Genomic DNA, 115,343 nt, shown 5'->3' with positions numbered 1-115,343 from the left:
ACCGCTGTCACCGCCCTGGCCGTCCAGCGCCTCCGCTCCGCGGACATCGACTGGGCCGGCGAGGAGGACGACCTGGAGACCGCCGCCGCCGAGCTCGGTGCCGACCTGCTGACCAGCATCGCCGGCCTGGCCGACCCGAACCGGCTGCTGGCGGACGTGCCCGGCGCCGAGGTGACGGGCGCCCACGTCTGGACCGAACCTACCCGGGAGGTCCGGTCACCGTAGTTTCCGGAAGAATGTCCGGACGTCGTCGGTCAGCACCTCGGGTGCCTCCATGGCGAGGAAGTGACCGCCCGTGCCTAGCTCGGTCCAGTGCACGATGTGGTGGTCGCGCTCGGCCCACGGCCGGATCGTGACGTCGTGCGCGGACACGAGGACGCCGGTGGGCACCGTGCCGCGCCGGCCGGCGGTCCAGAGGTCGGCGGAGCCCGCGGAGAACTCCTCGTAGTAGATCTGCGCGGCGGAGGCGGCGGTGCCGGTCAGCCAGTAGATCGACACGTCGGTGAGGATGCGGTCGCGGTCGATGCTGTCCTCCGGCAGCCCCTCATCCGGATGGGTGTGCTCCTTGAAGATCTCCACGATCCAGGCGAGCTGGCCGGCCGGGGAGTCGGTCAGGGCGTACCCGACGGTCTGCGGGCGTTTGCTGTTGCACCCCAGGTAGGCGTCGTTGACGTTCTGCATGCGCTGCCAGCGCCGCTGGTCGGCCGCACTGAGGCCGTCCATCTCGCCGTCGGCCCCGGACGGGAGGGTGACCAGCGCGGTGAGGTGGACGCCGATGGCCCGTTCCTGGTCCTGCTCGCCCAGCTTCGAGCCGATCCAGGCACCCCAGTCGTAGCCCTGTACGCCGTACCGCTCGTACCCGAGCCGGCCCATCAGCGCCGCGAGGACCCCGGCCATCCGGTCGGCGTTCATCCCCGGCCCGGCCAGTGGGGTGGAGAACCCGAACCCGGGCAGTGACGGGATGACCAGGTGGAAGGCGTCGGCGGGGTCGCCGCCGTGGTTACGGGGATCGGACAGCGGCCCGATGACGTCGAGGAAGTCGACGACTCCACCGGGCCAGCCGTGCAGCAGGATCAGCGGCGTGGCGTCCGGCTCCGGCGAGCTCACGTGCAGGAAGTGCAGGTTCTGCCCGTCGATGGTGGTCAGGTACTGCGGGTACCGGTTGAGGGCCGCCTCCTGGGCCCGCCAGTCGTAGCCGGTGCGCCAGTGATCGGCGAGGTCTCGCAGATATCCGGCGGGAACGCCGCGGCTCCACCCGACGCCGGGCAGCTCGTCCGGCCACCGGGTGTTGGCCAGGCGGGTCTTCAGGTCGTCGAGCTGCGACTGCGGGATGTCGATCCGGAACGGGCGGAGGTCCGGCTGGCTGTTCGTCATGCGGCCCACGCTAGGGACAGATCAGGACAGTTCCTGTCCTGATGCCGGTGCCGGAGGCTCAGGCGGAACGGGCGCCCTCCAGCCGGGCCTGTTCCAGCAGGGACTCGAGGCGACGGCGGCGGAGTCGCGCGTGCCCCCGCAAGCCGGCGAGGACCAGTGCGACGGCCGCCACGAGCAGCAGCTGCGGCCACGGCACGAGCCACGTCGTGACGGTCACCGAGGTGGGCGCGGCCGGTCCGAGCGCGACGGTGGTCCGCACCGGGCCGAGACCCCACACCCCGTCGATGCGGGCGCGCAGCGGCCGGCGGTCGCCGGGCAGGATCTCGCCCGCGGCGACAGCTGACGCGGACCTCAGCGCGAACACTTCTGAGGTGGTGGCCTCGCCGGTCAGGTCCAGGCGTACGTTGCCGGTGTTCACTGCCGTCCAGTCGACGGTCAGGGTGCCGGGGCGCAGCGGGTTCCACGACCGCTGGTACGTGGTGGTGATGTCGTCGGCGGCCATCGCGGGCGCGAGGTCGCCGGACGCGCGGAGCAGCACCCGGAAACCGACCCGGCTCTCCACCTGGACGGACCCTTTCTGCCCGGCCACCGAGGCGGCGATGCCGGCCGGGTGGTCGCCGGGGGTGGCGTCGGCGGGCACGGTGATGGTGAACGGGACGACGGCGGTCTTCCCGGCGCCGACGGTGACCGAGTCCTGCACGGTGATCCAGGTGCCGCCGTCGACGGATTCGCGGTCCGAGGGCAGCATGTTGAACCGGCCCTTGCCGGTCAGGTACCCGTCGGCGGCGGTGAGGCGGAAGGCGGCGGACGCGTCGCTGAAGTTGCGCACGGCCAGGTGTTCGGTGACGACCTGGCCGGGGTCGAGGGTCCGTTCCACCCAGCGGCGGCCGTCGGGGCCGGCGGCGGTCGCGGGCTGGACGGTCCACGTCAGGGAGGCGGGCGCGGCCGCGGCGGGGCTCGCGGGCACGACGAGGGCGGCGGCGATGAGCAGGGCGGCGACACGGCGCACGGCGACTCCAGGGCGACGGCTCGACCGGTGGGGGCCGCGGACGGCGACCCCCACCGGGGGCGGACTATTCGAAGAGGGACAGCGTCAGGGTCGCCTTGTAGGAACCGGCGGCGACCTCGGCGGGGGTGTGCAGGTTGAGGTCGGCGTCGACGGTGTACGCGCCACCGGTCACCGCCTCCGAGTCGTACGTGGACACCAGCAGTTCCTGGTCGACCAGGCCGACGTTGTTGCCGGGCTGGGTCGGCTCGTCCAGCGACGGCACGACTTCTTCACCCTCGGCGACCAGGCCGGTGTCACCGCCGTCGATGAGGCGCGGCTTCCAGCCCAGGTGGTCGGCGGTGATCGGGTCGCGGCCCGGCGCGGTGAAGTCGCTGGAGCTGCCGAGCACGGCCCAGCCGGCACCGTCGGGCACCTCCTCCAGGGTGCGGGTGTCGGTCACGGTGACCGTCGGCAGGGTGCCGGTGAACCGGCGGACCAGCAGGTCGGAACCCTCCTCGGTCAGGGCGACCGCATTGCCGGCGACGGTCAGGGCCAGCACGCCGGGTTCCCGGATCTCGGTGATGTCGACGGTGACCTCGACCTCGGCCTCGCCGGGGTCGGCGAGCGCGGCCGCCGGCAGCGCCGCCGCCCCGGTCAGGGCGACGATCAACGCCAGGGGGACTCGTGCTTTCATGCGGTTCTCCTTCACGGACGTGTCAGCAGGCATGAGCGGAACAGGCCGATGTGTCAGCAGGCATGAGCGGGACAGGCCGATGTGTCAGCAGGTGAGGGCGGGATAGGCGGCGGTGACGCCGGCGGCGGAGGCGGTGCCGGCGGGCACCGCGGCGGCCCGGGAGGCGAAGGCCTGGTAGGCATGGGCGCCGGGTGCGACGGCGGTGACGAGTTTCGTGCCGTACGGGCTGACGAGCTCGACATCCATCGCGGCCCGGCCGTCGTTGCGGGCGGTGACGGCGACGTAGGCCTTGCCGGCGACGCAGCGGGACTGTGCCGTGACGGTGACCGGTGCCGCGGCGGTCTCGTCGGCGGTGACCCGCCATTCGGTGACGGCGACGGCGGAGTACGTGGTTCCGTTGCCGTTCGCGCGGATCGTGGCCCGCAGCCGGGACGTGGTGACCGGGTCGAAGCTCACCGTGTTGAACGCGGTCGTGCTGGTGCCGTACCCGGATGCGCCCGTCACGTCCTGCCAGGCGGTGCCGTCCCAGTACTGCAGACCCCAGCCGTCCGGCGCGGCCACGCCGTCACCGGTGCCCGGGCCGGCGTCGCGCCAGAACTTGACGGCGGCGCCGGTCAGCCGGATCGGGCGGGACCAGTCGTACTGCACCCACTGGATCGCCGGCCGGGTCCCGGACCAGGTGCCCCAGAGCTGGCCCTGCGCCGGGGCGGCCGGGTCGGCGTCGTCGTTGAGCGCGGTGACGCTGTTCCAGCCGGCGGTGTAGGACGCGGTCGGTGTCGCGATCGGGCCGACATTGCCGGTCAGCGGCGCGGACAGGTCGGCCGGGATCACCACGATCCGTGCGGTCTCGGCGTTGCCGGCCTTGTCGACGGCCCGGTAGGCGACCGTGTGCCGGGCCGCGTCGGGTGCCGCGACCGGGCCGTCGTACGTCGTCCACGGGCCGGTGCCGATCGCGTACTCGATCCGGTCGACGCCGGCGGTGGCGTCGGTGGCCGTGACCGCGACGCGCCGGCCGGTGAGTGCGGCCGTGCTCGCCGGGTTGGTGGCGTCGACGGCGATCCGCTCGGTGACGGCGGGTGAGACGTTGCCGGCCCGGTCGGTCGCGGTAGCGGTGACCGTGTGCCGCCCGTCGCCGGTGACGGTGACCTCGGCGGAACGGGTGTTCTCGGTGGTCACGGCATCGGCGTTGCCCACCGCCACGCGGATCGTCAGCCGGCCTCCCCGGTCGTCGGCGGCGGTGGCCCGTACCCGCACCGCGGACCGGAACCACCCGGCGGCGCCCGCCGAACCGCTCGGGGTGAGCACGACGGAGGGTGGTGTCCCGTCGCCCTCGGTGTCGCCGGGTGAGATCACCGTGACCGTCGCGGTGATCCGGCCGGCGGCGTACCCGAGGACGCTGCCGCCGACGGTGAACGTGCCGGGCCGGGCCACGTCGGCGGCGGTCACGGTGTCCCAGAGGACCGGCAGCCGCAGGGTCTCGTCACCGAACGCGACCGGGACCGTGCCGGGCAGGTCGGTCTCCCCCACCTCGACCGTGATCGCCGGCGCGGTGACGGAGGCCGGCTGCGCGGCGAGAACCTTCCATTCCTCGACGGCGACCGCGGAGTACGTGCTGCCGTTGGTGGACGCGTCGAACACGGCCCGGACCTGCGTGGTCGTCACCGCGTCGAAGCTGGTGTCCTGGAAGCCCCGGGTGCCGGTCGGGTACCCGGTGGCGTTCGGGACGTCCGTCCAGGCGCCGTCCCAGTACTGGATCTTCCACTTCGCCGGTGCGGCGACGCCGGTGCCGGTCCCCTGGGGCTGGTCGTTCCAGAACTCGATCTGCGACCCGGAGATCCGCATCGGCTGATCCCAGGTGTACTGCACCCACTGCTGTGGCGGGTTGCTGCCGGTCCAGGTGCCCCACATGTCCGGCGGCAGCGGGTTCTCGCGCACGATTTCGTCGTTGAGCGCCTTCACCCAGTACTGCGTCGGCACCGGGTCGTTGGAGACGGTGACCGTGGCGGCGTGCGCGATGGTGGCGCGCGGGGCGCGGTCGGCCTGTTTCGCCGGGGTCGGCACGATCGGCTTGATCCGCGGCGGGCTCTGGGTGTCGTCCCACTCCACCCGGTCGATCGCGACGGACCGGCGGAAGTGACCGCCGCCGGCGGCGTCCGCGGTGTGGTAGACGAGGTGCCAGGCGCCGCCGAACTCGACGATGCCAGGGTGGCTGGTGGTCGACGAGACGGGCGGCAGGATGGTGCCGCGGTACGTCCACGGGCCCTCGGGAGAGCTCGCGGTCGCGTACGCGATGCAGGCGTGGTAGTTCGCCGGGGTGCAGGCCGAGGTGGGCCCGGCGTTGTTGCCGGCGTAGGCCAGGTAGTAGGTGCCGTTGCGCTTGAACAGCCACGGCGCCTCGAAGTAGCCGGTCAGGCCGGTGACGGTCTGCTGGGTGCCGACTGGTGTTCTCATGTCGGCCTGGAACTCCAGGCGGCGCAGCTGACCGAACGTTCCCCAGTGGACGAAGACCCGGTCGCCCTCGACCAGGACCGTCGGGTCGATGTTCTCGATGGTGTTCGCGGCCGGGGTGCGCTGCGAGATCAGTGGCCCGCCGATGTGGTCGGTCCACGGGCCGGTCGGTGTGGTGGAGACGGCCACGCCGATCGCGAACTTGTTGGCCGCCGGTGACTCGCGCTCGCTGACCGGGACGTACCAGTAGTAGCGGCCGTCCGGGCCCTTCACGACCTGACCGGCGTACGCACGACCGGGTGTCGCCCAGCTGAACACCTTCTCCGGGCGCATCAGCGACGGGTGGTGGGTCCACCGTCCCGAGCCCGGGTCGTCGGTGACGAAGGCGCCCCACTCGTTCATGATGAAGTCGTTGACGGCCGGGCCGGCCTCGTCGTGTCCGGTGTAGACGTACAGCTTGCCGTCGTCGACCAGCGGCGCCGGGTCGGCGGAGTAGTAACTGCCGTCGGAGAGGATCGGGTTCACGGTGTTCGTGAACGTGTAGGAGTCGGCCGCCTGGGCGGGCCCGGCGGGCGCCGCTGCCACCAGGCCCGCCGCGACAAGTGCCGCGACCGCCGCGGAGCGCAGTCTCACAGGGTGCTCCTCGCGTCTGGGAGGGGGTTGCCGGCGGCGCTGGCTCTCAACAGCGCCGCCGGCAACCGGTCGGGGGTCAGCTACAGGTGATCGCGGCGTACGGGGCCGTCGACTCGGCGCCGCCCGCCTTGACCGTGGCGGTCCCGGCGGGGATCGACGCGGCCCGACTGGTGAAGCTCTGGTACGCCGACTTGCCCGCGGCCACGTTCGTGACCGTCTTCGATCCGTAGGGTGTGATCAGCTCGACCGTCACCGGCTCGGCCCCGGTGTTCCTGGCCGTGACCGCCACGTAGGCGTTCTTCCCGATGCACTGCGACCGGGCCGTCACCTCGACGGCCACGGCCGGCGCCGGGACGTCGTACACCTCCCATTCCTGCACACCGGGAGCGCCCTTGCCCTCCTCGGTCCCGCTCGCGGTGAGCAGGGCCCGCAGCCGCGTGGTGGTCACCTTGTCGAAGGTCACCGTGTTCCACGCGGTCGCCGACGTGCCGTACGCGGAGGCTCCGGTGACGTCCTTGAACGCCGCGCCGTCCCAGTACTGGACCTTCCAGGCCCGGGGCGGGGCCACTCCGGCGCCGGTCTCGTCGAGGTCCTCGGCGAACCAGATCCGGGAGCGGTCGACCGCCACCGGCGCCGCCCAGTCGAGCTGGATCCACTGCTCGCCGACCTGCGGCCAGGTGTTCCAGACGTCGGTGTTCGGGCCGACCGGCCCGGTCGGCGTGACACCGTCGGCGATGTTGTCGGCGGTCAGCCAGCCCGGGGTGTACGACGCGGAGGCCGTACCGGTGCGTGCCACGTTCACCGGGGCCTGACCGGCCTCGACGTCGAGGGAACCGACCGCCGAGGTGTTACCGGCCCGGTCCACCGCGCGGTATTCGACGGTCGCGGCCGCCGAGCCCACCGTCACCGGGCCGGTCGCCGTGGTCCAGGCGCCACCGGCCAGGCGGTACTCCAGCGATCCGATCCCCGACAGCGCGTCGGTGCCGGTGATCGTCACCTCGCGGGTGCCCTTGTCGAACGCCGCCGTGGCCGCCGGGGCGGTGCGGTCGATGCCGACGGTCCGCTCGGTGACCGCGGAGACGTTGCCCGCGGCGTCGGTGGCCCGTGCCTGGATCTTCAGCTCCCCCTCGGCCGTGATCGTGATCGGCCCGGCGTAGGCGACCCAGTCGCCACCGCCGCGTTTGATGGTTATTTTGGGCGCGTCGTCCCGGTTGTCGGTCGCCGAAGCCGTGACTGTCACGTCCGCGTTCGCCCACGGCGCGTCCGGCTGTGCGGTAAGCGTCGTCACCGGCGCGACCGTGTCCTGCGGGCCGCCCGCGCCGACCGTGACGGTGGCGACGGCGAGCTTGTCGGTGCCGGCGACCTGCCCGGTGACCTCGAAGGTGCCTTCCGCGGCGTACGCGGCCGGGTCGATCGGTGCCCAGGTCACCCCGATGCCGCTCTGCCGCGACCCGTCGTTGTAGCCGACCGTGACACCGCTCGGCAGGACGGGCGCCACCCCGGCCCGGGTGCTGACCGCCACCGGGTCGATCGTGTTGATCTGCACCGGCGCGCTGCCCCGCACCCAGACGTGGGCCCGGGCGCTGATCGAGGTGCCGGCCACGAACCCGGTGACCGTGAAGTCGCCGACCTCGGCCACCCGTGCCGGGTCGATCGCGCTCCAGGCAACCGCGGCCGGCAGCGTCGCACCGTCGGCGTAGGTCACGTCCACGGTGTCCGGCAGCGCCGGCACCACGCCGGTCCGGGTCCGCACGTCCGCGGTCCGGATCGAACTGGCCGGTGCCGCGAAGACCCGCCACTCGGTGACACCGATCGCCGACCAGCGGTTGCCGGCCGCGTTGGGCAGGGCGTTGAACACCGCGCGCAGGCGGGTGGTGGTGACCGGGTCGAAGGTGACCACGTTGGTGCGGCCCCGCACGGCCGGGTCGAACCCGGTGCCGCCGGTGGTGTCCTGCCAGGCCGCGCCGTCCCAGTACTGGATCTTCCAGTTCTGCGGGACCGCGACGCCGCTGCCGCCGGTGGTGCTGTCCGACCAGAAGTCGATCGACGCCCGGTTGACCCGGACCGACGACGGGAAGTCGTACTGCAGCCAGCGGGTGGCGGGCTCGTTGCCGGTCCAGGTGGCCCAGATGTCCGGGTTGGCGCCGCCGGTGAAGAACGGCGCCTTGTCGTCGTTCACGGCGTTGACGTTGTTCCACCCGGCCGTGAAGCTCGCCGACGCGGTGCCCGAGGTGGCGATGTTGATCTCGCCTTCGACAAGCGCGGACGCGTTCACCACGACGTCCTTCGTGGCGGTGGCGCCGCCGCTGCGGACGGTCAGCCGCAGGGTGTGCCGGCCGGACTCGGTGAACCGGGCGATCGTGGTCGGCGTGTTCGCCGGGTCGAACGCGACGGTGCCGCCGTTCGGCGCGTCGACGACCGACCAGGACGCGGTGATCGCGGTGCCCGGGTCGCCGTCGTCCTGCGCCAGGCCGAGGAGCCGCACCGAGCCGTCCTGCTGGTACGTCGAGTCCACCCAGGCGTCGGCCAGTGGCGGCGCGTTCGTGGCCTGTGGTGCGCCCGTGCCGCTGTCGTACGCCTGGATCTCCTTGATGCCGGTCCGCGCACCGGGCGTGTGGTGCACCGTGATCCGCAGCTTCTCGGCGGTGACCTCGGGGAACCGGACCTGGTTGAGGTTGCCCTGCGGGTAGACCGGCGTGCGGCTCTGATCCGGAACGGTCGTCCAGCCGGCACCGTTGTCGTACTCCACGGTGAACTGGGCGGGCGGCGCGTACCCCTGGACCGTCGCCGTCGAGGACGTCTTGTAGAAGTGCACCCGTACGTCGTCGATCGTCTTCTGGCCCCCGAGGTCCACAGTGATCGCGTCGGTGGCGTCCGGCGAACCGGCGGTCCCCCAGAACGGCTCGTTCACGGTGGTCCCGTCGACCGCGCCCGCCGGCGCCCGGCCCGTGGCCGAGAAGGTGGCGGTGACCGGACGGCCCTCGGCGACGTCGACCGGGGTGTTTATGCCCGCCTTGGCCATCACGTCGGAGACCCGGTCGCCGGCCGCGAACGTGACGTCCTGCGGCGCCTTGACGCTCTTCGCCGCGGTGGTGGTCACCGTGATGCCGGCGGCCGCCTCGACCTTGCCGGTGGCCGGGTCGTAGACGAGTTTGCCCAGCTTGTCGGCGGTGAGGGCCAGCTCGCCGTCCAGGTAGACCGAGTAACCCTCGGGCGTACCCGTGCCGTAGTGCCGCTCCCCGCCCGGCGCGTCCCAGACCACCGTCAGGTCCCTGTCGCGGTACTTGATGTTGTTGGCGGTGAAGTGGTCCCAGCCGATGTCGATCGGGTCCAGTTCGATCTTCGCGTCGGAGCGCGGGCGCAGGCCCATCGCGTCCTCGATGACGGTGAAGTTGGTGGCGCCCAGGATCGTGTGGTGGATCCACGAGCGGTAGCCGATGCTCTGGTTCGCCGCCGACCCGTCCGCCCAGAACTCGTTCTGGTCCGGGTACCGGTTGTCGCCGTTGTTCTGGTAGTGCGCCCAGGCGTTCCAGTACAGCAGCTTCTTGTACCACTCGGCGTCGATGTGCTGCGTCGGATAGTTGCGCAGCACGGACGACAGCATCCGGAACGTCACCGTCGAGTTGATCACCGAGAAGTTGTTGCTGCCCGGGTCGCCCTGCGCCGCGGCGGCGGCCTTGTCGGCCTGGTTCGCCGTGGTGAACGGGAAGATCGGGTACTGGGTGTCGTCGCCGAACAGACGCAGCGCGTCGACGTAGGGCTGGTCGTAGTCGGGGTCGCCCGGCTTCGGCATCAGCCCGACCGCGAACGGGTAATAGTTGTTGATCTCTTTCCACGGCACCAGGGCGTCGGAGGCAACGTGCCGGTGCTTGAGCAGGTTGCCGGTGTGGCCCATCTCGTCGGGCGTGCTGCGGGCCGGCTCCCAGAGGTGTTCCAGCACCGCGGCCTTGACCCGCGCGGCGAACGCCTCCATCTCCGCGGCCTTCGCGGTGTTGCCCGCCGTGCGGTACGCGGCCGCCGCGGCCTTCGCGTTGGAGTAGAGGTACGCGTTCTCGGTGCGGTCCATGTTGCCGTCGCGCCAGTCGAACGACACCGCGTCGGCGTCGTTGCCGGTCATCGCGCCCCAGCTGTACTCGATCAAGCCGTTGCCGTCGAAGTCGTACGCGTCGAGCAGGCCCTTGACGTCGTTCTCCGCGTACTCGGCGAGGTTCTCGGCGATCGCCGCCGGGCCGCCGTGCAGCTGGTAGGAACGCCACGCCGCCTCGGAGATGTACTCGGTGTAGCTGTTCGACCAGTTCGCCGGGTCGCCCGGGTTGTCCACGTACTTCGAGCTCTTCGCGACCTCACCGGCCGACACCCACGAGCCGTACGACCACGCCGGGTCCCGGAAGTACTTCAGGTCGTCCACGAACATGCCGGTGGTCAGCACGATCGCGTTGTTGTAGCCGAGGACGCCCTCCATCGCGGTCGGGAACTGGTAGTCGTTGCCCGGGATGTTCGCGTCGAGGAAGTTGAAGCGCATCAGCCACCAGCGGTAGAACAACGTCTTGTCGATGTTGTTCTCCGGCGTGTCCAGGTAGGGCACGTTCTCCGCCCACCACCGGTTGTACGCGGTGACGTGCTTCTGGTAGGCGGCCGCCGGTGCGAGGTCACGGAACGTCGTGTACTCGCTCGCCGACGCCGGGATCTCCTTGGCCGTGAAGCCCAGTTGCACCTTGGTGCGCACCGAGCCGCTCGCCGGGACCGCGACGGTCCGCCGCAGCGTGCCCTCGACGGGGGCGAACCCGTCGCCGGAGAACCGCGGGAAGAGGTCGGTCAGCTTGTTGAACGACCGCACCGCACCGGTCAACTCGCCGTTGTCCGATTCGGACGTGCGCGCGAACGGCGAGCTCGCGGTGAGCGTGACGTCCTTCGCCGCCCCGTCGGTGCTCACCACCTCGAGGTCGGTGACGGCCACGTTCTGGTCGGTGATGTACTTCGTCTGCACGACCCGCAGCCCCGCGCCCGTGAACACGCTGCGCCAATAGCTCGGCGTCTGCTTGCGCTGGGCGGGGTCCTCGCCGAGGGTGATGTCGGCTCCGCCGACGGAGAGCGTGACGGTGTACGCGCCCTGCCCGCCCGCGATCGACTCGATGTAGGCGACCTCGCCGCCGAATCCGAGCGTGCCGGGCTGGTGGGTCTTCATGAAGACCGTGCGTCCCCGGCTGAACAGGTACTGGTTGGCGTCGCCGTTGGACCCGCCGGGCGTGTTGCCGGTGCGGACCAGCATCCGGTCGATCCAGAAGTCCTTGTCGGTGCTGCTCCCGGCGCCGGCCGCGACGTCGGCGTCGAAGATCGCCTGGAGCTGGTTGCGGGCGTGGTACCCGGTGCGCTCGTCGGGCACCGGGTTCGCGTCGCCCTTGAACGCGGGGTACGGGGTGGCCGCGTTCGGTGCCGCGAGGGCGGACGCGGCGGGAACACTTACCAGGCCGGCCAGGAGGAGCCCGGCGACCACTGCTGCTCTGCGGGATATCGGTATCGCTGGCGTTGTCACGTGGCGGACGCCTTCCTTCAGGGGTCGTTCGGCACAGCGGACGGTGTGACGGGTCGCCTCAGGGCACGGGGGATTTGCCCGTTGCGGTGGCTGCTCCGGGCGATTAACGAAAACCTTTTCGGGAATGGTTGCAGTAGGTTGCGGCCATGTCAACGGGTGGTTTCCGCAGCTCTACGGCACGTCTACAGTGATCGTCGGGCAGACCCGGACAACGCTCCCGAAAACGCAAAAGCGCCGCCCGGCGTCTGCCGGGCGGCGCTCTTCGTACTGCTTATGCGGTGTGTCAGCCGATCTTCACGTTGAAGACGGGGTGGGCGGCCAGCTTCTTGAACGCGGCCAGGCTCGCCGGGGTGCTGTTGATGCTGATGTCGCGGTCACCCTGGTCGTCCTTCTTCGTGTCGAAGTGGACGATCGCCTTGATGGCGGGGCGCTTGGCGAGCTCGGGCAGCACGTCGTTGTAGACGGCGTCCTTGTCGGCGTACTTGCCGACCCGGTGGTAACCGCCCCACTCGGCGACCATGAACGGCTTGCCCGGCGCCTTCTTGACGGCCCAGTCGTAGAACCCGAGGCCACCGCCGGTGGGCTCACGGTCCAGGATGTCGCCGAAGTCGCCGAAGTGGTAGTAGCCCTTCTCGACCGAGACGTAGGAGTCCAGGCCCACCCAGTCAACGACGTCGTTGCCCGGGTAGAGGTCCTTCCACCAGCTCTGCGCCATCCACTTCTCGTTGCCCATGTAGGCCATCACGTTGACGACGTTCGTCACGCCCTGCGCACGCAGGCGCAGGATGGTGTGGCGGTACATCGCGGCGAAGTCCTTCGCCTCCCAGCCGGAACCAGCCTTCGCGACGACGTCGTTCTCCGGCTCGTGGTTCAGCACGATGAAGAACTTCTTGCCGTACGCCTTGGCGCGCTTCGCGAACGCGTCGATCCGCTTGTCCTGCTGTCCCGCGGCAACCTTCGCCCAGGTCGAGCCGTACGCGACCTTCCAGTTCTCCAGCAGCACGCGCGGGTTCGCCGGGTCGTTCGTCATCGCGATCTCAGCCTTGGTCGGGAAGACCTCGTCACCCTTGTGGTACTGGTGGAACAGCGTCGCGGTGCGGCCGCTCAGCTTCTCCCAGTCCTTCAGCGCGATGTCACGCGGCGTGTTGGTGAAACCGCCGGCCGCGCCGCCCCAGAGCACGCCGCAGGACGGCACGAGCTTCGCGTCGGTCTTGCAGCCGGTGCCCACCGCCGGGGCGGCCGAACCGGCACCCGGGGTCGCGACCGGCGCCGATACCGTGGCGGTCGTGGCGAAGACCAGCTCCGGGCCGCCCTTCGCGGCGTTCTCCGCCGACTGGAAACGGACCGTCTCGGTGGCGCTGACAGCGAACGAGTACGTGCCCGGGCCGTACACCTCGGCGCTCAGGTCGAACGCGAGGCGGGTGTCGGTGGACTTCGGCGACACACCGGCGATCGCGAGACCCAGCTTGGGCGCGTTCGACGAGGTCAGCTTGCCCTCGTTCCAGGAGTTGTCGACGATGCGGGTGACGGTGACCCGGCCGGACGGCTTGCCCAGCGGGCTGAGGAAGAGCTTCGCGGCCTGCACATCGGTGCCGGCCGGGATGGTGAACTTCAGGAAGGACGTCTTGACGTCGCTGCCGACCTTGCCGGCAACCAGCTTGTCCTCGGTGCCGAAGTTGGCGGACTTGCGGGACGACGAGGTGTAGCTGTCGTCACCGGCCGGAACCGCCATCTCCTTGGTGCCCTTGCTAACCTTGATCACGACGGCCTGAGCGGCCGCACCCGGTGCCAGCGCGGCGGTGGCGCCCGCGAAGACGGCGGTCAGAGCTGTGAGGTGCCTCGGCAGCTTGGCGCGTCGCATTCTTGAATCCCCCCCGTTTGTCCGGCGCATGTCCGCCGGGCATGTGAAAGAGATTCCAGGTCGCCGGTTGCGGGTCCAGTACCGGAACGGGTGCGACAAGGTTGCGGCTCTTCTTTCTCCGGAACCCTCAACCCACCCCCCGCCCAGCCGACCCTTCTGGCCGCCGCCGGCAGTCCTCCCCCGGGCTTCCGGCGGCCCCCTTGCCCCTCCGCTCCCTCGCCCCTGCTCTCCTCGCGCTCCGCCCGCCTGTTTCGTTCCCGAAGCACGTCCTCGCCCATCTGCCGCTTGCGCACGGCACCCGCCAGCCGGTAGCCAAGGGGGATGACGCTGATCATTGACGGCCACAACGACCTGCCGATGCGGTTACGCGGCTGGCACGGTTCGAGCGTCGCCGGCCTCGACCACCCGCGCCCACCGCTGCACACGGACCTGCCACGGCTGCGGGCCGGCGGGGTGGGCGGCCAGTTCTGGTCCGTCTACGTCCCGTCCGACCTGCCCGAACCGGTGGCCCTGGCCGCCACGCTGGAGCAGATCGACCTGGTGCACCGCATGATCGCCGCTTACCCGGGCGACCTGGAGCTGGCCCACACCGCCGCCGACGTGGAGCGGATCATGGCGGCCGGCCGGGTGGCGTCCCTGATCGGCGTCGAGGGCGGCCACTGCCTCGCCGGGTCGGCCGGCGTGCTGCGGTCGCTCGCCCGACTGGGCGTACGTTATGTGACTCTGACCCACAACCACCACACCGCCTGGGCGGACTCGGCGGCTCAGGAACCCACGGTGGGCGGCCTGTCGGCCGAAGGGCGAGCGATCGTACGGGAGATGCAGCGCATCGGCGTCCTCGTGGACCTGTCGCACGTCGCGCCGGTGACCATGCACGCCGCCCTGGACGAGGCCGCCGCGCCGGTGATCTTCTCGCACTCCGGCGCCCGGGCGGTCACCGACCACCCCCGCAACGTCCCCGACGACGTGCTCACCCGGCTCCCCGGCAACGGCGGCGTGATCCAGCTGACCTTCGTGTCCCTCTTCGTCTCGGCCGCCGCCCGCGACTGGGCCGCCGCGGCCGAAACCGAGTGGCGACGGCGCGGCCTGCCTCCGATGACCGACGCATGGCCCCGCGCGCCGCGGCCCGGCGAGGATCCCGCAGCCGTACCGGTGACGCCCCTGCCCGACCTCACCGCCGAACCCGCGTTCCGCGCCTGGCTCGCCGCCCATCCCCAGCCCGTCGCCACGATCGCGCAGGTGGCGGACCATGTCGATCACGCGCGGGCGGTGGCGGGCGTCGACCACGTCGGCCTGGGTGGCGACTTCGACGGCACGACGGACGTCCCCGCAGGGCTGTCGGACGTCTCCGGCTATCCCCGCCTGTTCGACGAGCTCCGGGCCCGCGGCTGGTCCGAGCCCGACCTGTCGAAGCTTGCCGCGGGAAACATGCTCAGAGCCATGCGAGACGCCGAGGCGTACGCTGCCGAGCCGCTGTGGCCGTCCCGCCCCTGATCCCCGGCCGGTTGATTCGCCGGCGGCCTGACCCACGGGGTTCGGCAGGTCAGGCCGGCCAGCGAATCCGCCGGCACACACCACGGAGCCTGGTGGGCCGCGCGGTGAATGCCGGGCACGAGCGGTGATCGCCGCCGACGCGAAAACATACGGCTTTCGCATGGCGGGACAGCGGGAGGCCCTACGACCCCCGGCAGCACGCTCATGCTCCCGCGCTGTGCCGCCACCTCCGGCCGGCCGCGCCCCAGCATCCATCGGTCACTGCAGGACGAAGTCCTCGCCCAGCAGTTCCCGCAACCGGCCCAGCGCTCGCATGCTCCGCATCTTCACCACCGAGGCCGAGACCCCCAGAATCTCGGCAACAGTGTCGACGCTGTGGTCCTCCCAGTGCCGCAGCACCACGATGGCCTGGTCCCGTACCGGCAGCGTGGACAGCGCGCGCATCAGCGTGACGTGCAGTTCCGCGGTGGGTCCTGCCGGGTCGCCGGGACGGTCCGGCAGGTCGGCGAGCACCACTTCGGCACCGCTGCGCCGTTTGCGCTGGTCGAAGACGGCGTTCATCAGCACCCGCCGGCTGTAGGCCGCCAGGTTGGCGTTGCGTCCGATCCGGCCCCAGGACGCGTACATCCGGGCCAGGGTCAGCTGGGTGAGATCCTGAGCGAGGTGCCAATCCCGGCACATCAGATACGCGGTACGCCGCAACCGGGGCGTCGCGGCCGCCACGAACGCGGTGAACTCCTCGTCCCGGGCGGCCCGTTCGTGCCGCCGGGTGAAACCCCAGCCCGTATCGGACGACACCACGTTCGCCACGCGTTCGTTCACGGGCACATCCCGCCGATCAGGTCCTCGACCCCGGCGCGGCCGGCGAATCTCGCGGCAAACGCCGGGTACTGCGCCGGCGTGGTCAGCTCCAGCCGGAACGACTCGGGCAACTGCGACGCATCCACGGCGGCAACCAAGTCAGGGCTGTCGCGCCACAACACCTTGAATTTCTCGTACGCCTCCTGCCGGGTCTCGAAGACCAGGTTCCGGACCAGCGGATCGCCGTCCAGAGCGTCCCGCAGCCCGGTGCGTTGCCGCTCGGTGACGTCCTGCCGCAGAAAAATCGAGACATCGGTCGCGTCGTCGGGCACCGGCCAGGTGCACTGCGGCTCCGCCTGCGCCAGCCGCGCCGCGGCGGCCGACACCTGCGGCGGGGGCCCGGCAGGCGCCGGCGTGAGGTTGAGCGCCACGACGACCGCGACGATGGCCGACGCCACAGACCCGCCGACGATCAGGCCACGGCGCCGGCGGATACCCCGGCCCTGAGCCATCGCCTGCCCCGCAAGATCTCCGTCCGGGGGCACCGGCTCATCGTCGAGCACTCGGTCGAACAAATCCTTCAAGTGGTCCGGCACGGCCAGCTCCTGGTGTCGTCGGCTCCCTTTCTGCCTGAAGGACTGGCTGGACATGCCGTTCGGTCACACCGCCGGCCAAAATCCCCACACGGCGTCGCGTCCGGCCGGACCCATCAGGTCGGCCACAGCGCCGAGCGAACGACATCGACCGGCCTCGCGATCACAGGAGTGCCTTCCGGATCGACCGCGGGCGGGTCCGCCACAGCAACCGCGGGCGGCGGCCATGTCGGCTCCCTGGGCAGCACCTGCCACGTCGGCCGCGGACAGCACCTTCCACATCAACTGCGGGCGGTGCCTGCGACATCGGCCGCGCTGAGATCGGACACCTCTGCGGTGCTCCGCGTCCAACCTGCTCCCCTCAGTCATCCGGTCGGTCGACCCTGCTCCCCTGAGTCATCCGGGCGGTCGACCCTGCTCCCCTGAGTCATCCGGGCGGTCGACGTCCGCCGGGTTCGGGTTCTCCGGGCGCCGGCCGCGCGGGGATCGCTGCCGTGGCATCCGCGTGCGCCCCTGTCCCGGCGTCGCGGGGCCGGCCGGATCAGCCGGCTTCGCCCCGGTCTGTCCGGCCTCACCGGCAGGCGCGGGCTCGGCCGCCGACGCGCCGCCCTCTTCCTGCCGATCCCCGGACACACCACCCCCCGCACTGCCGGACGCGGACCGGCCACCACCCCCCGCACTGCCGGACGCGGACCGGTCACCACCCCCCGCATTGCCGGACGCGGACCGGCCACCGCCCTCCACCGGGTCCGGCGATCGCCGTGCTCGCGGCACCCTGCGCTGCGGTGCGCTCCGCGCCGGCGTACCCGAAGTGCCGTTCTCCGTGGACGCCTCGCCGGCCTCCGCGATCACCCGGGAGGTGTCGCCGGCATCGACCGGCGGCACCGGAGCCTCGACCGGCGGCACCGGACGCTGAGGCGCCGACGCACGCCTGCGAGCAGCCGGCGGCGACTGATCGCTTGCCGCGCCGACGGCCCCGATGACACCGTCGGCAGCGGCGCGCGCCGAACCGGATGCGGGCGCGGCGTCGTGGCCGGCTTCGCGGTCAGTGTCGTGGCCGGCTTCGCGGTCAGTGTCGTGGCCGGCTTCGCGGTCAGTGTCGCGGCCGACATCCCACCCTGCGTCGCGGCCGGTTCCGGGAATCGGCTCATCGGCCGGCGGACTGGTCTTCTCCGCCGGTCTGGCTGCCACGCTCCCCGCGCCCGATCTCTCACCCTCACCCACCGCTCTCCCCTCACGAGGAGACACACCGGCATCCGATCCGGGCCCACCGGCGTCCGCGCCAGTCGCACCGGCTGCTCCTCCGGCCCCACCGGCATCCGCGCCGGCCCCACCGGCTGCTGGGTCTGGCGCACCGGCTGCGGCATCGGGCCGCGACGGCACCTCTTCCGGAGGTTGTCCGGTACCGATCACCGCGTACACCTCCGGGTGCTCCCGCCGCAACTTTCTCCCCCAGCGCACGCCCGCCAGGTAGAGCAGGAGGAACGCCAGCGGCGGTGACCAGACTTTCGCCAGGTTGTCCGAATCCAGCAGGATGCCGAACGACGCGACCGTGAGCAGCAGGATGATCACCAGGAAGACAGTGGCGATCCACGGTGCGACAGCGCGGCGCCAGCGCGTTTCGCCGTGGTCACCGCGCCGGAAGTACCGGACGACAGCGATCGACGCGATCACCATGAGGATCAGGACGCCGAGGCCGCCGGAAACGGTGCCGAAGAAGAACAGGTCGGTGGTCGGGTTCCAGCCGGCCAGGGCGAACACCAGCAGCACGCCGAGGGCCAGGCCGGACTGGGCGACGGACGCGGTCACCGGAACGTCGTCGCGGGTGCGGGCCAGCGACGACGGCAGGACGCCCTCACGGGCGACGGTCAGCGCGTACCGGGCGACGGTGTGGTGGAAGGCCAGCATCGCGGCGAACAGGCTGGTCGCGAAGAAGACGCGGGCCAGGTCGATGACGACTGCCGGCAGGTACGGTTCGGGCAGGAAGAAGAACAGGTCGTCGAGGTGGTCGCCGGCGATCGCGACGATCTGGTCGGGGCCGGCGACGACCGACATCACCCACGCGGTGCCGCCGTAAAGCACGGCCGCCACGAGCAGGGTCAGCGCGATCGCCCGGGACACGGTGCGGCGGGGGTCGCGAGCCTCGGCGGCGTACACCAGGGGGGCCTCGAAGCCGACCATGCCGGCCACCGCGGCGACCAGCAACGCCACCCCGCCCGCGCTGGCGATCAAGCCGGGGTTGAGTGTCTCGAAAGAGATCGTGCCGCCCGCCGGATGGGTGACCATGGCGGCGTCGAGGATCAGCACGATCAGCACTTCGGCGCAGACCAGGACGGTCAGGATACGAGCGTTCAAATCGATGTTGAGGCGACCCAGGAGGGCGATCAGCGCCCAGCCGACCAGCGCCCACACCACCCAGGAGATCTCCACACCCAAGATCGCCATCGCATTGTGCGCGGCCACGCCGAAGGCGCCGTACAGGCCGATCTGCATGGCGTTGTAGGCGAGCAGCGCGACGAAGGCGGTGCCGACGCCGGCGGGACGGGACAGACCCGCTGCGGCGTACGCGTAGAAGGCGCCCCTGTTCGGAACGTGCCGTGCCATCGCGGCAAGCCCCACCGCGAAGACGCCGAGCACCGCCGCGACCAGCATGTACGCGACCGGGATGCCTTTCTCCTCCACCTGCCCGTACCCGAGGGGCAGGGCCCCCGCGACGACGGTCAGCGGTGTCATGGCGGAGACCGCGATGACGAAGATCGGCCACGTACCGAGGCGGCGCTCGGCGACCGGCTGTGGCATGGGGCCTCCTATCAACGGTATGACCGCCTCCCATCATTACGTCCACAACGGATCGGCGATATAGAAAGTTCTCGATCATGACGGGTCGGGTTTCGGCACTCACACCTCCGGGTAGCCTGCCCGCATGCCGATCGGACCTCAGCCGCAAGGACGCCGCGGAACGGTCGAGGAGCCGTACAGCCCGCTCAATCTGCGCCTCGTCCTCGCCGCGTTCGGCCTGGTCGTCTGCACGGTGCTGTCGATCCTGCTGTTCCGGGCGGGGTGGACCGTGCCCGGCTGGCTGCTGGCCGCCTGGGCGGTCGCCGCCGCGGTCGACATCGTGGTCGTGCAGATGCGCCGCCGGGCCCGCAAGCGGGCCGAGGGCAACCGGGATCACTCGCTCTTCGAGTGACGGCCCGGTCCGGCCAGTCCGGCATCGTGCACGAGCAGCGCCACCTGCACCCGGTTGTTCAGGTCCAGTTTCGTGAGCACCCGTGACACATGCGCCTTCACCGTCGCCACCGACATGTAGAGCTCGGTGGAGATCTCCGCGTTCGATCTACCCCGCGCGATCAGCAGCGCCACCTCCGTCTCCCGGGCGCTGAGCCGCCCGAGCAGTTCCGTCGCCCGCCCCGGTTCGGGCCGCGAGCCGGCCGCCACGTGGGCGATCAGTTGCCGGGTCACACTCGGCGAGAGGGCGGCCTCGCCGTGCGCCACCCGTAGCACCGCGGCCTTGATCTGACCGGGTGGCGTGTCCTTGAGCAGGAAGCCGCTGGCACCGACCCGCAACGCCCGCAACACGAACTCGTCCGCGTCGAACGTGGTGAGCACCAGGACCTCGGGCGCCTCGGGCCGCTGGCGCAGCAGTTCGGTCGCGGTCAGCCCGTCCACACCGGGCATGCGGATGTCCATGAGCACCACGTCCGGCCGGTGCTCCGCCACCGCCGCGGGCACCTCCGAGCCGTCGCCGGCCTGCCCCACGACCCGTACCTCGTCGTCGCCCGACAAGATCATCGACAGCCCGGCGCGCACCAGCGGATCGTCGTCGACGATGAGGACCCGCACCGGGCTCATGACGCCCACGGCAGCCACGCGGAGAGGACGAACTCGTTGCCGTGCCGTCCGTGGGCGAGGCGGCCACCCGCGAGTGCGGCCCGCTCGGTGAGACCGATCAGGCCCAGCCCGGTGCCCGGGATAGACGCCTCCGGCACGGTCACCGGAATCAGATTGCGGATCTCGATGGTCAGTCCCTCGGCCCCCGACCCGCGGACGGCCACGGACACCGCAACCCCGGGAGCATGCTTGCGCGCGTTCGTCAGGCCCTCCTGAATGATCCGGTACGCGGCCCGGCCGGTCGCGATCGGCACCGCGTCGGGTTCGGCGGTCACGTTCATCCGCACCTTGATGCCCGCCGACCGGGACTCGTCCGCGAGCGCCGGCAGCGCGCTCAACGTGGGCTGCGGCCGTTCCGGCGCGTCGCCCTCGCTGGAATCGGTGGTGCGCAGCACCCCGATCACCGCCCGCAGGTCCTGCAGCGCCTGATGGGCGTTGGATCGCACCACCGCCGCCGCACCGGCGATCTCCGCGGCCGGCGCGTCCGGACGGAACTCCAGCGCCCCGGCATGCAGGCTGAGCAGCGAAATGCGGTGGGCGAGGACGTCGTGCATCTCGCGGGCTATCCGGGTGCGCTCCAGCGCCCGGGCCTGGGCCACACGGAGCTGCTGCTCGGTTTCGGCCCGCTCGGCGCGCTCCCGCCAGCTCACGATCAATTGGCGCCGGGACCGGATCAGCATCCCCCAGAGCGCCACGATCACCACCATCACGTTCCCCCAGCCGAACGTCTCCCAGTAGCCGTCGCCCGTCTCCGCCCGGAAGGCGGAGAAGACGGCGTTGGCACCGGTCACCGCAGCGATGTACGCGGCCAGGACGCTGAACCGCTGGTGGACGGCGATGGTGAACACGACGATCAGCAGCGTCACCCCACTGGCGAGGGAGAAGAAGCTCAGGGCCAGCAGGTAGAGCGCCAGGGGGGCCAGGAACCGGCGGCGCCACCACAGGCCGATTCCGGCGATGCCGCTGAGCACCCCGTCGAGCCCGATCAGCCAGGGTGGCGTACCCGCCCAGCCCTGCATGATGCTCGGATCGGCCTGGAGCATGTCGGCCGTGACGAACAACGTGAACCCGAAGCCGAGGACGAAACAGAGCGTGTCCACCAGCCAGTCCCGGGTGGAACGGCGGACCGGCACGGGTCCGGACGGATCCGCGACCAGCGCGGACGGCCACAGCCAGCGGTACTCGGTCAGCGACGCCCCCACGGAATCGACTTTACGGACCCGTGGCGAACCCCGATACCGACCAAAGTTGTAGGTGAGATATCGACGAAGGTTCGCGGGCATCGACCGTCGGCCGACGCGGCTGGCACGCCTCGGCCAGCACGCTGTCTCCATGATTACGGTCGAGAACCTGACCAAGACGTACGGGGCGCAACGCGCCGTCGACGACGTGTCGTTCACCTGCGAGCCGGGCACGGTGACCGGTTTCCTCGGGCCGAACGGCGCCGGCAAGTCCACCACGCTGCGAATGATCTGCGGCCTCACCCCACCCACCTCCGGGCGGGCCACCGTCTGCGGCATGCCGTACCGGGAACTCGGCAACCCGGGCCGGCGCGTGGGCGTGCTGCTGGACGCCTCCGCGCAGCACGCCGGTCGCACCGGCAGGGAGACGCTGGCCCTGGCCGCGATCACCATGGGGCTGGACACCGCCCGGGTCCCGGAACGGATGGCCCGGGTGGGGCTGGACGCGACCGCCGCCCGCCGCCGGGTCAAGGCGTACTCGCTGGGCATGCGCCAGCGACTCGGTCTCGCGTACGCCATGCTCGGCGACCCGGCGGTGCTGATCCTCGACGAGCCGGCGAACGGCCTCGACCCCGAGGGCATCTTCTGGATGCGTGGCCTGCTCCGCGAGTTCGCCGATCGCGGTGGCACCGTGCTGCTGTCGTCGCACCTGCTGCGCGAGGTGGAGGCGGTCGCCGATCGGCTGGTCGTGATCGGCAAGGGCAAGATCCTGGCGCAGGGCGACAAGGACGAGCTGCTCAGTGCCGCGGGCACGGTGGTACGCGCCAGCGACCCGGCCGCCCTCGAGTCGCTGCTCGACCGGATGGGGGTGACCGCGTCACGGTCCGCGGACGGCTCCCTGCTCGTCCCCACGGACGCGCAGACGCTGGCCCAGGAGGCGACCGCCGCCGGTGTGGTGCTGCTCGAGCTGCGCCCCGCCGGGTCAGGTGGCCTCGAAGAGATGTTCCTGCGACTCACCGCCAACTCCGGCCTCGAAGGAGTCACCCGATGACCGCCGTCAGCAACCCGCCGCAGACTTCGGCACAGACCCTGCCCCTGTCCCGGCTGACCCTGGTCGAGCTGCGGAAACTGGCGGACACCCGAGCCGGCCTCTGGCTGTTGATCATCATAGGGCTGGCCACTGCCGCCACGTCGGGGATCCTGCTGGGCTGGGCGGAGGACGCGGAACAGACGTACGAGGCCTTCTTCACCTTCGGGTTGGCGCCGTCCGCGGTGCTCCTGCCGGTGCTCGGCATCCTCTCGATCACCAGCGAGTGGTCGCAGCGGACCGCGCTGTCCACCTTCACGCTCGCTCCCGCACGCGGCCGGGTGCTGCTGGCCAAACTGGCCGCGGGCACCTTGATCGCGATCGCCGCCACGGTGGCGACCGCGCTGCTGGCCGCGGCGAGCAACGCCATCGCCGGGCTGCTCGGCGCCGACGGCTCGTGGAGCCTCGACAGCAGCCTCCTCTGGCAGGGCCTGCTCATGCAGATCATCTTCGTGTTGATGGGCATCGCCTTCGGCGCCCTGCTGCTGAGCACCCCGCTCGCGATCGTCATCTACTTCGCGCTGCCGACGGTCTGGACGATCCTCGCGGAGAGCATCAGTGGGTTGCGCACCGCTGCGGAGTGGCTGGACCTCAACGTCACCTCGCAGGCCATGACCGCGCCCGACATGACCGGTGGCGAGTGGGCCAGGCTGGCGGCCTCGGTGGCCCTCTGGGTGGTGCTTCCCCTGGTGCTCGGGGTGGTGAGAGTGCTCCGACGGGAGGTTTCCTGATCCACAACGGTGGGTGTTGGCGTCACGATCTCGCGATCGCGGGTAGCGTCGCGAGACGTGACGCGTACCCTTTTTGCGAGCTTCGCGACTATTGCCGTTACCATCCCGCTCTTCGCCGCCCCCGTGTCCGCCGTACCGCAACCGTCGTTGCCCCCCTCCACACCGGGGACTGCTGCGTTGTCCGCCGCACCACCGTCTCCTGGTCCCTCCGCACCCGAGGCCACGCCGGCCGCGTCCGGGACCGCCGTCGCCGAGGACACCCGGGAGCTCACACCGACCCGGCTCACCCTGAACGGGAAGCCGCTCCCACCGGCCACCTACCGCCCCGGGCCGACGGGACGCCGCGCCGCCGCCGACAGCCCGCCGGTGGGGACCGTACGCACCTGGGCTGGGCTCAACGAGATCGAGAGCGACGTCTACCCCAAGGACTACGAGCTGCGAGCCGTCGGCGAGTACATCGAGGTATGGGTGGCCAAGGACCTCGCCTTCCCCGCGGGCGACTGCCGCGGTGAGGCCACCACGGTGACCGACGCGCAGGTTGCCGACCTCGTCCGCGAGTTCGACGAGAAGATCTACCCCCGGGAGACAGCCGCATTCAGCACCCCGCCGGAGCGCACCGGGGTCAACGCGGGCACCAACGGAGACTTCACCGGCGCCGGTCACCGCACCGTGACCCTGGTGGACAACGTCCGCGACGACAACTACTTCAACTTCCCGGAACGCCCCACATACATCTCCGGCTTCTTCTCCGCACAGCTCAACGAGCTTTTCGATCGCAACGTGCTGACCATCGACGCCTTCGACTGGGCCCACCGGATGGGCGCGAACCCCCGCAACGAGCCGACCGACGACCTCTGCACCAGCCGCCCCGCTCGGCCGTGGATGTACGAGTCCACATTCGCCCACGAGTGGCAGCACCTGCTCACTTACTACACCGATCCGGAAGAGGAGAGCTGGCTGGAGGAAGGACTCAGCGATTACGCACAGAGCCTGACCGGTTATGTCGCGTCCCGCCGGGGCGTTCACCACCTCGGCTTCGACAATCACCTCACCTGTTACCAGGGTTTCGGTGGAGTGAAGACGCTCTACAACCCGAACCCGCGTGACTGCAACGGACCGGCGAACTCGTTGAACCTGTGGGACGAGGGCAACACCGCGGACGGGGTTCTCGCCGATTACGGCATCACGTACCAGCTGATGCTCTACCTGCACGACCGCTTCGGTATGAAGATCCTCTCCGCGCTGCACCACGACACCGAGAACCGCGGCCTGGACGCGCTTGCCGCCGCGCTGCCGGCCGGAACGAACCTTTACGACGTGCTGCACGACTTCCAGACGATGACTCTGGTGGACAAGTCCACCGACGAACCGGACAGCGTCCTCAAGGGAGTGGACCGGGACCGGGTCTCGGCGGCCAGCCTGCGATCGACGGTCAACCTGAGCAGTCCCGCCTCGCACGGCACCCCGGGAGCTCCGCCCAACGGCGCGGATTACGTCCGCCTGCCCAACAGGCTGCGGTCGGTCACCTTCCAGGGCGCCGCGACGCTGCCGCCGAGCCCGCTCGCATGGAAGCTCGACGCCGGCGCTCTCTTCTCCGGCAACGACGCCGACGCCGACGCGGCAGCGGTGCGGCCGGTCGAGGTGCCGGCCCGCGACGCCGTCCTGCGCTTCACCACCACGTACCGCCTGGAGCCGGGCTTCGATCACGGCTATGTCACCGTCTCCGCCGACGGGGGTCGCACCTACCGGACGGTCGCCGGCGACGAGACCGTGACCGGACCGCTGGGCCCGGCGCTCACCGGCATCGCCACGGACGTCAGGCGCAGTTACGACCTGTCCGCTTATGCCGGGAAACGCGTTCTCCTCGGTTTCCGTTACGTCAGCGACAGTGCCGTCAACCGGGGTGGCTGGCACGTTGGCGACATCTCGGTCGGCGCGGTCACGATCGACAGCGCCTCGCTCGACGGCTGGCGTTCGTTCACGCAGGTCCGCCCGCTGGCCGTGCACAACTGGCACGTCACTCTGGTCGGGCTCGGCCGGGCACGGGCCAAGGTGGTCGCGCTGGAGGACTTCGCCAAGCTGCGTGATTACCCGAAGGTCGCGGCGATCGTCGCCTACGACGAACCGACCGGGACGGTCCGGCAGTACGCCCCTTACACCCTGACTGTCAACGGGCAGACCTTTCCCGCCGAGGAGACCGCTCAGCCGGGTGGCAGCACGCCGTAGATCAGGGCGGTGGAACCGGAGCCGGCCCGGTTGATCTGCCCGCCACACAGCACGAACGCCCCGGTGGCGGGCAGCTCGCCGAGATTGGCGAGGATCTCCAGACTGATCCGCCGGCGCCGGTAGACCAGCTTCGAGACGGTGAACTCGGTGTCGGTGCTGACGTCGGGGCTGAACGCGTCGGTCCCGGTGCCACCGCGCTGCCCCAGCCGGCCGGTGGCGATCAGCCATCGCACTGTCTCCGGCGCGAACCCGGGATGGCGGTCGAAATCCGCCGTCCCGAACCTGTTCTCCCAGCCAGTCCAAATGATCACCACTGCTTCGTCGGGGATCCGGCCGTGCTGTTCCTCCCAGCGCTCGATCTCCGCAATGCTCACCGCGTGCCCCGGATCGGCAGCACACGCCGCCCGGACATCGATCCGCACCGCCGGCCGGAACAGGTCCGCCGGGTCGAGCTCGTCGGCGAGCCGCTCCCCCGCGGCGAAGTGGCCGGGCGCGCCCCAGTGCGTGCCGGTGTGCTCGCCCGCCCGCACGGCCCGCAGGTAGAAGCCATCCCGCTCCAGCGTCGCCACCGTCTCCAGTTCGAACGGCGGGTCGCCCGGGAACACGCTCATCCGCGCCGGATCGTTGACGTGCGACAGGCTGATCAGCCGCAGCTTCTCCAGCATCATTCCTCCTCCGGCTCGGCTTGGCCCCCATCGCAGTACCCCCGTACTCCCCGAACCGCAGTAGCCCCGCGTCCGGCTCCGATATTGACAGTGTCACCGTGACAGTGTCAAACTTTCTGGCATGTGGACGATGGAGCAGTTGGTCGAGCGGGCTCATGCGGCTCTCGCCGCCGAGTACCCGGGCGCACCCAACGGACGCGTCCGTGATCTGCCCGACCGCAGGTCTATCCGGTGGTATACGACTATCGGCCTGGTCGACCGGCCGCTCGGGACCCGCGGGCGCAATGCCCTCTACGGGCCACGTCACCTGCTGCAACTGGTGGCGATCAAACGGCGCCAGGCGGCCGGCCGCACGCTCGCCGAGATCCAAGGGGAGCTGGCCGGCGCCTCCGACGAGACCCTCGCGGCCGCCTCCCGGGTGCCCGGCGAGCTTCTGGCCACTGGCGCACCCACGCCGGAGGACGCGGCTCGGCCGCCTTTCTGGAAACACGCGCCGGCAGCCGAGCCGTCACCGGCCTCACCCGACTGGCAGACGGCGCCCGGCTTCGTCAGCTACGAACCCGCCACCGCGCACGGTGACCAGGCTGCTGAGCACGAGCCGGTGCTCACCGGCTTTCCCCTCGGCGCCGGCGTCATCCTGCTGGTGCCCGATCCCCCCGCCGGCCTCGACCGTGACGAGCTCGCCGCGGCCGCCCGACCCTTGCTCGCAATGCTCGCGTCGAGTGGGCTGACCAATGGGAGACACGAATGATCATTTCCGTCAATCCGATGGGTCCGACCGAGCTGGAACGACTCCGGGATCAACCCGACGCCGGCTTCGGCTCACTGCTCACCGACCGTGGCAACCTGCCGCTGGATGTCCTCGACGTGCAGGCCTCGATCAGCGGACTCGTGGTGCGGACCGAGCTGACCGCGGAGTTCGTCAACGCGCACGACACGGCACTCGAGGCCACGTACGTCTTCCCCCTGCCGGATCGTGCGGCCGTCACGGGCATGACGATGACCGCCGCCGACCGCACCGTGACCGCCCACCTGAAGGAGCGCGGTGCGGCCAGGGAGCAGTATGACCAGGCCGTGGCAGCGGGCCAGCGGGCATCCATCGCCGAAGAGGAACGGCCGGACGTCTTCACCATGCGGGTCGGCAACATCGTGCCCGGCGAACGCGTGACGGTCCGGCTGGTCATGGTCGGCCCCCTGCCGTATGAGGACGGCGCAGCCACCTTCCGGTTCCCGCTGGTCGTGGCCCCCCGTTACGTCCCCGGGACGCCGCTTCCGGGACCCTACGCCGGCGACGGCCAACACCCGGACACCGACGCCGTTCCGGACGCTTCGCGCATCTCCCCTCCGGTGCTGCTGCCTGGCTTCCCCAATCCGCTGCGCCTGTCGATCGGTGTCCAGGTCGACCCGGCCGGCTTGGAGCTGGGCGAGGTGCGATCCAGTCTGCACACCGTCACCGATCACGAGGGGACGCTGCGGATCGCCCCCGGTGAGCGCGCTGACCGCGATTTCGTGCTCCGGCTTGCCTACGCCGCCGGCGGGGAGTCGGCCGTCGCCGTGCCCGACAGTGACAGTGACAGTGACAGCAAGGGAGGCACCTACCAGCTCGTGGTGCTCCCACCCGAGGCTGCGGCACCGCCCCGGCCGAAGGACGTGGTGCTCCTGCTGGACCGTTCCGGCAGCATGGGCGGCTGGAAGATGGTGGCCGCCCGTCGCGCCGCGGCGCGAGTGATCGACACACTGACCAGCGCCGACCGTTTCGCCGTGCTCACCTTCGACCACCACGTCGAGAAGCCGGCCGGTCTCGGTGACGGGCTGTCCGAGGCCTCGGATCGCAACCGCTACCGTGCGGTCGAGCACTTGGCCCGCGCCGACGCCCGCGGCGGCACCGAATTGCTGTCCCCGTTGAGTGCCGGGCTGGCCCTGTTGTCCGACAGCACCGGCCGCGACCGTGTGCTTGTCCTGGTGACCGACGGTCAGGTGGGCAACGAGGATCAGATCGTGCGTGAGGTGCGCCCGCTCATCGGGTCCACCCGCGTGCACACCGTCGGCATCGACCGAGCGGTCAACGCCGGCTTCCTCGGCCGGCTCGCCGCGCTGGGCGCCGGCCGGGCCGAGCTGGTGGAAAGTGAGGACCGGCTCGACGAGGCCATGGAGCACATCCACCGTCGCATCGGCGCTCCGGTCGTGACCGGGCTGACCCTGACCGGTGACGGCATCACCCTGATCGAGGAGAGCCGGAGTCCGGCTCGGTTGCCCGGCCTCTACCCAGGGGTGCCACTGGTGATCACCGGTCGCTACACCGGCACGCCGGCCGGCGACCTCACGATCATCGGACGCACGCGTGACGACCAGCCGTTCCGCACCGCTGTCACGGTCCAGCAGCGCGCCGAGCCGGCGGTCACCTCCCTCTGGGCGCGGGCCAGGCTACGGGATCTGCAGGACGCGTATGCGGCCGGCGACCACGCCCTCGAGCAAGAGATCGTGCACACGTCCCTGCGGTTCGGGGTCCTGTGCCGGTTCACCGCGTTCGTGGCGGTGGACGAGCGCGTCGTCAACGAGGGCGGCTCAACGAAACGAGTGACCCAGCCTGTCGAGTTCCCGTCGGGCTGGGAGATGCCGGCTTCCACTCCGGTTCCCCATCACTTCACCGCCGGCGCCGCGCCCGCGCTCGCCTCGTTCGACGCGATGCCGCCGGCGTCGCCGATGGCGCCTTCCCCGCCGCCTCCGGGTCCCGGCCGGCCGGGATTCAGTCCGGTCCGCGCGAAGGCGGGCGGCGTGCTGGGCGCTGCGGCCGCGGGAGGATCGGCACCGCGTGGCTTCATGGCTCCCATGGGGCGGGCGCGGCGGGGCGGACCCATGGCGTTCCAGGACACCGAGCTCGCCGTCTCCGAGATCAGGGACCTCATCGCCGTGGAGGCCGACCGGCTTCGGGAGTCCGGCGGTCTGCCCGCGCTGGACCGGCGCGATCTGCTCGACGACCTGGCCAGCCGCCTGGAAGTGCTGATCACTTCGGTGTCCAGCACCGAGCTCGACCGGCTGCGCGAGCTGATCACGCTGCTACGCGGGGATGCGTCCCTGCAGGAGAAGTGGACGGCCGCATTGCGGGTGCTCGGCGAGCTGTCCCCCGGAACCCACAAGACCGAAACCCATAAGACCGGAACCGAGAAAGCCGCGACCGGCGAGCCCGGAATCGACAAGCCGGCCGCGGATGACCATGCCGACGCCGGCACTGTGGCCGACACCACAGCGCCGCCAACCAAACAGTCCAAGCCGTTCTGGAAACGCTGACGGCCAACCGGCGCACGCCGTTGGCAGCCCTCGCGGCGGTGAACGACAGCCGAGAACCGACCGCATCGGAGCGGTTCCCAGGGACCGCTCGCACCAGGCTTCCGGGCCTGGTGCGAGCGGGTGGCCCCCGCAGCACGGGACGGGTTCGAGACGCCGGACGACCAACAGCCGCTGCGAGATGCCAGCTCTCACGACGCGGCGGTGTCGTCAGTCGCGTCCCGGGACCGTCAAGGGTCGATGTCGGATCACGAACGGCAGGGAGGGCGGGTGCGGATGCCATCGATCGAGCGGCATCCCGCGCCGACCGGGACAGGCCGGTAAGTTGGTTCACCGACGTGCTCGACCGTGGGGGTGGCTTAGTCCGTGGGTTCAGTGAGCGGAGACGGCGACAACAGGGATCCGCTGCTGGTTCGTCCGTTCGTTCTTCAGGACGACGGCCCGCAGGAGGTCTCGCCGTCGGAGGCGACCTGGCCGGCCGACCCGACGCGGGAAATACCGACACAGGTGATCCCGGCGGTCCCCAGTGCGACGCCGAGCAGGGCGAAGTCTCGTGACAGCCGTCGGCATCGGCCATTGCTGCTGATCGGCGTGGGGCTGGCGGCACTGCTGGCCCTTATCGGGTACACGGTGGTGCGTCCCGCGCTCCGGCCCGCCGTCTCGACGTCCCTCCCTGACCAAGGGCTGCCCGTGGTGACCGGTCCGGCGCCGTCCGCGAGCGTCTCCGGTTCGGCCGTGCCGGGGACTGCCCAGCCGGGGGCCGGCGAGGGGCCCGCCGGAACGGAGCGGGACGGCGGTTCCGGACCTGACGGGGACAACCCGGCGAAGTCCGCCCCGAGCGGCCAGGCCAGTGCCGTGCCGGCGTCTCCCACCGGGACGGCGACGCCCGGTGCGCCTGCGGGCACCACGACGACCGCACCGGCAACGGCACCGGCGACCCGGACCGCGACGGTGGCACCGGCTCCGCCGGACGCGCTGGTGCCGCCGTCTCCGCTGGTGGCACCGGAGGGAGCCCTGATCAGTGGCAACGGGCTCTGCCTGGATCTGCAGGGCGGAGATGCCGAAGACGGCGGCGAGGTCCACGTCGACGATTGCAACGGCACAAGTCCGCAGCGGTGGCAGCTGAACGCCGACCGGACGTTGGAGGTGCTCGACATGTGCGCCTACCTGGTCGGCGACGGCGGCGTCGAGCTGACCCGCTGCGACACCCGGACGACCGCGCAGTGGGCGCTCAACGAGCGCGGCCAGCTCCTCAACCAGGCGAACGGCCGGTGCCTCACCGATCCGTTCTTCGGCGGCCGCCCCGGCAAGCAGGTCATCGTGGCCTCATGCGTCGGCAGCAACAACCAGCGATGGGCCTTCAACTGACGGCCAACTGACATCCGCGCCACCCCGGAGCGGAAGGGCATAGCGCGGCGCAGCACGACAGGGCGCGGCACGGTGAGCACCGCGCGGCGCAAGACGACAGAGCACGGCACGGTGAGCACCGCGCGGCGCAAGACGACAGAGCACGGCACGGTGAGCACCGCGCGGCGCAAGACGACAGAGCACGGCACGGTGAGCACCGCGCGGCGCGGCACGACATAGCGCGGCACGACATAGCGCGGCACGACATAGCGCGGCACCGAGGGCACCACGCGACACGGAGGGCGAACGCCAAAGCCGGACCGGAGCGGGAACGCGCCCAAGCCGGACCGAACCGGAACGAGAGCACGCCGAACCTGGCCCAACCGGAACGGCGGCGCGCGAAAGCCGGGCGGGCGAAGGCGGCTGAGCTGGGCTGGTCTGGGCTGGCCTGGAAACGGAACAGCGCCGACCGGCTGGGCCGGCGGCGCTGTTCTGAGGGTGGGGCTGGGTGTTACTTGGCGCGGCGCTTGTTCAGGATGTCGAACGCTACGGCGGCGATCAGGACGAGGCCCTTGATGGCCTGCTGCCACGCGGGGTCGACGCTCATGATCGAGAGGCCCATGTTGAGGACGCCCATGATCAGGGCGCCGATGATGGCGCCGGTGATCTTGCCTACGCCGCCGTTGACGGCGGTGCCGCCGATGAAGGCTGCGGCGATGGCGTCCAGCTCGAAGTTGGTGCCGGCGGCGGCGACGGCGGAGCCGGCGCGGGAGGTGGTGATGACGGCGGCGACACCGGCGAGCAGGCCCATGTTCACGAAGAGCATGAAGTTGACGCGCTTGGTCTTCACACCGCTGAGCATCGCGGCGGGCAGGTTGCCGCCCATCGCGTAGATGTGCCGGCCGAAGACCGTGTTGTTCATGATGAACGTGTAGAGCAGGACCAGCACACCGACGATGACCAGCACGATCGGCGTGCCACCGGCGCTGCTGGCGAGCAGGTAGGTGATGTAGCCGACGACGAGGGCCGAGACCACCAGCTTGCCGATGAACGCGACGAACGGCTCCGTACGCAAGTCGTTCTTGACCAGTTCGTGGCGGGTCCGGATCTGGCTGACGGCGAGACCGGCGATCGCGAGGACACCGATCAGGACGGTGAGGCCGTCGAGGTTGCCGAGGTAGCCGAGAGCGGCCGGCAGCGAACCGTTGCTGATGTCGTTGAAGCCGCTGGGCAGGCCGGCGACCGTGGTGCCGACCATGACGATCGCCAGACCGCGGAAGATCAGCATGCCGCCGAGGGTGACGATGAAGGCCGGAATGCCGACGTACGCGACCCAGAAGCCCTGCCAGGCGCCGACGACGCCACCCATCGCGACCGCGAGGACGACCGCGAGCAGCCACGGAAGGTCCCAGTCGGTGATCAGCAGGGCGGCCACACCGCCGATGAAGGCGACCACCGAACCGACCGACAGGTCGATGTGGCCGGCCACGATGATCATCACCATGCCGATGGTGAGGACGAAGACGTACGCGTTCTGCTGGATCAGCGACGCGACGTTGTTCGGCAGCAGCAGCTTGCCGTCGGTCAGGATCTGGAAGAGCGCGACGATGACGACCAGCGCCGCGATCATGCCGTACTGGCGCAGGTTCTGCTGGAGGTAGCTCTTCAGCGAGCCGCCGTCGTTCTTCTTGCTGGGGCCCGGCTGTGCCGTCGGCTGCGCCAGAGTGGTGGAAGCGCTCACCGCGTTGCTCCGCTCTTCTCCTGGGTCATGAAACGCATCAGCCCCTCTTGGGTGGCTTCCGCGCGGGGAATCTGTCCGGTGACTCGACCCTGGCTCATCGCGTAGATCCGGTCACAGATGCCGAGCAGCTCAGGCAGCTCGGAGGAGATCACAATGACGGCTTTGCCGGAGTCGGCAAGCTTGTTGATGATCTCGTAGATCTCGTATTTGGCGCCGACATCGATGCCACGGGTCGGCTCGTCGAGGATGAGGACCTCGGGCTCGGCGAAGAGCCACTTGCTGAGGACGACCTTCTGCTGGTTGCCGCCGGACAGTTTGCCGACCACGACGTCCACACTGTTCGCCTTGGTCTTCATGTCCTTGCGGAACCGCTCCGCCCAGGTGACCTCCTGCGAGGCGTTGACGACGCCCAGCTTGGAGATCCGCTTGAGGTTGGCGGCGGAGGTGTTGCGCTTGATGTCCTCGATCAGGTTGAGGCCGTAGTGCTTGCGGTCCTCGGTCGCGTACGCGATGCCGTGCTGGATCGCCGCGTCGACCGTCTTCAGCGTGACCTCTTTGCCGTGCAGGTAGACCTTGCCGGAGATGTTCGTGCCGTAGCTGCGGCCGAAGACGCTCATCGCGAGTTCGGTGCGGCCGGCACCCATCAGGCCGGCGATGCCGACGATCTCGCCGGCCCGCACGTCGAGGCGCGCGTTGTCGACGACGACCCGGTTCGGGTCGTTCGGGTGGTGCACGGTCCAGTCCTCGATCCGCAGGACCTCTTCGCCGATCTTCGGCGTGTGGTCGGGGTAGCGGTGGGCGAGGTCCCGGCCGACCATGCCGCGGATGATGCGGTCCTCGGTGACCGGCTCCGCCCCGTGCATGTCGAGGGTCTCGATGCTCTGACCGTCGCGAATGATCGTCGTGCTGTCGGCGATCGCCGCGATCTCGTTCAGCTTGTGCGAGATGATGATCGACGTGATGCCCTGATCCCGCAGTTGCCGGAGCAGGGTCAGCAGGTGCGCGCTGTCCTCGTCGTTGAGCGCCGCGGTGGGCTCGTCGAGGATGAGCAGCTTCACCTTCTTGGAGAGCGCTTTGGCGATCTCCACGAGCTGCTGCTTGCCGACACCGATGTCCATGATCTTGGTGTCGGGGGCTTCGTCGAGCCCGACGCGGGCGAGCAGCTCGGACGCCTGCCTGTTGGTCTGCGCCCAGTTGATGACGCCACCCTTGGCCCGCTCGTTGCCGAGGAAGATGTTCTCGGCGATCGAGAGGTACGGGCTGAGCGCCAGCTCCTGGTGGATGATGACGATGCCGAGGTCCTCGGAGTCGCGCGTCGTCCGGAACCGGCCGACCTCGCCCTCGAAGACGATGTCGCCGTCATAGGTGCCGTACGGGTAGACCCCGCTGAGCACCTTCATGAGCGTCGACTTGCCGGCACCGTTCTCGCCACAAATCGCGTGGACCTCCCCGCGAGTCACGCTCAGCGTGACGTCCGAGAGCGCTTTGACGCCCGGGAAAGTCTTCGTAATGCCCCGCATCTCCAGAATCGGGGTCTTGTCGTCGTTGGCCATCGCAACTCGCTTGCTGTAGGGGGGTCGGACCGGGGCCTTGGCCGGGTCCTGCCACGTGTGCGGTGACAGGACCCGGCCGGTCCCAGCAGGAGCTGGCAGGCGTTACAGGCCGAGCTTGTCGGCGGTGTAGAAGCCGGAGTCGACGAGCTTGGTCTGCACGTCGGCCTTGGTGACGACGACCGGCGGAAGCAGGTAGGAGGGAACGACCTTGACACCGTTGTTGTAGGTGGTGGTGTCGTTCGTCTCGACGGTCTCGCCCTTGATGATCTGGTCGACCATCTTGGAGACCTGCTCACCCAGGGTGCGGGTGTCCTTCCAGACCGTCATCGACTGCTTGTCGGCCAGCATGTTCTTCACGTTCGCCAGGTCGGCGTCCTGACCGGTGATGACCGGCCAGTCGGCGCCCGGCTTGTAGCCCTGGGACTCGAGCGACTGCTCGATGCCCAGCGCCAGCGAGTCGTTCGGGGAGAGAACGACGTCGACCTTCTTGCCGCCCGTGTAGAACGAGTTCAGGCGGTTGTCCATCTCGGCCTGGGCCTTCTGCGAGCTCCAGCCGTCGATCGAGACGTTCTTCCAGTCCTCGTTGCTGGCCAGCTTCTTGCCGGACTGGATGACCAGCTTCTTGCTGTCCACGTACGGCTTGAGGACGTCCCACGCGCCGGAGAAGAAGAACTTGGCGTTGTTGTCGTCCGACGAGCCGGCGAAGGGCTCGATGTTGAACGGGCCCTTGCCGTCCTTCAGGCCCAGCTGCTCCACGATGAACTCGCCCTGGAGCTTGCCGACCTGGTAGTTGTCGAACGTCGCGTAGTAGTCGACGTTCTGCGTCGAGTTGATCAGGCGGTCGTAGGCGATGACCTTGATCTTCTGCGCGGCGGCCTTCTCGAGCACCGGGCCGAGCGCGGTGCCGTCGATGGAGGCGACAACCAGAACCTTCGGGTTCAGGTTGATCATGTTCTGGAGCTGGGTGATCTGCTGGTCGACCTTGTTGTCGGCGTACTGCAGCGACGTCTCGTAGCCGGCCTTCTTCAGCAGCTCGTCAAGGTGAGCTCCGTCGTTGTTCCAGCGCTCGAGGCTCTTGGTCGGCATCGCGATGCCGACCAGGTTGCTCGAGCTGCCGGAACCGGAGCCCTCGTCGCTGTCGCGGCTGCTGCTGCAACCCGACGCCGCGGCCAGAGTCGCGGCCAGGGTGACCGCCGCGAGAACCCGGAAGTTCTTGGACACCGACGTCTCCTTTCCTATATGGCCCGCGACAGCGCGGGCCGAACTCGTCAACCGGCAGGCCGATGTCTGCCGGGGGTCTATTTGTTGCTGGGCACAACATACGCTCAGAGGAGCGCGTTGCACGCGGTGATCCGTAACGGCTCCGTAACACTCAATGTGAGCGACGGCTCCCAATATAGATCCGCAGGAAGCGGACTTGCCTGCTCAGAACGCAGGCGCGTGATGGGAGGTAGCGCACGTTGACAGCACGGCCCGTGACGGGGTGCGGGCCATACTATTTGTTGTCTACTCCGACTAATGCGCCGAGGGGTGGCCACGTACGGACCGCTATCGTGACGGCACACAGCGCGAGAGGAGCGGCGATGCCTTCCGACGGTGCGACGCGGACCCAGGGCGCCCCGCAGACCGGCCGCAGATCCACGACCGTCAACCCACGCGCCGCCCATCTCGCGATGGCCCTGCACTGCGTGGCCGAACAGTCCGGCGAGATCTCCCGCGCCGGCATCTCGGCCGCGACCGGCCTCAACCGCTCCACCGCCTGCTCGCTCATCGAGGAACTGATCGACGGCGGCCTGGTCCGCGAGGTACGCGACACCGGCACCACGACCCGGGTCAAGGCGGGCCGCCCGGGCACCGGCCTCGGCCTGCGCGACGACGGTCCGGCCGGGCTGGGCATCGACGTCAACGTCGACTACACCGCGGTCTGCGTCGTCGACCTGACCGGCAAGGTCCGCTACAAGCACGTGGTCTCCGAGGACCAGCGCGGCCAGGGCACGCGGGAAGTGCTCGATCGGATCGCCCGGCTCGCCCGCGGCGCGCAGAACGCGGCCGAGGACGACGGCCTGATCCTCTGCGGCAGCGCGGTGGCGGTGCCGGGCATCGTCGACCGGCGCGGCGCCACCGTGACCCTCGCGCCGAACCTCGGCTGGCACGACCTCGACGTGGCCGAGGTGCTGCCGGCGGACGTGCACGGCGAGCGGGCCACGCTCGACAACGAGGCCAACTTCGCGGCGCTCTCCGAGCAGGACCTCATCCGGGACGGCGCGAGTTACCTCTACGTCAGCGGTCAGATCGGTGTCGGCTCCGGGATCGTGCTCGACGGCCGGCTCTACCGCGGTGCGCACGGCTGGAGCGGCGAGATCGGCCACCTCACCATCGATCGCGACGGACCGGAGTGCCCCTGCGGGCGGCGCGGCTGCCTCGAGCGGTACGCGGGCCACGAGGCGATCCTGCGCGCGGCGGGCGTGACGGCCGGCGCCGGGACGATGCTGGGCGTCCGACCGACCGCCGAACTCATCGCCGGGCGCGCTGCCGCCGGCGATCCGGCCACCCTTGCCGCCCTCGCCCGGGCCGGCCAGGTGCTCGGCTTCGCCCTCGCCGGTTGCCTCAACCTGCTGGACGTCGGCACGATCGTGCTCGGCGGCATCTACCGCGACCTCGCGCCCTGGATTGGCCCCGAGGTGGAGCGCGAGGTGCGGGCCGCGTTCCTGGGCGCGCGCTGGGCGCAACCCGAGGTCAGAGCCGCAGCGTACGGTGCCGAAGCACCAGCCCTCGGCGCCGCCCGCTCGGTCGTCCGCGACGTCATCAACGACCCGATGCGCTGGCTCGCCCGCTGACGGTCCAGGCCCACAGTGATGTCCCGGCCCCGAGGGCCGGGACATCTGGGATGCCGCGATAACCGTCACAGCTGGTTAATCGGCACCTATCCGGGAAATCCGAGCATTTCGGTTCTGTCGGACTTGACCCGATCTGCGAAAGATCAACAGCGACTGGTGTACGGGCGGAGCAGTCCCGTCAGCCGTGCATCGACGCACCCTTGACGATCTTGTCGACGGCCACCCGCGGTCCGTGCACGCCCAGTCCCACCAGGTCCAGCGAAGCCGTCGGGACGGACCGGACCGCGGCCCGGTTGTCGGCGTCGTTGCCCGTCGCGAAGAGGTCCGACGTGAAGATCGACAGGTGCACGCCCCGGGCGAGGGCGCGACCGTGTGCCGCGGTCAGCACCTCCTTGCCGCCCTGGAACACCAGCACGGGCTGGCGGAACATCGGCAGATAGGTGACGTCGTCGGCGTCGGCGTACGGCTCGCCGATCAGGTCGGCGTCGGCCGAACCGAGGCCGCTGACCAGGAAGGCGGTCACGTTGAGGCGCTGCCAGACCGGCAGGTCGTCCCGGAGCAGGACGGCGATCTTGGTGGCGAAGCGGAGTGGTGCGTTCATGCCGCCCATCGTCGGCCGAGCCGGTCCACCAGGTCTTGTACGATTTTGACGTGCTCCAGCTCGAGGCCTGGCGGCCGCCGCTGGACGGGGTGGCCGAGGTGCTGCACGCCCGGTTCGGCGAGCACGGCTACCCGATGCACGCCCACGACGCCTGGACCGTGCTGCTCGTCGACGACGGCGCGGTCCGCTACGACCTGGACCGGCACGAGCGCGGCGCCTACGGCGAACTGGTCACCCTGCTGCCGCCGAAGGTCCCGCACAACGGCACCGCGGCCGGGCCGCACGGGTTCCGCAAACGGGTGCTCTACCTGGAACCGCGCCTGCTGCCGGAACGACTGACCGGCGCCGCGGTGGACCGGCCCGCCATCACTGATCGATCGCTGTACCGCTGGGTGTCCGCGGTGCACCGCTGTCTCCGTACGCCCGAGGAGGCCGCCGCCGAAGGTCTCCTCGCCCTCGCCCTGGAACGACTGCGCACGCACCTCGCGCCCGCCCCGCCGGAACCGCCCAGCGCCAAGGCCGCGCACGCCCTCCATGACCTGCTCGAGGAACACATCGTCGACGGCCTGCCGCTTACTGACGCCGCGGCCGTCCTGCACTTCGACCCGGCGCACCTGGTCCGCTCGTTCCGGCGCGAGTTCGGCATGACGCCGCACCAGTACCTCATCTCGCGCCGCGTCGACCTCGCCCGCCGGCTGATCGTTTCCGGTCAGCCGCTGAGCACGGTGGCGGCTGGCAGCGGGTTCTACGACCAGCCGCACCTGACCCGGCACTTCAAGCGCATCCTCGGCGTCAACCCGAGCCGGTTCAGCCCCAGCCGGTTCAGCCCCAGCCGGTTCAGCCCCAGCCGGTTCAGCCCCAGCCGGTTCAGCCCCAGCCGGTTCGGCCCGAGCCTGCCCGGTCCAGGCCGGCTCAGCCCCGATCAGGCCGGCCCCGATCAGGCCGATCCTGATCAGGTCAGCACCGATCAGGCCGGCATCGGCCGGGTCAGCACCGGTCGGCTCACGGCACCATCCAGTCCAGCACCGGAGTGCCCTGCAGCGTGACCAGCACGCACATGAACAGCAGCAGCACCAGACTCCAGCCCACCACCCGCCGGAAGATGTCGCCCTCCCGGCCGGCCATCCCCACCGCCGACGCGGCGATCGCCAGGTTCTGCGGACTGATCATTTTGCCGAGCACGCCGCCCGACGAGTTCGCCGCCGCCATCAGCACCGGATCCAGCCCCGCCTCCACCGCGGTCTGCACCTGGAGCGCCCCGAACAGCGCGTTCGCCGAGGTATCAGAACCGGTCACCGCCACACCGATCCAGCCGAGAATCGACGACAGGAACAGGAAGACGCCACCGGCCGCCGCGAACAACTCGCCCAGGGTGGCGGTCTGACCCGACTGATTGAGGACGTACGCCAGCGCCAGTACCGCCATGACCGTCACAATGGCGTGGCGGAGTTCGGCGTAGGTGCGGCCGTACGCCCGCAGCGCCGCGAGCGGGCCCACCCGCAGGACCACCGCCGTGAGCAGGCCGGCCAGGATCATCAGGGTGCCGGCCGCGGGCAGCCAGCCGAAGGTGAAGTTCGTCGACGCCAGCGGCGCGCCGTTGGCGCCCAGGACGTCCAGGCCCGGCCACGCGAAGACGACCGTCCAGGGCTCCTCGGCGAGGGCGTCCTTGACCGGTCCGAGGTTCGCGACCGAGAAGATGACAATAATGATCAGGTACGGGGCGTAGGCGCGCACGACCTCGCCCGGCGGATCCCGCCGCAGCGTCGTCACCGGCGCCCGCCGGCCCGCGCCCTCGGACCCCGCTCCCGCACCGGCCCGCTCCCCCGACACCGATTCCGTGCCGGCACGCTGTCCTGCCGCCGGCGCGTCCGCGGGTTCGTCCGCCTCGTCGGCCGGCCCGGCCGGTGTGCGGTCCGCGTGCAGGTCGGGTGACTCGGACGGGCGCCAGATCCGCAGCAGCAGGACCACCGCGGCGGCCGAGGCCAGCGCGGCGACGATGTCGGTCAGCGGCACCGAGATGTAGTTCGACGCCACGAACTGCCCGACCCCGAACACCAGGCCGGCGACCAGCGCGGCCGGCCAGGTCTGGCGGATGCCGCGGCGGCCGTCGACGACCGCGACGAGGACGAGCGGTACGACGATCGCCAGGATCGGCGTCTGCCGGCCGACCATCGCACCGAGCGTCTCGGTGGTCAGCCGGGGGTCGTCGATGGCACCCGAGGTGACCGTGCCGAGCGTGACGATCGGGGTGGCGAGCGCCCCGAAGGCGACCGGCGCGGTGTTCGCGATCAGGGCTACCGCCGCGGCGTGAATGGGCCGGAACCCGAGCGCCATCAGCATCACCACTGTCACGGCGACCGGCGTGCCGAACCCGGCGAGGGCCTCCAGCAGTGCCCCGAAACAGAACGCCACGATGATCGCCTGGATCCGCATGTCCGGGCTGACCCGTTCCATCGACCGGCGCAGCACGTCGAAGTGCCCGCTTACCACAGTCAGGTTGTAGACCCAGATCGCGTTGAGGACGATCCACAGGATCGGGAAGAACCCGAACGCGGCGCCCTCACTGGCCGACAGCAACGCCTGCCCGACCGGCATCGCATAGACGACGATCGCGACGAACAGAGCCACGCCGAGCGAGATCAGCCCGGCCAGCCAGGCGCGCATCCTGAGCACACCGAGCAGCAGGAAGAGCGTGAGCAGCGAGAGCGAGGCGAAGATCGCCGAGAGCCCGACGGAACCGGCTACCGGGTCGGTCACGATCCTGAACTGATCGAACATGCAAACCATCCAGAGGTATCGATCTCCCTGCCCGCAATCTAGCCCTCTCCCGCCGAAGCGCAACCGGGCGCCCGCGCAAGGACCGGCTGCTCGGCCGGAACGCCGGGCCACCGGGACGCCGGGACGCCGGGACGCCGGGACGCCGGGCAAGGATCTGCGGCTCCGCCGGGCCACCGGGCGGAGCCGGGAGCACGAACGCACCCCGCGCGGAAACTCAGGTGGCCAGGGCGACGAGGAGGTGTCCCTCTGGTTCTGGCAGGCGGCGAGTGCGGGCTTTCCTGCCGGTTAATGCCGCTCGTTCAGAGCAGGACGTGGCGATGCAGGGCGTGGCGATGCAGGGCGTGGCGATGCAGGACGCCGACGCGGCGGCGGGCATGGAAGTTGCGTGCGGCGTGCCTTTCCTCGCCCTCGGCTGCCTTGCGGTCGGTGCATGAGGAGCCGCGATCGGCTGCGAGCCCCTCCGCAGGGCGTTGTTGATCTGCTAGCGCTACGAAATCGCTGTGATCAAGGGGTCAAAACCGCGATTTCGTAGCGCCAGCAGATCCATATCTCGACAGGACGGCGCGTCCGGCGCCACGGGGCGGAGAGGCCGGCGCCGGATGCACTGTCGATGACCCCCAGGGCCGTCACCGCGATGGCGGGATGCCTGCCGGCCCGCCCGTAGATCACCGACCGCACTGCCCGCATGCCTGGCCGCACCGCGACGATCAGCGTCCACGCCGTGTCGCCACCTGCGCCGTTTCCGCCTGCATCAACGCGCTGACCTGCGACGATGCAGGTTCGAAGAGTGACGTCGGAAGGAGCGGGCCATGACTACGCAGGAGCAGACCCCGGACGAGGACGAGGCCGACGACGGCCGGCGAGTCGGTGAGTCGGCGGCACCGCAGGCAACCGGGGAGTGGGGCAGCGTCCTCGACGAGGATCTTCCGCCGGTCGTGCCGGACGAGGAGGTCGAGGTGTCGAAGACGCAATAGCCCACCCGGCCGGGTCATGACACGCCGGGACACCCTCGTCGGCGAGACCCCGGTGCGCCCGGTTCTGCCCGTCTCCTGAACCGCGCCCCGCGTCGTCACTCAGGGTTCTGCATGGCCTGCCAGATGCGGTCGGCGGTGAACGGCAGGTCGGTCAGGCGGACGCCGATCGCGTCGCGGATGGCGTTCGCCAGGGCCGGGGCCACCGGGTTGAAAGGGCTTTCGCTCATCGACTTGGCACCGAGCGGGCCGATCGTGTCGGTGGTGTCGGCGAAGTGGACCTCGGTGCGGGGCACGTCGGCGAAGGTGGGCAGGTGGTATTGGCGGAAGCCGGTCGTGGTGACGTGACCGTTCTCGTCCAGGTCGACGTGTTCGGCCAGGGTGGCGCCGAGGGCCTGGGCCACGCCGCCCTCGATCTGGCCGCGGAGCTGGGCGGGGTTCAGCACGGTGCCGGCGTCGGCGCTGTGCACGCTGCGCAGGATGCGGAGTTCGCCGGTTGCCGGGTCGATCGCCACGCGGAAGAACTGCGCGTTGAAGGCCACCGACCGCGGTGTGCCGTCGAAGTGGCCGTGACCCGCGGTGCTGCCGGGGTGGTGGCGCAGCGCGCGGGCGGCGCGGAGGACGGCACGGCCGGCGACGACCACGCCGGTGGACGCGAACGCGCCGGTGTCGTGGCCGACCAGGTCGGTGTCGGACTGGCGGATCACGATCATGTCGGGGGTGGTGCCCAGCTCGTCGGCGGCGATCTGGGCGAAGACCGTCGTGCTGCCGTTGCCGAACTCGGCGGTGCCCACACACAGTTCGTAGCGGCCGTCGCCGAGCGGCCTGATCGTGGCGTCGGCGAAGTGGCCGCCGGGCGGACCGGCGGCGATCATCGCGATCGCCATGCCGTCACCGACGAGCCAGCCGGGCGGCGCGGACTCGCCCACCGCGCCGGCGAGAGACCCGCCGGACAGTCCGGCGGAAAGCCCGGCGACGGGCCCGGCGGGAGGCTCGGCGACAAGCCCGGCGGAAGGCTCGGTGACAAGTTCGGCGACAGGTCCGGCGACAGGTTCGGCGGCAGACACGGCGACGGGTACGGCGGCCGCGCGCATCCGGTCGAGACACTGGTCCAACCCGTAACTGGCGATCCCCAGGTCGTCGACGTGGTCGCCGGGCGCGGTCAGGTCGTCGCCGGGCCGGACCACGTTGCGTTCGCGGAACGTGACCGGGTCCATGCCGATCCGGCGGGCCAGTTCGTCGAGGACCTGTTCGACGGCGAAGGTGACCTGGCCCAGGCCGTACCCGCGGAACGCGCCCGCCGGCACCGTGTTGGTGTAGACGGTGACCGCGTCGGTCCGCATGTTCGCGCACCGGTAGACGGCCATCGTCTCGTGGCAGCCGTGGTGCATGACGGAGGTGCCGTGGTTGCCGTAGGCACCGGTGTCGACGACCACGTCCAGCCGCAGGGCGGTGAGGGTGCCGTCGGTCCGGGCGCCGGCCGTCACCGTCACCTCGAACGGGTGCCGGGTGGTGGCGCCGAGGAACTGCTCGGCCCGGGTGAACTCCCATCTCACCGGCCGTCCGGTGCGCAGCACGGCCAGCGCCACCAGGTCCTCGACAAGCATCTCCTGTTTGCCGCCGAACCCGCCGCCGACCCGGCCGGCGATCACCCGGACCCGGTCGGCGGGCAGGTCGTAGAGCCGGGCCAGGGCGCGGCGGGTGAGGAACGGTGTCTGTGTGCTGGACCGGATCACCAGGCGGCCGTCGTCGTCGAGCCAGCCCACGGCGCCGTGCGTCTCCAGGCTGGCGTGCTGCACCCGCCCGGAGCGGAAAGTGGCCGCACAGGTGGCATCGGCGGACGACAGGCCGGCGGACACGTCGCCCAGGGACGCGTGCAGCTCACCCACCACGTTCGACGTGGTTCCCGGGTGCAGCACCGGCGCGCCCGGCGCCGTCGCGGCGGCCGGGTCCAGCACCGCCGGCAGCACCTCGTAGTCGACCCGCAGACGCCGGCACCCCTCCTCCGCGGCGGCCTCCGAGGTGGCGATCACGGCGGCCACCCGCTGACCCGCGAACCGGACCACCTCGTCCAGGACGCGGGTGTCGTACGGGTCCTCCGCCTCGTTCTCGTGCTGCGCCGTGGAGAAGAGCCGGTCCGGCGCATCTTCGCAGGTCAGCACGGTCTCGACGCCCGGCACCGCGAGCGCGCCCGAGACGTCGACGGCCACGATCCGCGCGTGGGCGTGCGGCGAGCGCAGCACCTTGAGATGCAGCACGCCCGGCACGTCCACGTCGAACGTGTAGCGCGCCGACCCGGTGACCACGTCCGGACCGGCCGGGGCGCCCAGGTTCGATCCGACCGAGGAGCCGGGCGCCGGTGCGGTGTCCGGGAGCGGCCGGGCCCGGATCGCGTCCTCGATGGCGCGGTAGCCCGTACAGCGGCAGAGGTTTCCCTTGAGCGCGCGTGGCAGGTCCGCGTGCTGCTCCGCGGAGAGCGCGGCAGCCGTCATGATCATGCCGGCGGTGCAGAAGCCGCACTGGAAGCCCTGCGCGTCCAGGAAGCACTGCTGCACCGGGTGCAGCGCGCCGGGACCGGCCAGGCCCTCGATCGTGGTGACGCGCCGGCCGGCGGCGCGGAACGCCGGGTAGACGCAGGAGTGCACCGGGGTGCCGTCGACGTGCACCGTGCACGCGCCGCAGTCGCCGGTGTCGCAGCCCTTCTTGACCCCGAAGCAGCCCTCTTCGCGCAGGTAGGTGCGCAGGCACTGACCCGGCCGCGGCGCCCGCTCGTGTGCCGCCCCATTGATCTCGATCATGAGAGCTCCGCCAGGATCTGCGCCGCGTAGTGGCGGGTGAGGTGCTGCCGCCACAGCGGGTGCCCGTGCACGTCGTGCACGTAACCGTCGGCGGGCAGCGCGGCCAGCGCCGCCGCCAGTTCCGTCGGCCGCGGCGGCGCGTCGAAGCGCAGCACGTGCGGCCGCCGGGTCGACGCGGTCACGGTGAGCGCGAAACTGGCGCCCGCCTGGCGTCCGATCAGGAGCGCGGCCGAGCGGCCGTGCCGGTGCAGGGAGCCACGACGGTACGCGTACCGCCCGGCGAACGCCCCCGGCGGCAGGTGGATCGACCGCAGCAGCTCCCCGTCGCGCAGCACGGTCGTGCCCTCCCCCGTCACGAAGTCCGCGGCGGGCACCCGGCGCTGGACGCCGTCCGGGCCGATCAGCAGCACCGTCGCGTCCAGCGCCACGCTCAGCGAGATCATCGGGCCGGCCGGCAGCGCGGCACAGAGGTTGCCGCCGACGGTGGCCACGTTCCAGATCTTGAACGAGGCGAGGAACGCGTGGCAGCACTGCCGCACGAGGGTGTGCCGGCCGAGCCGCTCGTGGAGCTCGGCCACCGTGCAGGTCGCGGCGATCTCCACACCGCCGTCGTCGTGGGCGGTCAGCGCGGGCCAGCCGGCGGCCGTCAGGTCGAGCAGCCGGCGCACCCCGGTGCGCGGCTCGCCGAAGAGGGCGGTGCCCCCACCGAGCCAGGCGTCACCGGGGCGCCACGAGCCGGGAGCGGCCGGGCTGACCACGTCGGTGACGGTGTTCAGATCCACGCGATTACGCTACGCGCCCCGTGTTTCGGATCCCGGCGACCGGAACAGAGCCGTTGTTACGTTTTGGATCGCGGCCCGGCGCGACCTGGCCGGACTCGAGGTGGTGACCCTTGCCCGGCCGGCCCGCCGTCACCCGACCGCCAGCGGTTCCTGCTGCGGCACCGGCGCCGCGATCGCGGGCAGGGTCAGGGTGAACGTGCTGCCGCGGCCGACCACCGACTGGACCGCGATGCTGCCGCCGTGGTCGCTGACGATGTCCCGGACGATCGCCAGGCCCAGGCCCGGCCCCTGCACGGCCTGGTCCATCGCGTTGCCGGCCCGGTGGAACGGGGTGAACAGGCCCGGCACGTCCTCAGCCGGGATGCCGATGCCGGTGTCCGTGACGGCCACCGTGACGGTGTGCGCGTCGGCGGTCAGCACGCAGCGCACGCTGCCGCCCGCCGGGGTGAACTTGATCGCGTTCTCCATCAGTTTCCGCAGCGCCCGCTGGAGCTGGATCCGGTCGCCCATCACCCAGCATTCCGCGGCGTCGAAGCTGACCGTCAGCTCCTTGGCCCGGACCGCGTTCGCCAGCTCGGTGTGCACCGTGGTCGCCACCTCACCCAGGTCCAGCGGCTCCGAGCCGCCCTCGCCCGCGACGTCCGGGCGGTCCAGCAGGACCAGGTCGGCGATCGTCTCGTGCAGCCGGTGGGCGTTGCGGCTGATCGCGCTCAGCGACCGCTTCTGCATCGGCGTCAGGTCCTCATCGGCGTCCTCGGTGAGCATCTCCGTGTAGCCCAGAATGCTTGTCAGCGGGGTACGCAGCTCGTGCGTCACGGTGGAGATGAAGACGTCCTTGCGTTGGTCCAGCATCCGCAGCTCGGTGATCAGGCGGGCCTGCCGGTACTGCAGGGTGAGCTGGCGCAACACCCTCTCGATCGCCTCGGCCACGCCGGTGAGCAGCCGCTGCTCGGCAGCCGCCCAGCCGTCCGTGCCGGGCCGGGCAACTCGCAGGTAACCTGGGTCGCAGTCGGCGTCGCCGCCGAACGACACCCCGATCGCGTCGTCGCCGGACATCACGACCCGGCCGGGTCCGCCGGTCAGCAGGTCGCCGGCCACCGGTGCCGGCAGTCCGGCGCTGCCGTCCGGCCAGGCCACCCGCACCGCGCCGGTGCCGGGCACGGTCAGCACGCAGTGCACGGTCCCGGCGCCGAGCGCCACCCCGATCAGCTCGGCGATCCGGTGCACCGCCGCCGGTGGGTCGCGCAGATCCTGGAGCTCGGCGGCGACGGCTTGGCGCAACCCGGCCCGGGCGACCCGGGCATGCTCCTCGGCGAGCAGGGCGTCGGTCTGCGCGGCCAGGTCGTTCAACGCCTCCACGGCGGTACGCAGTTCGGCACTCCCGACCGGTTCGGCCCGCGCTCCCCGGTCGCCCGCGGCGAGCCGGCGGATCGTCCCGGTCAGCTGGTCGAGCGGGGCCAGCAGCTGCCGCCGCCCGGTGCGGACCACCGCGTACCCCATCAGCACTATCAGCGCCAGCAGCCCTGCCGAGGCGGCGGTGACCCGCCGGGTGGCGCTCGTCCCGGCCCGGTGCTCGGCACGCTGGTCCGCCGCGATGCTCTGGTCCACCGCCTCGTTGACCAGGCGGAGCTCGTCGAAGATCTGCTTGCCCCGGACCGCGTGCGCCTCCTCCTCACCGGCCTGGCCGGTGGCGACGACCGGCGCCGCGTACTCCTCGAACCAGGTCCGGGCCACGGCACGCTCCTGGGCGGCGACCTGACGCGCCGGATCGTCGGCGACCCCGGCCTCCACCTCGTCGAGGGCGGCGAGCGCACCGGCGCGCCCGCTCTCGTACGGTTCGAGGAACGCGGTGTCGCCGGTGAGCTGGAACCCGCGGAGCCCGGTCTCGGCGTCCGTCATCTGCTGCAGGACCCGCAGGTTGGCCAGGCGCGCGGCGGTGATCTCGGCGGCCCGGCGCTCGTGCTCGGCGTCGACCCGGCCACCGATGCCGAACTGGACCACCAGGAAGGCCATGAGGAGCAGAAACAGAGCGATGAAGCCCAGGTTGAGACGCCGCTGCACGCTCATCGGCGGCGCTCCTCGCGGGCGTTCATGTCTTTCCGATCGGCAGCCCGGTACGCCTACCTAAGGCCAATCGGTGGGATTGTTTGTTATCGAATCGCAACAAATCTGCCCTTGCGTACCCCGGGTAACGGGTAACTCGGCCCAGCCAAAGGTTTTGTCCGAAATATCGGACAGCGGCGTGGCAGGCGTCACACACGGTCATGTTGATCGAGGCGCGATGGGTTACCGGCTGGTAGCGCGGGGCCTTGTCGGCGTTGCGCGACAGCGGCAACATTTCCGGCACATTACGGCTGCGGCATCGACAGCCTTCGCTGTCCGTCGGGCGGCCGGAAGCCATCCCAAGGAGGTTCCGTGAAGGATGCGCAAAGCGCTGGGGCGTACGGGCGCACCAACTGGCGCCGCTTCGCCGTGGCGGTGGGCGTACCGGCGGTCGTCGCCGGTGGCCTGGTCCTCGCGCTGGCCAACGGCGCACTCGCCGCGAGCTTCGTGATCGCCGGTGAACAGTTCAAACTCTCCGCCAGCAAGCTGGTCGGCGAGGGCTTCACCCAGTACAGCGGGGAGCTCGAGACCAAGGACGGCACGGTTCCGGCCGCGATGTCCGGCATCGAGGGCGCCACACTGAACGATCTCTGCCAATCGGTGGCGGTCGGGCCGGTCACCCTGCGGATCGAAGCCGGCGACGACCCTGCCCGCCCGGTGAAGGCGACCGACCTGCTCATCGGCATGTCGAAGCTCGGCGGTGACGCCGAGTTCAAGAACATGCAGATCGGCCTGGACGCCGGCACCCTCGACGCGGCCCAGGACGAGGCGAAGGGTGCTCCCGGCGCCTTCGGCCAGCAGGCCACCAGCGTCACCATCCACAACCTGCGGCAGCAGGCGTACTACACCTCGGCCTCGACCTTCACGCTCAACGGGATGAGCCTCGAGCTGCACGTCGGCGGCAAACACGAGTGCTACTACGAGGATTGATCTGAGCCCGGGCTCGCGGACACGTTTCCGCGAGCCCTCCCCCTGTGCGAAGCAAGTGGAGGCACGTGTGGCGACGGAGAGCTTCTGGGGCAGGTTCCGGCGGTGGCGGCGCGGGCGGCCGTTCTGGGGCGGCCTGTTCCTGGTGCTGTCGGGACTGGAGATGTTCCTCAGCGCCAACATGGCACTGGACAACATCGAGATCCACATCGGCCCGCAGGGCTTCCTTTCCTATCTGCTGCCGGTGCTGATGCTGACCAGCGGCGCCCTGACCTGGTTCACCCCGGCACAGCGCGTCTTCTACGGCGTCGTCGGCACGCTCACCGCCCTCTACTCCTTCATCGGCCTCAACCTCGGCGGCTGGTTCGCCGGCATGCTGCTCGGCATCGTCGGCGGCGCGCTCGCCATCGCCTGGACCCCACCACGCCCCGCCACCGGCTCCCCCGGCCCGCTCACCGCCGCCGCCCCGCCGCCGGGCGAGCCGGTGCCGGACGGGCCCGGGAAGCCGGTGCCGGACGGGCCCGGGAAGCCGGTGCCGGACGGGCCCGGGAAGCCGGTGCCGGACAGCGGGCCGCCCACCGCGGAGATTCCGGTGGTCAGCGACGCGACGATCGTCCCGGGCCTCGGCCGTTACCCGAAGTGGCGGCCGCCGCATCGCCGGACGCTGGTCCTGGTGCCGTCGCTGATGCTGGCCGGCGTGCTCGTGGCGACCGGTGACCGCCCGGCCGGCGCGGCGCCGGAGTGCCCGGAGGGACTGCCCTCGGTCACGGCAACCGCACCGGCGGCTTCCGCATCAGCATCGTCAAAAGCCCCCAAAACCTCTCAATCGCCCAAGGCCACCGCGTCCGGATCCTCCGCCCGGCCCGGAGCCGGGACCACGGCCAGCACCTCGGCGCGGGCCCGGCAGCCGAGCCCGGCGTCGCCACGCGCGGGATCGGCGCCGGACGCGGAGGAGGACGCAAGGGAGGACTCGAAGGAGGACGAGGGCACCGGCTTCCCGATCCTGGACGGGATCGGCGACGTCATCGAGGGCATCGAGGACGGCATCAACGACATCTTTGACCCGGAGGAGCCGTCGGCGTCGCCCGTACCGTCCGCCTCCCGATCCGCTTCGCCTTCGGCGTCCCCCTCCGCCCCTGCCGCGTCGCGCCCCGGACCGGGCACGCCGAGCCGCACCCCGGGCGCGCCGGAGAAACCGGGCGACGGGCCGAGCACCGGCACGTCGGAAAAGCCGGTCGGCGGGCCGAGCACCGGCACGTCGGAGAAGCCCGGCGGGCCGAGCACCGGCCCGAAAATCGAGCCGAGCCCGGAAGAGATTCCCTGCCTCGGCGCCCGGCAGGAGGGCCTGCTCGCCGAGGACGGCGGCATCCCGCAAGCCGGCGTCCGGCCCGGGCTGATGAAGACCAAGTCGCTGACGATGTACGGCTCCACCTACGAAGGGGTGGCCGAGGTACCCACCGCGAACGGGCCGATCCGGTCGCTGAAGTTCCTGATGGACAAGGCGGTGAACAAGCCGTTCAGCCTGGCGATCGACGAGCCGGGCGGGCACACCACGCTCATCGAGAGCGGTGAGCTGATCATCGACGGGAACGTCGAGTTCTACTCACCCCGGTTCACCGGCAAGCTGTTCGGGCTGATCCCGGTGACCTTCACCCCGGAGCAGCCGCCGCCGCTGACACTGCCGATCCTCTGGTTCACCGACGTGACGATCGATTTGGCCTACGTCCGGTGCGACGTGCTGACCGCGGAGCCGCTGGACATCACCGAATCGTGAGCCGTCGCTCGGCCGTCATCGGGCCGCGCGGCGGGCTCGCCAGGCGGCCACCACCGCGTCCGCGTCGAACGGGGGCAGCACCACCGGCGGGCCGTCGACCAGGCCGCGGCGGCACCTGTCGATGCGTTCGTTGAGCTCGGCGACGTGCTGGCGGACCAGGGCCTCGGCCGCGAGCCGGTCGACCACCTCGGGCAGGTCCTCGGCGGCTCGCCGCACCGCGAGACTGGCCGGGATCACCGCCGCGCCGCCGTCCTCCCGGCGCAGCCAGTCCTTGACCCACCAGTCCTCGTCGTACTCCTCGCCGTGACCGGGGAGCGGCTGCCCCAGGCCGGGCAGGCCCTCGAACTCGCCGCGTTCTGCGGCCTCGCGCAGCTGCCGGTCGATCGACGACTCGTACCAGTGCACCATGCGCCAATTTTACGCGGTCGCCGACGCGTACCGGCGGATCGTGCCCTTGCCGGCGGCCTTGGCCGCGTACATCGCGGTGTCCGCCTGCCGCAGCAGCGCGCTCACCCCGACCCGTTCGCCACGCCGGGTCACCGCGACGCCGACGCTGCCGCCCACCTTCACCGGGCGTCCCTGGACGACCATGGGTTGGGAGATCCGGCGCAGCAGCCGGCCGGCGACGACCCCGGCGCGCGGGCCCGCGTCGATCATCAGGACGGCGAACTCGTCGCCGCCGCAGCGGCAGACCAGGTCGGTGCCGCGCAGTTCGGCGGTGAGCCGGTGCGCGACGGTGACCAGCACCTCGTCGCCGGCCGCGTGCCCGAGCGTGTCGTTCACCGGTTTGAAACCGTCCAGGTCGATGACTATCGCGCAGGCCTCCAGGTAGCCGGCGGTGAGGAGCGCGGCGGCCCGGCTGTCGAAGGCCGCCCGGTTCAGCAGACCGGTGAGCGGGTCGTGATGGGCCTGGTAGGCCAGCGCGGTCCGCTGCTCCTCCAGCGTCACGGTGAGCCGGCCGACCGTCACGAGGGTGAGGAACTGGCGCAGCAGCACCAGCGAGAAACTGCTCAGCAGCAGCCAGACCAGGACCGGCGGCAGTTCGCCGTCGGTCAGCTGGCGGGCCGCGGCGACACCGACCGCGGTGGCGACCGGGACGTAGGGCAGCAGCGCCCACGGGCTGAAGACGAGCCGTTCCACGCCGTCGACGCCGGGCCGGGAGACCGCGAGCCGGCTGGACACGGCCATCACGAGGGCGCCGAGCACGTAACCGCCGCCCACCCCGTCGGCCCACCACGCCTGGCCGGCGACGCTGTTGCGCATCGAGATCAGCAAGGTGATCGCCTGCACCAGCGCGGCGAACGCCAGCAGCTGCTGGGCGCTCACGCCGCGGCCGGGCTCGGAGGTGGCCAGGGTGACGAGCGCGACGGCGGCACCGCAGCCGAGGACCACGACGATCGTCATCGCGTACCCGGTGAAGGCGCTCTGCCCCGCGCCCACCGGCGCGAACGCGCGGACCAGGGCGAAGAAGGCGCCGGACACCGCGGCCACATCGATCAGCTGGCGGGCGGCGGCGATGCCGCGCAGGCGCGGACCGGCCAGGACCATGGCAAGGGGTACGAGGACCGCGGCCACCGTGGACAGCACGACGGCCGGGGCCGCGACCCAGGACACGCCGAGGACGCCGAGCAGGAACAGCACGTTCGAGGCGGACCAGGCGGCGCCGGCCGACGCGCCCAGCCCGAAAGCGAGCCGGATGCGCGGCGCGTTGGCGGTGTCCCGGGCCCGGCGCCGGTAATTGACCGCCGCGTACCCACTGGCCAGCGCGATGATGACGTCGGAGAGGGCGTATCCGGCCGCCTCCGGCAGGACGGGATGGGTGAGCTGCACGGCCGTGGCGAGCCCGAGACTCGCCAGCAGTGCGGTGCGCAGTCGCATGCTGACCCCGTGGTGGTGGAGATCCGCCGGAGGGCCGAGTATGACATGGATGCTGGTCTCTGATCAGCCCCCGCGACCTGGGAGGAACACACCGTGTGCCGGAGCATTCACCAATTGCACAACTTCGAGCCGCCCGCTACACCGGACGAGGTCCACGCCGCGGCGCTGCAGTACGTCCGCAAGATCGCCGGAACCACCCGGCCGTCGCAGGCCAACCAGGAAGTCTTCGACCGGGCGGTCGCGGCCGTGGTGGCCGCGACCGCAGAGCTCCTGGACGGGCTGGTGACGAACTCGCCACCCAAGGACCGCGAGGTGGAGGCGGCGAAGGCACGGGCCCGCGCGGAGAAGCGGTACGCGTCCTGACCTACCGCGGCACCGCGCGGAACCACCCGTCCCGGTCGGCCGGGTCGGGTCCGCGACGCGGCAGCACCGGCGGGTCCTCCCCGACAACGGGCGCGTAGTGGTCGAAGTGCGCCGTCAGCACCGCCTCGCCACCGGTGAGGTCGGGCAGGGCCGCGACCACCCGGGGCACCCGCGCCGACGGCAGCGTGCCGCTGATCTCCAGGTACCCGCCGCTGCCGGACATGTCGTCGACGACCGCGCCGAGCCGGCCGAGCAGGGCCGTCACCGCGTCGGCGCTCGCGTGCGGCAGGTTGACGTCGAACCGTTCGATCGGCTGGCACACCCGGGTGCCGGCCCGGCGCAGCGCCGCGGTCACCACCACGGGGGCGAGGTGCCGGAAGTCGGCGGCCACACTGGAGATCGACTTGTCGAACTTCTGGTGCGGCTTGCTCTGCCGCGGCGCGTACTGCGAGGACGTCATGCTCACCACGCAGTCGGTGACCGGCCAGCCGTGCAAGCCCTGGCACAGCGCGGCCCGGACCCCCTCCTCGGTGGCCGCGACGAACGCCGGCGGCAGCCGGCCCGGTTCGATGCCGGGCCGGAACTCGACGCCGTGCCCGGCCGGGGCGGCCTCGACGCGCAACCCGACCCCGGCGAGGTACGGGTTGCCGCGCTCCTTGATCCGGTCCTGTGCGGCCCCGGCGCCGGCCACCCGCTCGATGCAGGCCGTCAGCGTGCCGGAGAACCGCACCCGGACGCCGTACCGCTCCTCCAGCAGCGCGGCGATCACCTCTTTCTGCACCTCGCCGTGCAACCGGATCACCGCCTCCGCCTGGTTCTCGTCGAGCCTCAGGTCGACGAGCGGGTCCTCGTCGGCGAGTTCGGCGAGGCCGGCGTACATGGCCAGGCGCTGAGCCGGGTCGACCGGCTCGACGAGGGCCTGCCGGGTCGGCGGCGGGAACCGGTAGAGGTGCCGGCGCGGCGGGTCGCCGACGTGCTCGCCGATCCGGGCCGGCAGGCCGCGGACGGCCGCGATCTGGCCGGCGGACACCGACGGGCGCACCACGACGCCGTCCGGTTCGCTGACGGCGATGTGGGTGACCGCCCGTGGCCGGGACCCCGCGACCGGCACCCGGTCACGGACCCGGAGCTCCCCGGACCACAACCGCAGCCAGGCCCGCCGGCCACGATCGTCGCGGTCGACGGCGAAGACGGTGCCGGCGAGCGGCCCGTCCCGCCGGTCACCGCGGGGCAGCAGGTCGATCAGGATGCCGCACAGTTCCGGCACACCGGCACCGGTGATCGCCGAGCCGCACGCCACCGGGGTGATCCCGCCGCGGCGCACCGCCCGGCGGATCGCGCGCCGGGTGTCGCGGGCCCGGACCGGCGCGCCGGTCAGCCAGCGCCCGGCCAGCGCGTCGTCCACCTCGGCCACGGCCGCGACGACCGGTTCGGCGTCCAGCGGGACGGCACGCACCCGGGCGTCCCGGCCGCCCTGGCCGGTGGCCGTGGTGAGCACGACCGGGCACGCCGCGAGCCGCCGGCGCACCTGATCGACCACCCGGTCCACATCGGCGCCCCGGCGGTCCACCTTGTTCACGAAGATCACGGTGGGGATGCCGATCCGGCGCAGCGCCCGCCAGATGGCCACGGTCTGCGGCTGAACGCCCTCGACCCCGGAGACCACCAGGACGGCGGCGTCCAGCACGGAGAGCGAACGCTCGACCTCCGCGATGAAGTCGGGGTGGCCCGGGGTGTCCACCAGGTTGACGGTCAGGTCACCCAGCGCGATCGAGGTGACGGCCGCCCGGATGGTGATGCCCCGGCGGCGTTCCAGTTCCATCGAGTCGGTCCGGGTGGTGCCGGCGTCGACGCTCCCCGGCTCGCCCACCGCCCCGGTCTCGTGGAGCAGGCGTTCGGTCAGACTGGTCTTGCCGGCGTCAACATGGGCGACGATGCCGAGGTTCAACAATGCCAAAGCGCAACTCCACGGTGGGACGGGTCAGGGTCCGGAGCGTGGAAGCTGCTCGCATTGGTGACTCCTCGTAGTCGCGTCAGGGACGTCTCCCACCCTGGCACGGCCGGCGGAAGCCACGCCATCGATTTACCCGGAACGCGGCTGCCGACCGGCCTAGCCTCAGGGCATGTCGTACGTCGCCGCCCGTGACGGCCGCAAGAACCGCAGCGCCGCCAGCCGGGCCCCCGCAGTCCCTGACCGGATCGACAACCTGCACGGGCACAGCTTCGGCGTGCTCGAGGTGCCGCATCACATGGCCCACGGGCACGCCAGCACCCGCCGCTACGACCTCGACGACCCGATGCAGCTGCGCCACGCGTACGAGCAGGTGCTCTGCGAGGCCGCCGCCCGGACCGAGGTCGAGGACCTGATCAACCCGGCCGTGCTGCGCCGGGTGTGGCGGGACCTGCACCTGCCGTCCCGGGTGCGGGAGGCGTGGGAGACCCGGCACCCGGGCCTGCGCCGGACGGTCAACCGCACCGCCGCGGCCGCCGGGGACGCCGGGCCGGCCCGATCGGCGGGCACCCGGCCCGGCGGGAACGGGTTCAGCCGCCGAGGCCGTACCCCCGTCGCCCGCACCCTGAGCCGCGCCGCCGCCTTCGCCTGAACCCCGGATCGGGGCCGACTCTCGCCTGCCTCCGGAATCCGGGGGCGGCGCCTACCAGGCGACCGTGCCGTGCCGGTCGAAGAAGCCACCGGTCGGCCCGTCGCCGCCGATCATGGCCATCCGCACCAGGATCTCCGCGCCCTCCTCGACGGTCTGCGGCCCGGAGTTGCCGTTGAGGTCCGTCGCGGTGTATCCGGGGTCGACCGCGTTGAACCGGATCCCCGGGAACGCCTTGGCGTACTGCGCGGTCACCATGACCAGGGCGGTCTTCGACGCGTTGTAGTCCACGTTGGTCACGTGGGACTCGATCCGGCTCGGGTCGGCACACACGGCCATCGATCCGAGGCCGCTGCTGACGTTGACCACCACCGGCGCGTCGCTGAGGCGCAGCAGCGGCAGGAAGGCGTTCGTCACCCGGACCGGGCCGGCCACGTTGGTGTCGAGCGTGGTCGCCAGCTCGGCACCGGTGATCTCCCCGATCCGCTCGCCGACCTTGCCGGTGCCGGCGATGCCGGCGTTGTTGACCAGGACGTCGAGGCGGCCGCTGTCGGCCCGGACGAACTCGGCGGCGGCCTTGACCGAGTCGTCGTCGGTGACGTCCAGCGGGACGAAACGGGCGCCGAGCCGGTCGGCGGCGGCTTGGCCTCGGCCGGCGTCACGCGCCGCGGCATAGACGGTGTGCCCGGCGGCGATCAGCTGGCGGGCGGCCTCGAATCCGAGACCCTTGTTGGCTCCGGTGATCAATGTGATCGTCATGCCGACGATCCTGCGCCCGGTGCCGACCGGCAGACAGTGCCCGGCTCAGCCCATGGACCGGCAGTACCAGGCTGTTCCGCGCGGCCGCGGTGATACTGGGGACCATGAGTGCATCCCAGGAGCTGGGCCGGGCCCTGCGTGGCTGGCGTGACCGCACGACGCCGCAGGCGGCCGGTGTCCCCGCCGGCGGGGTGCGCCGCGCGGCCGGGCTGCGGCGTGAGGAGCTGGCGCAGCTGGCCGGCCTCTCCGTGGACTACATCGTGCGGCTGGAGCAGGGCCGGTCCACCTCCCCGTCGGCCCAGGTGCTCTCGGCCCTGGCCCGGGCCCTGCGGCTCACCGCCGCCGAGCGCGAGCACCTCTACCTGCTGGCCGGTCAGACGCCACCCGGCCCCGGCCGGATCTCGCCGCACATCCCGCCGGGTGTGCTGCGCCTGATCGACCAGCTCGACGGCACCGCCCTGACCGTGTGCGACGCCGCGTGGAACATCATCCTGTGCAACCCGCTGGGCGGTGCGCTGATCGGTGATGTGGCGGAGGCTCGCGGGCGCGACCGCAACGTGGCGTGGCGGGAGTTCACCGGCATCCCGAGCCGGACCCGGACCACTCCGGAAGAGAACGACACGTTCCGCTCGGCGCTCGTCACCGACCTGCGCGGCGCGATCGCCCGGTACCCGTCGGACCCCGGCCTGCACAGCCTCGTCCAGGACCTGCGGGCCGCCAGTGCCGACTTCACCCGGCGCTGGGACAGCGGTGCGGTCGCCGTGCACGAGTCCAACCGCAAGGTCGTGCAGCACCCCGAGGTCGGCGACTTCGTGGTCGACTGCGACGTTCTCACCGCTCCCGGCAGCGACGTGCGGCTCGTCGCCTACACGGCACCGGCGGGCAGCGACGCCGCCGACCGGCTCAAGCTGCTCGGCGTCATCGGCACCCAGAGCATGACCCCGTCCTGAAACGGCGGAACACGTCCGGCGTCGTAGCTTGAGAGCATGCTGTACGCCCTGCCATCGCTCGAGACCGCCGATCGCCAGGTACTGACCGGGATCGACGGGATGCAATCGGAGCTGCGCGCCCATCTGCGCTCCGAGCCACGCTGGGCGGGTCAGTTGCGCCGCAGCCTGTTCGCCGCCGCGATCCAGGGCTCCAACACCATCGAGAACATCACGATCAGCGGCTCCGACGCCCGCGCGCTCGTGGAACACGCCCCGATGTCCGCGGCGGCCGGCGACGAGACGCAGCAGGCGGTGATCGGCTACCGCGACGCCATGACGTTCGTGCAACAGACCCCGCTGATGGAATTCTTCGAGCACTCGGAGACGACGCTCTCGGCCCTGCACTTCATGATCACGAAATACCAGCCGGCCAAGTGGCCCGGGCGGTACCGGACCGGCGCGATCTTCGTGTCGAGCGCCGACCCGCTCGAACCGATGTACACCGGCCCCGACGCGGAGCGGGTTCCCGGCCTGATGACCGAACTGGTCGACTGGCTGCGCGACGGTGACCTCGACGCCCCGGTGTACGCACGGGCCGCGATGGCCCACCTGAACCTCGTCGCCATTCACCCCTGGCGCGACGGCAACGGCCGGACGGCGCGCGCGCTGCACACCCTGATCCTGGCCCGGACCGGCGAACTGGCGCCCGAGTTCTCCTCGATCGAGGAGTGGCTGGGTGAGCAGACAAACACCCTGCACTACTACGAGGCACTGCGCGCCACGCAAGGCGGCAGCTTCCGGCCGGACCGCGACGCCCGGCCCTGGCTCACCTTCGTGCTCGCCGCGCACCACCGCCAGGCGCAGCGGGTCCGCCGGCGGTACGAGTGGACCGTACGCCTGTGGGATGACCTGGCACGGCTCGCCGACGAACGGGGCCTGGCCGGGCGCACTGTCTCCGCCCTGTACGCGGCCGCCATCGGGGAACTGCGGCGCACCACCTACCAGCAGGACGAGAACCTCAGCCGGGACCAGGCGATCCGGGACATCCAGGCGTTGACGCGCACCGGCCTGCTCACCGCGCGGGGGCACGCCACCGGCCGGATCTACGTGCTGGCCGGAACCGCCGCCGAGATCGCCGAGGCCGCTGCCGCCGCGGTGCGCGGGCCGGGCCGCGACCCCTACGCCCGCCTGTAGCGACCCCGGAGCCCAGACATCGACCCGGTCCACTGTCGAGGGTGGGCGCCCGGTAGCCTGCGCCGGACCCCCCATCGGCTCGAGAAGGTGTACCTCAACGTGCGCTCGTTCTTCGTGGTCGCCGTCGCCGTCCTGGCCGGCTTCCTGCTCAGCCCGCTGCTGCGCGCCGACGCCGCCTGCACCCCCGGCACCGCGCCGCCGGCCGGTCCCGCCCCGGCGCTGCGGAAGTTCAGCGACGAGCAGCTCGAGAACGCGCGGGTCATCGTCACCGTCGGCACCGAACGGCAGGTGCCGCGGCAGGGCCTGGTGATCGCGGTCGCCACCGCCCTGCAGGAGTCGCGGCTGCGTAACCTGAGCTACGGCGACCGCGACTCCGTGGGCCTGTTCCAGCAGCGCCCCAGCCAGGGCTGGGGCACGCCGGAGCAGCTGTCCGACCCGGCGTATCAGGCCCGCGAGTTCTACGACAAACTGCTCACGATCGACGGCTGGTCGCGGATGCGGCTCACCGAGGCGGCCCAGGCCGTGCAGGTGTCGGCCTATCCGGAGGCGTACTCGAAGCACACCCGCGCGGCCACCACCCTGGTCGACGCGCTCAGCGGGCCGGAGCCCGCCTGCGCGCCCGCGAGCTGACGCCCGGCGTCAGGCCTTGGCGGCGACCGCCGCGCTCAGCGCGTGCGCCGCGTGCTGGTTCATGTCCAGCTCGCTGTGGATCACGTTGATGACCTTCCGGTCGGTGCCGATCACGAACGTCATCCGCTTGGTGCTCAGCGGGCCGAGAGGCACCTTGCGGCGCACGCCGTACGCCGCGATGGTCCCCCCGTCCTGGTCCGACAACAGCGGATAATCGAAGGAGTACGTGTCCGCGAACAGTTTCTGCTTCTCGACGGGATCCTTGCTGACGCCGACCCGCTGCACGCCCGCCGCGCGGTACTCCGTCGTCAGGTCCCGGAAATGGCAGGCCTCCGCGGTGCACCCTTTGGTCAGCGCACCGGGATAGAAGAAGAGGACCACGGGCCCGGCCGCGAGGAGGTCGGTCAGCCGCCGGGGCGTACCGTCCTGGTCGGGCAGTTCGAAGTCGGGCGCGATGTCGCCCTTGCCGATGCTCACCGTCGAAGCGTACGTCCGTCCATGTCAGTTCCCGTTCGTGGCGCGGCCCGTCGTCGCTTGGCCCGTCGTCGCTTGGCCCGTCGTCGCTTGGCCCGTCGTCGCTTGGCCGAGGCGGACGGCGGAGACGAGGAAGAAGACGGCGCCCGGGACGGCGTAACCGGCGGCACTCGCCAGGGACGGGTCGGCGGCGCCGGCCATCGCCACGAACGAGCCACCGGCCAGGACCGAGAGACCACCACTGATGATCATTGGCCACTGGCCGCCCAGCCCTCGGCGAGTGACTCCCACGACGAGCTGGACCAGGCCGGCCACGATCGCCCAGAGGCCCCACACCCGCAGCATCGCCGGGACGCCGGACGCGGCGGTGGCGCCCAGGCCCGCGGCGGCGACGAGGCTGACGGCGATGTTCACCCGGAGCAGGGCCGGTGAGCCGCCGTCGCGCGACGACCGCAGGTCATGGACGGCCGCGCCCGCGTCGAACAGCGGGTAGAGCACGAACAACGCGACCGCGAGGGGGTTGATCCCGTCGGCGGCGGCGATGGTCACGGCAGCCCAGACGAGCGCGAAGGCAGCGCGGACGAAGTAGAGCCGCCGCAGGGCGGACGCGGTCCGGGCGGTGCCGGACGGGGCGGTAGTGGTGCTCATGGCGCTCCTTAGGTGGAACGAACGTTCTGTCTTGGGCGAGCATGGCGGCGCCACTCGGCACTTGTCAAGAACGAACGTTCTGTCCAGCCAATCGGTCGTCGGGAGACCGAACGTTCTGTCCGCTACCATGGCGGGATGGCACGCAGCGACTCCGGCACCCGGCCCGCAGAGAGCCGGGACTCGGAAGGCCGGGACGCGGTAAGCCGGGACACGGAAGGGCGGGACACGGAAGGGCGGGACACGGAAGGGCGGGACACGGAAGGGCGGGACACGAAAGGCCGGCGCGCGGGAAGCAGGCGCGCGGAGAGCCGGCCCTCCGAGGCGCGGTCGCGGCTCCTGGAGACCGCGATTCGGATCTTCTACGCCGAGGGCATTCACGCGGTCGGCGTGGACCGGATCATCGCCGAGGCGACAGTGACCCGGGCGACCTTCTACCGGCACTTCCCCGGCAAGGAGGACCTGGTCACCACGTACCTGCGCGAGGTGCACCGGATGGACCGCGAGGCCATCGACGCGATCGTCGCCGCGGTCCCCGAGCCGGTCGGCGCCCTGCGGTCCGTCGCGGACTCCATCGTGCGGAACATCCGCTCACCCGGGTTCCGCGGATGCGCCTTTCTGAACGCCGCCGCGGAGTACCCCGACAGCGCGCATCCGGTGCATCAGGAGATCATCGCGCACCGGCAGTGGTTCCTGGACACGCTCACGGCCCTGATCGCGCGGGTGGCGGAGGACTCCTCGGACGCTGCCGCACGCCACTTCGTCATGCTTCGGGACGGCGCCATGGCGGCCGGCTGCCTCTTCGACCCGGATCTGGTGACCGAGACGTTCCTGCGCGGGGTCGACGGACTGCTCCGGATCCACGCCCAGCGCGGCCCGGGGCAGCCGACCGACACGAGCCGGCCAGCCGGGGCAGCCGACTGACACGAGGTCGGCCGGGACAGCCCAGAGGCCGGCCGGGGCAGCCCATTGACGGAAGCCGCCCCGACAGCTGAGGGTCAATGCTGCCGGCCGAACTCGCGGGCCAGGACCGCGCGGGTGACCGCGGTGCCGAGCCGGTCGCCCTGCACGGTCGCGCCGCGATAGTGCACCCCGCCCCAGATCCGTGCCTCGATGAGTTCGGCGCGGGCCGCGGACAGACTGCGGAAGTCTCGCGTGGTGCCGGAATCGGCGCTGTACGCGCTGAAGGACAGGTCGTCGCGGCCGAAGAACGCCCGCAGCGCGGTCATGACCGCACCGGTGTAGCAGGCGTGGCCGGAGGGCCATTCGGGCGACGGCGCGGTCACGCGCAGCGGCGTCCACGCCGGGTCGGCGGCGGTCGCCGGGTTGCCGTCGTCACCGGCGAGCGGGATCGCCGTCACCGGCCGCCAGAAGCTCCAGTGCCGCTTCTGCTGGTAGCAGGAGATCATCGTGTCGGCGGTGGCGACGTCCACCATCGCCAGCATGCGGGCGGTCCGCAACGGGCTGAGCCGGTGGTCGGCGGCCAGGTCACGCTTGATGGACCACTCCACCTGGCGGTAGTCGTCCCACCAGATCGCCGACTCGGTCTGGTCCTGCGTGCGGGTCGTGCTGGTCAGCGGGCCGACCGATTTCACCTCGTTGAGCTGGCGCGCGTAGGCGGCGCTGGTCAGTGCGGGCGGCCCCGCCACCCGGTAGGCGCTGGCGTCGTCGACGGCGAACGGGCGCAGGAACGCGTACCAGGCGCCGGCCTGCACGAATCCGGGCGGGGTGAGGCGGTACTCGCCGGGGGCGGTGCCGACCGGCCAGTTCGCGGCGGCGAACGCGCCGTCGTCGCGGCGGTCCGCGATCATCGCGGCGGCGGCCTCGGCACCGGCGCGGATCCCGCCGCGCTTCGCCCGGCCCTCGGCGATCGGGGCGAGCGCCGCCTGGTACTGCGCCTGCAGCGCGTCGGCCTGCGCCGGGAAGAGCGAGAGGAGTACGTCGTGCGCCGCGGTTGCCACGGCCGCCGGCGTCGAATCGCCGCGACGGGCCGCCGGCGCGATCAGATAGGGCTCGTACGGGGTACCGGCGATCGCGTTGACCGCGTCGTACACGGCGCCCTGCACCATGGCGAAGCTGCGGGCGCCCGCGGTCGGCGACTGCCGGCCGACCTCGAACACGGCCGTCTGCGCGTGCACGTTCCAGACGAGGACGGGATTGGCCGCGGGCGCCGGGGCCGCTGCCGCCGGGGGTGCCGGAGTGAGGACGAGCACGGCCGCGAGTGCCGCGCCGAGCAGTCCGCGGAAACGAACACGATGTGCCATGGGGTCCCCCGTGGGCCGGATCGGGTATCGGTTCACGACCGCCCAAGCATTGAGGCTCGCCGATGAAACAGCAAGGCTCTGACGGAAAGCCGCCCGCGCCGGTCCCGCGTACCCCCGGGGTCAGTCCTTCGTCTCGATCTCCGCCCGCATGCCGGGGAAGTCGCCCTTCACATCGACCGCGGTCTCGTAGAGGAACAGGAACATGCCGACGCTGCCCTCGTCGGCCCAGCCGCAGATCGCCATGTCCTCCTTGCCGACGACGGCGCTGCCGCACTGTGCCACGCCGCCGAGGGTACCGGTGCTGGCGGGTGCCACCCCGGCGAGCTGACTCTCCCCGCTGAACGACTGGAACATCGTGTCCAGCATCAGCTGCGGGTCGTCGATGTCGACCTCGGCCGCGAGGGCGGCGACCAGCTTCTTGTCCCCCGGCGAGCCGTAGACCGCCCCGAACGCGTTCGCCGCACCCGGGTAACCCTCCAGTTCCTTCTCCAGGTCCGTGGTGAGCGAGGCCGCTTCCGCCGTCTCGATCTTGGATTTGCCGTTCAGCGTGTCCGGTTCCTTGATGCTGATCACGTCCTGCGGGGCCGGTCCCGGCACGCTCGGGGCGGCACTCGGAGCGACACTCGGGGCGGCACCGGGGCTCGCACTGCCCTGCGCGGTCACCCCGTTCGTGTCCCTGTTCGGGTCCTCGGCGAACTTCGTGCCGACCAGGTAGAACACGACGCCACCGCCGACCAGGACGACGAGCGCGATCGCCACCGACAGCAGGGCGATCGCCGCGGTCCGGGACCTGCCGGCCGGCGCCGGCACGGGCGGAGCCATCGGGGTGGTCGGCTGGGCGTACCCCGGCGGGACGAAGCCGGGCGGGCCGTAGTGCGGCTGACCGTAGCCGGGCTGCACATGGATCGGCTCGGTGTACTGCGACGAGGCATACGGGTCGACGGGCGGCGGGAGCGGTTCACCGGGGGACGGTGGATAGGGCGGCTGTCCGGGCGGCGGAGGGTATGTCATCGACGCTCCAGTACTCGACACTGTCGGGAGATCTTATCCAAGCCCGCAGGCCCGGTCCCCGGCGCGAGCGTCGGGCCGGATGATCACGTGAGCACGGGCGTTGTTCGCTGGCAGTGAACGCCGGAAGAAGCGGGCCGCCCCCATGGTTGAGCCGCCTGTACTCAACTCCTCGGAGGTTCCGGTGACCAGCAAACGACTCCCCGTGTTGTTCCTCGACGACATCGTCCTGCTTCCCGGCATGGCGGTGCCCGTCGAGCTGGACGAGAAAGCTCAGGCCGCCGTCGACGCCGCCCGCACCTCGGCCGGCTCCGAACTTCTGATCGCCCCGCGACTCGAGGACCGCTATGCGTCGTACGGCGTGGTGGCCGCCGTCGAGCAGGTCGGCAAGTTCCGCGGCGGCACCCCCGCCGCCGTCCTGCGCACCGGTGTCCGCGCCCGCATCGGCAGCGGTGTGACGGGCCCCGGCGCGGCCCTGTGGGTGGAGGCCGAACCGGTCCCGCCGGCCACCCCCGGCGAAACCACCCGCGAGCTGGCCGCCGAATACAAGAAGCTCGTCGTGTCGGTGCTGCAGCGCCGCGAGGCCTGGCAGGTCATCGACTCGGTCAGCGCCATCGACGACCCCGGCGACCTGGCCGACACCGCGGGCTGGGCCCCATACCTCTCCAACGACCGCAAGCGCGAGCTGCTGGAGACCCCGGACGTCGAGGCCCGCCTGCGGCTGCTGATCGACTGGACCCGTGACTTCCTGGCCGAGTCCGAGGTCAGCGAGAAGATCGAGCACGACGTCCGCGAATCGGTCGAGAAGCGCAACCGCGAGTACCTGCTGCGCGAGCAGCTCAAGGCGATCCGCAAGGAACTCGGCGAGGGCGAGGCCGACGACAAGGACGACTACCGCGCCCGGGTGGAGGCGGCCGAACTGCCCGCATCCGTACGCGAGGCGGCGCTGCGTGAGGTCGACAAGCTGGAGCGGGCCGGCGACCAGAACCCCGAGGCCGGGTGGATCCGCAGCTGGCTCGACACCGTGCTCGACCTGCCCTGGAACGTCACCACGACCGACAACACCGACCTCACCGCCGCCCGCGCGGTGCTCGACACCGACCACCACGGGCTCGACGAGGTAAAGGAACGCATCGTCGAGTATCTCGGCGTCCGCGCCCGCCGCGAGTCGCGCGGCCTGACGGTCGTCGGTGGCCGGGGCTCCGGCGCGGTGATCCTGCTGGCCGGCCCGCCCGGTGTCGGCAAGACCTCGCTCGGTGAGTCGGTGGCACGGACGCTGGGCCGCAAGTTCGTCCGCGTCGCCCTGGGCGGCGTGCGCGACGAGGCCGAGATCCGCGGCCACCGCCGGACGTACGTCGGCGCCCTGCCCGGCCGCATCGTGCGCGCCGTCCGGGAGGCGGGCACGATGAACCCCGTCGTGCTGCTCGACGAGGTCGACAAGGTCGGCAGCGACTACCGCGGCGACCCGGCCGCGGCCCTGCTGGAGGTGCTGGACCCGGCGCAGAACCACACCTTCCGGGACCACTACCTGGACCTGGATCTCGACCTGTCCGACGTGCTGTTCATCGCGACGGCGAACACCCTGGAGACGATCCCGCAGGCGCTGTTCGACCGGATGGAGCTGATCACGATCGACGGCTACACCGAGAACGACAAGGTCGCCATCGCCCGCGACTTCCTGCTGCCCCGCCAGCTCGAACGGGCCGCGCTGTCCCCCGGTGAGGTGACCGTCACCGAGGACGCCCTGCGCGAGATCGCCGCGAACTACACCCGGGAAGCAGGGGTACGGTCCTTCGAGCGCCTCCTCGCCAAGGCCCTCCGCAAGGTCGCCCTGAGCACCCTGCCGGCCACGGTCGAGGCCACCGATCTCAAGGACCTGATCGGCCGGCCGCGGTTCACCCCCGACTCGGCCGAACGCACCGCCGTTCCCGGCGTGGCCACCGGCCTGGCCGTCACCGGCATGGGCGGCGACGTCCTCTACATCGAGGCGTCCCTGCTGCCGGGCGACAAGGGCGGCCTGTCCGTCACCGGCCAGCTCGGCGACGTGATGAAGGAGTCCGCGCAGATCGCCCTCTCCTACGTCCGGGCACACGCCACCGAACTCGGTATCTCCCCCGAGCAACTCGACCATCCCATCCACCTGCACGTACCGGCCGGTGCCGTGCCCAAGGACGGACCGTCCGCGGGCGTCACCATGACCACCGCGCTGGTCTCGCTGCTGCTCGGCCGCAACGTGCGCGCCGACGTCGGCATGACCGGCGAGGTGTCCCTGACCGGCCGGGTCCTGCCCATCGGGGGCGTGAAGCAGAAACTGCTCGCCGCGCAGCGGGCCGGGCTCACCGAGGTCTACCTGCCCCAGCGCAACGAACCCGACCTGGACGACGTCCCCGCCGACGTCCTCGAGGCCCTGACCGTGCACATCGTCTCCGACGTCCGGGAAATCCTGAGCACCGCCCTGGACGGCGTCTCCCTCGGCACGGTCGCTGCGGCCTGACCCCGGCAGCCGCACCGAAGACGCCCGGCCCGCACGTCTCGCGAGCCGGGCGTCTTCTCATCGGGCCATGGCATCGGTCGGGCCGGTTGGCGAGCGTGCGCGGTCCTTGATCCCGATTGGCCGGACTCTCGGCTGGACAATCAACATCGTCGTGGCGGAAATAGTCGTCAGACACCGCCGGAGAACCCGCGCCGTATCGAATTGTTGATCTGCTGGCGATGCGAAATCGCGGTATGAACGCCTTGATCACCGCGATTTCGTATCGCTGGCAGATCAACAACGTCGCCGGCAGCTCAACACCGCCGCGCGGGGGCGAAAGGCGGCGCGCGACGCACGGTGTGCCGGTGGATTCCGGGGTGTGACCAGGGTGCGGCCAGGCGGGACCATAACCCTCACGGAGTTCACTTGTCACCCGTTCCATCACCCGTTCAGATGACCTGGATCAGCATCGAGGTTGACCACTTCATCACATTGATATCGGGCCGGATGTCACACCTTGGCGGCGCATACCCCGCTCACTAGAGTGAAAAATCCCTCTCCCCCGGGACATTGCCGCATCACCAAGACCAAGGATGCTCATGCCCGAAACCGCTTATCTGCTCGCCGCATTCGCGGCGCTCGTCGCGGCCGCTCTCGCCGTCGTGGCGGTCCGACACCGCGCCACCCGGTCCAGCCGGACGCGAGCCTCCCGCTCCGTCGAGGCGCCGGCCGCCCCGGCCGGCGAGACGGAGTCCACGCTCGCCGGGACCCGATCGGAGCTGGCCGCGGCGCGCTCCGAGGTGGCCCGGCTCACCGAGCAGCTCCGGCAGGCAACCGCGCGGACGGACCAGGCCCCGGCGCGGACGGACACCGCCCGGGAGCCGGCGGCACCCACCGGCGACCGGCACCTCGAGATCTTCGTCAACCTGTCCCGGCGGCTCCAGTCGCTGGTGCACCGGGAGATCCAGCTCCTCGACGGGCTGGAGAACGAGGTCGAGGACCCCGACCTGCTGAAAGGTCTCTTCCAGGTCGACCACCTGGCGACCCGGATCCGGCGGCACGCGGAGAACCTCGCGGTGCTGGGCGGTTCGGTGTCGCGCCGCCAGTGGAGCCGCCCGGTGCCGCTGACCGAGGTGCTGCGTTCCGCGATCGCCGAGGTCGAGCACTATTCGCGGGTCAAGCTCGTGCCGCCCATCGAGGGCACACTGCCCGGGCACGCCGTCGCCAGCGTGATCCATCTGATCGCCGAGCTGATCGAGAACGCGACGATGTTCGCGCCGCCGCACACCCAGGTCCTGCTCCGCGTCCAGCAGGTCACGTCCGGGGTGGCGGTCGAGGTCGAGGACCGCGGGCTGGGCATGCAGCGCGCCGACCTGGACCGGGTCAACCGCCTGCTGGCCGACTCCGAGAGCACCGACCTGGACGAGCTGCTGCGGGACGGCCGGATCGGGCTCTACGTGGTCTCGGTGATCGCCCGGCAGCACGGGATCGTCGTCCAGCTGCAACCCAACATCTACGGCGGCATCCAGGCCGTGATCATCCTGCCGCGGCTCCTGGTCGGCTCGGTGGCCGAGGCCGCTCCGGAGCCGTCCCGGCCGCGGAGCCTGACCGTGTCGCCGGAGCCGCGGAGCTTCCCGGAACGGCTTCCGCTGCAGAAGCGCGTGCCGTCGCACCATCGGTTCACGGTGTCGGAACCGCCGCTGCCCGTGGCCGAGGACACCACCGAGATCGTCCCGCAGGCGGTCCGGCCGATCGTCCAGCCGGTCCTCCTGGCACCGGCCCCGGTGCCGTCGCCGCGCCCGGCCCCCACGACGACTCCGGCCCGTGCCCCGTCCCGGCAGATCGCCGCCGCGCCCGGCACCGAACCGGCGCCGGCACACACGCCGGCGCGGCCCCCGCTCCCGCGCCGCCGCAGCCAGACCCACATGGCCCCGCAACTGCAGCTCGGTCCGCCCCGCGCGGCCACCGAACCGGCCCCGGAGCACGACCCGGGCCTGATGGCGTCGTTCATGAACGGCATCTCCCAGGGCGAGGCGGGCACCGGACGTCATGGCTGATCCGCTCCGCAACCAGGAAGGCCCGGCTCGCATGTCAAGCACCGAACTCACCCGTACGTCTCAGGATCTTGTCTGGTTGTTGTCCGGCCTGATCGACCGCGTGCCCGGCACGACGAGCGCTCTGCTCCTGTCGTCCGACGGGCTGCGCAAGGCCGCCCACGGTCTCGACGACGACGGCGCGGACCATCTGGCCGCTGTCGCGTCCGGACTGTTCTCGCTGGCCCGCAGCGCCGGCACCCGTTTCGGCGGCAGCGACGGGGTCCGGCAGGTGGTGGCCGAACTCGACGAGGCACTGCTGTTCGTCTCGGCGGCCGGATCCGGGGCGGTGCTGGCGGTCATCGCGGGCAAGGCCGCCGACCCGGGGGTCCTCGGCTACGAGATGGCGCAGATGGTCAAGAGCGTCCGGCCGTACCTGGCGACGCCGGCCCGGCACGAGACCGAGTCCTTGGGCGTGCACGGACGGTGAACGTGCTCAGCACCGACGAGGACCAATGGTTCGACGACGCCGCGGGACGGCTGATCCGGCCGTACACGGTGAGCAACGGCCGCACCGAGCCGACCCTCCGGATGGAGCTGCTGTCGATGGTGATCGCGACCGGCCGCCGCCCGCCCGGCCCGCTCGGACCCGAGCACGCCCAGGCGCTCGGGCTCTGCGGCACCGTCACCACGGTCGCCGAGGTCGCCGCGCGGCTGAGGCTGCCGGCGGTGGTCGCCAAGATCCTGCTCTCCGACCTCGTGGACTGGGGCGTGGTGGACGCCCGCGCACCCGACCCGATGGCCGAAACCTCGAATCCGGCGGTACTGGAGACGATCCTCAATGCTCTTGAACGACGACTCTGACGGGTTCCCGGCCGCGCTCAAACTGCTGATAGCGGGCGGTTTCGGCGTCGGAAAGACGACCTTCGTCGGTGCGGTGAGCGAGATCGAGCCGCTGCACACCGAGGAACTGCTCACCACGGCAAGCGTCGGCACGGACCGGCTGACCGGCGTCGAACGCAAGTCGACGACCACGGTGGCGATGGACTTCGGCCGGATCACCATCGGCCGGCAGCACGTGCTCTACCTGTTCGGGACCCCCGGGCAGGAGCGCTTCTGGTTCATGTGGGACGAGCTGTCCAACGGCGCGATGGGCGCCGTGGTGCTGGCCGACACGCGCCGGCTGGAGGACTGCTTCCCGGCCGTCGACTTCTTCGAGTCCCGGGGCATCGGGTTCCTAATCGCGGTCAACGAGTTCGACAGCACCTGCCGCTACCGGACGGACGACCTGCGTGATGCTCTCGACCTGAAGCCGGACGTCCCGATAGTGCTCTGCGACGCGCGTGATCAGCGATCCGCCACCGGCGTGCTCATCAGCCTGATGCGACACCTCCTCATCTCTCGCGCACAACGATGATCCGCCCCTCCGGAGCACGATCCCCTCTGCAGCACGATCCCCTCCGGAGCACGACGACGACCGAACGGAGCACCGGCATGATCTACGACCTGTCCGGACACCATCGACTCACGCCGGTCGACACGGAAGTGCCTGATCGGATGCGCCGGCTGCGCGAACTCGGCCTGGGCGACGGGCCCGATCCGCGGCTCGACGAGTTCGCGCGCCGGATCGGGGAGATCACGAAGGCGCCGCTGGCGATGGTGAACTTCATCCACGACGATCGCCAGTACCTCGGCGGCCTGCACACCGGCGCCACCGTCCCGGAGGCTCTCCGGCACGCCCTGGGCGGCCGCACGTTCACGCGCGAGCACGGGTACTGCCCGCACGTCGTCGTCCGCCGCAAGGCCCTGGTTCTCGACGACGTCTGCGACTATCCGCGGTTCGCCGGCAACCCGGTGGTGGACGAGATCGGCATCCGCTCGTACCTCGGCGCCCCGCTGATCGACCGGACCGGCGTCGCGCTCGGCACGGTCTGCGTTGTCGACATCGAACCGCGCCCGTGGGGCCGGCCGGGGCTGGACACCATCAAGACGCTGGCCGCGGAACTGGTCGCGCAGATCCATGCCCGGGAGGGGAGCTGAGAGCGCCAGGGAATCACTCCGGGTAGTCAGGTGACCCCGTTGAGGAACGATTGCTTCCGCTGTAAGGTTCGGTCGGGTACGAAGGGAAGTCTGCCGAAGGGGCCTCGCGACCGGTGCGCCGGCCGCGCGCACGGGCCGCGTAGGGAGCCAGCCATGGAGACCGGATCCCTCAGTCAGAATGCTGTTCCGGCAGCGGCGACCGAGGATCGGCCACCGACATCGTCGGCGGCGCGGATGCTGACCTTCCTCCGGGAGTACGCCCAGAACTTCCTCAACTCCCGGCTCCTGGACGAACGCCGCTCGCTGCCCCCGGCGATGGTCTCGGATTTCGCCGAGGTCGGCCTGCTGGGATTACAGGTCCCTGCGCGGTACGGGGGGCAAGCGCTTCCCCACGCCGACATGAACCGGGTGTTCACCCAGCTCGGAGCGATCGACGCCAACCTCGCCGTCTTCTGCGCCGTGCACAACACCCTCGGGATCGCGCCGATCCTGCTGTCGGCCACCGAGGAGGTCAAACGCCGCGTACTCCCCCGCCTGGCAACGGGCCAGGCCCTGACCACCAGTGCGATAAGTGAGCCGGGGATCGGTTCCCACCTGCGCGGCATGAACACCAGCGCCACCATGGACGCCGACGGCTCCTACACGATCAACGGCGCGAAGAAATGGATCTCGCTGGGCGGGGACGCCCGGTACGTGAACGTCTTCGCCCGGCTGCGCGACCGCGACGGCCGGCACGGGGGCATCACCGGTTTCCTGGTGGACAGCCGCACACCCGGTTTCGGCGTGGGTTCGGAGATGCTGACCCTGGGCCTGCGCGCGGTCCCGCAGTACGACCTCACGTTCCGCGACATGCGGGTGCCCGCGTCCGCCCTGCTCGGCGTCGAAGGAGACGGCGCCAGCACGGCCAAGGCCGCGTTCATGGAGGGCCGCGTGGTGCTCGCCGCGATGACGGCGGGGGCGGCGATGCGGTCACTCGAACTGGCACAGCGGTTCGCCAAAGGGCGTGAGGTGGCCACCGGTTCGCTTGCCGAGAACGGCCGGATCCGGGAAGTGCTGGCCGAGGCGGGGGCCGGAGTTCTCGCGGTGCAGACGCTCGTCGAACGGATCGCGACGTGGCGGGACGCGGGCGAGGACGTACCCGAACCCTGGTATTTCTGCGCGAAGATCCTCGGCTGCGAACTGGGCTGGAGCGCCATCGACACGGCCCTTCAGGTGCTGGCCGCCCGCGGTTTCCTGGACACCAACACCGTCGGCCAGCACTTCCGCGACTACCGGCTGTTCCGGATCTTCGAAGGCTCCACCGAGGCGATCTCGGTCTACCTCGGCAGCAGACTCGTCCGGAACCCGGGCGAGTTCACGAAATTGATCGAGCAGGCGAGCCCGGCCGCCTCGGTGATCGGGCTGGCCGAGCAGGTCGAGCACGTCGCCGCCGACAGCCCCGACGACGACGGCGGCCGGCACATCCACGCGGCCGTCGTCGGCGAACTCGCCTGCTGGACGCTCCTGGCCCTGGTCACCAGCGAGGTCCGGCACCGCTCGGCGATGCACGGTTACACCGCCTCGTGGACCGGGGACCAGCTGCGGCACCGACTGCGTACCGCGCTGCGGGGCCCGCACCGCGACCTGCCCACCCTGGCGGAGTTCGCGGACCACATCGCCGGCTACGCCGGCGTCATCGGCGACATCGACCAGCGACGCTGGCCCGGCGAGGAGTGGCGCTCCGATCCCCTGCTCCGGTGAGCGAACTCGGCGGATGCCGGGCCTCAGGTCGCGAGAAGGCGTTCGGGGTGCATGCCGTCGACCATGCCGAGGAACGGCGGATGGATGCTGTAACCGAGCATCCGGCGGATGTCCGCCGACACCCCGCGGGCCGTGTCGCGGTCGGTGGCCAGGGAGAACGCCTCCTGCGGGCGCAACCACGGTTCGCAGTACTGTGCGGTGACAGCGAGCCGGGACCGCGCGGATCGGTTGGCGCCACCGCCGTGCCACAACGTCCGGAGGAAGAACACGCATGAGCCGGGCGGCATGACGACCCGGCGCCGGATGTCGTGCTCGTCCGGCCTGCGGTCGTCACCCCAGCGGTGGCTGCGCGGGTCTTGCTGAGAACACTGTAGACGCGCTGCGTGCGTACGCCCTCGAAGGTGTTGCGGCCCTTCTGACGCAGCAACGGGCGCAGGGCGGCCGCGTCAGCCAGGCGTTCGTAGAACGCGTCGAGCACCGCGGCCACTTCCAGCTGCCCCGTCTCGCCCAGCTCCGCGGCCGCCGCCCGCAACAGCTTCTCCCGCGCCGCGGCGCCCCGGGCGCCTCTGGGTGTGGTCATGACAAGCCATGTAAGTTGAGTTCAACTCAGCGTCAAGGCACGCGACAGCCATCCACGTCATCGCCGCCAAGGCGACGACGCCGGCCTGGTTCTGGCGAACAGCACTCGACCGTCCGCTGCTGTGAGCGGGCCGGCGCGGTCGGGCGGCGCGGTCAGGCGGTACGGATGTCGGCGGGATCGGGGAACTCGGCGAAGGCCCGCTCGTCCGTCGGCGCGAGCTCCAGGTAACTGAGCTGGTCGTCGTCGATGAACAACAGCAGCATGGCGTCGTCGGTCTCGGCGTCCAGCACCACACGGCTGCGGGTCATCCCCGGGCTGACACCGGCGGCGTCGGTCAGCTCGATGGACGGGCACGTGCCGCACCCGCAGGAGCGTCCGGCCCGGGTGGTGGCCAGTTGTTCCCGCCAGCGGGTGCGGTCGGCCGCCTCGACGCGCCCGTCCGGGTCGAAGCACGCGCCGCGGTCGATCATCGCCGCCAGGACCTCCCGCTCGCGACGAGTCAGTTCGCGGGCAGCCACAGTGCTCGACGAACGCGTCGTCGGCAACGTCGGCGGTGTATCCGGCTGCTCGCTCACCGGTCCATCATCCTCGCCGGATGCCTCGGCCGCGTCCCGTTCACCGCCGCCCGGTCATGGCCGCGTACAGCGCCAGCAGCAGGAGCGACAGCACGACGAGGGACGGGCCGAGGGTGTGCTCGCCGACCCGTTCGACGAGCACACCGACACCCGCCGGGATGAGGGCGCCGCCGAGACCGCTCGCCGCCATCTGCAGGCCGATCACCCGGTCGGCATGCTCCCCGCCGACCCGGTCCGCGGTCGTCAGCGTCAGCAGCGGGAAGACCGGCGCCGCGGCGAAACCGATCGTCATCAGCCCGGCGACGGCCAGCCAGCCTGGTCCGGGGAGCGCCATCAGCACCGATCCGGCCAGCATGCCGGTCAGGCCGGCGGTCAGCGTCCGGCCGGTGCCCAGCCGTTCGACGGTGAAGCCCTGCACGACCCGACCGGCGAACAGACTTCCCCAGTACGCCGAGACGCACAGCCCGGCGATCGCCGGGCTCACCGAACGGTCCTCGGTGAGCAGCAGGTACGCCCACAGACCGGTCGCCACCTCCACACCGACGTAGACAGCGAACGCGCCGACGCCGAGCCACACCGCGGGCATCCGCAGCGTCGCCCCGATCCGCGTCGCCTGCCGCGGGCCGTCCGGTCGCTCGGCGGCGCCCGGCGTGTTCGCAGCACCGGCGTCGTCCCGGCTCCAGGCCCGCACGGTGACGGCGAAGGCGATGGCCAGCAGCGCCTGCGCCCCGGCTACCAGCCCGTACCCCCACCGCCACGACAGCCCACCGCTGATCACCCCGGTCATGATCAGCGGGCCGAGGGCCACGCCGAGGCCGAAGAACGCGTGCAACCAGTTCATGTGCCGGGGGCCGAACGCGCTCGCGGCGTACGCGTTGAGGCCCGCGTCGATCGCTCCGCCGCCGAAGCCGGCGAGCAGCGCGCACGGCACGAGCAGAGCCAGTGCGGGCGACACGGCGTACCCGGCCAGGGCGAGGCCGGCGATCGCCGTGCTGCCGGCCAGCAGCCGGCCGACGCCGAGCCGGGCCAGGGTGAACCCGGCCGCGACGCTGGAGATCAGGTAACCCACCGTGCTGGCGAACAGCAGCACGCCGACCGTATCGGTGGAGACCCGCAGGTTGGTGGCCATCGACGGCCAGCCGACGCCCAGCAGACCGTCGGGAAGGCCGAGGCTGATGAACGCGCAGTAGGCCAGCAGCAGCAACGAGGTGCGGATCACCGGAACAGCCGCACGCCCCGGATCCCCCATTTCCTGATCATGGCATGGCGTTACGCCGTACCGCATCGCAGGTCTTAGCTCAGGAGACGTCCGCGTGAGCCGGTCATGACGCACGGTCGCACGGCGCGCCGAACCGCTTCCATTCGTCGGCGAGCAGGGCGTAGCCGACGCAGTCGAGCCACTCGCCGGATCGGTGCAGGGAGTCCCGGACGGTGTAGAACTCGCGCCGCATCCCGACACGTTCCATGAGCCGCCACGACGCCTTGTTGGCGGCGAAACAGGTGGCCGTCACACGGTGCGTCCCGAGATCCTCGAAGCAGAGCCGGAGCAGTTCCCGGACGGCTTCGGTGGCGTATCCGTGCCCGGCGTGCTCCGGGTGCAGCACCCATCCCAGCTCCGCCTGCATGCCGCGGGCGCGTTCGGCGATCTCCGCCTGGGCCCACGCATCCTCGATCTTCAGCATCACGTCGCCGATGACCGCACCCTCGCGCTCGACCACGAGCGTCTTGTCCAGATTGTCCGGGGCCGCGAACCAGGTCCGGTGCTCGTCCAGGGTGGCCGAAGCGCGGGTGAGCCAGCGACTCACGTCCTCCCGGCAGCGGAACGGCCAGGTGGCGTCGGCGTCGCCCGCGGTCGCCGGCCGCAACGTCAGCCGGCCGGTGTGCACGGGCCAGGTCAGCACGGCAAGTCCGGTGTTCATGGTCAGGCACGCGCCTTCCGGACGGCGTACCGGTGGAGTGTGACGCCCTGCTCGAAGCTCCCCTGCTCGAGCAGGTCCAGTTCCCGCAGGTCCGCGAGGGCGCCGACAGCGTCGTCGCCATTGATCACCCGCGTGTTGTGGCCGGCGCTGGTCCGCGTCCGCGACACCAGCACCTTCGGCTTCGAGGTCCAGATCCGGCCGTATTCGCGGAGGAAGCCGGGCAACGTGGCGTCGTCACGCGCTTCCGGCCAGAACCCCTCCATCGTCTCGTGGATGGTGCGCCCCTGGACCATGAGCGACAGCGCCCGCGCCCGCGCGTTGAACTCGTGGTGCAGGGACTCGCCGATGCGCATCCAGGATCCGCCGCCCTGCTCGTTCTCGGCGTGCTCGATCCGCAGGTCGAGGGACACGTTCATCCAGTACACGAACCGGCCCGGCATCAGCCCTCCCAGGGATAGCGGCCTGTCACTGCTGGGCGCCACGTTAGAGAAACCGATAGCAATCTGCAACCACTCTCTCACCGGTACGAGGCAGGCCGCGGCCCGATTGACACACATGGACGGGGCGCTGGGTGGACGAAAACCGAAAGTTTCGGAAATCGGTCGGCCGGGATCGGGTTACATTGTCGCAGGTGAATGAGGAATCGATCGGCACATCCGCGCCCCAAGTGTCATGAGGAGCGAATAGTTACTGTTGTAAATGTCGCTGGCCGATTGTATGTTTCGGTCGATCCGGATCAGGCCTGTTTCCCTGGTCGCTCCCGCCGGTGCGGTCACGGGCCCACCCCCGCGCTGCACCCCGAAAGGAATCGACCATGAGAAGACATTGGCGCACCTTGCTGGCCTCGGTCGCCGCGATCATTGCCGGCCTGGTGTCCGTCACCACGCTGCTCCCGGCCTCACCGGCCTCCGCGGCCGCATTGACCGAGGTCACCGGGTTCGGGACCAACCCCACCGGCATCCGGATGTACCTCTACGTCCCCGACCGGCTGCCCACCAAGCCGGCGGTGCTGGTGGCCGTGCACTACTGCACCGGATCCGGCCCGGCGTTCTACTCCGGCACCGAGTTCAAGTCGCTTGCCGACCAGTACGGCTTCATTGTCATCTACCCGTCGACCGTGCGTACCGGGAACTGCTGGGACGTCTCCTCGGCGGGCGCGCTGACACACAACGGCAACAGCGATCCGGTCGGCATCACGTCGATGGTGAAGTATGTGCAGCAGAGGTACAGCACCGATACCGCACGTACCTTCGTCACCGGCGCCTCGTCCGGCGCGATGATGACCAACGTGCTGCTCGCCGACTACCCGGATGTGTTCGCCGGCGGCGCCGCGTTCATGGGCGTGCCGGACACGTGTTTCCAGGCGACCGCGGGCAATCCCGCCGACCCCGGCCAGCAAGCCGGCTGGAACAGCGCCTGCGCGAACGGCCAGGTCACCAAGACCGCCGCCCAGTGGGGTGACGCGGTGCGCAACTCCTACCCCGGCTACACCGGCACCCGCCCCCGCATGCAGCTGTGGCACGGCACCACCGACACCACGCTGCATTACAACAACTTCGGCGAAGAGATAAAGCAGTGGACAAACGTGCTCGGCGTCAGCCAGACACCGGTCAAGACCGACATGCCGCAGCCGGGCTGGACCCGCACCTGGTACGGCAACACCTCGGCGCAGCCGCCGGTCCAAGCCATCAGCCTCGCCGGCGTCGGCCACTCGCTCCCCCTGTCCGGCCAGGCCAGGATGGCGATCAGCTTCTTCGGTCTGGACGGGACCACAGTCTCACCGTCGCCCTCGTCCCCCTCTCCCTCGCCCTCGTCGCCCGCCCCCTCGTCGCCGTCGCCCTCGTCGCCCTCGCCGGTTCCGGGCGGTTGCACCGCCTCGATCTCGCTGAACTCGTGGAACGGCGGCTACGTCGCCACCGTCACGGTCACCGCCGGCGCGGCGGCGATCAACGGCTGGACCGCCGCCACCACCCTGCCGTCCGGCTCGGCCGTCACCAGCTCGTGGAGCGCGACCGGTAACGGCACGAGCGGGGCGGTGAGCTTCACGAACGTGAGCTACAACGGCTCCGTCGCGGCCGGCCGCACCACCCAGTTCGGCTTCCAAGGCACCGGCACCGGCCCGACCAGCGCCACCTGCACCGCTCGCTGACGCGGGCGCTGCCGCCGGCCTCGCTGCTCGACCAGGAGCGCGGGCCGGCGACAGCGCCGGATGCCTACCTCCTCTTGGCCGGGTAGGCCGCGTCGACCTCGACCTCGACCAGCCAGCCGTTGACCGGCAGGTTCTCGATCTCGAGCGCGAACCGCGACGGCCTGGCGGGATTGACCACCATCGGCCGGGCGGGTGCGGCGGAGCCGAGCGGCACGTTCACCGGCTTGCCGGTGGCGAGGCTGGTGTTGGCGAAGAACTGGCGGTACGCACGGTTCCAGCCGGCGAAGTCCATCTTCTCCTCGCCGGTAGGGTTCTGGAGGAAGACGCGCATCGTGATGACGTCGTCGTAGGAGAGCCCGGCCTTGGCGAGGTTCTCCCCGATCCGGCGCAGGACGTTGAGGCCCTGCGCCTCGGTGATCGTCACGCCGGGCGCCAGCTGGCCGGCGACCAGGTCCACGGGGTCGATGTAGCGGGCCTCGGTCCCGGCCGGGGCGGCGGTGTTGAGACCGCCGGGCCCGAGCCCGCTGGTCTTGTAGATCGCGGTGTCGCGGCCGATGGCCACACCGTCGGCGATCGAGGGGTTGTCCTGCCCGGCCGGCAGGATCGAGACCGTGGTGCCCGGCCGGGGTGGGAAACGGCTGCCGGCGACAGCGGCCGTCGGGGCGACGAGACCGGCGGTCAGGGCGACGGCCAGGACGATCTTGGTGCGGCCGCTGAGGCGGCGGAACGTACGCATCAGGCGGTCACTCTCTCGTGGATCTGCTCGACGGTGGCGCGGGCCGAGGTGATCGCGCCGTGCTGCCAGGCGATGGCGTGGCTGAGGTGGTCACCGGCGAAGTAGACGTTGCCGGAGGCCTGCAGGAGGCTGCGGTAACCGGCTCCGGTCTGGCCGCCGGCCGCGCCGGGCCAGCTGACCCAGGCCGCCTCGGCGAACTTCGATGACGCCCAGTCCTGGCTGAACGACGCGGTGATGCCCTGGCCGTACACGTCACCAAAGATCTTCTTGCCCTGTGCCGTCGCCTCGGCGAGCCGCTGCGCCGGCGTCAGTGCGCCGTAGAAGTTCGCGTTCGTGCCGGTGTTGTAGTAGCCGATCATCGTGCCGGTCCTGCCGTGGTAGCCGTACGACGGGTGCCACATGTTGCCGATGTTGGTGTTGGCGTTGGTGATGCCGCCGTAGATGCGGAAGTCCTCCTCCCACCAGCGGCGGTCGTACTCGATGCCGATCTTGCCGGCGTTGGTCCTGCTGACCGAGCCCAGCGCCGTGACGACCTCCGCGGGCATGTTGCTGGAGATCTTCGCGGCGATGTGCGGCGGCATCGCGTTGATGGCGAAGTCGGCCGTGACGGTTCTCGTGCGGCCGGCGGTGGTGTAGGTGACCGCGACGCCGTCGGTGGTGTTCCGGTACGCCGTGACCTCGGCGTTGTACCGGAAGTTGCGGGCGCCGATCGCCTTGGCGAACGCGTAGGCGATGCGATCCATGCCGCCGACCGGCTGGTACATCATCATCGCCTGGTCGAAGCCCATCTCGAAGGAGAAGTAGTTGCCCAACGTGGAGCGGAACACGTCGGTCAGCTCGTACTGCGGCAGCGGGGTGCCGGCCTCGAGGTGCGCGCCGGGCTCGGGGGAATAGCCGCGACGGCCGCCGCCCACGTACTCGTTGGCGGAGTTGATGGCGCCGAAGCTGCGCAGGTACGAGATCAGGGCATCCTTGTCCGCCGCGGTCAGCTCCGCGTCGAGGGCGCCCTGGCTGGTCGCCTTGGCCAGCAGTTCGGCGGTGTAGCCGTACGCGTCGGCCTTCACCGCACGTTGCCGGACGGGGACACCGTTGAGCGCGCCCGGGACGTTCTCGCGGTAGAGGAAGGCGTCCGCGTTCTGGTTGGTGAAGACCTCGATCGGTACGCCGAGCTCCTTGCAGTAGTCCAGCGTCACATGCATCTGCGGGATGCGCCCCGGGCCGGCGTTCATGTACTGACCCCTGGAGAAGCGGGCCCGCTGCGTCTGTCCCTTGAGGTCGGTGAAGGTGGTGCCGCCCCGTACCGTCCAGTTGCGGCCGCCGGGACGGTCGTTACCCTCGAGGACGGTGACCGAGTAGCCGCCCTTGAGCAGCTCGTACGCGGCCGTCATGCCGGCGATGCCGCCGCCCATGACGATGACGGACTTGCGGCCCCTGGTGCGCAGGGCGTCGTTCGTGAGCGGGGTGAACGGCGGGGTCTCGGCAGCGTTGGCCGCGGTGGTGAGCCCGAGGGCTCCCATGGTGTGGAACATGACTCCTGCGCCGCCGGTGATGCCGACCTGGCGGAGGAAGTCACGGCGAGTCTGGCCCAAGGATGAACCTCCAAGACGCCCGGGAGGCGGGGGACGCCTCCCGAAGTAAGATCTTGGGCCCGGACGCTAAGAGCGTCAGATTTCGACGCCGGTCTACTTTGGTGTCCACCGCATTGCCATCCCCGGCCGTCGATCGAAGCGATCACCGCCTGCGGAGGCCGCCTACTTCCCCTTGCCTCTGCTCTTGCCGTTGGACTTGGACTTGCCCGTGGACTTGGACTTGGACTTGCTCGTGGACTTGGACTTGGACTTGCTCGTGGACTTGGACTTGGCTTTCGACGTGGGTTTACTGGCGGGCGGTGCGGCCTTCGGTGGCTGCTGCGTCCTCGCCGTTGCCGGGGCTGCGGTTCCGGGCTTCCCGGCCGTGGTTCGGGCGCTGTTCCGGGGGATGTTCGGCGGCGCGGTGGTGGGTGTGGCGGACGGGGCCGGCGCGGACGCTTGCGTGTGGCAGGTGGTGCCGTTCAACGTGAACGACCCAGGCACCGCGGCAGGCTGCCGGTGCGACGTGGTCTCAAATCCGGTGGCGACCGCGCCGCCGGCCGCGAGCGCTGCTCCGTCGGCGCGAACCATCTCGCCCTGCTGCCGCCAGTCCGCCGACCAGCCGCGCACCAGTTTCTGATCGCCGGGCAGTGCGAAGGTGAGCTGCCAGGCAGGTACTGCCACCTGCCCGGAGTTGAGGATGGTGACGGCGGTCGACGTACGGCCGTCCGCGGTCGCTGTGCCGATCGTGTACCGGATGCTGCAGGCTGCCGCCGGTGACCCGGCGGCAGCGGGCGACGAGGTTCGGGGATCGCTGGATGCCCACACGGTCAACCCGGCTGCGACCAAGGCGCAGGCAGCGCCGCCGGCGACGAGGGTTCGTCGCCCGCCGGGGAGTCGAGCTGCGGCAGCAGCGGCCGAGCCGGTGACCCGGTGATGCCATCGGCGTGGCCGAATGATCGATACCGTCGGTGCGGCCGCGGTCTGCAGCAGTGTGCTCGGCGGGAGGCCGGCGATCTCGCCGAGCACTTCGGCGATCTCCGCGGCCGTAGGCCGGTCGCCGGGCTTCTTGTCCAGGCAACGCGGTATCAGCCGCGCCACGTCGGAGGGCAGGCCCGGCACGGACGGCAGTGGCGCCGGCTCGGTGTAGCTGTGGGCTTTGAGCATCTGGGTGGTGGTGGAGGCCTGCCACGGCATACGCCCGGCAAGGCTGAGGTACAGCAGTAGACCGAGGGCGTACACGTCGGTCGCGGGGCGTACTGGGCCGCCCCGGATCCGTTCCGGGGCCAGATAGGCCGGCGTGCCGAGCAACTGGCCGTTCGCGCCGTCCATCTCGCCGACCGCCGCGGAGATTCCGAAGTCGACGAGCTTCACCCCGGACGAGGAGACCATGACGTTGCCCGGCTTGACGTCGCGGTGCACCACACCACGCGCGTGCGCCGCGGCCAGCGCCGCCGCGACCTGCGCACAGACCAGCACGGCCAGCCGCCACGGGATCCGGTTGCCGCTGAGCAGCTCACTCATCGTGCGGCCCTCTACCAGCTCCATGACCACGTACGGCAGAATCTGGCCCTGATACGCCGTCTCGCCGTAGTCGTACACCTCGACCACCATCGGATGGCGCAGGCCGCCTGCCGCCCTGGCCTCCGCGCGCAGCTGCGACAGCAACCTGATATCGGCGGCCAGCCGGGGCGACAGAACCTTGACCGCCACCTGCCGACCCAGCACATCGTCCTCGGCACGCCACACCACCGACATGCCGCCATGACCCAGCTGCTCGACCAGCCGATACCGACCGGCGATCAGGAAACCGCTCTCCACGAGGCATCTCGATGCCCCTGATCAGCGTGCCCAAACCCCGGCCCGCACGGCGCCAGGGCAGGCCCGTGGGACTAGAGGCCGACTCCGCTGACCTCAGCATCGCCGGTGCGACCCTGGTGGACTCCTTCGGCCGGCGCATCATGCGGAGCGCCACCCTGAACCGGGGAAGGCGCAGCTGGGAGCCGGCCGGACAAGAACCGGTCCAAACCCCACAACAATGCCCCGAACGCAACCGCGATGACCACGATGAACGCCATATTGCGCACCGCCGCGCCATAACCGATGTCGGTAACGCTGGCGAACGGGTACGGATACCAATCAGTGACCGCACCATGGGCGAAGGTGTAACCGATCCACACCACCGGCCAGGCCACCGCCCACCACAGCGTGCGCTTGTCCATCCGCGACCGCGGGCCGAACACCAGCCACCCGAGCAGCGCCCACCACGGCGCAACATAGTGGAACCCCAGGTTCGACCACCAACCGGCACCGGCGGGGTTCGCCGTGCCGGCCAGCACCGTCGCATAGACCAGGCCCGTGATGATCATCCCGAGAACGGCGTCGAGCCGAACCACACGCCACAGACGCCCGTCGCGATCGGGATTCAAGCTCAGCGTGACCGCCACGATCAGCAGCAGGATGTTGCTTTGGATCGTGAAGTAGCTGAACAGGCGAACGAACCGGATCACCGCCGGCTGCGTCACGCCGTCGGCGTCGGGCGAACCCTGCGCGGTCAGCACGATCTGAGTCACCAACGAGCCGAGCACAACGACGGCGAGCAGCCCATGCCAGAGCCGGGCATACATGCGAGATCCGATCACCCCGGTAGTAAAGCCTGATCTTGCAGACAGTGCCACAGGCGCCGTCTGCCGAACCCTCCAGCCCGGACCCGCACCCTCAGGAAGCCGGCGACCGCCGCGCCGACCCGCGGCCGGCCGATCAGCCCATGGACGGCAGGCGTACCTCGACCCGCAGGCCCGGGTTCGCGTCGCCGAGCGTGACCGTGCCGCCGTGCCGGCGCACCAGTTCGCGGACGATGGCGAGGCCCAGCCCGGAGCCGCCGGCGTCGCGGGCGCGCGCGTCGTCGAGGCGGGTGAAGCGGTGGAAGACGCGGTCGCGGTCGGCTTCCGGGATGCCGGGGCCGTCGTCGCTGACCACGATCAGCAGGTGGCGGTCCTGCCGGGCGGTCCGCACGGTGACGGTGGTGGTGCGGTGGCGCATCGCGTTGTCCAGCAGGTTCGCGACCACCCGGGCCAGCGCGTCGGGTTCGCCGGTGAACGGCAGCGGTTCACCGTCGGTGACGACGTCCACGTCCGGGTAGCGTTCGGCGACCTGCGTGACCAGTTCGCCCAGGTCGAGCGGCTCGACGCCGCGGCCGGTACGGGCGCCCTCGTCGGAGCGGGCCAGCAGCAGCAGGTCGTCGACGAGCCGGGACAGTCGTTGCACGTCGGCCAGCAGGTCGTCGCTGAGCGCAGGCCAGTCGGTGTCGTCCGGCAGCCGCTGCGCCACCTCGAGTTCGGTGCGCATGTTGGTGAGCGGGCTGCGCAGTTCGTGGGCGGCGTCCGCGACGAACGCGCGCTGCCGGGCCCGGGCGGCGTCGAGGCGGTGCAGCATGTCGTTGAGGGTGACGGCCAGCCGGTGCACCTCGTCCCGGGAGTCCGGCACCGGCAGCCGCCCGGCCCGGGTGCCGCCGGTGATCTCCTCGGCACCGGACCGGAGCGCGTCGACCGGGCGCAACGCCGCGCCCAGCGCCCGCCACAGCCCGGCCGCCAGCAGCGCCACCAGCAGCGGGAAGAGGATCAGCAGGGTGATCCGGAGCAGGTGCACGCTCTGCCGGAGCTCGTTGGTGGAGCGGGCCACCAGCACGAACCGCGGGTCGGTGGGCGGGCCGGCGCTGAGTTTGACGACCCGCGCCTCGCCGTCGAAACCGATCCGGTTGCCGGGGATCCGGGTGCCCCCGCCGTCGGCCAGTTCCCGCATCTCGTCCGGGTAGAGGATCGGGACCAGGCGGTCGGCGGTGGCGGACACCGCGCGTACCCGTCCGTCGTCGTCCACGACCTGGACCTGCACGCCCGGGGTGACCGGGATGGGGTTGCTCAGCGAACCCTGGTCGACCAGGCGTTTCACACCCCGCGCGGTCTCCAGGGCCTCGATCTGCACGGTCCGGTTCTGGGCGAAGCCGAGCACCGCGACGAGCAGCACGCCACCGGCGAGCAGCCCGATGGTCAGGCCGGCCGCGGAGACCAGCAGCAGCCGCGCCCGAAGGCTGAGCTCACTCGGCCGGCGCATCGGTGCCCGCCGCGGCGGCCAGACGGTACCCCGCGCCGCGTACCGTCTCCAGCCGGTCCCGGCCGATCTTGCGGCGCAGGTAGCCGACGTAGACCTCGACCGCGTTCGGCGCGGTGTCCAGCGCGGCGTCCCAGACGTGGTCGAGCAGCTCGGTCTTGGAGATGACCTGCCCGGGGCGGCGCATCAGGTATTCCAGCAGGGCGAACTCGCGGGCGGTGAGCGTGATCTCGGCGCCGGCGACCAGCACGCGCCGCTCCGCCGGGTCCAGTTCGACGTCGCCGAAGGACAGGACCACCGGCCGGGCCTGGGCGCCACGGCGCAGCAGGGCGCGCAGGCGGGCGAGCAGCACGACGTACGAGAAAGGTTTGGTCAGATAGTCGTCGGCGCCACAGTCGAGGCCGTCGGCCTGGTCGTACTCCCCGTCCTTCGCGGAGAGCATCAGCACCGGCAGCCAGTGCCGCTCGGCCCGCAGTTGCCGCACCACGCGGTAGCCGGAGAGACGCGGGAGCATCACGTCCAGGATCATCGCGTCGTACCCGCCGTGACGGGCCATCTCGAGGCCGTCCTGCCCGTCGCCCGCCACGTCGACGGCAAACCCTTCGGCCTGCAGGCCCCGCCGCAGCGCGGCAGCAAGCCGGGCCTCGTCCTCCACCACCAGCAACCGCACGTGACCACCTTGGCATGCCGGGGCTACGCGCAGACAGCCGCTCTCAGCCGCATCACAGTCAGCGGCTGGGCGGCGGGCCGGCCGGCCGGGGGCCGCTCGGCGGGGCGCCGCCCGGACCGCCGGGTCCGCCGGAGCCCATCGGAGCACCGGACGGCGCGCCGTCCCCGGTCAGCTGGCCGCCCGTCGGCGTGGTCGTGGTGTCCACGCCGACCACCAGCGACACCGTGTAGCCCGCGGCCGGGTCGCCGGTGACGGTGGCGAGTTGCGAGGCGCCGGAGTCGTCGCCGAACACGTTGTCGTCGTCGAGCGTGACCCGGGCGAGGTTGGTGACCGAGGCCTCGTACCCGGTGGTCGCGAAAACCTTGTCGCAGGCCTCCTTCGGCAGGGCGACCTGGGAGGTGGCGATGGCGGTGGCGGCGTCGGTGATGCTCGCCTCGTCCGGGTAGACCTCGAAGTGGACGTGCGGCCAGCGCCCGGCGTAGCAGGCCGGGAAGATGCTGGTGAACGTCACCCGGCCGTCGGTGCCGGCGATCTGCACGCCGCGCAGGTAGTTCTCCCCGGTGATCCCCTGGGAGTAGAGCGAGTACTCCCCCGCGCGGTTGCAGTGCCAGACGTAGACCGCGACGCCGGCGAAGGCGGCCCCCGCGTTCGCCAGGTCCTTGATGTCCAGCGTCAACGTCATCGGCACGCCCTCGGCGGTCGTCGCCGAGTCGCCGAAACTGGAGCGGATGTCACCGCGCACGATGCCGTTCTCGGCGAGCACGTCCGGACCGTTGGAGCCGTCACCGGGGTACGGCCCCGCCGTCTCGTCCGGGATCTCGCCGACCGTGTTCGGTTCCGAGCCGGTCACCTCGGGCTTGTCGTCGCCGTCCCCGGACCCGCAGGCGCCGAGGCCGAGGGCCGCCGCGCCGAGCCCGAGGGCGCGCAGGACCTGCCGCCGGGCCGCCATCGTGCCCAGATCGAAGACGAGGCCCTGGTCGACCAGCTCCGCCGCCGGCCGGGGCAGGGACCGTCCCTGGTAAGTAGCCATGCCATTGCTCCCGCTTTGTACGGATATAAGCACGATCAAGCTATCCGACCGACCCTGAGGTGGTGCCCCTTAAGGGACTTTCTCAGCCTCGTCACAGCGGCATCGGAGCACGATGATGGACAGAGATGGGGAGGTGGACATCGTGTCCGTGTTCAGGTCAAGGCCGGCGTTGCGCTGGCTCGTTCCGTCGGCCGCCGCGGTGGCGGTCATCGGGGGCGGCGCGGCGGCCGGGACGATCGTCGCGAGCGCCGACCCGGCCCTGCCGGAGCGTACCGCGGCCCAGCTGCTCGTCGATCTGCAGAGCGCGAACCCCGCGGGGTTCTCCGGAACCGTGGTGCAGAGCACCGATCTGGGACTGCCCGGCATCGCCGGCCTGCTCTCGAACGTCGAGGGCGGCGGGCTCACCAGCCTGGTGGCAGGCAGCAACACCGCCCGGGTGTGGTACGCGGGTGAGGACAAGGCGCGGCTGGCGCTGCTCGCCGACGGCGGCGAGACCGACGTCATCCGCAACGCGTCGGACGTGTGGATCTGGAAGAGCAGCGACAACAGCGGTACGCACGTGACGCTGCCGGCCGGTGTCGGCGACACCACGAAGAAGGAGCGGCAGGCCCTGCCGAGCGGCGTGCCGTCCACGCCGCAGGAGGCCGCCGACGCAGCCCTGGCCGCGATCGACGGCACCACCAAGGTCGACACGACCGGGGCCGCCGAGGTGGCCGGCCGGGACGCGTACGAGCTGGTCCTCAGCCCGCGGGACACCGCGTCGCTGGTCGGCCAGGTCCGGCTGGCGCTGGACGCGACCGAGCACATCCCGCTGCGGGTCGACGTCTACGCGAAGAACGCCACGAAGCCGGCCGTCCGGGTCGCCTTCGAGCAGGTCAGCTTCGAGGTGCCGGACGCCGAGCAGTTCACCTTCAACCCGCCGCCGGGTGCGAAGGTGGAGGAGGTCAAGCCGCCGGCCGACGCCCTCGAGCAGCACGCCGAGCCGGGTCTGCCGGCCAAGCCGGGCGAGGCGGTCAAGCCAGGTGCCGGTGAGGCGGAGGACTTCAAGCTGATCGGTGAGGGCTGGACGACCATCCTCTCCGGCAAGCTGCCCGCGGACGCCGCTCCGCAGGAGCTCACCGGCGAGGAGGCCAAGCAGTTCGAGTCCGTGCTCGGCACGCTGCCGAAGGTCAGCGGCGAGTGGGGCAGCGGCCGGCTGCTCAGCGGTTCGCTCTTCTCGGCGCTGCTCACCGACGACGGCCGGATCTTCGCCGGCGCGGTCACTCCGGAGGCGCTGTACGCGGTCGCCTGACCGATAACGCACACCGAGCCCCGTCGCGCTTCCCAGCGCGGCGGGGCTCGTTCCTCATTCCGGGTGCGGCTGGCGCTGACGCGGGACCATCGCGGGGGCGTGCGCCGGGCGACGATGGCGGAGCAGGGCGTACGCGGCCGCGGTCAGCAACGCGGCGGCGATCGCGTCCAGCCAGTAGTGGTTGCCGGTCGCGACGATCACCAGAAGCGTCACCGCGGGGTGCAGCAGCCACAGGGCGCGGTGCCGGCCGCCGATCGCGGCCATCAGAGCGATCGCCACCACCAGGGCCCAGCCGAAGTGCAGGGACGGCATCGCGGCGTACTGGTTGGAGAGGTGATCCGTCTCCGGGTTGCCGTAGACGGACGGGCCGTACAGCCGGCCCAGGTCCAGCATCCCGGTCCCGGTGAGCATCCTCGGCGGCGCCAGCGGCATCACGAAATGGACCAGCAGGGCGCCCGAGGTGAGCAGCACCAGGACGTTACGGGTCCAGCGGTAGTACGCCGGGCGGCGCAGCCACAGCCAGATCAGGCAGGCGGCGGTCGCCGGGAAATGGACGTACGCGTAATAGCCGTTCGCCACCTCGGCCAGCGCACGCCAGCCGAGCAGCGCGTGCTGCAGGCCGAGTTCGCCGGGCAGGCGCAGCAGGCGCTCCGTGTCCCAGATGGCGCGCGCGTTGCGGAACGCCTCGTCGACGTGGCCGTCGGCGGCGAGCCGGCCGACCTTGTAGACCAGGAACAGCACCGCCACCAGGGCGAGTTCGCGGAGCGCGGCAAGCGGGCCGCGGCGGCCGGCGTCGGCCCCGGCGTCGGCCTTGCGCCGGCGCTTGTGCTGGTCCCGGTGCTGCTGGTCCTTGTCCCTGTCCTCGGGGCGACTGTCGACCACGATCACGGCACGCTCCTGGAGGATCACCCGGCGCGGTTCGGGCCGGCGCGCGGCAGGGGTGGTCCGCGCGAGGGGTGCCGGTCCGCGGGGGGACGTCCGGACGCCGCGTGGGGATGGGCCGGCGCGGGTGGGACGGACCGGCGCGGGAGCCGGCCGGTGCGCGGGACCGGCGGGCTCCGGACCTGTCGATCTCCGCCAGGACCAGCATCCGGAGATCTTGCGCTTTGTGCAAGTTTTACCCGGCGTCGAGTGATCTATCGCGCATCGGCAACCCGGCGTTCATGTGCGTCACACGCACGCGCCGCACCCGGCCGCGCTCAAGCGCTCACACGCGGCCGGCGCGCCCAGCGGTAAGAAGGTGCTCATGCGCGGTCCGCCCGCCGGCGGTAAGCAGATCCTCATGCGCGGTCCGCCCGCCCGGCGGCGGCCAGCACGGCGAGCGGGACGAACGCGGCGATCGGGAGGAGGGGGTGCGTGGTCAGGCCGTACGCGATGAGCAGCGCCACCGTCGCGCCCGCCGCACCCCAGCCGGTTGCCACGGCCCGGCGTGTGCGGGCCGCCAGCAGGTTCAGGCAGCGCCAGGGCAGGACGCCGGCCGGGATCAGGACCCGGAGACTGAAACCGATCATCACCAGCGCGACCGTCGCGGCGATGGCGTGGGCGGCGAGCTGCCAGGACGGCCAGACGTGGGCGACGGCGGCGAGCAGCGTCACCAGAGGGACCCCGGTGCCGAGACCGCGTCGCAGACCGCCGAGCAGGCCCCGGATCGGCCAGGTCAGGGCGGTGATGTCGAGCCGGTCCGGGTGGTCGGCCGCGAGCGCGCGCAGGCCGGTCATCGAAGCGCGGACCCGGAGCCGTTCCGCGTCGAGCAGGGCGATCAGCCAGCGGCCGTCGGGGTTGCCGGGATCCTGCGCGAGAGCCGCCGCGGCCGCCGCCCGGGCCGCCTTGCGCCGCCCGGCGTGCCGTTCGATCTCGGCGAGGGTGAGCAGGTCCGGCACCGAACGCGGGTCCAGCTCCAGCGCCCGCCGCACCGCCGCGCGGGCCGGGCCGAACTGCCGGCGGGCGGCGAGCGCGCGCGCCAGGACCCGGTGCGCCGGCGCGTGCCCCGGCTCCAGCCGCACGGCCTCCTCAGCCTCCCGCACCGCCTCGCCGAGCCGAGCCCGCTCATCCGCCACGCCGAGGCGGGCCCAGTTGTCGGCCGCACCCGCGGGCGCCCACTCCTCGTCGGTGGAGGGCCGGTCCCGGCGCGAAGCCGAGCCGGGGGCGGGTATCAGCAGCAGGCACTCGGCGCGTTCGATGTGGGTGCCGGCCAGGTCCGGCGCCGCCCGGACCGCCGCGTCCGCCGCCCGCAGGGCCTCGTCGCGGCGGCCCCGCAGGCGTAGCAGGCCGGCAAGCAGGGCCAGCAGCTCCGGATCGGACGGCGCCGCGACCAGGCCGGCACGCACCTCGGTCTCCGCGTCGGCCAGCCGGCCGAGGTCGGCGAGCACCCGGGCCCGCGCGGCGGGGGTCACCGCACCTTGCGCTTCTTCAGGTACGCCGCCAGGTCGTCGTACTCGCCGCTCTCGTTGGCGAACATCGCGACGTTGCGGGCGGTGGCGAACCACGCGTCCGTCGACGGGCGCACCTCGCGGGCCGCCGCCAGCATGTCGGCCTGCCCGATCATGCGGATCTCGCCGGTGGCGATCGAGTCGCGCATCGCGTACTCGGCGGCGGTCTCGCACAGGTGCGCCAGGTCCGCGCCGGAGTAGTGCTCGGTCGCGGCGGCGACGGCGTCCAGGTCGATGCCGGCGACCGGGCGGTCCCGCAGGTGGAATTCCAGGATCGAGGCCCGGGCGGTACGGTCCGGCGGCAGCACCAGGACGGTACGGTCCAGGCGTCCCGGCCGCCGCAGCGCCGAGTCGACGTCCCAGGGCGCGTTCGTGGCGGCCAGCACGAACACCCCGTCGTTGCCGCCCTCCACCCCGTCCAGCTCGGTGAGCAGCTGGTTCACGACGGTACGCATGGACGACTGCAACTGGCTGCGCTTGTGCCCGAGCGCGTCGATCTCGTCGAGGAACAGCACGCACGGCGCGTGGCCGCGCGCCGACTCGAACAGGTCGTGCAGGTTGCGTTCGGAGCTGCCGACCCACATGTTCAGCACGTCGGTGATGCTCAGCGAGATGAACGCGGCACCCATCTCCCCCGCGACCGCCCGGGCCAGGAACGTCTTGCCGCAGCCGGGCGGGCCGTAGAGCAGCAGGCCGCCGCGGAGGCTCTTGCCGAACAGCGAACGCAGTTTCGGGTTGCGCAGCGGGCCGAGGAAGGAGACTTCGAGGCGTTTCTTGACGTCGGCCATCCCACCGACGTCGGCGAGGGTGACGGTGGAGCGTTCCACGTCGAAGACCCGGTCCTGGTGGCCGCCGGCCGGGTCCGGTTCGCCGCCGGCGGGCTGCCGGGCGAACCGGGGTGGCACCACGTCGCCGAACTGCTCCTCCAGCGCGGCCCAGTCGACGCCGGACCGGGACGCGCCGGGCGGGGCCGCCGCGGGCGGGGTGCCGGGCGGGGCCGCGGCAGGCGGGGTGCCGGGCGCGCCGGTGGGCGGGGTGGCGGGCGAAGCGGGCGGCGGACCGGCGGGCGCGGCCGGCGCGGGGCCGAGGGCGCGGGCCATCAGCTGCTGGGCAGCCGGGTTGCCGGGTTCGCGGGCGAGGACCTGAGCGGCGTGCGCGATGGCCTCGGCGCCCCGGCCCACCGAGACCAGCAGCTCGGCCAGGTGCAGGCGCAGCGGGAGGTCGTCGGGGCGGGCCTGCACCGCGGCGGTGAGGCTGTCGATCAAGGCGTCGCTCATGACAGGCGATTATGCCCCGGCCGGGCCAGGAGCCCGGGGGTGCCGCCCGCGAAAGCGACGCTGCGGACAGCCGGAAACTGCTGTGAGAACGGTCACGCAGGGTAGGCGTACCCCGCAAAAAGGCCGCCCCCGCAAAAGCGCAGGAACGGCCTTCTCGCGTTCATTTCCTAGGCGGGCCGGCGGTATCCCGCAATCGGACCGCGATCGATCGTCGCCATCCGCACGTGGTCGCCCGTGTGCGGCGCGTGGACCACCATGCCACCACCGATGTAGATGGCCACGTGGTGGACATCGGCGAAGTAGAAGACCAGATCACCGGGCTTCAACTCGCTGCGGCTGACCGATCTGGTCGAACCGTACTGGTCCTTCGTGTAGTGCTCGAGGTGCACACCGACCGACGCCCATGCCTTCTGCGTCAGACCGGAACAGTCGTAACTGTTCGGGCCGTTGGAACCGAAGACGTACGGCTTACCGATGAGGTCGCACGCCTTCTGAGCCGCGCGACCGCCCTTGTCGTTGGTGTAGGTGACCGGGCAGGGGCCGGTGCGCAGCGGGCCGTCGTCGACGTCCGCCGTGCCGTACGCGTCGATCCGGAGTTTCTGAAGGTCGTCGATCTCTTTCTCGATGGCCTTCTTCTTCGCCGCCAGGTCCTTGTCCCGGGCGGCGATCTCCGTCGCGAGCTGGTCCACCTTCGCCTTGTCCGCGGCGTACTTGTCGCGGAGCTTGGCCACGTCCTCGATCGATTCCGTCTGGCGCTGAGCGAGCTGGTCGAGCAGCGAGAGCTTCTCGGTCAGCCCGGTCGGCGACCCGGACATCAGCATCGCGTTGAACGCGTTCGGCGGGCCCTGCATGTACGCGTCGACGGCCATGCCCCGAACCTGGGCCATGGCGACGTCCACCTTCACCTGCAGCGGCGTCAGCGTCTTCTCCAGCGAGGCCTGCTGCTTGCGCAGCTTCTTCAGCTTGGAGTGCACCGAGTTGTACTCCTCGATGACGGGTTCGAGCTTGTTCCACTGCTCGTCGATCTTCTTCTCGACGCTCGCCGGCGTGGGCTCGGCGTGGGCAACGGCGGGACCAGTGAGAACGACTCCAGCCGCGGCGATCACGCAGAGCAGACCGCGGAGAACGCCTTTCCGTTTCACTTAGGTGCGTTGTCCTTTCTTCCCACTCGACCGCCGACCGGGTTAGCTGACGGGTTCGGGCGGGAAGCTGCCCGGCCGCTCGCGAAAAAGCGGCTTCACCCCGGACTTACCTGGGTCCCCGACTCACGCGTGTGATTAGGCGGCGGTTCGTCAGATCGGCCGGTTGGACGATTGGGGGGCTGCCGAACCGGGACCACCGTACCGGGCACCTGTCGCCGAACAAAAGGTCATCCGCGTGGCGAAACCGTGCGCACGCCACCCATTACGGTGCGTTATTGAAATGGCCAGGCGTCCAGGGCCCGGCCGAGCCAGGGCACTACCAAGATCACTGTGGGTAACACCAGGAGGCCCGCCGCGGCCGCTCCGGCGGCGACCGTGAACACCCGGCTCTCCGGCAGCTCCAGGCGGTCCAGCCGGCGGCGCCGCGTCTCGGCGACGGCACCCTCGGCCAACGGCACCGCGTCCGCCATGCGTTCCAGCGCGGCCCGCAGCGGCGCCGGCCCGGTGCGGCGCCGCGCGGCGTCGTCGGCCACCATCTCCAGCAGCAGGTGTACGGCGTCGAGCGGCACCCGGCTGCGCAGCGGTGCCGGGACCGCCTGGTAGAACGCGGTGAACGACTCCATCACCAGCTCGTGCCGGTGCCGCAGGTGGGCGCGCTCATGGGCGAGGACGGCGTCGACCTGCTCGCGGTCGAGCACCTGGAGCACCGCGTCGCTCAGGATCACCCGCGGCTGCCGGCCGGGCACGCAGTACGCCATCGGCAGGGCGCCGTCGAGAACCCGTACCTCTCCCCCGCCGGTCTGTTCCCGGCGCTCGGCCCGGTCCAGCAGGTCGGCGAGCGTCCGGTGCCGGTCGCGGCGGGCGCGGGCCCGGGACGTCACCCGGGCCAGCGAGATCAGCAGCCGGATCACGATGGTCGCGGCCACCGCGAGCGAGAAGATCAGCGCGACAACGGTCTCCGGGTGCCGCGCACCGGCGGCCCGGGTCAGTTCCTCGGGTGCGGCCAGCACCACGCCGAGCGCACAGAGCACCGACGTCAGGGTGAGCGCCTGCCAGAGCACCACGCCGGCGACCGGGGCACGGTCCGGCCAGCGGGCGTTCGCCAGGATGCCGGGCGCGATCAGGGACAGGGTCAGGCCGAGGGCGCCGAGCAGGAGTGCGGTCACGGCTCCCCGGGGCGGACGGCCTTGAGGGCGGCGGCGAGGGCGTCCGGCGGCAGCTGCCCCACGAAGTACGCCAGGGCGGCGTCCCGGTCCGGGGTGGCGCTGAGCGCGTCCATCATCAGGCCGGCGGTCATCTCCTCGCGGGACTGCGCGGGGGCGTACCGATAGGCGCGGTCCGCTTTCTGCTGGTTGACCAGGCCTTTCTTCGCCAGCCGGTCCAGCACCGTCATCACCGTCGTGTACGCCAGGTCGCGGTCGCCGCTGAGCGCCTCGTGCACCTGGCGGACGGTGAGCGGCTCACGCGCGTCCCACAGTCTCGTCATGACCTCACGTTCGAGGTCCCCCATCGCCATGTGTTAGATCCTACTGCACGGTGTCGTACTACACGACGTAGTATCTACTACGAAGCGTCGTAGAAGGGCCCCGAGATGGATGTGCTCGACCTGACCCGCCTGCAGTTCGCGGTCGTGACGATCTACCACTACCTGTTCGTCCCGCTGTCGATCTGCCTGGCCGCGACGGCGGCGGGACTCCAGCTGGCGTGGATGCGCACGTCCCGCGACAAGTACCTGCACCTGACGAAGTTCGTCGGCAAGCTGCTCATCGTCACGTTCGCCGTCGGCGTGGTGACCGGGCTGGTCCAGGAGTTCCAGTTCGGGCTCGGGTGGAGCGCGTTCGCCAGGTTCTACGGCGACGTCTTCGGGCCCACCCTCGCCATCGAGGGGATGCTCGCCTTCTTCCTGGAGGCCACGTTCCTGGCCCTGTGGTATTTCGGCTGGGACCGGCTGCCCCGCCGCCTGCACGCCGCCACCATCGTCATCGTCGCGGTCGGCACGCTGCTCTCCGCCTACATCATCCTGGCCGCGAACTCGTTCATGCAGAACCCGGTCGCCTACGCGCTCGACCCGGAGACCGGCCGCGCGCACCTGACCAGCTTCACCGAACTGCTCACCAACGAGGTGGTGCTCGCCGCGTTCCCGCACACCATGGCCGGCGCCGCGATGGCCGGTGGCGGGGTGCTGCTGGCGATCGGTGTCTGGCAGGCCCGGTCGCACACCGCGTTCCGCACGCTGTCCCGCCTCGGCGCCTGGATCACGCTGGCCGGCGGCCTCGGCACGGTGATCAGCGGTGACCACCTCGGCAAGGTGATGACGGACGTGCAGCCGATGAAGATGGCCGCCGCCGAAGCCCTCTACGAGACCACCACCGGCGCGCCGTTCTCCGTCTTCGCGATCGGCGAGCTCGGCCACGACCGGCCGTTCTTCAGCATCGAGGTGCCGAAACTGCTGTCGTTCCTGGGCACCGGGTCGTTCGACGGCACCGTGCAGGGCATCGACGACCTGCAGGCGGCGTACGTGGCGCAGTACGGTCCCGGCAGCTACGTCCCGATGATCCCGGTGGCGTTCTGGACGTTCCGGCTGATGATGGGCGCCGGCATCCTGGCCATGGTGTTCGGGGCGTACCACCTGTGGAAGACCAGCGAGCTGCGCCGCTTCACCGTGCTGCGGCGCCTGCCCGTGCTGCTGCGACCGGGCACCGGCGACCCCCGCTGGTACCGCCGGTTCGTCCTGCTGGCCCCGCTGCTGCCGGCGGCCGCCAACACCTTCGGCTGGATCTTCACCGAGACCGCCCGGCAGCCGTGGCTGGCGTTCGGCATCTCGAAGGTGGCGGACGGCGTCTCGCCCGGCCTGACAAGCGCCGAGGTGATCGCGTCCCTGGCCGGGTTCACCGTGGTCTACGGCCTGCTCGCCGTCGTCTGGTGCCGGCTGGTGATGCACCTGTCCCGCAAGCCGCTCGAGGGCGACGGGACCGGCGCCACCGAGAAGACCGAACCCGAACCCGTCCCGGCCTACTAGGAGTTCCGAACCCATGATCACTTTCTGGTTCGCGGTGCTCGTCCTCGCCTGGGTCCTCTACTTCGTGCTCGAGGGCTTCGACTTCGGCGTCGGCATCCTCACCCCGCTGCTGGGGCGCGACGAGCACGAGCGGGGAGCCGTGGTCCGTACCGTGGGGCCGTTCTGGGACGGCAACGAGGTCTGGCTGGTCGCCGCCATCGGCGTCACCTTCGCGGCCTTCCCCGACTGGTACGCCGCCCTGCTCTCCGCCCTCTACCTGCCGATGGTCCTGATCCTGCTGCTGCTCGCGATCCGCGGCGTCGCCCTCGAATTCCGCGGCAAGCACGACGCACCGTCCTGGCGCCGCCGCAGCGACCTGCTGCTGGCGTCGTCGTCGGCCGGCATCGTGCTGCTCTGGGGCGCGGTGCTGGGCATCTTCGTGCACGGCCTCGCCCTCGGCCCCGACGGCGAGGTCACCGGCACCGGCCTGAGCCGCAGCCTCGACCCGTTGCTCACCCCCGCCGCCGGCCTCGGCGTGCTCGGCGCGTTCCTCGCCGCGATCCTGCTGGGCGCGACGTTCCTCTCGCTGCGCACCACCGGCCCGGTGCGCCGCCGGGCCCGCGACCTGGCACGGCACGCCGGGCTCGGCGGGGCGGTCGCCCTTTCGATCATCGGAGTGGGTACCGGCAACCGCGTCATCCTGCTCGCCGCGGTCCTCAGCTTCGTCACCGGTGTCCTCGCCCGGCGCGCCCGGGAGGCGGCGGCGTTCGTCGCGGTGGCCGCGGGCGTGGCGGCGGCCGTGGTCGCGGTCTTCACCGTGCACGGCGACGTGGTGCTGCGCAGCACCCTGTCGGCGGCCTGGTCGCTGACCCGGGACGGCGCCGCAGCCGGCCCGGAGGCGCTGAAACTGATCACCATCGCCGGTGTGATCGTGCTGCCCGGCGTGCTCGCGTACCAGATCTGGTCCTACTGGGTCTTCCGCCGCCGGGTCGCCAGTGAACGGGTCGCGTCGTGAGCCGCACCGCGCGGGGGCCGGTCGACCCGCGGCTGCTGCGGCACGCCCGGACCAGCCGGGCCGGCATCGCGCTGCTCACCCTGATCGGCGCGGGTCAGGCGGCCACCACCGTCGGGCTCGCCGTGGCGCTCTGCTGGATCGTCACCGGGCCCCGTACGCCCGGGGTCGCCCTGCTCGCCGGCGCGTTCGCCGCCCGCGCCGCGCTCGCCTGGACCGAACAGGTGGTGGCCCGCCGCACCGCCGCCCGGGTCACCGACGAACTGCGGCGCTCCCTGCTCGACACCGTGGTCCGGCGCGGCCCGGCCTGGGTGGCGGCGCACGGACCCGGCCGGCTCACCGCCGTCCTCGGCACCGGGCTCGACGCGCTCAAGCCGTGGTTCGCCGGCTACCTGCCGTCGCTGGTCCTCGGCGTGCTCCTGCCCCCACTCGTGATCGTCGTGATGGCCTTTGTCGACCCGGCCTCCGCGATCGTCGCCGTGCTCACGCTGCCCCTGATCCCGCTGCTCGGCGCCCTGATCGGCTGGGCCACCCAGGCCCGCGCCCGGCAGCGCTGGGCGGCCGACGCGCGACTCGCCGGCCACTTCCTCGACGTGGTGCGCGGCCTGGCCACGCTGCGCGTCTTCGGCCGCGCCGACCGGCAGACCGCGGTCATCGAGGACCTCACCGACCAGCACCGGCGCGCCACCATTCGGGTGCTGCGGGTCGCCTTCCTCTCCTCGACCGCGCTGGACCTGGTCGGCACCCTGTCGGTCGGCCTGATCGCGGTCCAGGCGGGCCTGCGCGTCGCGGCCGGTTCGATGGAACTCGCGCCCGCGCTGCTGGCCATCCTGCTGGCGCCGGAGGCGTACCGGCCGCTGCGCGAGATGGCGGCCCGCTACCACGCGTCGACCGACGCCTCCGCCGTGATCGCCGACGTCGACGAGATCCTGACCGGCCCGGCACCGGCGGTTTCCGGGGTTTCGGCCGGGGCTTCCGGCTCGGCGGGCGCTTCGGGCTCGGCCGGCGTCTCTGGCCCGGCGGGCACTTCCGGCTCGGCCGGCGTCTCTGGCCCGGCCGGCGCCTCCGGCTGGGATGGCCCCTTGGGCGAGGCGGAGGCAGGCGCGGGCGCGGCGCGGGGAGACCTCGCGGTGCGGGCGAGGCTGGACGGTGGTGCGGCTGGGCGCTGGGGTGTACGGGCGAGTGCCCTGCGCGCGAGCTACCCTGGCGCGGCGGCCGAGGCGCTGGTACTGGACGAACTCACGGTGCGCGCCGGTGAGACGGTCGCGCTGCGGGGACCGTCCGGCGCCGGCAAGACGACCGCGTTGCGGGTGCTCGCCGGGCTGCACCCGGCGTCGTCGGGCGCGCTGGCGATCGGCCGGACCTTCTACCTGCCGCAGCGGCCGGCGCTGCCGCACGCGCGTACCGTCGCCGAGGTCTTCCCCCCGGAAGCCTCCCCCGCCGAGATCGCCGACGCCCTGCGGACCGTGGGCCTGACCGGCGAGGTGACCGCCGCCACCCCGCTCAGCGAACACGGCGCCGGCATCTCCTCCGGTCAGCGCCAGCGCCTCGCCCTGGCTGCCCTGCTGCACCGGGCCGCCGGCGCGGTCGCCGAGAACGCGGCCGTGGCTGCCGCCACCGCGATCACCGCCGAGGCCGCCGTCGCCCTGGACGCGGCGGTGATCGCGGCGAACGGCACACCCCGGCCGACAGCCGGCCCGCCGGGAACAAATCAGCACGAATCGCCGACCGGCTCGGGCCGGACTCGGCCGGTGGTGACGCTGCTGCTGGACGAGCCGACCGCGCACCTGGACGCGGCCGCCGAGCAACTGGTGATCCGGCGGCTGAACGAGTTCGCGGCGCAGGGATGCGCGGTGCTCGTGGTGGCCCACCGCCCGGCCCTGCTGGCCGCCGCCGACCGCGTGGTGACCCTCGACCCGGCCCCCCGGGCCACCGGCCCCACCTCCCGTTCTGCCGGCGCCGACGATGGTCCCCGAGCGGCTGAGGTCCGCGACTCCAGGCGAACGACAAGCGCGGGCACCCGTCCCGAAGAGGTCCGCGGACTCGCGCGAACGACGAGCGCGGACGCCCGTGCCGAAGAGGTCCGCGACCCCGCGCGAACGACGAGCGCGGGCGCCCGTCCCGGAGCGGCCGGAGCCGGCCACCGCCCTGAAGCGTTGGCACCAGCCAAGCGCCGTTCGACCGAAACAGATTATCGCGCTGCCGGCGGGCGCTGGGCGTGGGCGCGGCGGCCCGGGGTGGCTGTCGCGCTGGGGGCGGCCTCCGCACTGAGCGGAGTCCTGCTGACCGGCGCCGCCGCCTGGCTGCTGGTCCGCGCCGCGTCGCTGCCGCCGGTGCTCACCCTGTCGGCGGCCGTCGTGCTGGTCCGGGGCAGTGCCGTGGCCCGGCCGCTGCTGCGCTACCTGGAACGGCTCGTCGCGCACGACGTGGCGTTCGCACGGCTCGGCCGGCAGCGGTCGCGGGTCTACGCCGACCTGGTGCCCCGGGTGCCCGGGCGGCGCGCGCACCGGCGCGGTGACCTGCTCACCCGGCTCGTGGACGATGTGGACGCCGGGGTCGACGGGCTGCTGCGCGGGCGGTTGCCGGCCGGGGCGGCGGTCGTCACGCTCGGGGTCGCCGCGCTCGCCCTGGCCGCGATCACGCCGATGCTGCTGGTGCCACTCGCGGTGGGCGTCCTGGTGGCCGGGGTCCTGGCCCCGGCCGTCGCGGCCCGGCAGGCGGACCGGCTGGACGCCGCCACCGGAGCCGCCCGGGCGGCGCTGCGGGACGCTGTCGTCGAAACCGTGGACGGCGTCGAGGAGGTGGGTTCCGGAGCGGGTCGTCCGGACGTACCCGCGGAACGCAGCACAACCCTCGCCCGCCTGGAGGCGCGTGCGGCGCGCGGGTCCGGCCTGGCCGGCGCGATCGCCCATCTCGGGTGGGGCGCGGCAGCCGCCGGGACCGCCGTCGTGCTCGGCGGCGCCGGGTTGTCGGCCGAGTGGAGCGCGGTGGCACTGCTGGGCCTGGTCGCCCTGGGTGAGACGGTGGTGGCCCTGCCCGACGCGGCGATCGCGCGGCGGCAGGCGGCGGGCGCGGCGCGGCGGGTGGCGGCGCTGACCGCCGAGAACCCGGCCAGCGCGGCGCCGGCTTCCGGATCCCCGGTCAGCGCGGCGCCGGTACGGGGGCGGGGTGCGGCGGTGCGCGTACGCGGGCTCGTGGCCGGCTGGCACCGCGAGGAGGCGCCGGTGCTGGACGGGTTCGATCTGGACCTGCCGGCCGGTTCCCGTACCGCGATCACCGGGCGGTCCGGCAGCGGGAAGTCCACGCTGGCCGCGGTGCTGGGGCGACTGCTCGACCCGTGGGCCGGGACGGTGCAGTCGGCCGGCCGGGTGGTACTGGTCGGGGACGAGACGGCGCACGTGTTCGCGTCGACCGTACGGGAGAATCTGCGCCTCGCCGCCCCCGCCGCCGACGACCGGGACCTCGTCGCCGCGCTGCACCGGGTCGGTCTCGGTGACTGGTTCGCCGGGCTGCCGGCCGGGCTGGACACCTGGCTGGGCACTGGCGGAAGCACCGTCTCCGGCGGGCAGCGGCGACGGCTGGCGACGGCCCGGGCGCTGCTCGCGGACCCGGACCTGCTGATCCTGGACGAGCCGACCGAAGGCATCGACGAGGCGGGCGCGCGGGCACTGATGGCGGACCTGCTGGACGCGGCGTCCGAGCGTACCGTCCTCGTTCTCGCCCACCGCGCAGAAGGCCTGGATCTCGTCGACCGGGTCCTTGACCTGCGCGGCGAACCGGTCCGCGCCGCCCGATGACGGCATTGCCGGGTGCTATCCCCTTCCGGGCGATCAGTTCGGCCGCACGCCCCTGCGCGAGCCGTGCGCCGGGATAGCGTGACACGGTCGACTGTGGCCGCGGACGGCGACGGTACGCACACCGATGGGCATCCCCTTGCCACCGGTGTGTGTACCGTCCGGGCCATTTGTCCTGTCGGCCGGGCCATTTGTCCTGTTAGACTGATCGGTCCGTTAATCTGATCAGATGGCACGTTCGCCCGCCCCCGGCACCCGCGACACGATCCTGACCGCCGCGGCCGGGCTCTTCTACGAGCAGGGCGTCCGGGCCGTCGGCATGGCCCAGGTCGTCGACGTGGCCGGTTGCGGCAAGAACCTGCTCTACCGGCACTTCGCGAGCAAGGCGGAACTGGCCGCGGCCTACCTCGAACTGGTACGCCAGGAGCGCGCCCGCTCGGCCGGCGAGGCCCTGCGCTGGGCCGGCAACCCGGCCGACCGGCTGATCGCCCTGGTCACCGAGATCGCCGACTTCGTGCGGCGGCCCGGATATCGAGGCTGCGCCTTCCGCAACTACCTGACCGAGTTCCCCGGTGACGACGACGAGCCGGCCCGCGTCGCCAAAGGCTACCTGGCCGAAACCCGCGCCGAGGTGGAACGCCTGGTGGGCCAGCTCGGCCGCCCCGACCCGGCGCTGCTGACCGACCGCATCTGGCTGATCGTCAACGGCCTGCACGCCGGCACCCCGGAACAGGCCCAGACCGCCGTCGACTGGGTGCGCGAACTGATCTCCCCACCACGGGAGTAGGCCGCTCAGTTGTCGGTGAGCAGGTCGTGGACCTCCTCCTCGGTCTTCTCGCGGGGCTCGCCCGGCTCGACGTCGACGACGCGGCCCTTCTCGTAGTTCTCGATGACGCGCGGGTCGACGTACGAGTTGCGGGCCACCGTCGGGGTGTTGCCGAGCATGTCGGCGACCTCGCGCATCGCCTGGGCGACGGCCTGCCGGCGTTTCGTGGCGGTGGGCTGGGGGCCGGCGGCGGCGAGTTCGGCGGCGGCTTTCACGGTGCCGTGCCAGGTGCGGAAGTCCTTGGCCGTCATCTGCTCGCCGCTGATCTCCTTGAGGTAGTCGTTGACGTTGTCGGCGCGGATCTCCTGCCAGCGGCGGCGGCTGCGGTCCCAGTACGCGAAGAGCCGGTCCTCGCCCCGGCGGCGGCGTTTCAGGTCGCGCAGCACCGCGCAGACCTCGCCGTCGCCGACCGTGGTGGCGTGTTCCACGCCGGACTTGCCGGTGAACTCGAGCATGACGCAGCCGCCGCGGGTGCGCACGTGGTCGGGGCGCAGCGTGGACAGCCCGTAGGACGGGTCGTCCTCGCGGACCGCGTACTGGTCGCTGCCGACCCGGAACATGCCCATGTCGAGCAGCCGGACGATGGCGGCGAGGACCCGTTCGCGGGTGAGGCCGCGCCCGGCGGTGAGGTCGGCGCAGAGCCGGTCGCGGACGTCGGGCAGGCGTTCGGCGACGTCGAGGGCGTGGTCGAACTTGGCCCGGTCCTGCTGTTCGCGCCACTGCGGGTGGTAGAGGTACTGCTTGCGCCCGGCGGCGTCGATCCCGGTGGCCTGGATGTGGCCCTGCGGGTCCGGCGTGATCCAGACGCCGGTCCAGGCGGGCGGGATGACCAGGCTTTTGATCCGGTCGACGTCGTCGGTGGACCGCAGCGGTTCGCCGTCCGGGTCGAGGTAGCTGAAGCCTTTGCCGGAGCGGCGCCGGCCGAATCCCGGTCGGGTCAGGTCACTGCGCCGCAGCCGCATCTTCCACCTCCCGGGCGGCGGTCAGCACCTCGTCCTCGGTGACGGCGAGCAGCGCCGGGTGCACCGGTCCGGGCAGGTCGCCGCGCTCGCTGCGGGTGCCGTGCCAGAGGGCGCGGTGGTAGGGCCGGTCGGCGGGCGGACCCCAGCGGGCCGGGGAGACCGGGCCGAACAGGGTGACCGACGGCGTGCGGTACCCGGTGGCGAGGTGCGCGATCCCGGTGTCCCCGCTGATCACGAGCCGGGCTCCGGCGACCAGGGCGAGCAGTTCGCCGAGGTCGGTGCGGGGCACGGCACCCTCGCCGAGTCCGGCGGCGTCGCTGATGCGTACGCACAGGTCTCGTTCCGCCGCGGAACCGGTGATCAGCACGCGGTGTCCCGCCGAGCGCAACCTCCGGGCCACGGACGCGTAGCGGTCCGCGGGCCACCGGCGCGCGGTGGATTTCGCCCCCGGATGGATGATGGTCACGCCCTGCGGCGCCGTCGCGGCCGGTTCGGCCAGATCAAGATCATCGGGAGCGCAGGGTACGCCGTAATACCCCACCAGCCGGCACCAGCGCCGCACCTCGTGCTCGTCGTCGAGCCAGCCCGGCCCGTCCTGGTGGCCGGCCGCCCGGTTCGCGAACGCCCACAGCTTGCCGGGGTGCAACGCCTGCAGCAGCCGGTGCGACTCGGGGCCGGAGCCGTGCAGGTTGACCGCGATCTGCGGGGTGCCGATCGCCGGGTCCAGGGCTTCCAGCTCGCGCGCCGCAACGATCCGGTCCACGCCCCCGATCGCGTCGATCAGGGGCGTGAGCCAGGCGGGCGCGGCCAGGCTCAAGGTCTCGCCGGGGAAGGCGGCGCGGAGCCCGCGCAGTGCGGGCGCCGCCACCGCCAGATCTCCCACGCCGAGTGCGCGCAGGACGAGGATCACGGGTACGAGCTCTCCTGCTCCGCCGCCACGACGAGCTCCCGCACCGCGCAGCCGGCCGGCTGGTTGAGTGCGAACAGGACGGCCGCCGCGACGTTGGCCGGGTCGTTGAGGATCGCGTCCGGGCCGGGCTTGTAGCGGTCGTCGCGCTCGTCGAAGAACTTCGTCCGCATGCCGCCCGGGATGAGCAGCGTGACGTTGACCTGACCGGCGAGTTCGGCGGCGAGCGCCCGGGTGAAGCCGACCACGCCGAACTTCGCGGCACAGTACGCGGTCGCGTCGCTGACCGCCTTGATCCCGAGCGTGGACGAGATCGTCACGACGCCGCCGTGCGACTGCTTCAGCTCGGGCAGCGCCGCCCGGATCACCGCGGCCGTGGCGAGCAGGTCGATCGCCACGATGCGGTCCCAGGTCTCGCCCGGGATGTCGGCGAGGGCGCCGGGCACGTCCATACCGGCGGCGGTGACCACGCCGTCGAGGCTGCCGCCGGCGCGCTCGATCAGTTCCCGGGTGGCCCGTTCGGCGGCCCGGGTGTCGGCCAGGTCGCACTGGATCCACTCGACGTCCGCCTGCGGCGACTGCCGGTCGATCACGAGCGGCCGGCCGCCCTCCTTGAGCACGGCGTCGACGACGGCGGCGCCGAGGCCGCTCGAACCTCCGGTGACGATAACTGCGTCCATCACTGTCTCCCTGTTTTCGCGGCTTCGATGGTCTTGGTGGTGGACCGGCCGTCGAGGTACGGCACGATCACGGTCTGGCCGCCCCAGCGCTTCATCAGTTCGGCCTCCGGCATCTCCGGGCCGCCGTCGGCGTAGTCGCCGCCCTTGACCCAGACGTCCGGCCGGAGCCAGGCGAGGACCGGTTCCGGGGTGGGCTCGTCGAAGACGACGACGGCGTCCACGCAGTCCAGCGCGGCCAGCAGCCGGGCCCGGTCGGTCTCGGCGTTGAGCGGCCGTTCCGGGCCTTTGAGCCGGCGCACCGAGTCGTCGCTGTTCAGGCAGACGATCAGGCAGTCGCCGAGACTGCGGGCGGCCCGCAGGGTGGCCAGGTGCCCGGTGTGCAGCAGGTCGAAACAGCCGCCGGTGGCGACCACGGTGCCGCCGGCCGCGCGGACCCGGGCGGCCAGGTCACCGGCCGCCTCGGCGCCGATGAGTTCCGGTCCTGGCGACTCCGGCCGGGGCTCGGCGGCGTCGCCGCCGGTTCCGCCGCCGAGGACCGCCCGCGGCCCGGCCGCCACGTACGCGCTGGCCGCCTCCACCGCCTGCTGCACGGCTTCGGAGACCAGCGCGCCGTTCGCCAGCGCGATCGCCGCGGCGGCCGCGAAGCTGTCCCCCGCACCGCACGTGTCACCGGTGCTGGCCCGCGGCGTCGGCACCACCAGCGGCGTCGGGCCGGAGTGGCAGAGCACCGCGCCCTGCGCGCCCCGGGTCACCACGACCGCGCCGGCCCGCCAGCGCTGCCGCAGCGCCTGACCGGCACGTTGCGCGGCGGCGAGCGCGGACCCGTTGCCGGCGTCGCCGGAGAGCCGCTTCGCCTCGCCCTCGTTCGGCGTCACCAGGCGCACGTTGGGCACCGGCGCCGGGCCGTTGGGGTGCGGGTCCCACACCACCGGCGCCTTCGTGCGCTCCAGCGCGGTCCGCAGCGCCGGGTGCCGGGCCACCCCCCGGCCGTAGTCGCTGACCAGGATCGCGGTGGCGTCGCGGAGCACGTCCAGGGCGGCCTGCGGCGCCTCGCCGGGCGGTTGCGGCTCGCCGCCGCGGTCAAGCCGGAGCAGCACCTGGCCGGCGGCGCGCAACCGGATCTTCTCCGGGGTGGCGCCGGGCAGCGGCAGCGGGTAGACGTCGATGCCGGCCGCGGTGAGCAGCCGGGTCAGGCGGGCGCCGGGTTCGTCCGCCGCGAGGGCGGTGACCAGGCTGACCTCGTACCCCGCGGCGGCTGCCAGCAGGGCGGCGAGGCCGGCGCCGCCGGGTCGTTCGGCGACGTGCTCCTCCTCCAGGACGGGCGCCGGGGCGTCCGGCGCGACCCGGCGCACGCTGCCGTCGACGTCGCGGTCGAGCAGGGTGTCGCCGACGATCACCAGCCTCATACCGTGACCATCTCCTTGCGGCCGGCGCCGGCCCGGGCGAAAGGGACGAGGTGCCGGTCGATGTACTCGCACATCACGTGCACCGACACCAGGTGCAGCTCCTGGACCACCTGGCTGTCCGGCGACGGGCAGCAGAGCGCCTCGTCGCAGATCTCGGCGAGCGGGTTCGGCGCCTGGCCGACAAGCGCCCAGGTGTGCACGCCGATCTCCTTGGCCGCCTCGACCGCCCGCACCAGGTTGGGGCTGCGGCCGCTGGTGGAGAGGACCAGCAGGACGTCGCCGGCGCGGCCGTGCGCCCGCACCTGCCGGGCGAAGATCTCCTCGAAGCCGTAGTCGTTGCCGATCGCGGTCACCGCCGACGAGTCCGGGGTGAGCGCGATCGCGGAGAGCGGCATCCGCTCGTCGCGCAACCGGCCGACCAGTTCGGCGGCGAGGTGCTGGGCCTCGGCGGCGCTGCCGCCGTTGCCGGCGACCAGCAGGCGGCCGCCACGGCCCAGGTGGTGGGCGAGCCGGGCGCCCCATTCCTCGAGCAGGCCGGCCTTCTCCCGGAACGGCTCGAGCGCCGCCCGCAGGCCGGCCAGGTGATCTTCCAGGGGGTTCACGCGAGTACCTCCACGTCAGTGGCGTTCTGGTCGGCGGTGGTCTGGTCGGCGGGGTGCCGGCGCACGACGGTCCGGTAGGCGGCGGCCATCCGCTCCGCGATGCGCGGCCAGGCGTAGGAGGCGGCGGCCCGGTCCTCGGCGGCGGCCGCGTACGCGAAGCGGCGCACCTCCTCGTTGACCAGCCGGCGCAGCGCCGCGGCGAGGGCCCGGGGGTCACGGGGCGGCACCAGGTCGCCGGTCACGCCGTCGACCACGGTGTCGGTGAGCCCGCCGACCGCGGTGGCGACGACCGGCACGCCACAGGCCATCGCCTCGAGCGGGGTGAGGCCGAACGGCTCGTACCAGGGGGTGGCGGCGACCAGGTCGGCCGAGCGGTACCAGCGGGGCATCTCGTGGGCCGGGACGGCGCCGGCCAGGCGTACCCGGTCGGCGACCCGGCACTTCTCGGCCAGGGCGCGCAGGCGGCGCGCGTACCGGTCCTCGGCGAGCTCACCGGCGGGCGGCCCGCCGACCACGACCAGCTCGGCGCCGGGCACCGCGGCCAGGGCACGGATGGTGTCCTCGATGCCCTTGCGCTCGACCAGGCGGGCGACGGTCAGGATCCGGGCCAGGCCGGGGGTACGCGGCACGGCCGGCCCCCGCGAGCTGAACCGTTCCGTGTTCACCCCGGACGGCACCAGTTCCATGGCCGAGCGTGGCACGCCGAGCCGGAGCAGTTCGTCCACCTCGTCCCGGCACTGCACGATCACCCGGTCGACGGATCGGCCCAGGTGCCGTTCGTAGGAGACCCGCCCGCGCGGGCTGGTGTCCGCGTCGCCCTGGTGGCGCCGCTTCACCGAGCCGAGCGCGTGGAACGTCTGCACGACCGGCACGTCGCAGGCCCGCCCGGCGTCCAGGGCGGCCAGCCCGCTCATCCAGAAGTGGGCGTGCGCCACGTCCGGCCGCCATTCGTCGCGCCAGTCCGCCGCCATCCAGTCCGCGAACGCACCCATGAACGGCAGCAGTTCGTCCTTCGGCAGCACCGTGGCCGGGCCGGCCGGCACGTGCACGACGTCGACCCGTTCGCCCATCGGCACCACGGTGGGCAGGTCGGTGCTGTCCCGGCGGGTGTAGACGCGGACCTCGTGGCCCTGACCCGCGAGGGCGGCGGCGAGCTCGGCGACGTGCGAGTTCTGTCCACCGGCGTCGACCCCGCCCAGCGCGGCGAGCGGGCTCGCGTGTTCCGAGATCATCGCGATGCGCATGTCTCCTCCTCCAGCAGTCGGTCCCAGTCCGCGAGGAACCGGTCGAGGCCGTACTTCGCCAGCGCCACCTGGCGGGCCCGCTCCCCCAGCCGGGCCGCGGCGTCCGGTTCGTCGATCAGCCACCGCGCGGCCTCGACGAGGGTGTCGGCCTTGGTGGCGAGCACTCCGGCGTCCGGCGGCACCGCCGCCACCGCCTCGGTGGTGGCGAGCGCGATCACCGGCATGCCCATCTGCATCGCCTCGATCAGGCTCAGCCCGAGCGAGGTCCAGCGGCACAGGTGCAGGTAGGCGCGGCGGCGGGCGACCTCGGTGTGCATCTCGTGCTGCGGCGGGTCGTCGAAGCCGGTCATCCCGGGGCGCTCGGAGAGCTCCGCCACGCCCATCCCGAAGATGTCCAGCGGCGCGATCCCGGCGAACCTCGGGAACAGGTCGGTGCCGGTCACCCGGCCCCGGCGCACCGGCTCGTTGGTGACGATCGCCAGGCGCTCCAGCTCACCGGTCCAGCGGGCCTTCGGTTCGACGATGCCGTGGTCGATGACCGTGGTCCGGGTCTCACCGGTGTCCCAGAACAGGTCGTTGAAGTCGGTGACGTGCGCGATGATGAGGTCGTCGCGGTCGGCGAGCGGGTGCCGGGTGTTCGGCACGTCGCCCTTCGGCGTGTTGTGCTCGACGTAGATCACCGGCACGTGCGGCGGGATCAGGTCCAGTTCCTCGGGGCGCTGGGCGATCGCGACGTCCACGTCCCGGATCTCCTCCAGGGGCAGTTCCTCGACCGTGTCCGGCCAGTCGAAGGTGCGGGCGCGACCCCGGCCCCAGGCGTCCCGGGCCGGGTTCACCGGCACCAGGTAACGGTGTTTGCCCTGGACGAACGACGTCGTCCAGGAGCCGTGCACGTGCCACAGCAGAATGTTCACGCAGCCACCTCTTGGTCAGTGGTTCGGACGGTCACGCCCAGCCGGCGGAGCGCGTCGATGACGTCGCCCGGCTCGATCTCGGACAGGCACGGGTGGCCTGCCACCGGGCAGCGGGTCGCACGGGTGTCCCGGCAGGCCGCGGCGGCGTCGCCGAGCCGGACCGCCGGGACGCGGTAGGGTCCCCATTTGCCGTAGGGGACGGTCGGGGCGAAGAGGCTGATCACCGGGGTGCCGACGGCCGCGGCCAGGTGCGCCGGCCCGGTGTTGCCGACGATCACGCAGGCGGCCCCGGCGATCAGCTCGGCGAGCCCGGCCATCGAGGTCGGACCGTGGTCGATGCCGGCGTCCCCGGCCACGAACCGGGCCAGCTCCCGCTCCCCCGGCCCGCCGGTCACGATCACCCGGTGGCCCCGCCCGGCCAGGGCGGCGACGATCCGGCGCACATTCTCCGGCGGGCAGGCACGCGCCTCCACACTCGCCCCGGGGTGCACGACCAGGTGATCGGAGCCGGCGCGCGGCTTCGGAACGGTGACGCGCAGGCCGCCGTCGTCCCCGGCGGGCAGCGCGAACCCCGCGGCTGCCGCGACGCTGCGGGCACGTTCCGGTTCGGGCAGATCCTCGGGTACGCGATGACGGACGTCCAGCAGCGACCCCGGGTAGTCCTCGCTGATCGCGGTGATCCGGCCGACCCCGGCCATCCGCAGCAGCAGGGCCAGCGGCAGCGCCGACTGGTGGAAGGAGGTGAAGACCACCGCCTCCGCCGCGCCGGTGGCCCGCAGCCGCTCGGTCAGTTCGTGCATGCCGGCGGCGTCGACCGGCCCGGGTTCCGGGTCGATCCAGGGCAGCCGGCATTCGATGATCTCGTCGACGCCGGGCAGCAGTTCGGCGGCGGCCCGGCCGCGTGGCCCGCAGAGCAGCACCACCCGGTCGGCGCCGGCGGCCAGGGCCCGGATCGCCGGGCCGGTGACCAGCACGTCGCCGGCCGAGTCGGACCGGACCGCGAGGACCGTCCGGGGCCGGTCGCCGCGCGCCGCCGGGGTCATCAGCCGCTGCCGGCGCAGGATCTGGTCGGCCGCACCGGCCAGGTCGGTCGCGGTGTACGGCGCCGCGGCCACCTCCGGGTGCAGGGTGATCTCGGTGGGCACCAGGATCCCGGTGGCGCCGGCGGCGAGGGCGGCGCCCATGTCGCGGCCGATGTCGCCGACCACGACGCAGCGGGCCGCGGTGGTGCCGAGGGCGGCCGCGGCGGCGTCGACCAGGCCCGGCGCGGGTTTGCGGCAGGCACAACCGGCGGTGTCGTCGTGCGGGCAGATCTGCCAGGTGTCGAACGGCCCGAGCAGTTCCTCGACCCGGCGGTTCACGGCGGCCAGCTGGTCGGCGGTGAAGCGGCCGCGGGCCAGCCCGGACTGGTTGGTGACCACGCCGAGCCGCAGCCCGGCGGCGCGCAGGCGGTCGAGCGCGTCCTTCGCGCCCGGCATCGGCCGCACCAGGTCCGGATCGCCGTTGTAGGGCACGTCCACCACGAGGGTGCCGTCCCGGTCGAACAGGACCGCGTCGAAGAGGCCCCCGGCGGCGGGGGCCTCACCGGTCAGTGGTTCACTCACCGGCGCGCACCCACCTGCTGCCGCCCGGTCGCCGCGGCAGGACCCGGCCGAGCACCCGCCGCAGGCTCAGCGCCCAGCTCAGACCCGGCACTCCGCACAGGGTCAACGTCCCGCACCGGCTCGGCGGCCCGCTCGGGCTCGGTGACGCACTCGGGTTCGGTGGCCCGCACGGGTTCGGCGCCGCGCCAGCGCCACCAGCCGCGCAGCCAGTGCGCGGTCGCCACCGGCGGGATCGCGGCGCTGGTCAGCAGCATGGTGGTGACCTCGCGGCGGTCGCGCGGCCCGGGTGCGATGCGGGCCGCGGCGAACTCGGCGGTCCCGGCCAGCCAGGCCGCGCCGGCCAGGGCGGCGACCGCCGTGCCCGCACGCCGGCCGGTGACCAGGCGCGCGGTGGTAGCGGTCAGCGCCACCGCGGCGGCGGCGGTCACCGCGACGTGCCGGTGCCGGCGGCCCGGCGGAACCTCCAGCACGGCGCGCCAGCGCGGGCCGTAGAGGTGGCGCAGCAGCGCGTCGTCGGCGTTGCCGCGCTGGGTGCGCACGCTGACCCAGCGGCTCTCCGGCCGGACCGGGTGGGTCACCCGGCGGTTGCCGCGGCGCAGCTCCCAGCCGGCCTGCCGCACCCGGTGGGCGAGCTCCGCGTCCTCCCGGAACGCGCGCGGCAGACGCTCGTCGAAGCCGCCGGTCCGGTCCAGCGCGGCCCGCCGGTACGCCATGTCGGCGGTGATCCACTCCCCGTCGGCGAGCCCGGCGGTGACCCGCTCCCAGTCGGTCGGGCGGCGGTCCGCCGGCAGCGGCACTCGCAGGGTGCCCTGCACGCCGCCGACCTCGGGGCCGGCGTCGCGCAGATCAGCGGCGACGCGCTCCGGCCAATCCCAGTCGGGTACCACGTCGTCGTCCAAGAAAACCACCCATTCGGTGCTCGCGGCACGCCACCCGGTGTTGCGGGCGGCCGCCGGGCCGGCCGCGCGGCCGGGCAGCACGCGCACGTGCGCCGGCAGGCCGAGCGGGGTGCCCGGGTCCTGCCGGTCGTCGACGACGAGCAGGTCGGCGCGCTCGCCGAGCACGTCGACCAGCTCGTACAGGCTGGGCCGGCCCAGGGTGGGCACGACGACGGTGAAGCCGGCCATCAGCGCGCCTCGAAGGTCTGTGCGCGGTGCACCGCGAACGGGCCGATCGCGAGCAGGTCCACCGGGGCCGAGCCGAACAGCTCGAGCGCCTCGCGCGGGGTGTCGACCATCGGGCGGCCGGCGGTGTTCAGCGAGGTGTTGACCACCACGGGCAGGCCGGTCTGGCGTTCGAACTCGGCGAGCATCTCGGCGACGAGCGGCTCGGTGTCGGTGTGCACGGTCTGCACGCGGGCGGTCCCGTCGACGTGGGTGACGGCTGGGATCCGGTCCTTCCAGTCCGGCTTCACCCGGTGCACGAAGAGCATGTACGGGCTCGGGAAGACACCGTCGAAGATGTCGCCGAAGCGTTCCGCCCGGACCATCGGGGCGATCGGCCGGAACTGCTCCCGGCCCTTCACGTCGTTCATCCGGGTTTGGGTGTGCTGGTCGCCGGGGTGGGCGAGCAGGGAGCGGTGGCCGAGGGCGCGCGGGCCGTACTCGCTGCGCCCCTGGTACCAGGCGACGATCCCGTTGCGGGCGAGCACGGTGGCGGCCTCGTGCGCGATCGACGCGGGCCGGGTGTACGGCACCGCCGCCCGCTTCAGCTCCGCCTCCAGCTCGTCGTCGCTCCAGCCGCGGCCGAGCGCGGCGGTGGTGAACGGCACGTGCTCGCCGCCGAGGGACAGCGCCGCGCCGAGGGCGGTGCCGGCGTCACCGGCGGCCGGCTGGATCCAGACCCGGTCGAACGGGCCCTCGGCCGCGATCCGGGCGTTCGCCACGCAGTTCAGCGCGGTGCCGCCGGCCATGGTCAGGGTCTTCAGCCCGCCGGACGCCTCATAGGTCCACCGGGCCAGGTCGAGCAGCACCTCTTCCAGCCGCACCTGCACGCTGGAGGCCAGGTCGGCGTGCGCGTCGGTCATCTCGCCGTCAGCGGTGCGGGCCTTCGCGAGGGCGTCCCAGTCGATCCGCTCGACCGTGAAGCCGCCGTCCTCGTTGGCGTGCACCAGCTCCCGGAGCAGCCCGAGGAACTTCGGCTGCCCGTAGGAGGCCAGCGCCATCACCTTGTACTCGTCGCTGGAGTGCAGGAACCCCAGGTGCCGGGTGAGGTCCTCGTAGAGCAGGCCGAGCGAATGCGGCAGCTCCTGGCTGCGGAGCACCTCCAGCTGCCCGTTGCGGTAGGCGCCGGCCAGGTGGCTGGCGGACTCGCCGCGGCCGTCCAGGACCAGCACCGCGTTGTCCTCCGGCACGCTCAGTCCGGCGGAGGCGGCGTGGGCCACGTGGTGCGGCACGAACCGGACCTGTTCCGGGTCGAGGCCGGGCAGCGCGGTGGCCAGGAACTGTGGTGCCCGGCGGGCGTAGTCGACGCGCATGTGGTCCCACGGGTCGCCGAGGCCGAGCGCCTGCGCGTCGCCGCAGAGCGAGGGGTCGAAGGAGTACGCGACCGCGTCGAGGTCGCCGGGCTTCAGGCCGGCGGCCTCCAGGCACCAGGCGGCGGAGAGCTCGGGCAGCTCCCACGCCGAGAAGGGCACGGGGCGCTTGCCGTGCTTGCGGCGGCTGAACCGCTCCTCCTCCGCGGCGGCCACCACGCGTCCGTCGATGACCAGCGCAGCGGAAGGATCGTGGAAGATCGCGTTGATGCCAAGAACTCGCATGGCGCGGCGGATACCCCGAATTTTTTCGTTGAACCACATGATCATCGACTTCTACCGGAAAGGTCAGACTTTCGAGAAAATCCAGCACGACCTGCACTGATAGATGCAGACATTTGCCGTCCACCAAGTTTTTATGCGATGCAACGGGGAAGACCTCCGCGCATGTACGACGTCGAGCAGCTCATCGCCGGCACCTGGTCCCCCGGTTCCGGTGACCGCACCCTGACCGTTACCGATCCCCGTGACGACACCGCGGTGTCGCGGGTGCCGGTCTCCTCCGAGGCGGACGTGGCCGCCGCCGTGAAGGCCGCCCGCGCCGCCGCCGGCGACTGGGCCCGCACCGCGCCGGCCGCCCGCGCGGCCGCCGTGCACGCCGCCGCCAACGCGGTCGAGGCCGCCGCCGGCGAACTCGCCGGGATCATGTCCGCCGAGATGGGCAAGCCGGTCGGCGAGGCCCGCGACTCGATCATGGCGGGGGTCGGCACCCTCCGGCAGTACGCCGAGCTCGGGCCCACCCACCGCGGCCGGGCCCTGGCCGGCAACGACGAGGCGATCGACCTGATGGCGTACGGGCCCCGTGGTGTCGTCGCGGTGATCACCCCGTGGAACGACCCGGTAGCCGTCTCCTGCGGCCTGCTCGGCGCCGCCCTGGTCACCGGCAACACGGTCGTGCACAAGCCCAGCGAGCGCACCCCGGCCACCGGCCACCGGCTCGCCCAGCTGCTCGCGCCGCACCTGCCGGACGGCGTGCTCGCCCTGGTCAACGGTGACGGCCCGGTCGGTGCCGCGCTGGCCGGCAGCGAGGTGGACGTGGTAGCGCACGTCGGCTCCACCGCGACCGGCCGGGCGATCGCCGCGGCCTGCGCCCGCACCGGCGCCAAGGCGCTGCTGGAGAACGGCGGCAGCGACCCGCTGATCGTGGACGCCGGGGTCGACCCGGTGTGGGCGGCCGGGCAGGCGGCGCTCGGCGCGTTCGCCAACTCCGGGCAGATCTGTGTCGCGGTCGAGCGGATCTACGTGCACCGCGACGTGGCCGCGCCGTTCGTGGACGCGCTGGCCGCCGCGGCCGCGGACTGGTCGGAGAAGATCGGCCCGCTGGTCGACACCCGGCTGCGGACCGCCGTCGACGAGCAGGTGCGTGCCGCGGTCCGTGACGGCGCCCGGCTGGTCAGCGGCGGCGTGGTCCCGGACGGGCCGGGCGCCTTCTACCCGCCGACCGTGCTCGCCGACTGCACCGACGACATGGCCGTGATCCGGGAGGAGACCTTCGGCCCGGTCGCGCCGGTGGTCACGGTCGACTCGTTCGGCGCGGCGTTGTCCCGGGCGGCCGAGTCACCGTACGGCCTCGCCGCCACCGTGCTGACCGCCTCGATGAGCAACGCCCAGCGGGCCTGGCGCGAGTTGCCGGTCGGCACCGTGAAGGTCAACGCGGTCTTCGGCGGCGCGCCGGGCGGTGCCGCGCACCCGCGCCGCGGCAGCGGGCAGGGCTTCGGGTACGGCCCCGAACTGCTCGACGAGATGACGGTGACCAAGGCCGTCCACATCGAGGCACCCTCCACCGGCTGGTGACGGCCCGGTCGGAGCCGGCGCGGTGCGATCGACCTCGGCACCGCGCCGGCCCTGACGCGGGAAGCTCAGGACTCGGCCCCCCGGAAGCTCAGGACCGCAGCAGGGTCAGGTCGCGCTCGACCGCCGGCGGCAGCGGCCGGCGGTGGCGCACCGCCCACGGCAGGGCCCGCGCCACGTCCCACCCGGCGGCCGGGGACTCCCGCACCGCCCCCGCGACGGTCCGGGCCACCACCCCGGCCGGGCGGCGCAGCAGGGCGGTCAGCATCCGGTTGCGGGCCTCGATCCGGCGGCGGGCGCCGGTGTCCCGGCCGGCCGGCAGCGGGAAGTGGCGCACCTCGAGCTCCGGGTCGTAGCAGAGCCACCAGCCCGCGGCGGCCAGGTCCATCGCCAGGAGCGCTTCCTCCCCGTACACGAAGAGGCGTGGCTCGAACCCGCCCACCGCGAGGAAGGCCTCGCGCCGCACCACCACCGCGCAGGAGAGAAAGCCCAGGATGGACGGTCCCGGCGCGCCCTCGGGGGTGCCGAGGGGCGCCGCGGCCATCGCCGCGGAGACCGGGTCGAGCCGGCCTTCCGGGCCGATCAGCACGCGGGCCGAGAGCAGGCCCAGCCGCGGATGCGCGTCCATCAGGGCGGCGGCGCGTTCCAGCGAACCCGGCGACCAGTACGAGTCGTCGTCCGCGAAGGCGACATACGGGGTGACGGCCCGCCGCACCCCCTCGTTGCGCGCCGCCGCACCGATGTTCTCGCCGAGCCGTACCACCTCGACGGCCGGGAACGCCGTGGCGATCTCGTCCGGCCCGCCGTCGTCGGAGGCGTTGTCGACCAGGATGACCCGGGCCCGGTGCTCGGGCAGGGTCTCGAAGAGCCGGTCGCGGCGGTTGCGGGTGGCCACCACGACCGTGACGTCACCGCCGCTCACAGCCGGCCACGCAGTTCCTTCTCGAAGAAGTCCAGGAAGCCGTCCGGGTCCGGTCCGCAGTTCATCAGCACGATGTGGTCGTACCCGGCGTCCCGGTACTCGCCGATCCGCTCGAGATAGCCGGCCGGGTCCGGCCCGACCACGAAGTTCTTCCGCACGTCGTCCTCGGTGACGGTCGCCGCGGCGGCCTCGAAGTTCACCGGGTTCGGCAGCTCCGACATCACCTTCCAGCCGGTGACCGCCCAGCGGGTGGTCCGGTGCGCCTCGGTGACGGCCGCCTTCTCGGTGGGCGCCCAGGCGACCGAGGCCTCCGCGTACTTGGGGCCGGAACCACCGGCCGCGGTGAACGTCTCGACCAGGTCCTTGCGGGGCTCGGTCGCGAACAGCCCGGAGCCGTGACTGGCCGCGAGCTCGGCGGCCACCTTGCCACCGGCCGCGACCGCGATCACCGGCAGCGTCTCCGGCAGGTCGAACACCTGGGCGTCCTCCAGTCGCAGGTGCTTGCCCTCGTACGACTGGTAGCCGCCCTTCCACAGCAGGTTGATGATGTCCAGTGCCTCGGCGAGCCGCTCGTGCCGCTCCCGGACGCTGCCGAACCCCTGGCCGACGACGTGCTCGTTGAGCCGCTCGCCGGAGCCGACGCCGAGCGTGAACCGGCCGTCCGCGATGATCGCGAGGGTGGCCGCGGCCTGCGCCACGATCGCCGGGTGGTACCGCACCGACGGGCAGGTCACGCCGGTGGCGAGCCCGAGCGTCCGGGTCTGCACGGCGATCGCGCTGAGCACGTTCCACGCGAACGGCGAGTGGCCCTGCACGTCCAGCCACGGGTGGTAGTGGTCGCTGATCTCGACGAAGTCGAAGCCGGCCTGCTCGGCCCGGATCGCCTGGCGGATGAGTTCCTTGGGGCCGAACGCTTCGGCCGCGAGCTTGTACCCGAGTTTCATGGTGCTGCCGATTCCCCTCCTCGAGCCGGGCAAACGCTGCTTACCGGGCGTCCGCCCGACGCCGGCGCTGCCTGTCCCACGCAGGCGGGCGGGCCGGCTGAGCCGGCCCGCCCGTCAGGTTCCTCCGTGTGTGCGCCCCGGTCAGGAGGTCGCGGCGCTCCGGGTCTCGTCCCGGACGTCGCTCGCGCCCGACTTCGCCGTGTCCGCCGTGGTCTGCGCGGCGTCGCGCGCGGTCTCGCGCACCTGGCCGGCGGCCTGCTGCACGGTCCCGCCGAGCTCCTCCTTGAGGTCGCCCGCCACGTCCTTCACCTTGTCGGTGAGGTCGCCGCTGTGCTCCTTGAGCTGCTGACCGGCCCGGCGCTCGGCGTCGGTGACCGGGATCAGCGAGGCGCTGAGCAGGCCGACGCCGAAGGCGATGATGCCGGCGGCGAGCGGGTTGCCCTGGGTCTGGCTCGCCACGGCCCGCGGCGCGGTACGCACCGCACTCGCCGCGTCGTGCGCCTTCTCCTTCGCCTGGCCGCCCAGTTCGGACGCCTTGTCCCCGAGGTCGGAGGCCTTGCCGGACGCCTTGTCGGTCAGCTCGGACGCCTTGCCGGAAGCCCGGTCACCCAGCTCCGATGCCTTGTCGCTCAGCCGGTGCGCCTGGTCCTGCGCGGCGTACCGGGTCTCCTCCGTCGTGCCCATGACCTTCTCCTTCACCGCGGTCCAGCGTCGCCGCGCGACCTGGCGCGGGCTTGTCTTCTCGGCCAGCAGATCGACGTCACGGGTCAGCGAGGCCCGCGTCCGCTCGATGTCCTGCCTCAGCCGGTCGGGTTCTTCAGCCATTGGGCGTCCTCCTTCAAAGTTTCGGCGGTGCGGCGCGGCACCGGGTCGACGGTCTTGAGCTTCTTGCGGCCGTTGACGAAGAGGACGGCCCCGATCGCGGCCCAGATCAGCCCCACGATCAGGAAGGCCCAGCCGTGGTCGATCACGTTGCCGAGGCCGAAGACGATCGCGAAGCTGAGCAGGACCACGGCCAGGTAGCCGGCGAACCCGGCGCCGCCGAGCATCCCGGCGGCCTTGCCGGCCTTGGTCGCCTCCTGCCGGATCTCCGCCTTGGCGAGCTCGACCTCCTGGCGGAACAGCTGCGACAGGTCGTTGCTGATGTTGCCGATGATCTCGCCGATCGAGGTCTCGGCGACCGGGTCGGCGGGCTCGTTGCGGTACGGGGTCGTCATGACCGGCGCTCCGGATACGTCTCGTCCACGACGGCCGGGATGCCGGTGCCGGTGGCGGTGTACTCGGTGGTGGCCGGCGTGACCGGCACGGTGACGTCACCGGCGGCCGGGTCCACATAGGCGGCGCTCGGCGTGGTGTCCGCCGCCGGGGTGCTGTAGCCGGTGGTGGTGGTCCCGTAGCCGGCGGGCGTGTCGTACTCGGAGCGGAACGTGTCGGTGTCCGGCTTGCCGGCGCCGGCGGTCCCGTCGGCCTTGGCCACGCTCTTGCCGAGCCGGCCGACCACGAAGCCGGCCGCCAGCGCGGTGGCCAGGAACGCGCCGGGGCGGCGGCGGGCGAAGTCCTCGACCTCGCGGAGCACGCCGTCCGGGCCGTTGCGGTCCAGGTAGTCGGCGAACTGCCGGCCACCCTCGGCCACCCGGGAGACCACCGCGGCCGCCGGCGAATCCGCACGGGCGCCGCGCATCTCGTCCAGCTGGTCGGCAGTCTGCCGGATGCTGCCGACCAGGCGGCCGTTCTGCGCCTTGGCCGTCTCGTCCAGCTTGCTGCGGACCTCCGAGGCCACCGAGCGCGCCTGGGTCTTGGCCTCCTGGCCGACCCGCTGCGCCTGCTCCTTGGCCGTGTCCTTCACGTCGGTGGCGGCCTGGCCGGCCGAGTCGCGCGCCTGCTGGGCCACCTGCACCGGCTTCGACGGCTGGTCGCTCGCATGCCGCGGCTCGGTGTCCGCGTAGGTGGTGGTGTTCTCGTAGCCCGGCACGGCATAGGACGGCGCGACCGGCTGCGGCGGCA

General features: G+C 71.9%; 97 protein-coding genes, 1 pseudogene and 1 riboswitch (2 of these 99 running past the window's edge). Of the genes and pseudogenes, 37 read left to right on the top strand and 61 right to left on the bottom strand.

The features are described from left to right. Window positions 1-225 carry the 3' portion of a hypothetical protein gene (locus tag LPA41_RS25490; protein ID WP_229073306.1) on the top strand. The gene continues 63 nt to the left of window position 1, outside the view, so 225 of the gene's 288 nt are visible here — the last part of the coding sequence; its start codon lies beyond the left edge, outside the window; its stop codon occupies window positions 223-225. Here LPA41_RS25490 and LPA41_RS25485 read toward each other — a convergent pair. The 6 genes from LPA41_RS25485 to LPA41_RS25460 all read right to left on the bottom strand — a co-directional run bounded on the left by LPA41_RS25485 (window position 217) and on the right by LPA41_RS25460 (window position 13,531). Continuing rightward, complete coding sequence (locus LPA41_RS25485; RefSeq protein ID WP_229073305.1) at window positions 217-1,374, bottom strand: epoxide hydrolase family protein; 1,158 nt, start codon at window positions 1,372-1,374, stop codon at window positions 217-219. The two genes, LPA41_RS25490 and LPA41_RS25485, sit on opposite strands and share 9 nt — an antisense overlap. 58 nt (window positions 1,375-1,432) lie before the next feature. Continuing rightward, window positions 1,433-2,383, bottom strand: a complete 951-nt coding sequence (locus tag LPA41_RS25480) for a DUF916 domain-containing protein (RefSeq protein ID WP_229073304.1) — start codon at window positions 2,381-2,383, stop codon at window positions 1,433-1,435. A gap of 64 nt (window positions 2,384-2,447) precedes the next feature. Continuing rightward, the gene (locus tag LPA41_RS25475; RefSeq protein WP_229073303.1) at window positions 2,448-3,056 is read right to left on the bottom strand and encodes a hypothetical protein; all 609 of its coding nucleotides are present in this window, start codon (window positions 3,054-3,056) and stop codon (window positions 2,448-2,450) included. 84 nt (window positions 3,057-3,140) lie between these two features. Further along, window positions 3,141-6,137, bottom strand: coding sequence for an OmpL47-type beta-barrel domain-containing protein (locus tag LPA41_RS25470; RefSeq protein WP_229073302.1), 2,997 nt, complete (start codon window positions 6,135-6,137; stop codon window positions 3,141-3,143). A 76-nt stretch (window positions 6,138-6,213) separates the two neighbouring features. Then, a complete protein-coding gene (locus LPA41_RS25465; protein WP_229073301.1) occupies window positions 6,214-11,631 on the bottom strand; it encodes an OmpL47-type beta-barrel domain-containing protein in 5,418 nt (1,805 codons plus the stop codon). A gap of 322 nt (window positions 11,632-11,953) precedes the next feature. Further along, the gene (locus tag LPA41_RS25460) at window positions 11,954-13,531 is read right to left on the bottom strand and encodes a DNRLRE domain-containing protein (RefSeq protein ID WP_229073300.1); all 1,578 of its coding nucleotides are present in this window, start codon (window positions 13,529-13,531) and stop codon (window positions 11,954-11,956) included. 321 nt (window positions 13,532-13,852) lie between these two features. On the opposite strand from LPA41_RS25460, the gene LPA41_RS25455 reads away from it, so the two are divergent. Next, the gene (locus LPA41_RS25455) at window positions 13,853-15,025 is read left to right on the top strand and encodes a dipeptidase (RefSeq protein ID WP_229073299.1); all 1,173 of its coding nucleotides are present in this window, start codon (window positions 13,853-13,855) and stop codon (window positions 15,023-15,025) included. 258 nt (window positions 15,026-15,283) lie between these two features. Here LPA41_RS25455 and LPA41_RS25450 read toward each other — a convergent pair whose 3' ends face one another. The 3 genes from LPA41_RS25450 to LPA41_RS25440 form a co-directional block, all read right to left on the bottom strand. Next, window positions 15,284-15,847 carry a SigE family RNA polymerase sigma factor gene (locus LPA41_RS25450; RefSeq protein WP_229073298.1) on the bottom strand — a complete coding sequence of 188 codons (564 nt, stop codon included), beginning with the start codon at window positions 15,845-15,847 and terminating at the stop codon, window positions 15,284-15,286. Further along, window positions 15,844-16,422, bottom strand: coding sequence for a permease-like cell division protein FtsX (locus LPA41_RS25445; RefSeq protein WP_229073297.1), 579 nt, complete (start codon window positions 16,420-16,422; stop codon window positions 15,844-15,846). Before LPA41_RS25445 ends, LPA41_RS25450 begins: the two co-directional genes overlap by 4 nt. Before the next feature lie 393 nt (window positions 16,423-16,815). Further along, entirely contained in the window at window positions 16,816-19,218 is a 2,403-nt protein-coding gene (locus LPA41_RS25440; protein WP_229073296.1) for an amino acid permease, read from the bottom strand. Window positions 19,219-19,342: 124 nt separating this feature from the next. On the opposite strand from LPA41_RS25440, the gene LPA41_RS25435 reads away from it, so the two are divergent. Then, entirely contained in the window at window positions 19,343-19,609 is a 267-nt protein-coding gene (locus tag LPA41_RS25435; protein ID WP_229073295.1) for a hypothetical protein, read from the top strand. On the opposite strand, the gene LPA41_RS25430 is transcribed toward LPA41_RS25435, so the two are convergent. Further along, on the bottom strand, window positions 19,591-20,271 hold the full coding sequence (locus LPA41_RS25430; RefSeq protein ID WP_229073294.1) for a response regulator transcription factor: 681 nt from the start codon (window positions 20,269-20,271) through the stop codon (window positions 19,591-19,593). The two genes, LPA41_RS25435 and LPA41_RS25430, sit on opposite strands and share 19 nt — an antisense overlap. Further along, a complete protein-coding gene (locus LPA41_RS25425) occupies window positions 20,268-21,512 on the bottom strand; it encodes a histidine kinase (RefSeq protein ID WP_229073293.1) in 1,245 nt (414 codons plus the stop codon). The genes LPA41_RS25430 and LPA41_RS25425 overlap by 4 nt, the downstream gene beginning before the upstream one ends. 130 nt (window positions 21,513-21,642) lie before the next feature. On the opposite strand from LPA41_RS25425, the gene LPA41_RS25420 reads away from it, so the two are divergent. From LPA41_RS25420 to LPA41_RS25410, 3 genes are all read left to right on the top strand, one after another. Beyond that, complete coding sequence (locus tag LPA41_RS25420; RefSeq protein ID WP_229073292.1) at window positions 21,643-22,542, top strand: ABC transporter ATP-binding protein; 900 nt, start codon at window positions 21,643-21,645, stop codon at window positions 22,540-22,542. After that, window positions 22,539-23,309, top strand: a complete 771-nt coding sequence (locus LPA41_RS25415) for an ABC transporter permease (RefSeq protein ID WP_229073291.1) — start codon at window positions 22,539-22,541, stop codon at window positions 23,307-23,309. The genes LPA41_RS25420 and LPA41_RS25415 overlap by 4 nt, the downstream gene beginning before the upstream one ends. A gap of 177 nt (window positions 23,310-23,486) precedes the next feature. Then, complete coding sequence (locus tag LPA41_RS25410; protein ID WP_229073290.1) at window positions 23,487-25,535, top strand: immune inhibitor A domain-containing protein; 2,049 nt, start codon at window positions 23,487-23,489, stop codon at window positions 25,533-25,535. Here the strand turns inward: LPA41_RS25410 and LPA41_RS25405 are convergent. Further along, a complete protein-coding gene (locus tag LPA41_RS25405; protein WP_229073289.1) occupies window positions 25,511-26,200 on the bottom strand; it encodes a cyclase family protein in 690 nt (229 codons plus the stop codon). The genes LPA41_RS25410 and LPA41_RS25405 overlap by 25 nt on opposite strands. A gap of 121 nt (window positions 26,201-26,321) precedes the next feature. Between LPA41_RS25405 and LPA41_RS25400 the strand changes: the two genes are divergently transcribed. The 4 genes from LPA41_RS25400 to LPA41_RS25385 all read left to right on the top strand — a co-directional run bounded on the left by LPA41_RS25400 (window position 26,322) and on the right by LPA41_RS25385 (window position 31,072). Next, window positions 26,322-26,951: a MerR family transcriptional regulator gene (locus LPA41_RS25400; RefSeq protein WP_229073288.1), complete on the top strand. Its 630-nt coding sequence runs from the start codon at window positions 26,322-26,324 to the stop codon at window positions 26,949-26,951. Further along, window positions 26,948-29,488 carry a VIT domain-containing protein gene (locus LPA41_RS25395; protein WP_229073287.1) on the top strand — a complete coding sequence of 847 codons (2,541 nt, stop codon included), beginning with the start codon at window positions 26,948-26,950 and terminating at the stop codon, window positions 29,486-29,488. The genes LPA41_RS25400 and LPA41_RS25395 overlap by 4 nt, the downstream gene beginning before the upstream one ends. Window positions 29,489-30,061: 573 nt before the next feature. Then, window positions 30,062-30,853, top strand: coding sequence for an RICIN domain-containing protein (locus LPA41_RS25390; RefSeq protein WP_229073286.1), 792 nt, complete (start codon window positions 30,062-30,064; stop codon window positions 30,851-30,853). A gap of 72 nt (window positions 30,854-30,925) precedes the next feature. Further along, window positions 30,926-31,072 carry a hypothetical protein gene (locus LPA41_RS25385; protein WP_229073285.1) on the top strand — a complete coding sequence of 49 codons (147 nt, stop codon included), beginning with the start codon at window positions 30,926-30,928 and terminating at the stop codon, window positions 31,070-31,072. A 271-nt stretch (window positions 31,073-31,343) separates the two neighbouring features. Here the strand turns inward: LPA41_RS25385 and mmsB are convergent, their stop codons facing one another. The 3 genes from mmsB to chvE form a co-directional block, all read right to left on the bottom strand. Further along, window positions 31,344-32,573, bottom strand: a complete 1,230-nt coding sequence (gene mmsB, locus LPA41_RS25380; protein ID WP_229073284.1) for a multiple monosaccharide ABC transporter permease — start codon at window positions 32,571-32,573, stop codon at window positions 31,344-31,346. Beyond that, window positions 32,570-34,126: a multiple monosaccharide ABC transporter ATP-binding protein gene (mmsA, locus tag LPA41_RS25375; protein WP_229073283.1), complete on the bottom strand. Its 1,557-nt coding sequence runs from the start codon at window positions 34,124-34,126 to the stop codon at window positions 32,570-32,572. The genes mmsB and mmsA overlap by 4 nt, the downstream gene beginning before the upstream one ends. A 102-nt stretch (window positions 34,127-34,228) precedes the next feature. Further along, window positions 34,229-35,347, bottom strand: coding sequence for a multiple monosaccharide ABC transporter substrate-binding protein (gene chvE, locus LPA41_RS25370; RefSeq protein ID WP_229073282.1), 1,119 nt, complete (start codon window positions 35,345-35,347; stop codon window positions 34,229-34,231). A gap of 362 nt (window positions 35,348-35,709) precedes the next feature. On the opposite strand from chvE, the gene LPA41_RS25365 reads away from it, so the two are divergent. Continuing rightward, entirely contained in the window at window positions 35,710-36,963 is a 1,254-nt protein-coding gene (locus LPA41_RS25365; RefSeq protein WP_229073281.1) for an ROK family protein, read from the top strand. A 178-nt stretch (window positions 36,964-37,141) separates the two neighbouring features. On the opposite strand, the gene LPA41_RS25360 is transcribed toward LPA41_RS25365, so the two are convergent. Then, the gene (locus LPA41_RS25360; protein WP_374238207.1) at window positions 37,142-37,564 is read right to left on the bottom strand and encodes a DUF2000 family protein; all 423 of its coding nucleotides are present in this window, start codon (window positions 37,562-37,564) and stop codon (window positions 37,142-37,144) included. Between the two features lie 50 nt (window positions 37,565-37,614). Here LPA41_RS25360 and LPA41_RS25355 point away from each other — a divergent pair, with 50 nt between their 5' ends. Next, complete coding sequence (locus LPA41_RS25355) at window positions 37,615-38,610, top strand: AraC family transcriptional regulator (protein ID WP_229073279.1); 996 nt, start codon at window positions 37,615-37,617, stop codon at window positions 38,608-38,610. On the opposite strand, the gene LPA41_RS25350 is transcribed toward LPA41_RS25355, so the two are convergent. Continuing rightward, window positions 38,567-40,351, bottom strand: a complete 1,785-nt coding sequence (locus tag LPA41_RS25350; protein ID WP_229073278.1) for an L-lactate permease — start codon at window positions 40,349-40,351, stop codon at window positions 38,567-38,569. The genes LPA41_RS25355 and LPA41_RS25350 overlap by 44 nt on opposite strands. Before the next feature lie 257 nt (window positions 40,352-40,608). On the opposite strand from LPA41_RS25350, the gene LPA41_RS25345 reads away from it, so the two are divergent. Both LPA41_RS25345 and LPA41_RS25340 read left to right on the top strand, forming a co-directional pair. Continuing rightward, the gene (locus tag LPA41_RS25345) at window positions 40,609-40,776 is read left to right on the top strand and encodes a hypothetical protein (protein ID WP_229073277.1); all 168 of its coding nucleotides are present in this window, start codon (window positions 40,609-40,611) and stop codon (window positions 40,774-40,776) included. A 375-nt stretch (window positions 40,777-41,151) separates the two neighbouring features. Next, window positions 41,152-41,316 carry a hypothetical protein gene (locus tag LPA41_RS25340; RefSeq protein WP_229073276.1) on the top strand — a complete coding sequence of 55 codons (165 nt, stop codon included), beginning with the start codon at window positions 41,152-41,154 and terminating at the stop codon, window positions 41,314-41,316. A gap of 95 nt (window positions 41,317-41,411) precedes the next feature. Here the strand turns inward: LPA41_RS25340 and LPA41_RS25335 are convergent, their stop codons facing one another. The 3 genes from LPA41_RS25335 to LPA41_RS25325 form a co-directional block, all read right to left on the bottom strand. Continuing rightward, entirely contained in the window at window positions 41,412-44,111 is a 2,700-nt protein-coding gene (locus tag LPA41_RS25335; protein WP_229073275.1) for a molybdopterin-dependent oxidoreductase, read from the bottom strand. Beyond that, window positions 44,108-44,893: a xanthine dehydrogenase family protein subunit M gene (locus LPA41_RS25330; protein WP_229073274.1), complete on the bottom strand. Its 786-nt coding sequence runs from the start codon at window positions 44,891-44,893 to the stop codon at window positions 44,108-44,110. The genes LPA41_RS25335 and LPA41_RS25330 overlap by 4 nt, the downstream gene beginning before the upstream one ends. A 129-nt stretch (window positions 44,894-45,022) precedes the next feature. After that, window positions 45,023-46,960 (bottom strand): ATP-binding protein, encoded by a 1,938-nt coding sequence (locus LPA41_RS25325; RefSeq protein WP_229073273.1) that lies wholly within the window; start codon window positions 46,958-46,960, stop codon window positions 45,023-45,025. A 348-nt stretch (window positions 46,961-47,308) separates the two neighbouring features. Here LPA41_RS25325 and LPA41_RS25320 point away from each other — a divergent pair, with 348 nt between their 5' ends. Together LPA41_RS25320 and LPA41_RS25315 are read left to right on the top strand one after the other, a co-directional pair. Further along, window positions 47,309-47,926 carry a DUF6230 family protein gene (locus LPA41_RS25320; RefSeq protein WP_229073272.1) on the top strand — a complete coding sequence of 206 codons (618 nt, stop codon included), beginning with the start codon at window positions 47,309-47,311 and terminating at the stop codon, window positions 47,924-47,926. A 67-nt stretch (window positions 47,927-47,993) separates the two neighbouring features. After that, on the top strand, window positions 47,994-49,697 hold the full coding sequence (locus LPA41_RS25315) for a DUF6114 domain-containing protein (RefSeq protein ID WP_229073271.1): 1,704 nt from the start codon (window positions 47,994-47,996) through the stop codon (window positions 49,695-49,697). A 15-nt stretch (window positions 49,698-49,712) separates the two neighbouring features. On the opposite strand, the gene LPA41_RS25310 is transcribed toward LPA41_RS25315, so the two are convergent. After that, window positions 49,713-50,105, bottom strand: a complete 393-nt coding sequence (locus tag LPA41_RS25310) for a DUF1992 domain-containing protein (protein WP_229073270.1) — start codon at window positions 50,103-50,105, stop codon at window positions 49,713-49,715. 9 nt (window positions 50,106-50,114) lie between these two features. Further along, window positions 50,115-51,575, bottom strand: a complete 1,461-nt coding sequence (locus tag LPA41_RS25305) for a GGDEF domain-containing protein (protein ID WP_229073269.1) — start codon at window positions 51,573-51,575, stop codon at window positions 50,115-50,117. Window positions 51,576-51,668: 93 nt separating this feature from the next. Here LPA41_RS25305 and LPA41_RS25300 point away from each other — a divergent pair, with 93 nt between their 5' ends. Continuing rightward, complete coding sequence (locus tag LPA41_RS25300; RefSeq protein WP_229073268.1) at window positions 51,669-51,938, top strand: DUF2277 domain-containing protein; 270 nt, start codon at window positions 51,669-51,671, stop codon at window positions 51,936-51,938. 1 nt (window position 51,939) lies between these two features. Here LPA41_RS25300 and LPA41_RS25295 read toward each other — a convergent pair whose 3' ends face one another. Further along, the gene (locus LPA41_RS25295; protein WP_229073267.1) at window positions 51,940-53,895 is read right to left on the bottom strand and encodes a translation factor GTPase family protein; all 1,956 of its coding nucleotides are present in this window, start codon (window positions 53,893-53,895) and stop codon (window positions 51,940-51,942) included. A gap of 166 nt (window positions 53,896-54,061) precedes the next feature. On the opposite strand from LPA41_RS25295, the gene LPA41_RS25290 reads away from it, so the two are divergent. Next, window positions 54,062-54,541, top strand: a complete 480-nt coding sequence (locus LPA41_RS25290; RefSeq protein WP_229073266.1) for a hypothetical protein — start codon at window positions 54,062-54,064, stop codon at window positions 54,539-54,541. A gap of 51 nt (window positions 54,542-54,592) precedes the next feature. On the opposite strand, the gene LPA41_RS25285 is transcribed toward LPA41_RS25290, so the two are convergent. Then, complete coding sequence (locus LPA41_RS25285; protein ID WP_229073265.1) at window positions 54,593-55,297, bottom strand: SDR family NAD(P)-dependent oxidoreductase; 705 nt, start codon at window positions 55,295-55,297, stop codon at window positions 54,593-54,595. Window positions 55,298-55,401: 104 nt separating this feature from the next. Here LPA41_RS25285 and LPA41_RS25280 point away from each other — a divergent pair, with 104 nt between their 5' ends. The 3 genes from LPA41_RS25280 (at window position 55,402) to LPA41_RS25270 (ending at window position 58,050) form a co-directional block, all read left to right on the top strand. Continuing rightward, window positions 55,402-56,247 (top strand): helix-turn-helix transcriptional regulator, encoded by an 846-nt coding sequence (locus tag LPA41_RS25280; RefSeq protein WP_229073264.1) that lies wholly within the window; start codon window positions 55,402-55,404, stop codon window positions 56,245-56,247. Window positions 56,248-56,283: 36 nt separating this feature from the next. Beyond that, the gene (locus LPA41_RS25275; RefSeq protein ID WP_229073263.1) at window positions 56,284-57,420 is read left to right on the top strand and encodes a Fic family protein; all 1,137 of its coding nucleotides are present in this window, start codon (window positions 56,284-56,286) and stop codon (window positions 57,418-57,420) included. A 99-nt stretch (window positions 57,421-57,519) separates the two neighbouring features. Next, entirely contained in the window at window positions 57,520-58,050 is a 531-nt protein-coding gene (locus LPA41_RS25270; RefSeq protein WP_229073262.1) for a peptidase M23, read from the top strand. 9 nt (window positions 58,051-58,059) lie between these two features. Here the strand turns inward: LPA41_RS25270 and LPA41_RS25265 are convergent, their stop codons facing one another. Next, a complete protein-coding gene (locus LPA41_RS25265; protein WP_229073261.1) occupies window positions 58,060-58,527 on the bottom strand; it encodes a peroxiredoxin in 468 nt (155 codons plus the stop codon). Between the two features lie 24 nt (window positions 58,528-58,551). Next, window positions 58,552-59,172, bottom strand: a complete 621-nt coding sequence (locus LPA41_RS25260) for a hypothetical protein (RefSeq protein ID WP_229073260.1) — start codon at window positions 59,170-59,172, stop codon at window positions 58,552-58,554. Between the two features lie 135 nt (window positions 59,173-59,307). Here LPA41_RS25260 and LPA41_RS25255 point away from each other — a divergent pair, with 135 nt between their 5' ends. Beyond that, on the top strand, window positions 59,308-60,093 hold the full coding sequence (locus tag LPA41_RS25255) for a TetR/AcrR family transcriptional regulator (RefSeq protein WP_229073259.1): 786 nt from the start codon (window positions 59,308-59,310) through the stop codon (window positions 60,091-60,093). A 74-nt stretch (window positions 60,094-60,167) separates the two neighbouring features. Here LPA41_RS25255 and LPA41_RS25250 read toward each other — a convergent pair whose 3' ends face one another. Together LPA41_RS25250 and LPA41_RS25245 are read right to left on the bottom strand one after the other, a co-directional pair. Next, on the bottom strand, window positions 60,168-61,433 hold the full coding sequence (locus LPA41_RS25250) for a vanadium-dependent haloperoxidase (RefSeq protein ID WP_229073258.1): 1,266 nt from the start codon (window positions 61,431-61,433) through the stop codon (window positions 60,168-60,170). A 120-nt stretch (window positions 61,434-61,553) separates the two neighbouring features. Further along, window positions 61,554-62,444 carry a hypothetical protein gene (locus LPA41_RS25245; RefSeq protein ID WP_229073257.1) on the bottom strand — a complete coding sequence of 297 codons (891 nt, stop codon included), beginning with the start codon at window positions 62,442-62,444 and terminating at the stop codon, window positions 61,554-61,556. 142 nt (window positions 62,445-62,586) lie between these two features. Here LPA41_RS25245 and lon point away from each other — a divergent pair, with 142 nt between their 5' ends. From lon to LPA41_RS25210, 8 genes are all read left to right on the top strand, one after another. Beyond that, window positions 62,587-64,935: an endopeptidase La gene (gene lon / locus LPA41_RS25240; protein WP_229073256.1), complete on the top strand. Its 2,349-nt coding sequence runs from the start codon at window positions 62,587-62,589 to the stop codon at window positions 64,933-64,935. A gap of 233 nt (window positions 64,936-65,168) precedes the next feature. Beyond that, window positions 65,169-65,297 (top strand): hypothetical protein, encoded by a 129-nt coding sequence (locus LPA41_RS42055; protein WP_255690226.1) that lies wholly within the window; start codon window positions 65,169-65,171, stop codon window positions 65,295-65,297. Window positions 65,298-65,513: 216 nt separating this feature from the next. Further along, window positions 65,514-66,971: a sensor histidine kinase KdpD gene (locus LPA41_RS25235; RefSeq protein WP_229073316.1), complete on the top strand. Its 1,458-nt coding sequence runs from the start codon at window positions 65,514-65,516 to the stop codon at window positions 66,969-66,971. A 31-nt stretch (window positions 66,972-67,002) separates the two neighbouring features. Further along, complete coding sequence (locus tag LPA41_RS25230) at window positions 67,003-67,437, top strand: roadblock/LC7 domain-containing protein (RefSeq protein WP_229073255.1); 435 nt, start codon at window positions 67,003-67,005, stop codon at window positions 67,435-67,437. A gap of 2 nt (window positions 67,438-67,439) precedes the next feature. Beyond that, entirely contained in the window at window positions 67,440-67,811 is a 372-nt protein-coding gene (locus tag LPA41_RS25225) for a DUF742 domain-containing protein (protein WP_229073254.1), read from the top strand. After that, the gene (locus LPA41_RS25220; RefSeq protein WP_229073253.1) at window positions 67,789-68,364 is read left to right on the top strand and encodes an ATP/GTP-binding protein; all 576 of its coding nucleotides are present in this window, start codon (window positions 67,789-67,791) and stop codon (window positions 68,362-68,364) included. The genes LPA41_RS25225 and LPA41_RS25220 overlap by 23 nt, the downstream gene beginning before the upstream one ends. Window positions 68,365-68,441: 77 nt before the next feature. Continuing rightward, window positions 68,442-68,987: a GAF domain-containing protein gene (locus LPA41_RS25215; protein ID WP_229073252.1), complete on the top strand. Its 546-nt coding sequence runs from the start codon at window positions 68,442-68,444 to the stop codon at window positions 68,985-68,987. Window positions 68,988-69,140: 153 nt separating this feature from the next. Then, a complete protein-coding gene (locus tag LPA41_RS25210) occupies window positions 69,141-70,727 on the top strand; it encodes an acyl-CoA dehydrogenase family protein (protein ID WP_229073251.1) in 1,587 nt (528 codons plus the stop codon). 23 nt (window positions 70,728-70,750) lie between these two features. Here LPA41_RS25210 and LPA41_RS25205 read toward each other — a convergent pair. From LPA41_RS25205 to LPA41_RS25185, 5 genes and pseudogenes are all read right to left on the bottom strand, one after another. Beyond that, a pseudogene (locus tag LPA41_RS25205) lies at window positions 70,751-71,068 on the bottom strand (phytanoyl-CoA dioxygenase family protein); the annotation flags it as partial. Window positions 71,069-71,459: 391 nt separating this feature from the next. Further along, the gene (locus LPA41_RS25200) at window positions 71,460-71,882 is read right to left on the bottom strand and encodes a hypothetical protein (RefSeq protein ID WP_229073250.1); all 423 of its coding nucleotides are present in this window, start codon (window positions 71,880-71,882) and stop codon (window positions 71,460-71,462) included. Between the two features lie 40 nt (window positions 71,883-71,922). Then, the gene (locus LPA41_RS25195) at window positions 71,923-73,131 is read right to left on the bottom strand and encodes a sugar MFS transporter (protein WP_229073249.1); all 1,209 of its coding nucleotides are present in this window, start codon (window positions 73,129-73,131) and stop codon (window positions 71,923-71,925) included. A 73-nt stretch (window positions 73,132-73,204) separates the two neighbouring features. After that, window positions 73,205-73,801: a GNAT family N-acetyltransferase gene (locus tag LPA41_RS25190; RefSeq protein ID WP_229073248.1), complete on the bottom strand. Its 597-nt coding sequence runs from the start codon at window positions 73,799-73,801 to the stop codon at window positions 73,205-73,207. 2 nt (window positions 73,802-73,803) lie between these two features. Then, the gene (locus tag LPA41_RS25185) at window positions 73,804-74,241 is read right to left on the bottom strand and encodes a deaminase (RefSeq protein ID WP_229073247.1); all 438 of its coding nucleotides are present in this window, start codon (window positions 74,239-74,241) and stop codon (window positions 73,804-73,806) included. Between the two features lie 374 nt (window positions 74,242-74,615). On the opposite strand from LPA41_RS25185, the gene LPA41_RS25180 reads away from it, so the two are divergent. Then, window positions 74,616-75,950: a PHB depolymerase family esterase gene (locus LPA41_RS25180; protein WP_229073246.1), complete on the top strand. Its 1,335-nt coding sequence runs from the start codon at window positions 74,616-74,618 to the stop codon at window positions 75,948-75,950. A gap of 64 nt (window positions 75,951-76,014) precedes the next feature. Here LPA41_RS25180 and LPA41_RS25175 read toward each other — a convergent pair whose 3' ends face one another. From LPA41_RS25175 to LPA41_RS25145, 7 genes are all read right to left on the bottom strand, one after another. After that, a complete protein-coding gene (locus LPA41_RS25175; protein ID WP_229073245.1) occupies window positions 76,015-76,686 on the bottom strand; it encodes a Rid family hydrolase in 672 nt (223 codons plus the stop codon). Continuing rightward, on the bottom strand, window positions 76,686-78,275 hold the full coding sequence (locus LPA41_RS25170; protein ID WP_229073244.1) for a flavin monoamine oxidase family protein: 1,590 nt from the start codon (window positions 78,273-78,275) through the stop codon (window positions 76,686-76,688). The genes LPA41_RS25175 and LPA41_RS25170 overlap by 1 nt, the downstream gene beginning before the upstream one ends. Before the next feature lie 162 nt (window positions 78,276-78,437). Beyond that, a complete protein-coding gene (locus LPA41_RS25165; protein ID WP_229073243.1) occupies window positions 78,438-80,075 on the bottom strand; it encodes a serine/threonine-protein kinase in 1,638 nt (545 codons plus the stop codon). Window positions 80,076-80,146: 71 nt separating this feature from the next. Further along, a complete protein-coding gene (locus LPA41_RS25160) occupies window positions 80,147-80,881 on the bottom strand; it encodes a Pr6Pr family membrane protein (RefSeq protein ID WP_229073242.1) in 735 nt (244 codons plus the stop codon). Window positions 80,882-81,014: 133 nt separating this feature from the next. Next, window positions 81,015-82,364, bottom strand: a complete 1,350-nt coding sequence (locus tag LPA41_RS25155; RefSeq protein ID WP_229073241.1) for a cell wall metabolism sensor histidine kinase WalK — start codon at window positions 82,362-82,364, stop codon at window positions 81,015-81,017. Continuing rightward, window positions 82,348-83,031, bottom strand: a complete 684-nt coding sequence (locus LPA41_RS25150; RefSeq protein WP_229073240.1) for a response regulator transcription factor — start codon at window positions 83,029-83,031, stop codon at window positions 82,348-82,350. The genes LPA41_RS25155 and LPA41_RS25150 overlap by 17 nt, the downstream gene beginning before the upstream one ends. Before the next feature lie 58 nt (window positions 83,032-83,089). Next, window positions 83,090-84,061: a 3,4-dioxygenase subunit beta gene (locus tag LPA41_RS25145; protein ID WP_229073239.1), complete on the bottom strand. Its 972-nt coding sequence runs from the start codon at window positions 84,059-84,061 to the stop codon at window positions 83,090-83,092. A 142-nt stretch (window positions 84,062-84,203) separates the two neighbouring features. Here LPA41_RS25145 and LPA41_RS25140 point away from each other — a divergent pair, with 142 nt between their 5' ends. After that, window positions 84,204-85,352: a hypothetical protein gene (locus LPA41_RS25140; RefSeq protein WP_229073238.1), complete on the top strand. Its 1,149-nt coding sequence runs from the start codon at window positions 84,204-84,206 to the stop codon at window positions 85,350-85,352. A gap of 54 nt (window positions 85,353-85,406) precedes the next feature. Here the strand turns inward: LPA41_RS25140 and LPA41_RS25135 are convergent, their stop codons facing one another. From LPA41_RS25135 to LPA41_RS25110, 6 genes are all read right to left on the bottom strand, one after another. Continuing rightward, window positions 85,407-86,240 (bottom strand): phosphatase PAP2 family protein, encoded by an 834-nt coding sequence (locus LPA41_RS25135; RefSeq protein ID WP_229073237.1) that lies wholly within the window; start codon window positions 86,238-86,240, stop codon window positions 85,407-85,409. 392 nt (window positions 86,241-86,632) lie between these two features. After that, window positions 86,633-87,745 carry a tetratricopeptide repeat protein gene (locus LPA41_RS25130; protein WP_229073236.1) on the bottom strand — a complete coding sequence of 371 codons (1,113 nt, stop codon included), beginning with the start codon at window positions 87,743-87,745 and terminating at the stop codon, window positions 86,633-86,635. Beyond that, entirely contained in the window at window positions 87,742-89,058 is a 1,317-nt protein-coding gene (locus LPA41_RS25125) for a 26S protease regulatory subunit (protein WP_229073235.1), read from the bottom strand. The genes LPA41_RS25130 and LPA41_RS25125 overlap by 4 nt, the downstream gene beginning before the upstream one ends. Before the next feature lie 167 nt (window positions 89,059-89,225). Next, window positions 89,226-90,200, bottom strand: coding sequence for an NlpC/P60 family protein (locus tag LPA41_RS25120; protein ID WP_229073234.1), 975 nt, complete (start codon window positions 90,198-90,200; stop codon window positions 89,226-89,228). Window positions 90,201-90,216: 16 nt separating this feature from the next. Continuing rightward, window positions 90,217-90,352, bottom strand: a riboswitch (cyclic di-AMP (ydaO/yuaA leader). A 120-nt stretch (window positions 90,353-90,472) separates the two neighbouring features. Further along, a complete protein-coding gene (locus LPA41_RS25115; protein ID WP_229073233.1) occupies window positions 90,473-91,366 on the bottom strand; it encodes a M56 family metallopeptidase in 894 nt (297 codons plus the stop codon). Next, window positions 91,363-91,716, bottom strand: coding sequence for a BlaI/MecI/CopY family transcriptional regulator (locus LPA41_RS25110; protein ID WP_229073232.1), 354 nt, complete (start codon window positions 91,714-91,716; stop codon window positions 91,363-91,365). Before LPA41_RS25110 ends, LPA41_RS25115 begins: the two co-directional genes overlap by 4 nt. Window positions 91,717-91,791: 75 nt before the next feature. On the opposite strand from LPA41_RS25110, the gene LPA41_RS25105 reads away from it, so the two are divergent. The 4 genes from LPA41_RS25105 (at window position 91,792) to LPA41_RS25090 (ending at window position 98,791) form a co-directional block, all read left to right on the top strand. After that, window positions 91,792-93,219: a cytochrome ubiquinol oxidase subunit I gene (locus tag LPA41_RS25105; protein ID WP_229073231.1), complete on the top strand. Its 1,428-nt coding sequence runs from the start codon at window positions 91,792-91,794 to the stop codon at window positions 93,217-93,219. A 13-nt stretch (window positions 93,220-93,232) separates the two neighbouring features. Continuing rightward, on the top strand, window positions 93,233-94,213 hold the full coding sequence (gene cydB / locus LPA41_RS25100) for a cytochrome d ubiquinol oxidase subunit II (protein ID WP_229073230.1): 981 nt from the start codon (window positions 93,233-93,235) through the stop codon (window positions 94,211-94,213). Continuing rightward, entirely contained in the window at window positions 94,210-98,007 is a 3,798-nt protein-coding gene (gene cydC, locus LPA41_RS25095) for a thiol reductant ABC exporter subunit CydC (RefSeq protein WP_229073229.1), read from the top strand. Before cydB ends, cydC begins: the two co-directional genes overlap by 4 nt. A gap of 226 nt (window positions 98,008-98,233) precedes the next feature. Beyond that, window positions 98,234-98,791, top strand: coding sequence for a TetR/AcrR family transcriptional regulator (locus LPA41_RS25090; protein WP_229073228.1), 558 nt, complete (start codon window positions 98,234-98,236; stop codon window positions 98,789-98,791). Between the two features lie 5 nt (window positions 98,792-98,796). On the opposite strand, the gene LPA41_RS25085 is transcribed toward LPA41_RS25090, so the two are convergent. The 10 genes from LPA41_RS25085 to LPA41_RS25040 are packed head-to-tail and all read right to left on the bottom strand — an operon-like array spanning window position 98,797 to window position 109,907. Then, complete coding sequence (locus LPA41_RS25085; RefSeq protein ID WP_229073227.1) at window positions 98,797-99,792, bottom strand: DNA topoisomerase IB; 996 nt, start codon at window positions 99,790-99,792, stop codon at window positions 98,797-98,799. After that, entirely contained in the window at window positions 99,773-100,702 is a 930-nt protein-coding gene (locus LPA41_RS25080) for a glycosyltransferase family 9 protein (RefSeq protein WP_229073226.1), read from the bottom strand. Before LPA41_RS25080 ends, LPA41_RS25085 begins: the two co-directional genes overlap by 20 nt. Beyond that, the gene (locus tag LPA41_RS25075) at window positions 100,699-101,379 is read right to left on the bottom strand and encodes an SDR family oxidoreductase (RefSeq protein WP_229073225.1); all 681 of its coding nucleotides are present in this window, start codon (window positions 101,377-101,379) and stop codon (window positions 100,699-100,701) included. Before LPA41_RS25075 ends, LPA41_RS25080 begins: the two co-directional genes overlap by 4 nt. After that, window positions 101,379-102,785 carry a PfkB family carbohydrate kinase gene (locus LPA41_RS25070; protein WP_229073224.1) on the bottom strand — a complete coding sequence of 469 codons (1,407 nt, stop codon included), beginning with the start codon at window positions 102,783-102,785 and terminating at the stop codon, window positions 101,379-101,381. Before LPA41_RS25070 ends, LPA41_RS25075 begins: the two co-directional genes overlap by 1 nt. Continuing rightward, window positions 102,782-103,387, bottom strand: coding sequence for an SIS domain-containing protein (locus tag LPA41_RS25065; protein ID WP_229073223.1), 606 nt, complete (start codon window positions 103,385-103,387; stop codon window positions 102,782-102,784). The genes LPA41_RS25070 and LPA41_RS25065 overlap by 4 nt, the downstream gene beginning before the upstream one ends. Further along, on the bottom strand, window positions 103,384-104,631 hold the full coding sequence (locus LPA41_RS25060) for a glycosyltransferase (protein WP_229073222.1): 1,248 nt from the start codon (window positions 104,629-104,631) through the stop codon (window positions 103,384-103,386). The genes LPA41_RS25065 and LPA41_RS25060 overlap by 4 nt, the downstream gene beginning before the upstream one ends. Beyond that, complete coding sequence (locus LPA41_RS25055) at window positions 104,616-105,545, bottom strand: glycosyltransferase (protein ID WP_229073221.1); 930 nt, start codon at window positions 105,543-105,545, stop codon at window positions 104,616-104,618. Before LPA41_RS25055 ends, LPA41_RS25060 begins: the two co-directional genes overlap by 16 nt. Further along, window positions 105,542-107,149 carry an HAD-IIIA family hydrolase gene (locus tag LPA41_RS25050; protein ID WP_229073220.1) on the bottom strand — a complete coding sequence of 536 codons (1,608 nt, stop codon included), beginning with the start codon at window positions 107,147-107,149 and terminating at the stop codon, window positions 105,542-105,544. Before LPA41_RS25050 ends, LPA41_RS25055 begins: the two co-directional genes overlap by 4 nt. Further along, complete coding sequence (locus tag LPA41_RS25045; RefSeq protein WP_229073219.1) at window positions 107,146-108,276, bottom strand: glycosyltransferase family 2 protein; 1,131 nt, start codon at window positions 108,274-108,276, stop codon at window positions 107,146-107,148. The genes LPA41_RS25050 and LPA41_RS25045 overlap by 4 nt, the downstream gene beginning before the upstream one ends. Then, window positions 108,276-109,907 (bottom strand): carbamoyltransferase C-terminal domain-containing protein, encoded by a 1,632-nt coding sequence (locus LPA41_RS25040; protein WP_229073218.1) that lies wholly within the window; start codon window positions 109,905-109,907, stop codon window positions 108,276-108,278. Before LPA41_RS25040 ends, LPA41_RS25045 begins: the two co-directional genes overlap by 1 nt. Before the next feature lie 162 nt (window positions 109,908-110,069). Here LPA41_RS25040 and LPA41_RS25035 point away from each other — a divergent pair, with 162 nt between their 5' ends. After that, window positions 110,070-111,476 carry an aldehyde dehydrogenase gene (locus LPA41_RS25035; RefSeq protein ID WP_229073217.1) on the top strand — a complete coding sequence of 469 codons (1,407 nt, stop codon included), beginning with the start codon at window positions 110,070-110,072 and terminating at the stop codon, window positions 111,474-111,476. Between the two features lie 88 nt (window positions 111,477-111,564). Here LPA41_RS25035 and LPA41_RS25030 read toward each other — a convergent pair whose 3' ends face one another. The 5 genes from LPA41_RS25030 to LPA41_RS25010 all read right to left on the bottom strand — a co-directional run. Next, window positions 111,565-112,395 carry a glycosyltransferase family 2 protein gene (locus LPA41_RS25030; protein ID WP_229073216.1) on the bottom strand — a complete coding sequence of 277 codons (831 nt, stop codon included), beginning with the start codon at window positions 112,393-112,395 and terminating at the stop codon, window positions 111,565-111,567. Continuing rightward, window positions 112,392-113,339 (bottom strand): TIGR03557 family F420-dependent LLM class oxidoreductase, encoded by a 948-nt coding sequence (locus tag LPA41_RS25025; protein ID WP_229073215.1) that lies wholly within the window; start codon window positions 113,337-113,339, stop codon window positions 112,392-112,394. The genes LPA41_RS25030 and LPA41_RS25025 overlap by 4 nt, the downstream gene beginning before the upstream one ends. Window positions 113,340-113,480: 141 nt before the next feature. Next, a complete protein-coding gene (locus LPA41_RS25020; RefSeq protein ID WP_229073214.1) occupies window positions 113,481-114,164 on the bottom strand; it encodes a DUF3618 domain-containing protein in 684 nt (227 codons plus the stop codon). Continuing rightward, a complete protein-coding gene (locus tag LPA41_RS25015) occupies window positions 114,140-114,556 on the bottom strand; it encodes a phage holin family protein (RefSeq protein WP_229073213.1) in 417 nt (138 codons plus the stop codon). Before LPA41_RS25015 ends, LPA41_RS25020 begins: the two co-directional genes overlap by 25 nt. Further along, window positions 114,553-115,343: the 3' portion of a hypothetical protein gene (locus LPA41_RS25010; protein ID WP_229073212.1), read on the bottom strand. It continues 58 nt past the right edge of the window; only the last 791 of its 849 coding nucleotides appear in the window; the start codon falls outside the window, past its right edge; the stop codon is at window positions 114,553-114,555. The genes LPA41_RS25015 and LPA41_RS25010 overlap by 4 nt, the downstream gene beginning before the upstream one ends.

The organism is Actinoplanes sp. DH11 (genome assembly GCF_020873875.1).
GTDB lineage: Bacteria > Actinomycetota > Actinomycetes > Mycobacteriales > Micromonosporaceae > Actinoplanes.
This window is presented reverse-complemented; position numbering and strand designations above follow the sequence as displayed.

Bases quoted from the DNA above. Each gene is read 5' to 3' on its own strand.
- LPA41_RS25435 (WP_229073295.1), top strand. From the start codon at position 19,343: ATGCCGATCGGACCTCAGCCGCAAGGACGCCGCGGAACGGTCGAGGAG.
- LPA41_RS25155 (WP_229073241.1), bottom strand. From the start codon at position 82,364: ATGCGCCGGCCGAGTGAGCTCAGCCTTCGGGCGCGGCTGCTGCTGGTC.
- LPA41_RS25045 (WP_229073219.1), bottom strand. From the start codon at position 108,276: ATGGCCGGCTTCACCGTCGTCGTGCCCACCCTGGGCCGGCCCAGCCTG.
- LPA41_RS25185 (WP_229073247.1), bottom strand. From the start codon at position 74,241: ATGCCGGGCCGGTTCGTGTACTGGATGAACGTGTCCCTCGACCTGCGG.
- LPA41_RS25260 (WP_229073260.1), bottom strand. From the start codon at position 59,172: ATGAGCACCACTACCGCCCCGTCCGGCACCGCCCGGACCGCGTCCGCC.
- LPA41_RS25455 (WP_229073299.1), top strand. From the start codon at position 13,853: ATGACGCTGATCATTGACGGCCACAACGACCTGCCGATGCGGTTACGC.
- LPA41_RS25190 (WP_229073248.1), bottom strand. From the start codon at position 73,801: ATGAACACCGGACTTGCCGTGCTGACCTGGCCCGTGCACACCGGCCGG.
- cydB (WP_229073230.1), top strand. From the start codon at position 93,233: ATGATCACTTTCTGGTTCGCGGTGCTCGTCCTCGCCTGGGTCCTCTAC.
- lon (WP_229073256.1), top strand. From the start codon at position 62,587: ATGGTTGAGCCGCCTGTACTCAACTCCTCGGAGGTTCCGGTGACCAGC.
- LPA41_RS25220 (WP_229073253.1), top strand. From the start codon at position 67,789: ATGCTCTTGAACGACGACTCTGACGGGTTCCCGGCCGCGCTCAAACTG.
- LPA41_RS25250 (WP_229073258.1), bottom strand. From the start codon at position 61,433: ATGGCACATCGTGTTCGTTTCCGCGGACTGCTCGGCGCGGCACTCGCG.
- LPA41_RS42055 (WP_255690226.1), top strand. From the start codon at position 65,169: ATGAACGCCTTGATCACCGCGATTTCGTATCGCTGGCAGATCAACAAC.
- LPA41_RS25340 (WP_229073276.1), top strand. From the start codon at position 41,152: ATGACTACGCAGGAGCAGACCCCGGACGAGGACGAGGCCGACGACGGC.
- LPA41_RS25230 (WP_229073255.1), top strand. From the start codon at position 67,003: ATGTCAAGCACCGAACTCACCCGTACGTCTCAGGATCTTGTCTGGTTG.
- LPA41_RS25275 (WP_229073263.1), top strand. From the start codon at position 56,284: ATGCTGTACGCCCTGCCATCGCTCGAGACCGCCGATCGCCAGGTACTG.
- LPA41_RS25125 (WP_229073235.1), bottom strand. From the start codon at position 89,058: ATGAGCGACGCCTTGATCGACAGCCTCACCGCCGCGGTGCAGGCCCGC.
- LPA41_RS25430 (WP_229073294.1), bottom strand. From the start codon at position 20,271: ATGAGCCCGGTGCGGGTCCTCATCGTCGACGACGATCCGCTGGTGCGC.
- LPA41_RS25290 (WP_229073266.1), top strand. From the start codon at position 54,062: ATGTCGTACGTCGCCGCCCGTGACGGCCGCAAGAACCGCAGCGCCGCC.
- LPA41_RS25180 (WP_229073246.1), top strand. From the start codon at position 74,616: ATGAGAAGACATTGGCGCACCTTGCTGGCCTCGGTCGCCGCGATCATT.
- LPA41_RS25335 (WP_229073275.1), bottom strand. From the start codon at position 44,111: ATGATCGAGATCAATGGGGCGGCACACGAGCGGGCGCCGCGGCCGGGT.
- LPA41_RS25395 (WP_229073287.1), top strand. From the start codon at position 26,948: ATGATCATTTCCGTCAATCCGATGGGTCCGACCGAGCTGGAACGACTC.
- LPA41_RS25305 (WP_229073269.1), bottom strand. From the start codon at position 51,575: ATGCGACTGCGCACCGCACTGCTGGCGAGTCTCGGGCTCGCCACGGCC.
- LPA41_RS25310 (WP_229073270.1), bottom strand. From the start codon at position 50,105: ATGGTGCACTGGTACGAGTCGTCGATCGACCGGCAGCTGCGCGAGGCC.
- LPA41_RS25255 (WP_229073259.1), top strand. From the start codon at position 59,308: ATGGCACGCAGCGACTCCGGCACCCGGCCCGCAGAGAGCCGGGACTCG.
- LPA41_RS25090 (WP_229073228.1), top strand. From the start codon at position 98,234: ATGGCACGTTCGCCCGCCCCCGGCACCCGCGACACGATCCTGACCGCC.
- LPA41_RS25350 (WP_229073278.1), bottom strand. From the start codon at position 40,351: ATGGTTTGCATGTTCGATCAGTTCAGGATCGTGACCGACCCGGTAGCC.
- LPA41_RS25195 (WP_229073249.1), bottom strand. From the start codon at position 73,131: ATGGGGGATCCGGGGCGTGCGGCTGTTCCGGTGATCCGCACCTCGTTG.
- LPA41_RS25440 (WP_229073296.1), bottom strand. From the start codon at position 19,218: ATGCCACAGCCGGTCGCCGAGCGCCGCCTCGGTACGTGGCCGATCTTC.
- LPA41_RS25075 (WP_229073225.1), bottom strand. From the start codon at position 101,379: ATGGACGCAGTTATCGTCACCGGAGGTTCGAGCGGCCTCGGCGCCGCC.
- LPA41_RS25015 (WP_229073213.1), bottom strand. From the start codon at position 114,556: ATGACGACCCCGTACCGCAACGAGCCCGCCGACCCGGTCGCCGAGACC.
- LPA41_RS25070 (WP_229073224.1), bottom strand. From the start codon at position 102,785: ATGAGGCTGGTGATCGTCGGCGACACCCTGCTCGACCGCGACGTCGAC.
- LPA41_RS25405 (WP_229073289.1), bottom strand. From the start codon at position 26,200: ATGCTGGAGAAGCTGCGGCTGATCAGCCTGTCGCACGTCAACGATCCG.
- LPA41_RS25175 (WP_229073245.1), bottom strand. From the start codon at position 76,686: ATGCGTACGTTCCGCCGCCTCAGCGGCCGCACCAAGATCGTCCTGGCC.
- LPA41_RS25400 (WP_229073288.1), top strand. From the start codon at position 26,322: ATGTGGACGATGGAGCAGTTGGTCGAGCGGGCTCATGCGGCTCTCGCC.
- LPA41_RS25060 (WP_229073222.1), bottom strand. From the start codon at position 104,631: ATGCGCATCGCGATGATCTCGGAACACGCGAGCCCGCTCGCCGCGCTG.
- LPA41_RS25245 (WP_229073257.1), bottom strand. From the start codon at position 62,444: ATGACATACCCTCCGCCGCCCGGACAGCCGCCCTATCCACCGTCCCCC.
- LPA41_RS25085 (WP_229073227.1), bottom strand. From the start codon at position 99,792: ATGCGGCTGCGGCGCAGTGACCTGACCCGACCGGGATTCGGCCGGCGC.
- LPA41_RS25215 (WP_229073252.1), top strand. From the start codon at position 68,442: ATGATCTACGACCTGTCCGGACACCATCGACTCACGCCGGTCGACACG.
- LPA41_RS25420 (WP_229073292.1), top strand. From the start codon at position 21,643: ATGATTACGGTCGAGAACCTGACCAAGACGTACGGGGCGCAACGCGCC.
- LPA41_RS25325 (WP_229073273.1), bottom strand. From the start codon at position 46,960: ATGAGCGTGCAGCGGCGTCTCAACCTGGGCTTCATCGCTCTGTTTCTG.
- LPA41_RS25040 (WP_229073218.1), bottom strand. From the start codon at position 109,907: ATGCGAGTTCTTGGCATCAACGCGATCTTCCACGATCCTTCCGCTGCG.
- LPA41_RS25025 (WP_229073215.1), bottom strand. From the start codon at position 113,339: ATGAAACTCGGGTACAAGCTCGCGGCCGAAGCGTTCGGCCCCAAGGAA.
- LPA41_RS25475 (WP_229073303.1), bottom strand. From the start codon at position 3,056: ATGAAAGCACGAGTCCCCCTGGCGTTGATCGTCGCCCTGACCGGGGCG.
- LPA41_RS25035 (WP_229073217.1), top strand. From the start codon at position 110,070: ATGTACGACGTCGAGCAGCTCATCGCCGGCACCTGGTCCCCCGGTTCC.
- LPA41_RS25360 (WP_374238207.1), bottom strand. From the start codon at position 37,564: ATGAACGCACCACTCCGCTTCGCCACCAAGATCGCCGTCCTGCTCCGG.
- LPA41_RS25415 (WP_229073291.1), top strand. From the start codon at position 22,539: ATGACCGCCGTCAGCAACCCGCCGCAGACTTCGGCACAGACCCTGCCC.
- LPA41_RS25235 (WP_229073316.1), top strand. From the start codon at position 65,514: ATGCCCGAAACCGCTTATCTGCTCGCCGCATTCGCGGCGCTCGTCGCG.
- LPA41_RS25210 (WP_229073251.1), top strand. From the start codon at position 69,141: ATGGAGACCGGATCCCTCAGTCAGAATGCTGTTCCGGCAGCGGCGACC.
- LPA41_RS25365 (WP_229073281.1), top strand. From the start codon at position 35,710: ATGCCTTCCGACGGTGCGACGCGGACCCAGGGCGCCCCGCAGACCGGC.
- LPA41_RS25160 (WP_229073242.1), bottom strand. From the start codon at position 80,881: ATGTATGCCCGGCTCTGGCATGGGCTGCTCGCCGTCGTTGTGCTCGGC.
- mmsA (WP_229073283.1), bottom strand. From the start codon at position 34,126: ATGGCCAACGACGACAAGACCCCGATTCTGGAGATGCGGGGCATTACG.
- LPA41_RS25485 (WP_229073305.1), bottom strand. From the start codon at position 1,374: ATGACGAACAGCCAGCCGGACCTCCGCCCGTTCCGGATCGACATCCCG.
- LPA41_RS25145 (WP_229073239.1), bottom strand. From the start codon at position 84,061: ATGGCTACTTACCAGGGACGGTCCCTGCCCCGGCCGGCGGCGGAGCTG.
- LPA41_RS25460 (WP_229073300.1), bottom strand. From the start codon at position 13,531: ATGCGACGCGCCAAGCTGCCGAGGCACCTCACAGCTCTGACCGCCGTC.
- LPA41_RS25105 (WP_229073231.1), top strand. From the start codon at position 91,792: ATGGATGTGCTCGACCTGACCCGCCTGCAGTTCGCGGTCGTGACGATC.
- LPA41_RS25285 (WP_229073265.1), bottom strand. From the start codon at position 55,297: ATGACGATCACATTGATCACCGGAGCCAACAAGGGTCTCGGATTCGAG.
- LPA41_RS25280 (WP_229073264.1), top strand. From the start codon at position 55,402: ATGAGTGCATCCCAGGAGCTGGGCCGGGCCCTGCGTGGCTGGCGTGAC.
- LPA41_RS25020 (WP_229073214.1), bottom strand. From the start codon at position 114,164: ATGGCTGAAGAACCCGACCGGCTGAGGCAGGACATCGAGCGGACGCGG.
- LPA41_RS25110 (WP_229073232.1), bottom strand. From the start codon at position 91,716: ATGGCGATGGGGGACCTCGAACGTGAGGTCATGACGAGACTGTGGGAC.